Source organism: Paracoccus sp. J39 (genome assembly GCF_000518925.1).
Lineage (GTDB): Bacteria > Pseudomonadota > Alphaproteobacteria > Rhodobacterales > Rhodobacteraceae > Paracoccus.
The window spans coordinates 112,330-221,996 of record NZ_JAEN01000003.1 but is presented as its reverse complement, the minus strand read 5'-3'; the positions used below and the strand labels follow the sequence as shown (position 1 = coordinate 221,996).

Annotated in this window: 110 protein-coding genes and 1 pseudogene (2 of these 111 only partly in view); 59 read left to right on the top strand and 52 right to left on the bottom strand. The window is 69.7% G+C overall.

The genetic code is table 11. The features are described 5' to 3' along the window. Positions 1-991 carry the 3' portion of a histidine kinase dimerization/phosphoacceptor domain -containing protein gene (locus L632_RS0104510; RefSeq protein ID WP_028711743.1) on the top strand. The gene continues 791 nt to the left of window position 1, outside the view, so 991 of the gene's 1,782 nt are visible here — the last part of the coding sequence; the start codon falls outside the window, past its left edge; the stop codon is at positions 989-991. 240 nt (positions 992-1,231) lie between these two features. Next, positions 1,232-1,864, top strand: a pseudogene (locus tag L632_RS24835) (LysE family translocator). 29 nt (positions 1,865-1,893) lie between these two features. Here L632_RS24835 and L632_RS0104500 read toward each other — a convergent pair. The 6 genes from L632_RS0104500 to L632_RS0104475 form a co-directional block, all read right to left on the bottom strand. Further along, positions 1,894-2,286 (bottom strand): GFA family protein, encoded by a 393-nt coding sequence (locus L632_RS0104500; RefSeq protein ID WP_028711742.1) that lies wholly within the window; start codon positions 2,284-2,286, stop codon positions 1,894-1,896. A gap of 56 nt (positions 2,287-2,342) precedes the next feature. Continuing rightward, complete coding sequence (locus L632_RS0104495) at positions 2,343-3,221, bottom strand: YihY/virulence factor BrkB family protein (RefSeq protein ID WP_028711741.1); 879 nt, start codon at positions 3,219-3,221, stop codon at positions 2,343-2,345. Positions 3,222-3,293: 72 nt separating this feature from the next. Then, positions 3,294-4,013 carry a DNA polymerase III subunit epsilon gene (gene dnaQ, locus L632_RS0104490; protein ID WP_028711740.1) on the bottom strand — a complete coding sequence of 240 codons (720 nt, stop codon included), beginning with the start codon at positions 4,011-4,013 and terminating at the stop codon, positions 3,294-3,296. After that, positions 4,006-4,602 (bottom strand): dephospho-CoA kinase, encoded by a 597-nt coding sequence (coaE, locus tag L632_RS0104485; protein WP_028716415.1) that lies wholly within the window; start codon positions 4,600-4,602, stop codon positions 4,006-4,008. Before coaE ends, dnaQ begins: the two co-directional genes overlap by 8 nt. Then, a complete protein-coding gene (locus L632_RS0104480) occupies positions 4,599-5,447 on the bottom strand; it encodes a shikimate dehydrogenase (RefSeq protein WP_028716414.1) in 849 nt (282 codons plus the stop codon). Before L632_RS0104480 ends, coaE begins: the two co-directional genes overlap by 4 nt. A gap of 153 nt (positions 5,448-5,600) precedes the next feature. After that, on the bottom strand, positions 5,601-6,047 hold the full coding sequence (locus tag L632_RS0104475; protein ID WP_028711737.1) for an Rrf2 family transcriptional regulator: 447 nt from the start codon (positions 6,045-6,047) through the stop codon (positions 5,601-5,603). Between the two features lie 155 nt (positions 6,048-6,202). Between L632_RS0104475 and L632_RS0104470 the strand changes: the two genes are divergently transcribed. The 10 genes from L632_RS0104470 to L632_RS0104425 all read left to right on the top strand — a co-directional run bounded on the left by L632_RS0104470 (position 6,203) and on the right by L632_RS0104425 (position 13,700). After that, complete coding sequence (locus L632_RS0104470) at positions 6,203-7,420, top strand: NAD-dependent epimerase/dehydratase family protein (RefSeq protein ID WP_028711736.1); 1,218 nt, start codon at positions 6,203-6,205, stop codon at positions 7,418-7,420. Then, a complete protein-coding gene (locus L632_RS0104465; protein ID WP_028711735.1) occupies positions 7,417-8,271 on the top strand; it encodes a glycosyltransferase in 855 nt (284 codons plus the stop codon). Before L632_RS0104470 ends, L632_RS0104465 begins: the two co-directional genes overlap by 4 nt. Continuing rightward, a complete protein-coding gene (locus tag L632_RS0104460) occupies positions 8,268-9,089 on the top strand; it encodes an NAD(P)-dependent oxidoreductase (protein WP_028711734.1) in 822 nt (273 codons plus the stop codon). The genes L632_RS0104465 and L632_RS0104460 overlap by 4 nt, the downstream gene beginning before the upstream one ends. A 105-nt stretch (positions 9,090-9,194) precedes the next feature. Next, entirely contained in the window at positions 9,195-9,572 is a 378-nt protein-coding gene (locus tag L632_RS0104455) for a hypothetical protein (protein WP_028711733.1), read from the top strand. 31 nt (positions 9,573-9,603) lie between these two features. Further along, positions 9,604-10,056 carry a GAF domain-containing protein gene (locus L632_RS0104450; RefSeq protein WP_028711732.1) on the top strand — a complete coding sequence of 151 codons (453 nt, stop codon included), beginning with the start codon at positions 9,604-9,606 and terminating at the stop codon, positions 10,054-10,056. Beyond that, on the top strand, positions 10,034-10,429 hold the full coding sequence (locus L632_RS0104445; protein ID WP_028711731.1) for a GFA family protein: 396 nt from the start codon (positions 10,034-10,036) through the stop codon (positions 10,427-10,429). The genes L632_RS0104450 and L632_RS0104445 overlap by 23 nt, the downstream gene beginning before the upstream one ends. A gap of 49 nt (positions 10,430-10,478) precedes the next feature. Beyond that, positions 10,479-11,105: a LysE family translocator gene (locus L632_RS0104440; RefSeq protein WP_028711730.1), complete on the top strand. Its 627-nt coding sequence runs from the start codon at positions 10,479-10,481 to the stop codon at positions 11,103-11,105. Continuing rightward, a complete protein-coding gene (locus L632_RS0104435; protein WP_028716413.1) occupies positions 11,102-11,749 on the top strand; it encodes a pseudouridine synthase in 648 nt (215 codons plus the stop codon). Before L632_RS0104440 ends, L632_RS0104435 begins: the two co-directional genes overlap by 4 nt. Positions 11,750-11,823: 74 nt before the next feature. After that, positions 11,824-12,777 (top strand): MBL fold metallo-hydrolase, encoded by a 954-nt coding sequence (locus L632_RS0104430; protein ID WP_028711728.1) that lies wholly within the window; start codon positions 11,824-11,826, stop codon positions 12,775-12,777. Between the two features lie 86 nt (positions 12,778-12,863). Continuing rightward, positions 12,864-13,700 carry an oxaloacetate decarboxylase gene (locus tag L632_RS0104425; RefSeq protein ID WP_028711727.1) on the top strand — a complete coding sequence of 279 codons (837 nt, stop codon included), beginning with the start codon at positions 12,864-12,866 and terminating at the stop codon, positions 13,698-13,700. Here the strand turns inward: L632_RS0104425 and truB are convergent. The 3 genes from truB to rbfA are packed head-to-tail and all read right to left on the bottom strand — an operon-like array spanning position 13,697 to position 15,756. Next, positions 13,697-14,593 (bottom strand): tRNA pseudouridine(55) synthase TruB, encoded by an 897-nt coding sequence (truB, locus tag L632_RS0104420; RefSeq protein ID WP_028711726.1) that lies wholly within the window; start codon positions 14,591-14,593, stop codon positions 13,697-13,699. The genes L632_RS0104425 and truB overlap by 4 nt on opposite strands. A 1-nt stretch (position 14,594) precedes the next feature. Next, positions 14,595-15,350, bottom strand: a complete 756-nt coding sequence (locus L632_RS0104415) for a phosphodiester glycosidase family protein (RefSeq protein ID WP_028716412.1) — start codon at positions 15,348-15,350, stop codon at positions 14,595-14,597. Next, the gene (gene rbfA, locus L632_RS0104410) at positions 15,340-15,756 is read right to left on the bottom strand and encodes a 30S ribosome-binding factor RbfA (protein ID WP_028711724.1); all 417 of its coding nucleotides are present in this window, start codon (positions 15,754-15,756) and stop codon (positions 15,340-15,342) included. Before rbfA ends, L632_RS0104415 begins: the two co-directional genes overlap by 11 nt. Positions 15,757-15,825: 69 nt before the next feature. On the opposite strand from rbfA, the gene dapB reads away from it, so the two are divergent. The 6 genes from dapB to trxA are packed head-to-tail and all read left to right on the top strand — an operon-like array spanning position 15,826 to position 25,426. Further along, positions 15,826-16,632, top strand: a complete 807-nt coding sequence (dapB, locus tag L632_RS0104405; RefSeq protein WP_028711723.1) for a 4-hydroxy-tetrahydrodipicolinate reductase — start codon at positions 15,826-15,828, stop codon at positions 16,630-16,632. Between the two features lie 31 nt (positions 16,633-16,663). After that, positions 16,664-18,082 (top strand): tRNA (adenosine(37)-N6)-threonylcarbamoyltransferase complex ATPase subunit type 1 TsaE, encoded by a 1,419-nt coding sequence (gene tsaE, locus L632_RS0104400; RefSeq protein WP_028716411.1) that lies wholly within the window; start codon positions 16,664-16,666, stop codon positions 18,080-18,082. Next, positions 18,079-18,750: a nucleotidyltransferase family protein gene (locus tag L632_RS0104395; RefSeq protein WP_028711721.1), complete on the top strand. Its 672-nt coding sequence runs from the start codon at positions 18,079-18,081 to the stop codon at positions 18,748-18,750. Before tsaE ends, L632_RS0104395 begins: the two co-directional genes overlap by 4 nt. Continuing rightward, complete coding sequence (addB, locus tag L632_RS0104390; RefSeq protein WP_028716410.1) at positions 18,743-21,685, top strand: double-strand break repair protein AddB; 2,943 nt, start codon at positions 18,743-18,745, stop codon at positions 21,683-21,685. Before L632_RS0104395 ends, addB begins: the two co-directional genes overlap by 8 nt. Then, positions 21,675-25,049 carry a double-strand break repair helicase AddA gene (addA, locus tag L632_RS0104385; protein WP_028716409.1) on the top strand — a complete coding sequence of 1,125 codons (3,375 nt, stop codon included), beginning with the start codon at positions 21,675-21,677 and terminating at the stop codon, positions 25,047-25,049. Before addB ends, addA begins: the two co-directional genes overlap by 11 nt. Positions 25,050-25,102: 53 nt before the next feature. After that, the gene (gene trxA / locus L632_RS0104380; protein ID WP_028711718.1) at positions 25,103-25,426 is read left to right on the top strand and encodes a thioredoxin; all 324 of its coding nucleotides are present in this window, start codon (positions 25,103-25,105) and stop codon (positions 25,424-25,426) included. Between the two features lie 3 nt (positions 25,427-25,429). Here trxA and L632_RS0104375 read toward each other — a convergent pair whose 3' ends face one another. Next, entirely contained in the window at positions 25,430-26,350 is a 921-nt protein-coding gene (locus L632_RS0104375; RefSeq protein WP_028716408.1) for a hypothetical protein, read from the bottom strand. Between the two features lie 120 nt (positions 26,351-26,470). On the opposite strand from L632_RS0104375, the gene hslV reads away from it, so the two are divergent. The 4 genes from hslV to L632_RS0104355 all read left to right on the top strand — a co-directional run bounded on the left by hslV (position 26,471) and on the right by L632_RS0104355 (position 29,811). Next, positions 26,471-27,025, top strand: a complete 555-nt coding sequence (gene hslV, locus L632_RS0104370) for an ATP-dependent protease subunit HslV (protein ID WP_028711716.1) — start codon at positions 26,471-26,473, stop codon at positions 27,023-27,025. A gap of 113 nt (positions 27,026-27,138) precedes the next feature. Further along, a complete protein-coding gene (hslU, locus tag L632_RS0104365) occupies positions 27,139-28,443 on the top strand; it encodes an ATP-dependent protease ATPase subunit HslU (protein ID WP_028716407.1) in 1,305 nt (434 codons plus the stop codon). A gap of 57 nt (positions 28,444-28,500) precedes the next feature. Further along, positions 28,501-28,677 (top strand): PLD nuclease N-terminal domain-containing protein, encoded by a 177-nt coding sequence (locus tag L632_RS23755; protein WP_084637765.1) that lies wholly within the window; start codon positions 28,501-28,503, stop codon positions 28,675-28,677. Positions 28,678-28,737: 60 nt separating this feature from the next. After that, entirely contained in the window at positions 28,738-29,811 is a 1,074-nt protein-coding gene (locus L632_RS0104355; protein ID WP_028716406.1) for an alpha/beta hydrolase, read from the top strand. On the opposite strand, the gene L632_RS0104350 is transcribed toward L632_RS0104355, so the two are convergent. Together L632_RS0104350 and L632_RS0104345 are read right to left on the bottom strand one after the other, a co-directional pair. Then, positions 29,808-30,407 (bottom strand): Smr/MutS family protein, encoded by a 600-nt coding sequence (locus L632_RS0104350; RefSeq protein ID WP_028711713.1) that lies wholly within the window; start codon positions 30,405-30,407, stop codon positions 29,808-29,810. The two genes, L632_RS0104355 and L632_RS0104350, sit on opposite strands and share 4 nt — an antisense overlap. 3 nt (positions 30,408-30,410) lie before the next feature. After that, positions 30,411-31,067 carry a Tim44/TimA family putative adaptor protein gene (locus L632_RS0104345; protein ID WP_028711712.1) on the bottom strand — a complete coding sequence of 219 codons (657 nt, stop codon included), beginning with the start codon at positions 31,065-31,067 and terminating at the stop codon, positions 30,411-30,413. A 110-nt stretch (positions 31,068-31,177) separates the two neighbouring features. Between L632_RS0104345 and L632_RS0104340 the strand changes: the two genes are divergently transcribed. The 3 genes from L632_RS0104340 to L632_RS0104330 all read left to right on the top strand — a co-directional run bounded on the left by L632_RS0104340 (position 31,178) and on the right by L632_RS0104330 (position 33,092). Beyond that, entirely contained in the window at positions 31,178-31,753 is a 576-nt protein-coding gene (locus L632_RS0104340; RefSeq protein WP_028711711.1) for an FxsA family protein, read from the top strand. A 49-nt stretch (positions 31,754-31,802) separates the two neighbouring features. Beyond that, positions 31,803-32,348, top strand: a complete 546-nt coding sequence (gene secB, locus L632_RS0104335; protein WP_028711710.1) for a protein-export chaperone SecB — start codon at positions 31,803-31,805, stop codon at positions 32,346-32,348. 135 nt (positions 32,349-32,483) lie between these two features. Continuing rightward, complete coding sequence (locus tag L632_RS0104330; protein ID WP_028716405.1) at positions 32,484-33,092, top strand: HD domain-containing protein; 609 nt, start codon at positions 32,484-32,486, stop codon at positions 33,090-33,092. Between the two features lie 44 nt (positions 33,093-33,136). Here the strand turns inward: L632_RS0104330 and L632_RS0104325 are convergent, their stop codons facing one another. The 3 genes from L632_RS0104325 to L632_RS0104315 all read right to left on the bottom strand — a co-directional run bounded on the left by L632_RS0104325 (position 33,137) and on the right by L632_RS0104315 (position 34,780). Further along, positions 33,137-33,445: an H-NS family nucleoid-associated regulatory protein gene (locus L632_RS0104325; RefSeq protein WP_028711708.1), complete on the bottom strand. Its 309-nt coding sequence runs from the start codon at positions 33,443-33,445 to the stop codon at positions 33,137-33,139. Positions 33,446-33,528: 83 nt separating this feature from the next. Next, positions 33,529-34,077 (bottom strand): ActR/PrrA/RegA family redox response regulator transcription factor, encoded by a 549-nt coding sequence (locus L632_RS0104320; protein ID WP_028711707.1) that lies wholly within the window; start codon positions 34,075-34,077, stop codon positions 33,529-33,531. 52 nt (positions 34,078-34,129) lie between these two features. After that, the gene (locus L632_RS0104315) at positions 34,130-34,780 is read right to left on the bottom strand and encodes an SCO family protein (protein ID WP_156933627.1); all 651 of its coding nucleotides are present in this window, start codon (positions 34,778-34,780) and stop codon (positions 34,130-34,132) included. 82 nt (positions 34,781-34,862) lie between these two features. Between L632_RS0104315 and L632_RS0104310 the strand changes: the two genes are divergently transcribed. The 3 genes from L632_RS0104310 to L632_RS0104300 all read left to right on the top strand — a co-directional run bounded on the left by L632_RS0104310 (position 34,863) and on the right by L632_RS0104300 (position 38,625). Continuing rightward, on the top strand, positions 34,863-36,206 hold the full coding sequence (locus tag L632_RS0104310) for an ActS/PrrB/RegB family redox-sensitive histidine kinase (RefSeq protein WP_084648060.1): 1,344 nt from the start codon (positions 34,863-34,865) through the stop codon (positions 36,204-36,206). A gap of 78 nt (positions 36,207-36,284) precedes the next feature. Further along, positions 36,285-37,883: a PAS-domain containing protein gene (locus L632_RS0104305; RefSeq protein ID WP_028716402.1), complete on the top strand. Its 1,599-nt coding sequence runs from the start codon at positions 36,285-36,287 to the stop codon at positions 37,881-37,883. 103 nt (positions 37,884-37,986) lie between these two features. Then, a complete protein-coding gene (locus L632_RS0104300) occupies positions 37,987-38,625 on the top strand; it encodes a 5'-methylthioadenosine/S-adenosylhomocysteine nucleosidase (RefSeq protein WP_028711703.1) in 639 nt (212 codons plus the stop codon). Positions 38,626-38,722: 97 nt separating this feature from the next. On the opposite strand, the gene L632_RS0104295 is transcribed toward L632_RS0104300, so the two are convergent. From L632_RS0104295 to L632_RS0104265, 7 genes are all read right to left on the bottom strand, one after another. Beyond that, positions 38,723-40,375, bottom strand: a complete 1,653-nt coding sequence (locus tag L632_RS0104295) for a DUF4139 domain-containing protein (protein WP_028711702.1) — start codon at positions 40,373-40,375, stop codon at positions 38,723-38,725. A gap of 105 nt (positions 40,376-40,480) precedes the next feature. Continuing rightward, a complete protein-coding gene (locus tag L632_RS0104290) occupies positions 40,481-41,503 on the bottom strand; it encodes an aspartate-semialdehyde dehydrogenase (RefSeq protein WP_028711701.1) in 1,023 nt (340 codons plus the stop codon). A 101-nt stretch (positions 41,504-41,604) separates the two neighbouring features. Then, positions 41,605-42,219: a glycosyltransferase family 29 protein gene (locus L632_RS0104285; protein WP_028711700.1), complete on the bottom strand. Its 615-nt coding sequence runs from the start codon at positions 42,217-42,219 to the stop codon at positions 41,605-41,607. Further along, entirely contained in the window at positions 42,216-43,262 is a 1,047-nt protein-coding gene (locus L632_RS0104280) for a glycosyltransferase family 4 protein (protein ID WP_028711699.1), read from the bottom strand. The genes L632_RS0104285 and L632_RS0104280 overlap by 4 nt, the downstream gene beginning before the upstream one ends. Beyond that, the gene (locus L632_RS0104275) at positions 43,255-44,448 is read right to left on the bottom strand and encodes an MFS transporter (protein ID WP_028711698.1); all 1,194 of its coding nucleotides are present in this window, start codon (positions 44,446-44,448) and stop codon (positions 43,255-43,257) included. The genes L632_RS0104280 and L632_RS0104275 overlap by 8 nt, the downstream gene beginning before the upstream one ends. Before the next feature lie 212 nt (positions 44,449-44,660). Then, the gene (locus L632_RS0104270) at positions 44,661-45,437 is read right to left on the bottom strand and encodes a 5'-nucleotidase, lipoprotein e(P4) family (protein WP_028711697.1); all 777 of its coding nucleotides are present in this window, start codon (positions 45,435-45,437) and stop codon (positions 44,661-44,663) included. A 90-nt stretch (positions 45,438-45,527) separates the two neighbouring features. Next, positions 45,528-46,772, bottom strand: coding sequence for an MFS transporter (locus L632_RS0104265; RefSeq protein WP_028711696.1), 1,245 nt, complete (start codon positions 46,770-46,772; stop codon positions 45,528-45,530). A gap of 121 nt (positions 46,773-46,893) precedes the next feature. Between L632_RS0104265 and L632_RS0104260 the strand changes: the two genes are divergently transcribed. Beyond that, positions 46,894-47,481 (top strand): glutathione S-transferase family protein, encoded by a 588-nt coding sequence (locus tag L632_RS0104260; protein WP_028711695.1) that lies wholly within the window; start codon positions 46,894-46,896, stop codon positions 47,479-47,481. Here L632_RS0104260 and L632_RS0104255 read toward each other — a convergent pair. The 5 genes from L632_RS0104255 to L632_RS0104235 all read right to left on the bottom strand — a co-directional run bounded on the left by L632_RS0104255 (position 47,457) and on the right by L632_RS0104235 (position 53,244). Then, positions 47,457-48,665 (bottom strand): TIGR03862 family flavoprotein, encoded by a 1,209-nt coding sequence (locus L632_RS0104255; protein WP_028711694.1) that lies wholly within the window; start codon positions 48,663-48,665, stop codon positions 47,457-47,459. The two genes, L632_RS0104260 and L632_RS0104255, sit on opposite strands and share 25 nt — an antisense overlap. After that, the gene (gene holA, locus L632_RS0104250) at positions 48,662-49,690 is read right to left on the bottom strand and encodes a DNA polymerase III subunit delta (RefSeq protein ID WP_028711693.1); all 1,029 of its coding nucleotides are present in this window, start codon (positions 49,688-49,690) and stop codon (positions 48,662-48,664) included. The genes L632_RS0104255 and holA overlap by 4 nt, the downstream gene beginning before the upstream one ends. Further along, a complete protein-coding gene (gene lptE, locus L632_RS0104245) occupies positions 49,687-50,172 on the bottom strand; it encodes an LPS assembly lipoprotein LptE (protein WP_028711692.1) in 486 nt (161 codons plus the stop codon). Before lptE ends, holA begins: the two co-directional genes overlap by 4 nt. Then, positions 50,159-52,693, bottom strand: coding sequence for a leucine--tRNA ligase (gene leuS / locus L632_RS0104240; protein WP_028711691.1), 2,535 nt, complete (start codon positions 52,691-52,693; stop codon positions 50,159-50,161). Before leuS ends, lptE begins: the two co-directional genes overlap by 14 nt. Before the next feature lie 77 nt (positions 52,694-52,770). Next, positions 52,771-53,244, bottom strand: a complete 474-nt coding sequence (locus tag L632_RS0104235) for a DUF3576 domain-containing protein (RefSeq protein WP_028711690.1) — start codon at positions 53,242-53,244, stop codon at positions 52,771-52,773. Positions 53,245-53,558: 314 nt separating this feature from the next. On the opposite strand from L632_RS0104235, the gene L632_RS0104230 reads away from it, so the two are divergent. The 8 genes from L632_RS0104230 (at position 53,559) to L632_RS0104195 (ending at position 61,904) form a co-directional block, all read left to right on the top strand. Continuing rightward, the gene (locus L632_RS0104230; protein ID WP_028711689.1) at positions 53,559-54,545 is read left to right on the top strand and encodes a porin; all 987 of its coding nucleotides are present in this window, start codon (positions 53,559-53,561) and stop codon (positions 54,543-54,545) included. Between the two features lie 70 nt (positions 54,546-54,615). Continuing rightward, positions 54,616-55,269: a YggS family pyridoxal phosphate-dependent enzyme gene (locus L632_RS0104225; protein WP_028711688.1), complete on the top strand. Its 654-nt coding sequence runs from the start codon at positions 54,616-54,618 to the stop codon at positions 55,267-55,269. Positions 55,270-55,436: 167 nt separating this feature from the next. Continuing rightward, positions 55,437-56,282 carry a calcium-binding protein gene (locus L632_RS0104220; protein ID WP_232215657.1) on the top strand — a complete coding sequence of 282 codons (846 nt, stop codon included), beginning with the start codon at positions 55,437-55,439 and terminating at the stop codon, positions 56,280-56,282. Between the two features lie 153 nt (positions 56,283-56,435). Continuing rightward, a complete protein-coding gene (gene rpsO / locus L632_RS0104215) occupies positions 56,436-56,705 on the top strand; it encodes a 30S ribosomal protein S15 (protein ID WP_028711686.1) in 270 nt (89 codons plus the stop codon). 216 nt (positions 56,706-56,921) lie between these two features. Continuing rightward, positions 56,922-57,551, top strand: coding sequence for a hypothetical protein (locus tag L632_RS23445; protein ID WP_051416138.1), 630 nt, complete (start codon positions 56,922-56,924; stop codon positions 57,549-57,551). Between the two features lie 460 nt (positions 57,552-58,011). Beyond that, on the top strand, positions 58,012-60,156 hold the full coding sequence (pnp, locus tag L632_RS0104205) for a polyribonucleotide nucleotidyltransferase (RefSeq protein WP_028711685.1): 2,145 nt from the start codon (positions 58,012-58,014) through the stop codon (positions 60,154-60,156). A gap of 93 nt (positions 60,157-60,249) precedes the next feature. Beyond that, the gene (locus L632_RS0104200) at positions 60,250-60,999 is read left to right on the top strand and encodes a hypothetical protein (protein WP_028716401.1); all 750 of its coding nucleotides are present in this window, start codon (positions 60,250-60,252) and stop codon (positions 60,997-60,999) included. A 116-nt stretch (positions 61,000-61,115) separates the two neighbouring features. Continuing rightward, complete coding sequence (locus tag L632_RS0104195) at positions 61,116-61,904, top strand: hypothetical protein (RefSeq protein ID WP_036697295.1); 789 nt, start codon at positions 61,116-61,118, stop codon at positions 61,902-61,904. Between the two features lie 86 nt (positions 61,905-61,990). Here the strand turns inward: L632_RS0104195 and L632_RS0104190 are convergent, their stop codons facing one another. Then, the gene (locus L632_RS0104190) at positions 61,991-62,647 is read right to left on the bottom strand and encodes a peroxiredoxin (protein ID WP_028711682.1); all 657 of its coding nucleotides are present in this window, start codon (positions 62,645-62,647) and stop codon (positions 61,991-61,993) included. A 161-nt stretch (positions 62,648-62,808) separates the two neighbouring features. Here L632_RS0104190 and L632_RS0104185 point away from each other — a divergent pair, with 161 nt between their 5' ends. The 4 genes from L632_RS0104185 to L632_RS0104170 all read left to right on the top strand — a co-directional run bounded on the left by L632_RS0104185 (position 62,809) and on the right by L632_RS0104170 (position 66,907). Next, on the top strand, positions 62,809-64,260 hold the full coding sequence (locus tag L632_RS0104185) for an aldehyde dehydrogenase family protein (protein WP_028711681.1): 1,452 nt from the start codon (positions 62,809-62,811) through the stop codon (positions 64,258-64,260). A gap of 100 nt (positions 64,261-64,360) precedes the next feature. Beyond that, on the top strand, positions 64,361-65,098 hold the full coding sequence (locus L632_RS0104180; RefSeq protein ID WP_028711680.1) for an SDR family oxidoreductase: 738 nt from the start codon (positions 64,361-64,363) through the stop codon (positions 65,096-65,098). Beyond that, the gene (locus L632_RS0104175) at positions 65,098-66,042 is read left to right on the top strand and encodes a 2-hydroxyacid dehydrogenase (RefSeq protein WP_028711679.1); all 945 of its coding nucleotides are present in this window, start codon (positions 65,098-65,100) and stop codon (positions 66,040-66,042) included. The genes L632_RS0104180 and L632_RS0104175 overlap by 1 nt, the downstream gene beginning before the upstream one ends. Positions 66,043-66,061: 19 nt before the next feature. Further along, positions 66,062-66,907: an ureidoglycolate lyase gene (locus tag L632_RS0104170; RefSeq protein ID WP_028716399.1), complete on the top strand. Its 846-nt coding sequence runs from the start codon at positions 66,062-66,064 to the stop codon at positions 66,905-66,907. 137 nt (positions 66,908-67,044) lie between these two features. Here L632_RS0104170 and L632_RS0104165 read toward each other — a convergent pair whose 3' ends face one another. The 11 genes from L632_RS0104165 to efp all read right to left on the bottom strand — a co-directional run bounded on the left by L632_RS0104165 (position 67,045) and on the right by efp (position 77,150). Next, positions 67,045-67,770 carry a GntR family transcriptional regulator gene (locus L632_RS0104165; protein WP_028711677.1) on the bottom strand — a complete coding sequence of 242 codons (726 nt, stop codon included), beginning with the start codon at positions 67,768-67,770 and terminating at the stop codon, positions 67,045-67,047. Positions 67,771-67,812: 42 nt separating this feature from the next. After that, entirely contained in the window at positions 67,813-68,823 is a 1,011-nt protein-coding gene (locus L632_RS0104160; protein ID WP_028711676.1) for an aldose epimerase family protein, read from the bottom strand. After that, on the bottom strand, positions 68,820-69,662 hold the full coding sequence (locus L632_RS0104155) for an SMP-30/gluconolactonase/LRE family protein (protein ID WP_028711675.1): 843 nt from the start codon (positions 69,660-69,662) through the stop codon (positions 68,820-68,822). The genes L632_RS0104160 and L632_RS0104155 overlap by 4 nt, the downstream gene beginning before the upstream one ends. Then, positions 69,659-70,261: a 2-dehydro-3-deoxy-6-phosphogalactonate aldolase gene (locus tag L632_RS0104150; RefSeq protein ID WP_028711674.1), complete on the bottom strand. Its 603-nt coding sequence runs from the start codon at positions 70,259-70,261 to the stop codon at positions 69,659-69,661. Before L632_RS0104150 ends, L632_RS0104155 begins: the two co-directional genes overlap by 4 nt. Further along, complete coding sequence (locus tag L632_RS0104145; protein WP_028711673.1) at positions 70,258-71,175, bottom strand: 2-dehydro-3-deoxygalactonokinase; 918 nt, start codon at positions 71,173-71,175, stop codon at positions 70,258-70,260. The genes L632_RS0104150 and L632_RS0104145 overlap by 4 nt, the downstream gene beginning before the upstream one ends. After that, a complete protein-coding gene (mmsB, locus tag L632_RS0104140; RefSeq protein WP_028711672.1) occupies positions 71,172-72,356 on the bottom strand; it encodes a multiple monosaccharide ABC transporter permease in 1,185 nt (394 codons plus the stop codon). The genes L632_RS0104145 and mmsB overlap by 4 nt, the downstream gene beginning before the upstream one ends. Beyond that, on the bottom strand, positions 72,349-73,923 hold the full coding sequence (gene mmsA, locus L632_RS0104135; RefSeq protein WP_028711671.1) for a multiple monosaccharide ABC transporter ATP-binding protein: 1,575 nt from the start codon (positions 73,921-73,923) through the stop codon (positions 72,349-72,351). The genes mmsB and mmsA overlap by 8 nt, the downstream gene beginning before the upstream one ends. A 57-nt stretch (positions 73,924-73,980) precedes the next feature. After that, entirely contained in the window at positions 73,981-75,045 is a 1,065-nt protein-coding gene (chvE, locus tag L632_RS0104130; RefSeq protein ID WP_028711670.1) for a multiple monosaccharide ABC transporter substrate-binding protein, read from the bottom strand. Positions 75,046-75,315: 270 nt separating this feature from the next. Then, a complete protein-coding gene (locus tag L632_RS0104125) occupies positions 75,316-75,621 on the bottom strand; it encodes a GNAT family N-acetyltransferase (protein ID WP_028716398.1) in 306 nt (101 codons plus the stop codon). A 97-nt stretch (positions 75,622-75,718) separates the two neighbouring features. Continuing rightward, a complete protein-coding gene (locus L632_RS0104120; RefSeq protein ID WP_028711668.1) occupies positions 75,719-76,420 on the bottom strand; it encodes a hypothetical protein in 702 nt (233 codons plus the stop codon). Positions 76,421-76,586: 166 nt separating this feature from the next. Next, positions 76,587-77,150 (bottom strand): elongation factor P, encoded by a 564-nt coding sequence (gene efp, locus L632_RS0104115; RefSeq protein ID WP_028711667.1) that lies wholly within the window; start codon positions 77,148-77,150, stop codon positions 76,587-76,589. A gap of 348 nt (positions 77,151-77,498) precedes the next feature. Here efp and L632_RS0104110 point away from each other — a divergent pair, with 348 nt between their 5' ends. Beyond that, positions 77,499-77,819 carry a DUF6280 family protein gene (locus tag L632_RS0104110; RefSeq protein ID WP_024842734.1) on the top strand — a complete coding sequence of 107 codons (321 nt, stop codon included), beginning with the start codon at positions 77,499-77,501 and terminating at the stop codon, positions 77,817-77,819. A gap of 50 nt (positions 77,820-77,869) precedes the next feature. Here L632_RS0104110 and L632_RS0104105 read toward each other — a convergent pair whose 3' ends face one another. Together L632_RS0104105 and L632_RS0104100 are read right to left on the bottom strand one after the other, a co-directional pair. Then, entirely contained in the window at positions 77,870-78,586 is a 717-nt protein-coding gene (locus tag L632_RS0104105; protein WP_028711666.1) for an LrgB family protein, read from the bottom strand. Then, the gene (locus L632_RS0104100) at positions 78,583-78,936 is read right to left on the bottom strand and encodes a CidA/LrgA family protein (RefSeq protein WP_028711665.1); all 354 of its coding nucleotides are present in this window, start codon (positions 78,934-78,936) and stop codon (positions 78,583-78,585) included. Before L632_RS0104100 ends, L632_RS0104105 begins: the two co-directional genes overlap by 4 nt. Positions 78,937-79,089: 153 nt before the next feature. On the opposite strand from L632_RS0104100, the gene L632_RS0104095 reads away from it, so the two are divergent. The 5 genes from L632_RS0104095 to L632_RS0104075 are packed head-to-tail and all read left to right on the top strand — an operon-like array spanning position 79,090 to position 85,399. Beyond that, positions 79,090-82,533 (top strand): chromosome segregation SMC family protein, encoded by a 3,444-nt coding sequence (locus tag L632_RS0104095; protein ID WP_028711664.1) that lies wholly within the window; start codon positions 79,090-79,092, stop codon positions 82,531-82,533. A 45-nt stretch (positions 82,534-82,578) separates the two neighbouring features. After that, on the top strand, positions 82,579-83,031 hold the full coding sequence (locus L632_RS0104090; RefSeq protein WP_028711663.1) for a YbjN domain-containing protein: 453 nt from the start codon (positions 82,579-82,581) through the stop codon (positions 83,029-83,031). 9 nt (positions 83,032-83,040) lie between these two features. Continuing rightward, on the top strand, positions 83,041-83,481 hold the full coding sequence (locus L632_RS0104085) for a RidA family protein (protein WP_028711662.1): 441 nt from the start codon (positions 83,041-83,043) through the stop codon (positions 83,479-83,481). After that, complete coding sequence (locus L632_RS0104080) at positions 83,481-84,236, top strand: glycerophosphodiester phosphodiesterase family protein (protein WP_028711661.1); 756 nt, start codon at positions 83,481-83,483, stop codon at positions 84,234-84,236. The genes L632_RS0104085 and L632_RS0104080 overlap by 1 nt, the downstream gene beginning before the upstream one ends. A 32-nt stretch (positions 84,237-84,268) precedes the next feature. Further along, positions 84,269-85,399 (top strand): GNAT family N-acetyltransferase, encoded by a 1,131-nt coding sequence (locus tag L632_RS0104075; protein ID WP_028711660.1) that lies wholly within the window; start codon positions 84,269-84,271, stop codon positions 85,397-85,399. Here the strand turns inward: L632_RS0104075 and L632_RS0104070 are convergent. Both L632_RS0104070 and L632_RS0104065 read right to left on the bottom strand, forming a co-directional pair. Next, positions 85,396-86,205, bottom strand: a complete 810-nt coding sequence (locus tag L632_RS0104070) for a TIGR02186 family protein (RefSeq protein WP_028711659.1) — start codon at positions 86,203-86,205, stop codon at positions 85,396-85,398. The genes L632_RS0104075 and L632_RS0104070 overlap by 4 nt on opposite strands. Next, entirely contained in the window at positions 86,202-87,125 is a 924-nt protein-coding gene (locus tag L632_RS0104065; RefSeq protein WP_028711658.1) for a sulfite exporter TauE/SafE family protein, read from the bottom strand. The genes L632_RS0104070 and L632_RS0104065 overlap by 4 nt, the downstream gene beginning before the upstream one ends. 190 nt (positions 87,126-87,315) lie before the next feature. Here L632_RS0104065 and surE point away from each other — a divergent pair, with 190 nt between their 5' ends. The 3 genes from surE to L632_RS0104050 are packed head-to-tail and all read left to right on the top strand — an operon-like array spanning position 87,316 to position 89,961. After that, positions 87,316-88,110: a 5'/3'-nucleotidase SurE gene (gene surE / locus L632_RS0104060; RefSeq protein ID WP_028711657.1), complete on the top strand. Its 795-nt coding sequence runs from the start codon at positions 87,316-87,318 to the stop codon at positions 88,108-88,110. A gap of 8 nt (positions 88,111-88,118) precedes the next feature. Next, positions 88,119-88,769 carry a protein-L-isoaspartate(D-aspartate) O-methyltransferase gene (locus tag L632_RS0104055; protein ID WP_028711656.1) on the top strand — a complete coding sequence of 217 codons (651 nt, stop codon included), beginning with the start codon at positions 88,119-88,121 and terminating at the stop codon, positions 88,767-88,769. A gap of 31 nt (positions 88,770-88,800) precedes the next feature. Next, positions 88,801-89,961, top strand: coding sequence for a LysM peptidoglycan-binding domain-containing protein (locus L632_RS0104050; RefSeq protein ID WP_028716397.1), 1,161 nt, complete (start codon positions 88,801-88,803; stop codon positions 89,959-89,961). 77 nt (positions 89,962-90,038) lie between these two features. Here L632_RS0104050 and L632_RS0104045 read toward each other — a convergent pair whose 3' ends face one another. The 3 genes from L632_RS0104045 to L632_RS0104035 are packed head-to-tail and all read right to left on the bottom strand — an operon-like array spanning position 90,039 to position 92,991. Beyond that, positions 90,039-90,893 carry a hypothetical protein gene (locus L632_RS0104045; RefSeq protein WP_028716396.1) on the bottom strand — a complete coding sequence of 285 codons (855 nt, stop codon included), beginning with the start codon at positions 90,891-90,893 and terminating at the stop codon, positions 90,039-90,041. A gap of 26 nt (positions 90,894-90,919) precedes the next feature. Then, the gene (locus tag L632_RS0104040; protein WP_051416137.1) at positions 90,920-92,314 is read right to left on the bottom strand and encodes a TolC family outer membrane protein; all 1,395 of its coding nucleotides are present in this window, start codon (positions 92,312-92,314) and stop codon (positions 90,920-90,922) included. A 23-nt stretch (positions 92,315-92,337) separates the two neighbouring features. Beyond that, on the bottom strand, positions 92,338-92,991 hold the full coding sequence (locus L632_RS0104035) for a protein-L-isoaspartate O-methyltransferase (protein ID WP_028711652.1): 654 nt from the start codon (positions 92,989-92,991) through the stop codon (positions 92,338-92,340). Between the two features lie 113 nt (positions 92,992-93,104). On the opposite strand from L632_RS0104035, the gene L632_RS0104030 reads away from it, so the two are divergent. Further along, positions 93,105-93,800: a fumarylacetoacetate hydrolase family protein gene (locus L632_RS0104030; protein WP_028711651.1), complete on the top strand. Its 696-nt coding sequence runs from the start codon at positions 93,105-93,107 to the stop codon at positions 93,798-93,800. Here L632_RS0104030 and L632_RS0104025 read toward each other — a convergent pair whose 3' ends face one another. The 6 genes from L632_RS0104025 to L632_RS0104000 form a co-directional block, all read right to left on the bottom strand. Next, positions 93,801-94,220 carry a PaaI family thioesterase gene (locus tag L632_RS0104025; protein ID WP_028716395.1) on the bottom strand — a complete coding sequence of 140 codons (420 nt, stop codon included), beginning with the start codon at positions 94,218-94,220 and terminating at the stop codon, positions 93,801-93,803. Positions 94,221-94,283: 63 nt separating this feature from the next. Further along, positions 94,284-94,640, bottom strand: a complete 357-nt coding sequence (locus L632_RS0104020; protein WP_028711649.1) for a hypothetical protein — start codon at positions 94,638-94,640, stop codon at positions 94,284-94,286. Positions 94,641-94,733: 93 nt separating this feature from the next. Further along, entirely contained in the window at positions 94,734-95,777 is a 1,044-nt protein-coding gene (gene selD / locus L632_RS0104015) for a selenide, water dikinase SelD (RefSeq protein WP_028716394.1), read from the bottom strand. Then, positions 95,774-98,872 (bottom strand): efflux RND transporter permease subunit, encoded by a 3,099-nt coding sequence (locus L632_RS0104010; protein WP_028711647.1) that lies wholly within the window; start codon positions 98,870-98,872, stop codon positions 95,774-95,776. The genes selD and L632_RS0104010 overlap by 4 nt, the downstream gene beginning before the upstream one ends. 3 nt (positions 98,873-98,875) lie before the next feature. Next, a complete protein-coding gene (locus L632_RS0104005; protein ID WP_028711646.1) occupies positions 98,876-100,057 on the bottom strand; it encodes an efflux RND transporter periplasmic adaptor subunit in 1,182 nt (393 codons plus the stop codon). 159 nt (positions 100,058-100,216) lie between these two features. Next, positions 100,217-100,405 (bottom strand): DUF1674 domain-containing protein, encoded by a 189-nt coding sequence (locus L632_RS0104000; protein ID WP_028711645.1) that lies wholly within the window; start codon positions 100,403-100,405, stop codon positions 100,217-100,219. Positions 100,406-100,501: 96 nt separating this feature from the next. On the opposite strand from L632_RS0104000, the gene L632_RS0103995 reads away from it, so the two are divergent. The 8 genes from L632_RS0103995 to mutL all read left to right on the top strand — a co-directional run. Then, positions 100,502-101,731 carry an RsmB/NOP family class I SAM-dependent RNA methyltransferase gene (locus L632_RS0103995; RefSeq protein ID WP_036697294.1) on the top strand — a complete coding sequence of 410 codons (1,230 nt, stop codon included), beginning with the start codon at positions 100,502-100,504 and terminating at the stop codon, positions 101,729-101,731. Between the two features lie 30 nt (positions 101,732-101,761). Further along, positions 101,762-103,411 carry a heparinase II/III family protein gene (locus tag L632_RS0103990; protein ID WP_036697291.1) on the top strand — a complete coding sequence of 550 codons (1,650 nt, stop codon included), beginning with the start codon at positions 101,762-101,764 and terminating at the stop codon, positions 103,409-103,411. 39 nt (positions 103,412-103,450) lie between these two features. Beyond that, the gene (purH, locus tag L632_RS0103985; protein ID WP_028711642.1) at positions 103,451-105,040 is read left to right on the top strand and encodes a bifunctional phosphoribosylaminoimidazolecarboxamide formyltransferase/IMP cyclohydrolase; all 1,590 of its coding nucleotides are present in this window, start codon (positions 103,451-103,453) and stop codon (positions 105,038-105,040) included. After that, positions 105,040-105,723 (top strand): signal peptidase II, encoded by a 684-nt coding sequence (gene lspA / locus L632_RS23440; RefSeq protein WP_028711641.1) that lies wholly within the window; start codon positions 105,040-105,042, stop codon positions 105,721-105,723. Before purH ends, lspA begins: the two co-directional genes overlap by 1 nt. Before the next feature lie 32 nt (positions 105,724-105,755). After that, the gene (locus L632_RS0103975; protein ID WP_028711640.1) at positions 105,756-106,322 is read left to right on the top strand and encodes a DUF3035 domain-containing protein; all 567 of its coding nucleotides are present in this window, start codon (positions 105,756-105,758) and stop codon (positions 106,320-106,322) included. A gap of 101 nt (positions 106,323-106,423) precedes the next feature. After that, a complete protein-coding gene (locus L632_RS0103970) occupies positions 106,424-107,857 on the top strand; it encodes a pitrilysin family protein (RefSeq protein ID WP_028711639.1) in 1,434 nt (477 codons plus the stop codon). Beyond that, a complete protein-coding gene (locus L632_RS0103965) occupies positions 107,854-109,167 on the top strand; it encodes a pitrilysin family protein (RefSeq protein ID WP_028716392.1) in 1,314 nt (437 codons plus the stop codon). Before L632_RS0103970 ends, L632_RS0103965 begins: the two co-directional genes overlap by 4 nt. Positions 109,168-109,210: 43 nt before the next feature. Further along, a protein-coding gene (gene mutL, locus L632_RS0103960; protein ID WP_028711637.1) for a DNA mismatch repair endonuclease MutL crosses the window boundary here: on the top strand, positions 109,211-109,667 show its 5' end (the start). 1,364 nt of this gene lie beyond the right edge of the window; only the first 457 of its 1,821 coding nucleotides appear in the window; it begins with the start codon at positions 109,211-109,213; the stop codon falls past the right edge of the window.

The following is a 109,667-nucleotide window of genomic DNA, read 5'->3' as shown; positions in this document are numbered from 1 at the left end:
TGCGCTTGGGTCGTGGAACCGCGCCGAATCCGGCATCACCGGCATCGACATCACCCGGCGCACGGCGTTGATCCTGCCGCTGATCCTCTGGGCCGCCTCGCTGGCGGTCGCCTATTTCGCGGTCTACCGGCTGGTGCTGCGCCATATCCGCGAGTTGCGCGGCCAGATGCGCCGCTTCGCCATCGGCGACCGCTCGGCCCCGCCGCCGGTGCTGGCCGACGCGCCCGCCGAGATCGAGGACATGAGCCAGACCTTCCACAACATGGCCCGCATCCTGATCCGCGACGAAGAGGCGATGGAGGCCGCCGTCAACGAAAAGACCGTGCTGCTGAAAGAGGTGCATCACCGGGTCAAGAACAACCTGCAGCTGATCGCCTCGATCATCAACATGCAGATCCGGGTGATCGACCACGACGATGCCCGGCGGGTGCTGCGTTCGGTGCAGGACCGGGTGGCCTCGCTGGCGACGATCTATCGCAACCTCTACCAGGCCGAGCATCTGGATTCTGTCGAGGCCGACCGGCTGATCCGCGACATCATCAACCAGATGACCAACGCCTCGGTCGGGCCCGGCGCCGGGCTGCGCATCGACACCCGCCTGGAACCGCTGGTGCTGATGCCCGATCAGGCGGTTCCGCTGACGCTGCTGGCCACCGAGGCCTTTACCAATGCGCTGAAATATTCCGGCGCTTCCGGCCCGGATGCGGAACCCTGGGTGCGGGTGTCGCTGCGCGCGGACGGGCCGGGCCATGCCGTGCTGGAGGTCGAGAACTCCATCGGCGCCAGCACGCTGGCCGAGGGCACGGGCCTCGGCAGCCAGCTGATCGAGGCCTTCGCCACCCAGCTGGAAGGCGAGGCCGAGCAGGAGACCGGCGACGGCCGCTTCCTCTTGCGGCTGCGGTTCCGGGTCGAACACCTGCCCAAGCGCGACCATGCCGAGATGCCGCGGGTGGTGCTGACCTCGGCCGCGCGGCCGGGCGCGCGCCACTAGCGGCGGCGATCGCGCAAGGATCGCGGAGGGATCGGCGGCCCGATCCGCCCGCGACAAGGCCCGCGACAAGGCTCGGGGCGCGGTTTCCGCATGGAATCGTCCCCTGCGGCCGCCTGCCCGCTCTGGCGGCCGGATGCGGCGCGCGGCACCGGCCGTTGCCACCCGCCTTGCCGCCTGCTAGCGTCGCGGTGACGCGCCGCGGTTCCCGTCCGCCGGCTGGGCGCCCGGAAAGGAAACCGCATGCCCGATCCCGTGAATCTGCTGGCCTTTGCGCTCCTGTCGCTGGGCATGGTGCTGACGCCCGGTCCCAACATGGTCTATCTTGTCTCGCGCTCGATCTGCCAGGGGCCGCTGGCGGGGCTGATCTCGTTGGGCGGGGTGGCGCTGGGATTCGTGTTCTACATGCTCTGCGCGGCTTTCGGGATCACCGCCTTCGTCATGGCGGTGCCCTATGCCTATGACGCATTGCGGCTTGCCGGCGCGGCCTATCTGCTCTGGCTGGCCTGACAGGCGGTGCGGCCGGGCGGCCGCTCGCCCTTTCAGGTCCAGGACCTGCCCCGGGACAGCGCGCGCAGGCTTTTCGCCATGGGCTTCCTGACCAACCTGCTCAATCCCAAGATCGCGGTGATGTATCTGTCCCTGCTGCCCCAGTTCGTGACCCCCGACCAGGGCAGCGTGCTGGCGCAGTCGCTGGCCCTTGGCAGCACGCAGATCGCGATCAGCGTCAGCGTGAACGCGGCCATCGCGCTGGCGGCGGGCGGCATCGCGGGTTTTCTGGCCGGGCGTCCGCTGTGGCTGGTCGTCCAGCGCTGGCTGATGGGCACGGTCCTGGCGGGGCTTGCCCTGCGGATGATGGCCGAAAGCCGCCGCTGACCTTCCGGTAGAGGGGGCCCGCGCGCAGGCTAGGGTTCGAAGCGGCTGGCGGCGTCGCGGTCGCGCGCGTATCGCCGGGCAAGCGGAAAGGGCGGCAGCCAGGCTTCGCGGCGGATGGTCCAGAGCTCATAGCTGGGCTTCAGCTGGTCGGGCGCATCCAGCGCCCCCAGATGCAGCTCGACCTCGTCGCCGCTGCGCGAAAACACGGAGGAGCCGCAGCGAGGGCAGAAGAACCGCCCGGCATAGTCGCGGGTCTCGCCCTCGACGGTCACCGCCTGCCGGGGGAACACCGCCGAGGCATGGAAAAGCGCGCCGTGATGCTTGCGGCAATCAAGGCAATGGCACAGGCCGACCCGCCAGGGCCGGCCCGATGCCACGATCCGCACCCTGCCGCACAGGCAGCCGCCGGTGAATCGTTCCATGCTGCGCCCTCCCTCAGGATCGGGCCTGGCGGAATCCGGGCTGCGCACCGGCGTTCTCACTTTCCCGATGTCCGGTTCTTTCGCGTCGCCTGGCGCAGCTTCTTCGCGGCGACGAAGCGGCGGCGACGGGACAGCTCCACGTTGATCAGCGCCCCCAGCATCACGGTGAAGCCGCCCAGATAGAACCACATCAGCAGCGCGATCACCGCGCCGATCGAGCCATAGATGCGGTTGTAGCTGTTGAAACTGGTCAGATAGGCGGAAAAGCCGTAGGAGACAGCCGCCCAGGCCAGCGCCGCGAACAGCGAGCCCCAGGTGAAGATCGGCGTGCGCGGCGTCTTCACGTTCGGCCCGAAGCGGTAGAGGATGCCGATCACCACCAGCACGATGAAAAAGATCGCCATCCAGGGCAGCGCGCCGATCAGCCAGTTGCGCAGCGGCACGTCCGGCAGGAAGTTGAAGGCGATGGGCACCACGATGATCGTGGCCAGTCCCAGGGCGATCACCAGCACGATGACCAGCGTCAGCACATAGGCCAGCAGGAACCCCATGACCGTGGAATGCGAGCGCACGCCATAGGCTGCGTTCAGCCCGCGGATCAGCCCGTCCACCCCGGCCCGGGCCGAGACGGTGGCGATGATGAAGGAAATCGCCGTGGTCCAGCCCAGCTGCGTGCGCCCCGCCGCCACCAGCGCGCTGATCTGGCCATAGATGATGTCGGCGGCGCTGGGGGGGATGAAGCCGTCCGTGGTATGGACATATTGCTCGATCACCTGCGGGTCGTTCCACAGCCCCCACAGCGCGAACAGCGCCGCCAGTCCGGGAAACACCGCGAACATGGCGTAGAACGCCACCCCGGCGGCGATCAGGCTCATGTGGATCTTGTCCATCCGCTCGAAGACCGCCAGGATGAACTGCCACCAATCCCTGATCAAGGTTCCGTCCTCATCGGTTGCGTTCCGTGGCTCTGCAGGAAAACGGCTCTTCCCGCCCGAATGGTTCCGTGCCTAGGGCCCTTCCGTCGGGGCGTAGCGCAGCCAGACCGCCTTTTCGCCCAGCTTCGCGACGAAGGCGGCATGGGCCTCGGCCTCGGCCTCGGTGATGCGGGGGGGCAGCGGGCGCGGCCTTTGCCCCCGCGGCGCGGCGCCGCCGCGCGCCTGCGGTCCCGATCCCGCGCCGCGCAGCGGCCCGCTGTCCAGCACCAGCCCCGGCTGGCGGCCGCCGCGCAGCGCCAGATAGACCTCGGCCAGAAGCTCGCTGTCCAGAAGCGCGCCGTGCAGCGTGCGGTTCGAGTTGTCGATGCGGAAGCGCCGGCACAGCGCGTCGAGCGAGTTCTGCGCGCCGGGAAACTGGCTGCGCGCCAGTTCCAGCGTGTCCACGGCCCGGCTGTAGGGCATCACCGGATAGCCGCAAAGCCGCAGCTCGGCGTTCAGGAATTTCATGTCGAAGCCGGCATTGTGGATCACCAGCCGGGCCTCTTCGCCGATGAAGGCGATGAAGTCGGCGGCCACCTCGGCGAATTTCGGCTTGTCGCGCAGGAAGTCGTCGCCGAGGCCATGCACCTCGAAGGCCTCCTGCGGCATCGGGCGCTCGGGGTTGATATAGACGTGGAAGGTCCGGCCGGTGGGCAGGTGGTTCATCAGTTCGACCGCGCCGATCTCGACGATGCGGTCGCCGCTGTCGGGGTCGAAGCCGGTGGTTTCGGTATCCAGGACGATCTCACGCATGGTCGCGTTTTGCCATGATCCGGGCGCAGATGTCCACGATGGCGGCGCGCGCGCCCTCCAGCGTGTCCGAGGGGATCACCCAGTCGGCCCGCGCCCGCTTTTCCGCATCCGGCATCTGCCGCGACAGGATCATGCGGAAGTTCTCCTCGGTCATGCCGGGGCGGGCCAGCACCCGCGCCCGCTGCACCTCGGCCGGGGCCGAGACCACGGCGACCCCGTCCATCTGCCGCTCCGATCCCCCCTCGAACAGCAGGGGAATGTCCAGCACCACGATGGGCGCATCCTCATGCGCGGCGATGAAGGCGGCGCGATCCTCGGCCACCAGCGGGTGCACGATGGATTCGAGCCGGGCAAATCCGCCGGGATCGGCCGCCAGCGCCTCGCGCAGCGCGGCGCGGTTGATGCCGCCGTCCTTCAGAGCAGCGGGAAAGGCCGCCGCGACCGGGACCACCGCCGCCCCGCCCGGGGCGTAAAGCCGATGCACCGCGGCATCCGCGTCCCAGACCGGATGGCCCAGTTCGCGGAACATCCGTGCGGCGGTGGATTTCCCCATGCCTATCCCGCCGGTCAGACCCAGCAGGAAGCTCATGCCAGCACGGCCCGGCGCAGGTCGTCGTCGACCTCGGGGCGCTGGCCGAACCAGCGTTCGAATCCCGGCGCGGCCTGGTGCAAGAGCATGCCCAGCCCGTCGACGATCTCGCAGCCGCGCGCCTGCGCCTCCTCCAGAAAGGGCGTCATCAGCGGCGTATAGACCAGATCGGTGACCAGCGTGCCCGGTGCCAGCGCCTCCAGCGGCAGGCGCAGCGGCGGCTTGCCCTCCATCCCCATCGAGGTGGCGTTCACCACGGTCACCGCGCCCTCCAGCATGTTGCCGGCCTGCGCCCAGTCATAGACCACCACCTTGGCGCCGAACTCGGCCCGGATCTGCTCGGCCCGGATGCGGGTGCGGTTGGCGATGCGCAGCTCGGGCACCCCGCTTTCCAGAAGCGAGGCGACGACGGCCCGCGCCGCGCCGCCCGCGCCGATCACCGCCGCCGGGCCCAGATCGGGGATCCAGTCGGGCGCATGTTGCCGGATATTGGCGATGAAGCCGTAGCCGTCGGTATTGTCGGCATGGATCTTGCCGTCGGCGCGAAAGATCAGCGTGTTCGCCGCCCCGATCAGCGCCGCGCGATCGGTGACCACGTCGGCCAGGGCCAGCACGCTTTCCTTGTGCGGGATGGTGACATTGGCGCCGGCGAAACCCATGCGCGGCATGGCGCGCAGCACCTCGGCCAGATGCTCGGGCATCACCGGCAGCGGCACGTAATGCCCGGCGATGCCATAGCGCGCCAGCCAGTGCCCGTGCAGCCGGGGCGAGCGCGAATGCGCCACCGGCCAGCCGATGACCCCGGCAAGGGGCGCGTGTTTCGGGGCGGGCGAACTGTCGGCCATGCTGGTCCTGCGATGCTTGCCATGCGGGGCCGGCAGCCCCGCGGCGGCATGGGTTGAACGTTGCGACACAAGTGCAATCCGGCCGGGCCGGGGTCAAGCCGTATCGCCTGCCGCAGGCCGGGGCCATGGCAGGAATGCAACCCCCGGGATGCGTCAGACCACGCTCATCTCGGGCAGGCCGCCTTCGGCCACCAAGTCCTCCAGCGTCAGCGATTCGATCAGCAGCAGATAGGACCAGAACACCTGGCCGAACATGCGGCGCAGCCGGCAGGTCGCCTCGTCCTCGCAATCCTCGCAGCGCTGATAGGACCGGCGCGACAGGCAGGGCAAGGGCGCGATGGGTCCGTCGACCTGGCGCAGAAGCTCGCCGATCGAGATTTCCTTGGGCCGCTTGATCAGCACATAGCCGCCCGCCCGCCCCCGGCGCGAGCCGACATAGCCGGCATTGCGCAGCTCCAGCATGATGTGCTCCAGAAAACGCTTGGGCGCGCCGGACCGCTGCGCGATCTCCTCGATCGTCAGGGCATTGCCGCCGGCGGCCACCTCATCTGCCAGGGCCATCAGCGCCTTGATGGCATATTTCGTCTTCTGAGAGATCATAAGGGGAATCCTTAGTGTTCGCCGGTCGATCATGCAACGATTTCGGCAAGATTTCGCGGGTCGGTCGCGATTTCATCCAGGAACCATCGCCAGAGCGTTATCGTTTTGACACATTGTCCGCGCATTTCTGCCGGGCAATAACCAAGGAGTAGATCATGCGCATCGCAGTCCTCGGCGGCGACGGATTTGTCGGCTGGCCGACCGCCCTGCACCTGTCCGAGCTGGGGCACGATATCCATATCGTGGACAACCTGTCGCGGCGCTGGATAGATACCGAGCTGGGCGTGCAGTCGCTGACGCCGATGGATTCGATCCAGGAACGCTGCCGGATCTGGCACCAGGAAACCGGGCGCAGGATCCATTTCCACCTGCTGAACCTGGCCACCGAATACGAGCGTCTCAAGTCCTGGCTGGCCGAGCACCGCCCCGACGCGGTGATCCATTTCGCCGAGCAGCGCGCCGCGCCCTATTCGATGAAGACCGACCGCCACAAGGTCTATACCGTGGGCAACAATATCAACGCCACGCATAACCTCTTGGCGGCGCTGGTGGAGACCGGCATCGACGCGCATCTGCTGCATCTGGGCACCATGGGGGTCTATGGCTATTCCACCGTCGGCGCGCCGATCCCCGAGGGCTATCTGGACGTGTCGATCGACACGCCCGCCGGCCCGCGCGCGCAGCAGATCCTGTATCCGACCCGTCCCGGCTCGGTCTATCACATGACCAAGAGCCTCGATCAGATCCTGTTCCAGTTCTACGCCCAGAACGACGGGCTGCGCATCACCGACCTGCATCAGGGCATCGTCTGGGGCACCCATACCGACCAGACCCGCCGGCACGAGCAGTTGATCAACCGCTTCGACTATGACGGCGATTACGGCACGGTGCTGAACCGCTTCCTGATCCAGGCGGCTATCGGCTATCCGCTGACCGTGCACGGCACCGGCGGCCAGACCCGCGCCTTCATCCATATCCAGGATTCGGTGCGCTGCATCGAGCTGGCGCTGAAGGACGCGCCGGCCTCGGGCGAGCGGGTGCGGATCTTCAACCAGATGACCGAGACGCATCGCGTCCGCGACCTGGCGGAAATGGTCGCCCGCATGACCGGGGCCGAGGTGGCCTATCTGCCCAACCCGCGCAAGGAGGCCGACGAGAACGAGCTGGTGGTCAGCAACGACCAGTTCCTGGCGCTGGGGCTGCAGCCGATCACCCTGGCCGAGGGGCTGCTTTCCGAGGTGGTCGAGGTGGCGCGGAAATACGCCCATCGCATCGACCGCTCGCGCGTGCCGGCGGTCTCGGCCTGGACGCGCGACATTGCCCGCCGCGTCGAGCACGATCCCGAGGGCAAGAGGCTGCGTTCGGTATCGTGACCCCCGAAGGCATCCACCCGCAAGGCAGGGCGCGGTCGGACCGCGCCTTCGTCACGCTGGCGACCAATCCCGATTACGCGACCGGGGCGGCGGCGCTGTTCCGGTCCCTGCGCCGGACCGGGACGCGCGCCGATCTGGTCCTGCTTTATACCGACCTGCCCGAGGCGGCGGTGGAGGGGCTGCGGTCGCTGGATGTGCGGCCGGTGCGGGTCGAGCTGCTGCCGACCTCGGCGGAATTCAACGCCTTGCATGCCCGCGACCGGCTGCATGGCGCCGCGCCCTTCACCAAGGGCGAAAAGCCGCCCTTCCACACGCCCTTGGACAATTTCGCCAAGCTGCGGCTCTGGCAGCTCGACTATGACCGGGTGGTGTTCATCGATGCCGACGCGCTGGTCTTGCAGAACATCGACCGGCTGTTCGACTATCCGGAATTTTCCGCCGCGCCGAATGTCTATGAATCGCTGGCCGATTTCCACCGGCTGAATTCCGGGGTGTTCACCGCCCGGCCCGCGCCGGCGACGTTCGAGGCGATGCTGGCCCGCCTCGACCAGCCGGGCCGGTTCTGGCGCCGCACCGACCAGACCTTTCTCGAGACCTTTTTCCCGGGCTGGCATGGCCTGCCGGTCTTTGACAATATGCTGCAATATGTCTGGATCAACCTGCCGCAGCTCTGGCGCTGGCAGGATATCCGCGTGCTGCATTACCAGTATGAAAAGCCCTGGCAGGATCATGCAAAGGCCGAGCAATTGCGGGTGCTGATCGAGCTCTGGCGGGCCCATGCCGGGGACGGCCCGGTGCCCGATCCGCGCGACCTGCCGCCCCCGCCCGACCCGGCATCCGGTGCGGCATGAGGATCGCGCTGACCGGCGCCTCGGGCCTCGTCGGGCGCTGGATCCATCGTGCCGCGGTGCGGGCGGGCCATCAGGTCACCACCCTGCCCGGCTGGCGCCTTGGCGACGTGCCCGACCTGACGGGATGCGAGGCGCTGGTCCATGCCGCCTTCCAGCATGCCGCTGGCCGATATCGCGGCGGCGAGGGCGAGGATCCGCAGGGATTCATCCGCGCCAATCTCGACGGCTCGGTCATGCTGTTCCGCGCGGCGCGGGACCAGGGGCTCGGTCGGGTGATCTTCCTCTCTTCGCGCGCCGTGCATGACGGCCATCCCGCGGGCATGGCGCTGCCCGATACGCTTTCCCCAGCCCCGACAAACCTTTACGGCAAGGTCAAGGCCGAGGCCGAGGCGGCGCTGGCAGCCATGGCCGCGCCGGGTTTCCTGACCGCCAGCCTGCGCCCGACCGGCGTCTATGGCCCGGGCCTGCCGCAGAAATGGGCCGGGCTGATCGGGGATTTCCTGCGCGGCACCACCCCCCCGCCGCGTGTCGCGACCGAGCTGCATGGCGCCGACCTTGCCCGCGCCACGCTGCTGGTGTTGGCCGATCCGCAGATGGGGGGCAGCTACAATGCCAGCGATCTGGTGCTGGACCGGCAGGACCTGCTGGCCGAGGTCGCCCGGCTGACCGGTTGCCCCACCCCCTTGCCGGTCCGCGCCGATGCCGGGGCGCTGCGCCGGCCGCTCTGCGACCGGCTGCGGGCCTTGGGCTGGCGGCCGGGCGGCATGGCGCTCCTGCGCCGGGAAATGCCTAAAATCCTGGACAATATACAACCATAAGCAGAATTCCGCCGACAGGAATCCGACCGCTTGCGGAAAATCGACCTCATGCGCAAAGGTCGCAGGGAATTTGTGCATTTTGTCGTATCCCTGGGTTTGTTTGTCATGCGCCTCCTTTCCATCCTCTGCGGCCTGTCCTTTGCGGTGATGGCCGGCTTTTTCCTGGCCTGCTCGACCGTCGCCATGTCCGCCGATTCGCCGTTGCGGGCGATCGACCTCGTGTCGCTGGTCCGGGTCTTTGCGCCGATCTCCTGGGCGGCGCTGGCGCTGGCCTTGCTGGGCGGCGGGCTGGCCTGGCTGTCGCGCTGCGAGGGCTGGCCGGCTCTGGTCACCGGCTGCGGCGTCTTCCTGTTCTGCCATCTTGCCGTCCTGGCCGGGCTGAACGGGACCGCGGCGCCGACGCTGCTGTGCCTGGTCGCGGCAGGCTTCGCGATCTCGCCGCTGATCCACATGCCGAACAGCTACTGGCGCGTGGCGGGGTGACAGCCTGCGGCAGGGCGGCTAGTGTCGCGCCATGCCCGATTACGACGACCTCGCCGCCCGCATCCGCGCCCTGACCCATGGCGAGACCGACGAGGTCGCGCTGATGGCGACGCTCGCCTGCGAAATCCACCACTCGGACGAGCGTTTCGATTGGACCGGCTTCTATCGCGTCACCGCGCCCGAGACGCTGAAGATCGGTCCCTATCAGGGCGGCCATGGCTGCCTGGTGATCCCCTTCTCGCGCGGGGTCTGCGGGGCGGCGGCGCGGACGCGGCAGACCCAGCGGGTGCCGGATGTGGACGCCTTTCCCGGCCATATCGCCTGCGCCAGCTCCACCCGCTCGGAACTGGTGATCCCGGTGATCGGCCCGGGCGGGCGGCTGATCGGCGTGCTCGACATCGACAGCGACCGGCCCGACGCCTTCACGCCGGAGGATGCCCGCCGCCTGCAGGAGATTCTGGATGCCACCTTCGGACGCGACTGAATTCACCGGCCATTGCCTGTGCGGCGCCATCCGCTTCCGCGGCACTTATGACGCCGGCAACGATCTGAAGGCCTGCCATTGCAGCCAGTGCCGGCGCTGGTCGGGGCATTACTGGGCCGCGATCCTGCCGCAATCGCTGCAGATCGAGGGCGAGCCGAAATGGTATCGCGCCTCGGACATCGCCCGGCGCGGCTTCTGCCCGGATTGCGGCAGCTCGCTGTTCTGGCAGCGCGACGGGTCCGAGATCATCGACGTGGCGGCGGGCGCCATCGACAGCCCGACCGGGCTGCGCCTGCTGGGCCATATCTTCGTCGCCGACAAGGGCGACTATTACGATATCGCCGACGGGCTGCCGCAGGACCCGCGCGAATAGTTGACGCCGCGCGCCGTCCAGCCTAGGCGGCAGGAAAAGGGGGCGCGCGATGATCTGGGACACGCTGGCGAATTTTCCGTTGCAACAACTCCTGGCCTTCATGGCCGGGGCCCTGGTGCTGAACCTTGCACCGGGACAGGACGTGTTCTTCGCCAGCGCCTGCGGCATCCAGAACGGCCCGCGCGCCGGCGCGCTGGCCGGCTTCGGCGTCGGGCTGGGCGTGGTCTGCCATGTGGTGATGGCGACCGTGGGCCTGGGCGCACTGGTCGCCGCCCATCCCGGCGCGCTGGTGGCGATCAAATATGCCGGCGCCGCCTATCTGCTGTTCCTGGCCTGGAAAAGCTGGAACGCCGGCGCGGTCGACCCGCGCGCCCGCGCCGCCAGCCGGACCTGGAACATCATCCGCCGCGGCGCGCTGTCGAACCTGCTGAACCCCAAGCCGGTGCTTTTCCTGCTGGCCTTCCTGCCGCAATTCACCCGGCCGGAATACGGCCCTGTCTGGCAGCAGATCCTGGGGCTGGGGCTGATGTTCACCCTGTCGGGCATGCTGGTCACCATGGGTTACGGCCTGGTCGGCGGCTTTGCCGGGCAGGTGATCGGCAAGCGGCTGGGCATCGTGAACCGCATCGCGGCGGTGATGTTCGCGGGCCTGGCGCTGCGGCTGGTCTGGAAATGAGCTTTCTCTACCAGCCCACGGCCGAACAGCCGCGCGTGATCCATGCCGATCACGAGATCCTGGTGGTCGAGAAGCCGGCCGGGCTGCTCTCGGTCCCCGGACGGGGCGAGGATCGCGCGGATTGCCTGATCGAGCGGCTGCGCGCCGCCTTTCCGACCGTGCTGCTGGTGCATCGGCTGGACATGGACACGTCGGGGATCATGGTCTTTGCCCTGACCCCGCATGCGCAGCGCCACCTGTCCCGGCAGTTCGAGGACCGGCGCACGAAAAAGACCTATGTCGCGCGGCTCTGGGGCCGGTTGGAGCCGAGAAGCGGCATGGTGGACCTGCCGCTGATCGTCGACTGGCCGAACCGCCCGCGCCAGAAGGTCGATCATGCCGAGGGCCGCCCGGCGCAGACCGAATGGCGGGTGGTCAAGGCCACGGATGCCGAGACGCGGGTGCGGCTGATGCCGATCACCGGCCGCAGCCATCAGTTGCGCGTGCACATGGCCGAGCTGGGCCACCCGATCCTGGGCGATCCGCTTTACGCGACCGGCGCGGCGGCGGATTTCCCCCGCCTGATGCTGCATGCCGAAAGCCTGCGCTTCAAGCACCCGGAAACCGGGGTGATGCAAGGCTTTTCCGCCCCGGCGCCCTTCTGACGGTCACGCAGGTTTCATGCCGGAACCCGTTGCCCTCGCGTAAGGTTGCAGAAAGGACCAAGCAGGAGGGAAAGATGTTCAGGACCGATATCAGCCGCCGTCATGCCATGCTTATCGGCGGCGCGCTGCCCATGGCGCTGGTGCTGCCGGCGCATGCCCAGACCGCCGCCCCCGCCCAGACCGCGCCCGCCGAGCCGGCAGGCGAGGCGCCGGTCTTTCGGGGCCGCGCCCATACGATCCAGCTGGGCGGTTTCGAAGTGACGACGCTGCTGGGCGGTGCCAGCATGAGCGACAATCCGATCGAGACCTTCGGGCTTAACGCCGACCCGGCCGAGTTCGAAAGCCTCAGCGCCGAGAATTTCATTCCCGCCGACCGCAGCGGCGGCTCGTTCACCCTGACCTTGGTGCGCACGCCCGATGCGCTGGTGCTGTTCGACACCGGCATGGTCCCGGCCAACAACGCCGCCTCGATGGCGCAGGCCGGGCTGACGCCCGAGGACGTGACCCATGTCGTGCTGACCCACATGCATCCCGACCATATCAGCGGCCTGATGGATGGCGAGGCCCCGGCCTTTCCCAATGCCCAGCTGATCCTGTCCCGGCCCGAGAACGATTACTGGGCCGCCAATCCCAGCGAGGCCTATACCGCCAAGGTGGTGCCGCTGCTCGATCAGGCGCAGCAGATCGAGGGGACCGAGGAGATCCTGCCCGGCATCAGGGCCGAACAGGCGCATGGCCACACGCCCGGCCACACCACCTATCTGCTGGAAAGCGAGGGGCAGCGGCTGCTGATCTCGGGCGACAGCTTCAACCACTATGTCTATTCGGTGCAGCGCCCGGCCTGGCATGTGCGCTTCGACGTGGACAAGGAGCAGGGCGCGGCGACCCGCCAGGCGGTGCTGGCCCGGCTGGCCGAAGAGAAGATCCCCTTCATCGGCTATCACATGCCCTTCCCGGCGCTCGGCTTCATCGCCCCGAACGGCGAAGGGTCGTTCCGCTTCGTGCCCGCGACCTATCAGTTCGGCTGAGGGCCGAAGCCCGGGGCCGAGAAAGTCGTTCACAATTTGTTCCGGCCTGCTAGAGTCGCGCGGGAGTTCCTTGCAGGAGAGGCGCGATGCCGGACCAACAGGCGAAGTTCGAGGCGCTGAAGGCGCTGCACGAGGCGGAGGGCGCCTTCGTCATGCCCAATCCCTGGGATGCGGGCTCGGCCCGGCTGCTGGCCAGCCTGGGGTTTCAGGCGCTGGCGACCACCAGCGCCGGCTATGCCTTTTCCAAGGGCAAGCCGGATTCCATCGCCGGGCTCGGACGCGAGGAGATCGTGGACAATGCCGCCGAGATCGTCGGCGCGACCGAGCTGCCGGTCTCGGCTGATCTGCAGGATGGTTTCGGCGCCGCACCGGAGACCTGCGCCGAAACCATCCGGCTGGCCTGTCGGGTGGGGCTGGTCGGCGGCTCGATCGAGGATGCGACGGGGGATGCCGCCGATCCGATCCACGACCTGTCCCTGGCGGTCGAGCGCATCCGGGCCGCGGCAGAGGCGGCGCGGGGCCTGCCCTTCCTGCTGACCGCGCGGGCCGAGAACTTCCTTTGGGGCCGGCCGGATCTGGATGACACGATCCGGCGGCTGCAAGCCTTTTCCGAAGCCGGGGCGGATGTGCTTTATGCGCCGGGCCTGCCGGACCTGCAGGCGATCCGCACGGTCTGCGCCGCGCTGGACAAGCCCGTCAACGTGGTCATGGGGCTGTCGGGTCCGACCTGGTCGGTGGCCGAGCTGGCGCAGGCCGGGGTGCGGCGGATCAGCGTCGGCGGCTCTTTCGCGCGGGCGGCGCTCGGCGCGCTGATGCGCGCCGCCGAGGAGGTCCGATCCGCCGGCACCTTCACCTATGCCGCCGAGGCCCTGCCCGGCGCAACCGTCGCGCGGATCATGGCGCCGGGCGGCGAGGAGGTCTAGCCCAGGTTGAACACGCGCGAGGGCTGCACCTCTCCGCCCATGTAGCGGCCGATGCACAGCGCCCGGCCGTTGCGGCTGACCCAGACCTCCTCTCCGAACTCGGCATGGCCCAGCACCTGGCCGGGATTGCCGTTCAGGATGCGGGTGGCGCCCATCTCGGTCGCCTGCATCTCGGGCAGGTCGGCCAGCGCGGCTTGCAGGGGCAGCAGCGCCGCCTCGATCTCGGCCTGGTTGGCGCGGTCGATGCGGTCGAAGGCGAAGCCGTCTGCGACGTCGAAGGGTCCCGACCAGATGCGGCGCAGCTGCGCGACATGGCCAAGGCAGCCCAGCTTGCGGCCGAGGTCGCGGGCGATGGCGCGGACATAGCCGCCCTTGCCGCAGACCATGCGCAGCTCGGCGCTGTCCTGTGCCGCGCCCAGAAGCTCCAGCGAGTCCACCCAGAGCGGCCGGGCGGCAAGCTCGACCACCTCGCCCTCGCGCGCGAGGTCATAGGCCCGCGCGCCATCGACGCGCACGGCCGAGACGGCGGGCGGAACCTGCATGATCTCGCCGGTGAATGCGGGCAGCGCGGCGCGGATCGCCGCCTCGTCCGGGCGCGCATCGCTGGTCTTCACCACCGCGCCCGAGGCGTCGTCGGTCGTGGTCTCGGCGCCCCAATTCACCGTGAAGTCATAGGCTTTCAGCGCCTCGGCCAGGATCGGCACGGTCTTGGTCGCCTCTCCCAGCGCCACGGCCAGCACGCCGGTCGCGTCCGGGTCCAGCGTCCCGGCATGGCCGGCCTTCTTCGCGTCCAGCGCCCAGCGGACCTTGCCGACCACGTCGGTCGAGCCGATGCCCGCCGGCTTGTCCACGATCAGCCAACCGTGGATCTCGCGTCCCTTTTTTCGCGCCATTCTAGTTCTGTCCTACATATCCGATGATCGGCCCCAGCCGCCGCCCGAAATCGGCGCGGCCAAGGCTGGGGGCGTATAGCCGCGAAATCGAGCCGTCGAAATACAGCGCATCCCGCGCCCCCAGCCCGTCGCGGAACAGCCGGCCGAATTCGTGGAACGTCACCGCCCGGTCCGAGATGGCGAACCATGCCGTCTGCCCGTCCGGAGAGACGCCGACGCCGTTCCTGATATAGCGGCTGTCGCTGTCCACCAGGAAACGCGGATGCAGCGCGCCGTCGATCACCAGCATCGGCCCCGATTGCGTGGCGATCCGGCATTCCGGCGCGGCCCTGGCAAAGGCCCGGCTTTCGATCACCTGATAGGGCCGCGCGCCGCCGGTGCAGAACACGCCGTTCGGCAGCATGCCGAAATTGCCGCCGCCGCCGGCCGTCACCAGATCGTGCTGGCTGACGCCGTTGCTGACGTAAAGCCCGACCGGGGTGAAATCCGGGTGATACATGCCGGCATTCATGGCGAAACCCAGCACCTCGCCCCCGGCCAGCATGCGGCGCACGGCGGTGAAATCGCCCAAGACCCGGCCGTCCGGGCCGTTCAGCCACAGCCGCAGCCCCGGCTCCTGCCCGGCATCCAGCGTGCAGACCACATAGCCCTGCCCGTCGAAGTCGCGCTTTTCGCAGATCCCGGCCATGGCGGGCAGGGTCATGGCGACCAATGCGCCGATGGCCAGCCCCAGCCGGCGCTTGAGGTCAATCTTCATCGTCTTCCGGATGCGATTCGACGTCGCGGCGCACCCGGTCCTCGGACAAGAGGCGGCGCGTGTCGTCCATGCGGTCGAAGGTTTCGTCCAGCACGAAGCGCAGCTGCGGCGCATATTTCAGCGTCATCGCCTTGGCGACCAGATGGCGCAGCTCGCCCGAATTGCGGCGCAGCGCGGCCAGCGCCTCTTCGGCATCGTGCCCGCCCAACGGCAGCACGAAGGCCGTCGCGACCTTGAGGTCGGGCGAGGTCCGCACCTCTCCGACCGTGATCGAATGCCGGTTCAGCTCGGGATCGTGGACATCCCCGCGCAGGAGGACGTCGGAAAGTGTGCGGCGGATCAGCTCGCCCACGCGAAGCTGGCGCTGCGAGGGGCCTGTGCCGGAATGAAAGCGGTTCTGTGCCATGCGCGCAGATGTAGGGGGTCGCGGCCCGCGCCGCAACGGGATAGACATGCCGGAAACGGGGGATCGAGCATGGAAAAACCGGGAATCGTCATCACGGGCGCGTCGGGCCGCATGGGGCAGATGCTGGTGCGCACCGTTCTGGCGTCGGATCAGGCCCGCCTTGTCGGCGCCATCGAGCGCGAGGGCAATCCCTGGGTCGGCCGCGACCTGGGCGAGGCGATGGGGGGGCCGACGCTGGGAATCACCGTCACCGACGATCCGGTCGAGGCCATCGCCAAGGCGCAGGCGGTGATCGACTTCACCGCCCCGGCGGCGACGGTGGCCTTTGCCGAACTGTCCGCGCAGGCCCGCGCCGTGCATGTGATCGGCACCACCGGTTTCGAGCCCGCCCATCTGGACAAGCTGAAGGCCGCCGCCCGCCACGCGCCGATCATCCGCGCCGGCAACATGAGCCTGGGCGTCAACCTGCTGGTCGGGCTGACCCGCAAGGTCGCTGCCGCGCTGGGCGAGGACTGGGATATCGAGGTGGTCGAGGCGCATCACAACCGCAAGGTCGATGCGCCCTCGGGCACCGCGCTGATGCTGGGCGAGGCCGCCGCCACCGGGCGCGGCCACAGCCTGGACGAGTTGCGCACGCCTGCGCGCGAGGGCATCACCGGCGCCCGCGCGCCCGGCTCGATCGGATTCAGCGCCATCCGCGGCGGCGATATCGTCGGCGAGCATGACGTGATCTTCGCCACCGCGGGCGAGCGGGTGGTGCTGCGCCATGTCGCCACCGACCGCGCCATCTTTGCCCGCGGCGCGCTGCGGGCGGCGCTGTGGGGCCAGGACAAGGGGCCGGGCGAATACGACATGGCCGACGTTCTGGGGCTTTGACAGGGCTGCGTCCCGCATTAGGTTTCCTGTGATGACCCTGCTTGCGACGCTTGACGATGCCGATGCCGACCTGACCGCCTGCCTGGCGCGGGTGATGGCGGCTGTCCTGAAGCCCGGCCACGTGGTGGCGTTGCAGGGGCCGGTCGGCGCCGGCAAGACGCATTTCGCCCGCGCCTTCATCCGCGCCCGCCAGGGCGAGGCGGCCGAGGAGGTGCCCAGCCCCACCTTCACCCTGGTCCAGACCTATGCCGACCCGCTGGGGACCGAGATCTGGCATGCCGACCTTTACCGCCTGACCCATCCCGAGGAACTGGCCGAGCTTGGCCTTGACGAGGCCATGCGCGAGGCCATCGTGCTGGTCGAATGGCCCGAACATGGCAACCCGCTGCCCGATCCGCTGACCATCGGGCTGGAGCCGCTGCCCGATGCCCCCGACCTGCGCCGCATCACCCTGGCGGGGTCTGAGCCGCATTGGGGCGCCATGACCCGCCTGCCCGCCATCGCCCGGCTGATCCACCGCGCCGGCTGGGCCGGGGCGCGCTTGCTGCCGCTGGCGGGCGACGCCTCGTCGCGGCGCTATTTCCGGCTGGTCGAGCAGGACGGGCGCAGCGCGGTGCTGATGGATGCCTCGCCCGGCGTGACCGCGCCCTATGTCGCCATGACGCAATGGCTGCGGGCGCTGGACCTGCACGCGCCCGAGATCCTGGCCGCCGATCAGGCGCAGGGCCTGCTGCTGATCGAGGATCTGGGCGACGATCTGGTGGCCCGGGTCCTGGAATCGCGCCCCGAGCTGGCGCCGCGCATCTATGACCGCATGACCGACCTCTTGGTGCAGCTGCACGGCCACGAGCCGCCGGATTTTGTCTTGCGCCTAGACGGGCCGGAACTGGCGCATCAGGTCGGGCTGTTCGCCGAATACTACCCCCCCGCCGCCGGCGCGCCCGGCAAGGGCGCCGAGGTCGCCGCGGTGATCGAGCGGCTGCATGCCGAACTGGCTGCCGACATGCCGCCGGTGCTGGGCCTGCGCGATTTCCATGCCGAGAACGTCGTGTGGCGGGACGATGCGCCGCTGGGCCTTCTGGATTTCCAGGACGCGGTGGCGGTGCATCCGGCCTATGACCTGGTCTCGGCCCTGCAGGACGCCCGCCGCGACGTCGCGCCCGAGATCGAAGAGGCGCAGATCGCCCGTTATGTCGCCGCGACCGGCGTGGACGAGGCGCGGTTTCGTGCCGCCTATGCGCTACTGGGCGCGCAGCGCAACCTGCGCATCATGGGCATCTTCACCCGGCTGGCGCAGCGCGAGGGCAAGCGGCGCTACCTGGCGATGATGCCGCGCGTCTGGGCGGCGATCCGGCGCGACCTGGCGCATCCGGCGCTGGCCCCGCTGGCCAAGGCGCTGGAAGGCGTCCCCGCCCCCACGCCCGAGGTGATCGAGGGCATCGCCGGATGAGCCTGCCGCTGATGATCTTCGCGGCGGGCAAGGGCACCCGCATGGCGCCGCTGACCGATACGCTGCCGAAACCGCTGATCCCGGTCGGCGGCCGGACCCTTCTGGACCGCGCGCTGGCCTTGGGGCGGCAGGCGGGCGCCGGGCGGGTTGCGGTGAACATCCATCATCTGGGCCCGCAGATCCGTGATCACATCGCCGGGCAGGACATCGCCGTCTCGGACGAATCCGACCTGCTGCTGGAGACCGGCGGCGGCCTGCGCAAGGCGCTGCCGCTGCTTGGCCCCGGCCCTGTGATCACAATGAACCCGGATGTGGTCTGGACCGGCCCGAACCCGATCCGCGCCCTGCTGGACGGCTGGCGCGAGGAGATGGACGCGCTGCTGATGCTGGTGCCGCTGGACCGGACCCATGGCCGGCAGGGCGGCGGCGATTTCAGCCTTGGCCCGGCGGGCCGGCTGATCCGCAGGGGCGATCTGGTCTATGGCGGCGTGCAGATCATCCGCCCCGACCGGCTGGCCGAGATCCCCGAACAGGTGTTTTCGCTCAACCGCCTTTGGGACCTGATGATCGCCGGGGGCCGTGCTTACGGGCTGGTCCATCCCGGTGAATGGTGCGATGTCGGCCGCCCCGACTGCATCCCGCTGGCCGAGAGCCTGCTCGATGCCTGACTGGCAGAACGGGATCTTTGCCCTGCCCTGCGGCGCGGATTTCCCCGGCGCCTTCGCCGACGGGCTGATCCGGCGCATGGCCCACCGTCCGCCGCAGGACATGGCGCGGGTCACGGTCTATGCCAATTCCGGCCAGTCGCTGATGGCGCTGCGTCAGGCCTTCATTCGGCGCGGGCCGCTGCTTTTGCCGCAATTGCGGCTGATCGCCGACCTGGGCGGCGGCGCGGCCACGGCGCCGCTGGCGCGCCGGCTGGAGCTGGGCCGGCTGATCGACGCCGCGCTGCGCGCCGATCCCGATCTGGCGCAGGGGCAATCGGTGCCGGAACTCGCTGCCTCGCTGGCGGCGCTGATGGCCGAGATGCAGCTGGAAGGGCTGGACGCCCAGGCGCTGGACCGCATCGACGCCAGCGAACACGCCCAGCATTGGGGCCGGGCGCTGGCCTTCCTGAAGATCGCCGCCGGCTATTACCTGTCCGACCCGCCGCAGGACCGCGAGGCCCGGCAGCGCGCCGCCGCCGGGGCGCTGGCCGCGGCCTGGGCGCGCGGCGCGGACCTGCCGCAGGGCCCGGTCGTCGTCGCCGGCTCGACCGGCTCGCATGGCGCGACGCGGGATTTCATGCGCGCCGTCGCCCGGTTGCCGATGGGCGCGGTGGTGCTGCCGGGCTTCGATGCCGACCTGCCGCAAGCCGTCTGGGACGGGCTCGACGCGCTGTCCGAAGATCACCCGCAGGCGCGCTATGCGCCGCTGTTGGCCGAGTTCGGCGCGCCGGCGGAATGGCTGCCCGGAACGGCGCCCGACCCGGCGCGCAACCGGCTGATCTCGCTGGCGCTGCGCCCGGCGCCGGTCACCGACCAATGGATCGAGGAAGGCCCGCGCCTTGGCCCGCTGGTTCCCGCGACCGAACGCCTGACCCTGATCGAGGCCGAGCAGCCCGGCGAGGAGGCCGAGGCCGTGGCGCTGGTCATCCGCGAGGCGGTGGAAAACCGCCAGCCGGTGACGCTGATCGCCGCCGACCGGATGCTGACCCGCCGCGTGCAATCGGCGCTGGACCGCTGGGGCATCATCCCCGACGATTCCGCCGGCCAGCCCCTGCCGCTGACCGCGCCCGGCCTGTTCCTGCGCCATGTCGCCGACCTTTTCGGGGCCGAGATGATGCTGGACGCGCTCTTGGTGTTGCTCAAGCACCCGGTCACCGCGACCGGGCTTGGCCCCGATTACCGGCGCGAGCACAACCGCCATACCCGCGACCTGGAGCTGCACCTGCGCCGCAACGGTCCGGCCTTTCCCGATGGCGCGGCCTTGCGGGGCTGGGCGGATCGCGGCGACGCCTCCAGCAAGCCCTGGGCGCTGTGGCTGGCCTCGCTTCTGGACCGCATCGTGCCGCTGGCGCAGGATCGCGCGCCGCGGCCGCTGGCGGAGCGGCTGCGCGATCTGCGCGCCCTGGCCGAGGATCTGGCCGCCGGTCCGGGCGGCGATGCCGATGCCTCGGAACTCTGGGCCAAGGCTTCGGGCGGGCTGGCGCGTGCGGTGCTGGATCATCTGGCCGCCCATGCGCATCTGGGCCACGACCTGCGGCCGGCCGAGTTCTGCGACCTGCTGCAGGACGAATTGCAGGGCCAGGCGGTGCGGCAGGACGTGGCCGCGCATCCGCTGGTCCGCTTCCGCGGCCCGCGCGAGGCGCGCACCGAGGCGGTGGGCGAGGATGCCGGGCTGGTGATCCTGTCGGGCCTGAACGAGGGGGGCTGGCCGCAGGCGCTGCCGCCCGATCCGTGGCTGTCGCGCCCGATGCGGCTGGCGGCGGGGCTGACCCTGCCCGAGCGCCGGGTGGGCCTGTCGGCGCATGACTTCCAGCAGGCCGTGGCGGCGGTGCAGGTGGTGCTGACCCGCGCCCGCCGCGATGCCGAGGCCGAGACCATCCCCTCGCGCTGGCTGAACCGGCTGGTGAACCTGCTGGGCGGGCTGCCGGACCAGCAGGGGCCGCAAGCGCTGGCCGAGATGCGGAAACGCGGCCGGCGCTGGCTGGACCTGGCCGAATTGCAGGCCCGGCCGCGCATGCGGCTGGCGCCGGCGCCGCGGCCCTCGCCCCTTCCGCCGCCGCCCGCCCTGCGCGAGCTGTCGGTGACCGAGGTCAGGACGCTGATCCGCGACCCCTATGCCGTCTATGCCCGCCGCGTGCTGGGCCTGCGGGCGCTGGACCCCTTGCGCCCCGAACCCGACGCGGCCGAGCGCGGCAATGTCCTGCACCGCATCATGGACCGCTTCCTGCGCGGCCTGCCCGCCCTGCCCGAGACGCCGCAGGCGATGAAGGCGCGGCTGCTTGCCCTTACCGACGCGGTGCTGGAAGCCGAGGTGCCCTGGCCCTCGGCCCGGCTGTTCTGGCGGGCGCGGATCGCCGGCATCGCCGACCGGCTGATGGCGGACGAGGCCGAACGGCTGGCGCGCGGCCGGCCCGTCCTGGTCGAGGAATATGGCGCAGAGGCCGTGCCCGGCCTGGACTTCCGCCTGATCGCCCGGCCCGACCGGCTGGACTTGCTGCAGGACGGCCGGGTGCATGTCTATGACTACAAGTCCGGCAAGCCGCCGACCGACAAGCAGATCGCGCATTTCGACAAGCAATTGCCGCTGGAGGCAGCCATGGTCCGGCACGGCGCCTTCAAGGCGCTGGGACCCGCCGAGGTCGAGGGCATCAGCTATATCCAGCTGGGCGGCGAGGGAAAAACCGAAAGCCGCGAGTTCAGCCCCGGTTTTGCCGAGGAAAGCTGGACCGGCTTCGTCACCCTGATCCGCCGCTATCTGGACGGCGAGCGCGGCTTTACCGCCCGGCTGGCCATGGAACGCAGCGACCATGCCAGCGATTACGACCACCTGTCGCGGCATGGCGAATGGGACACGACCGAGGTCGCAGCCCCGCAGAGGTTCGGCGATGATGGATGAGGCGACGCTGGCGCAGGTGCGGGCGGCGGACCCGCATCGCTCGACCTGGCTGACGGCCAATGCCGGCTCGGGCAAGACGCGGGTGCTGACCGACCGGGTGGCGCGGCTGCTCTTGGCCGGGACCGCGCCCGAGCGCATCCTGTGCCTGACCTATACCAAGGCCGCGGCGACCGAGATGCAGAACCGCCTGCTGGCGCGGCTGGGCCAATGGGCCATGCTGCCCGAGGCGGAACTGCGCGCCGAACTGGCGCGGCTGGGCGAGGCGGGCGCCCCCGACCTGCCCGCCGCGCGCCGGCTGTTCGCCCGCGCCATCGAGACGCCGGGCGGGCTGAAGGTCCAGACCATCCACAGCTTCTGCGCCGGCGTCCTGCGCCGCTTCCCGATCGAGGCCGGGGTGCCGCATGGCTTCACCGAGCTTGACGACCGCAGCGCGGCGCTCATCCGCGCCGAGATCATCGAGGACATGGCCCGCGAGCGCGCGCCCGAGCTGGAGGACCTGCTGGCGCTGCATTCCGGCGAAAGGCTCGACGCCTTCCTTGCCGGTCTGCGGGGGTTCGAGGCCCCCGCGGACCGGGACGCGCTCTGGACCGCCTGCGGGCTGGCGCCGGGCGAGGACATGCAGGCGCTGCTGGCGGAATGCTTCGCCGACGGGGCTACGGTCATTGCCGCGCTGATCCCGCATCTGCTGAAAAGCGGCGCGAACGACCAGAAGGCGGCGGCGAAGCTGGCGCCCGGCAATTGGGCGCAGCCGGGCATGGCGGAGCTGGCGATCCTGGAATCCGTGCTGCTGACCGGGGCAAGCGCCAAGGTGCCCTTTACCGCGAAATACGACGGCTTTCCGACCAAGGCGCTGCGCAGCGGCCCCTGCGCGGAACTGCTGGACGATCTGGCGATCCTGATGGAGCGGGTCGAATCCGCCCGGCCGCGCCGCATCGCGCTGGCCCATGCCGAACGGACCTTGGCGCTGCACCGTTTCGGTCATGCCTTCCTGACCCGCTACCGGGCGCAGAAGGCCGCGCATGGCCATCTGGATTTCGACGACCTGATCGACCGCACCGCGCGGCTCTTGTCGGAAAGCAGCATGGCGCAATGGGTGCTGTTCCGGCTGGACGGCGGCATCGACCATATCCTGGTCGATGAGGCGCAGGACACCAGCCCGGCGCAATGGCAGGTGATCGAGCGGCTGACCGACGAGTTCACCTCGGGGCAAGGCGCGCGCGACCAGACGCGCAGCCTGTTCGTGGTGGGCGACCCCAAGCAGTCGATCTATTCCTTCCAGGGCGCCGATATCGCGGTGTTCGAGGCCCGCCGCACCGGCTTTGCCCAGGCCTTCGAGGCGGTGCAGAATCCCATGCAGGTGCTGGAGCTGCGGCATTCCTTCCGCAGCTCGACCGCGATCCTGTCGCTGGTCGATCAGGTCTTTGCCGGCGATGCGGCGCGCGGCCTGGGCGATCCGCCGCAGCACCGCGCCTTTCGCACCGCGATGCCGGGCCGGGTGGACCTGTGGCCGGCGATCCCGAAGCCCGAAAAGCCCGAGCCGGGCGACTGGACCGATCCGGTGGACCAGCCGGCCGAGAATTCGGAAACCGTGCAGCTGGCCCGCGCCGTCGCCGATGCCATCGGCAGGATGCTGGGCCAGCCGATCCATGACCCCAAGACCGGCGCGGTGCGCCGCATCCGCGCCGGCGACGTGCTGATCCTGGTGCAGCGCCGCTCGGACCTGTTCGCCGAGATCATCGCGGCGCTGAAGGCGGCGAACCTGCCCGTCGCCGGCGCCGACCGGCTCAAGCTGGCCGGAGAGATGGCGGTGCAGGACATCCGCGCCCTCTTGTCGGTGCTGGCCACGCCCGAGGACGACCTGTCGCTGGCCGCCTGCCTGCGCTCGCCGCTGTTCGGGCTGACCGAGGAGGAGCTTTACCGCCTTGCCGCCGGGCGCAAGCGCGGCGAATACCTGTGGCGGCGGCTGCGCGAATCGCCGCATCGCCAGGCGGTCGAGCTACTGGCCGACCTGATGGGCCAGACCGGCTTCATGCGCCCCTATGACCTGATCCAGCGCCTGCTGATCCGCCACGGCGGGCGCGAGCGGCTGATCGCCCGGCTGGGCCCCGAGGCGCAGGACGGCATCGACGAGCTCTTGTCGCAGGCGCTGGCCTATGAAAGCTCGGAGACGCCCTCGCTGACCGGCTTCCTGGTCTGGCTGACTGGCGACGATGTCGAGGTGCGCCGCCAGCCCGGCTCGGCCGGCGATGGCGAGGGGCTGATCCGGGTGATGACCGTGCACGGCTCGAAGGGCCTGGAAAGCCCCATCGTCATCATGCCCGACTGCGCGCAGCGCCGCTCCCCGCGCGAGGCGCCGGTGCTGCCCGGCCCGGACGGGCTGTCCCTGTGGCGCGGCCGCAAGGGCGAGCGGCCCGAGCCGGTCGAGGAACTGGCCGCGCTCCAGACCGAGCGGCAGCTGCAGGAACGCAAGCGGCTGCTCTATGTCGGGCTGACCCGCGCCGAAAGCTGGCTGATCGTTGCCGCGGCCGGCGAGACCGGCGCGGCCGAGGACAGCTGGCACGCCATGGTCGAGGCCGGCATGGGCCGCACCGACCTGACCGAAACGCGCCTGCTCGCGCCCTGGGGCGGCGAGATCCGGCGGCTGTCCTTCGGCGACTGGCCCGAGGACGCGCCGCAGCCGGTGCTGTCGGAAAAGCTTGCGCCGGCCGAGCCGGACTGGCTGCGCGCCCCGCCGCCGCCCGCCCCCGCAAAACTCCGGCCCGTCGCCGCGACGGCGCTGGGCGGGGCCAAGGTGATCGGCGCGCCCGGCGAGGGCGATGCCGAGGCGGCGATGCTGTTCGGCACCCGCCTGCATCTGCTGCTGGAGCACCTGCCGGGCCGCGATCCGACCGATTGGCCCGCCCTGGCCCGCGACGTCCTGGCCGATGCCGAGGGCGGCCTGCCCGGTCCCGAGGCGCTGGCGGCGCTGCTGGCCGAAGCCCGCGCGGTGATCGAGGCCCCGGACCTGGCGCAGGTCTTTGCCCTGCCCGACGGTGCCGAGCTGCTGGCCGAGGTGGCGCTGGCCGCGCCGCTGCCGGGGATCGGCACCCTGACCGGCGCCGTGGACCGGCTGGTGGTGGAGCCGGACCGGATCCTGGCGGTGGACTACAAGTCGAACCGCGAGGTGCCGGATATGCCGCAGGCGGTGCCGCTGGGCATCCTGCGGCAGATGGCCGCCTATCGCGCGGCGCTGCGGCTGATCTGGCCGGCCATGCGGGTCGAGGTCGCGGTGCTCTGGACCGCCTCGCGCAGCCTGATGGCGCTGCCCGACGAGTTGCTGGATGGGGTGATGGCGGGCCTTGACCCCAACCGCCCCGGTGCATAGCTCTTGACCCATACGCCCCGCCGGTGCCAGCCGGCACATCGCAGGAGAGCCCCATGGCCAACACCCAAGCCGTTTCCGACGCCGATTTCGACAGCGAAGTCCGCCAGTCCCCGACCCCGGTCGTGGTGGATTTCTGGGCCGAATGGTGCGGGCCTTGCCGCCAGATCGGCCCCTCGCTGGAAGAGCTGGCCGCCGAATACGCGGGCCGCGTGAAGATCGTGAAGGTCAATGTGGACGAGAACCCCGAAAGCCCCGCCGCCCTGGGCGTGCGCGGCATCCCGGCGCTGTTCCTGTTCAAGGACGGCCAGGTGGTCTCGAACAAGATCGGCGCCGCGCCCAAGGCCGCACTGAAGGCCTGGATCGACGAATCCATCTGATCCCTAGGCGCCGGGGGCGGCGCCGATCGGCCAGCCGCCCCGGCGCATCGCCGCCAGGATCCGCGCGCCCGCATCGGGCCGCGTGGCGTTGATGGCGTTCTGCTGCAGAAACCAGAACAGGTAGCGGTCGAAATCCGGCGCGTGGCTCGCGGCCCGCGCCAGCGCCTCCTCCGCGCCCAGTTCGGAGACGTTCAGCGCGATGTGGTGGAAATCGATCTGCCCAAACAGCACCGCCGGCTTGCCGAGCAGGTAGCCGTCGAAGGCCACGGCGCTGTTCTGCGTGGCGACGAAGGCGCAATCGCGCAGAAGCCGCATCGTGTCGCCGCCGATCCGCAGGTTCGGGTGGCGCGCCGCCAGCCGGTCCAGCGCCGCATGGTCGGCGGCGTCATATGCCTCGCGCGGGTGCAGCGTTGCGACGGTGGGCCGGCCGGCGGCGGCGACCGCCTCCAGCATATCGGCCGGGCTCATGGTCTGGAACGAGCGGCAGCGGCGGATATGGCCCTGCAGCGGCACCAGCACCGTGTCGCCGCGCCGGGGCGCGGGGCCGGGCAGCACGCGGGCGCGCAGCCGGTCGGCGAAGGCGCGGGCCGCGCCGGGATCGACGGCCTCGGGGTCGTGGCGGGCCCGCGCCACGGCGAAGCGCCAGCGTTGCTGGACCGGCTCGATCTGCCAGAACGGATAGTGATAGGCGCGGCGGAAGGTCAGCGCGCGGTCATGCGTCGGCGCCTCCATGTGGAACAGCGCATAGCCTTCCAGCGTCGGCGCCGCGGCGCGGGCCATGGGGCCGGTCTCGTGCCATTCGACGCGCCAGCCCGCCGCCTCGACCGTCCGGCGCAGCACGGCCATGAAGTTGAAGCTGCCCGCGCGGGCGGTCTCCAGCATCGAGCCTTCCAGATAGACGCGCAGGACGGGGGCATGGGTCATGGCCGGCAGGCTAGCGGCCGGCGCGGGCCGGCGGAAGGGGTGGCGGCCGAAAGGGATGGTGGGTTGCGAAAGCGCCGCCCGGCCCATATCTGACGCGGCAGGCTGATATCGGAGAGAGGCATGTCCGAAGAGAGATTTCCCGGCTGGCACGGGACCACCATCCTGGCGGTGCGCCGGGCTGGTCGCGTCGTCGTCGCCGGGGACGGCCAGGTCAGCGTCGGCCAGACGGTGATGAAGGGCACGGCGCGCAAGGTGCGCCGGCTGAGCCCCGGCGGCCATGACGTCGTGGTGGGATTCGCCGGTTCGACCGCCGATGCCTTCACCCTGCTCGAGCGGCTGGAGAAGAAGCTGGAGGCGGCGCCCGGCCAGCTGGCCCGGGCCTGCGTCGAGCTGGCCAAGGACTGGCGCATGGACAAGTATCTGCGCAATCTCGAGGCGATGCTGATCGTGACCGACGGGCGCGACATCTTCGTCGTGACCGGTGCCGGCGACGTGCTGGAGCCCGAGCATGACGTGGCCGCCATCGGCTCGGGCGGCAATTTCGCCCTGGCCGCCGCGCGCGGGCTGATGGAGAGCGAGCTGGATGCCGAGGCGGTGGCGCGCAAGGCCATGGCGATCGCGGCGGATATCTGCGTCTACACCAATGGCAATCTGACCGTTGAAGTCATGGGATGACGGGGGCTCTGCCCCCGCCCGGCCTGCCCCTGGCGGGGCATGCCGGCCGTCCCCCGGGATATTTGGGCAAGAAAGAAGGCGCAAGCCGGTGCCCCTGACAGGAAAGGCTGACCATGAGTGACCTGACCCCGCGCGAGATCGTGTCCGAACTGGATCGCTTCATCATCGGGCAGAGGGATGCCAAGCGCGCCGTGGCCGTGGCGCTGCGCAACCGCTGGCGGCGCCGGCAACTGGGCGACGACCTGCGCGACGAGGTCTATCCCAAGAACATCCTGATGATCGGCCCCACCGGCGTCGGCAAGACCGAGATCAGCCGCCGGCTGGCGAAGCTCGCCCGCGCGCCCTTCCTGAAGGTCGAGGCCACCAAGTTCACCGAGGTTGGCTATGTCGGCCGCGATGTCGAGCAGATCATCCGCGACCTGGCCGATGCCGCCGTCATCGAGACCCGCGAGCGCATGCGCGAGGAGGTCAAGGCCCGCGCCCATAAATCCGCCGAGGAGCGGGTCGTCGCCGCCCTGGCCGGCGAGGGGGCGCGCGAGCAGACCCGCGAGATATTCCGCGACAAGCTCAAGCGCGGCGAGCTGGACGACACGGTGATCGAGCTGGAGGTGCAGGACAATTCCAATCCGCTCGGCATGATGGAGATCCCCGGCCAGCCCGGCGCCATCGGCGGCATGATGGACCTGTCGGGGCTGATGAAGGCCTTTGGCGGGCGGCGGGTGCGGCGCAAGGTCACCGTGGCGGAAAGCTACGACCTGCTGATCGCCGAGGAGGCCGACAAGCTTCTGGACGACGAGGCGGTGCGCGCCGCCGCGCTGGAGGCGGTGCAGGAGAACGGCATCGTCTTCATCGACGAGATCGACAAGGTGGCGGCCCGGCAGGAGGCGCGCGGCGGCGACGTCTCGCGCGAGGGCGTGCAGCGCGACCTGCTGCCGCTGATCGAGGGCACCACCGTCGGCACCAAATACGGCCCGGTGAAGACCGATCACATCCTGTTCATCGCCTCGGGCGCGTTCCATATCGCCAAGCCCTCGGACCTGCTGCCCGAGCTGCAGGGCCGGCTGCCGATCCGCGTCGAGCTGCGCGCCCTGACCGAGGAGGATTTCGTCCGCATCCTGACCGAGACCGACAACGCCCTGACCCGGCAATATACCGCGCTGATGGCGACCGAGGGGGTGGCGGTCGAGTTCACCGAGGACGGCATCCGGGCGCTGGCGCGGATCGCGGCCGAGGTGAACGGCTCGGTCGAGAATATCGGCGCGCGGCGGCTTTACACCGTGATGGAACGGGTGTTCGAGGAGCTGTCCTTCAGCGCCCCGGACCGTTCCGGCGAGACGGTGGTGGTCGACGGGGCCTTCGTCGAGAAGCATCTGGGCGATCTTTCGCGCTCGACCGATCTTTCGCGCTATGTGCTCTGAAGGGAACCGCGGCGCGGTCCCGTCCGTTGTGCCGGAAGTCAAAGGACGGGGACGCGCATGGGATATATCTTCGGAATCATCATCTTCGTGCTGGATGTCTGGGCCATCGCCTCGATCATCAACACCAATGAGAGCATGACCACCAAGCTGGTCTGGATCGCGCTGGTGGCGATCCTGCCGGTGGTCGGGCTGATCATCTGGTGGTTTGCCGGGCCCAAGGCGAATTACGGCTGAGGGCTTTTCCCGCGCCCGCGGTGATGGCATGGTTCGCCGCAAGTCGAAAAGGCGGGGGACATGCCGGCGCGGATCCTTGTTTCGCTGTTGCTGCTGCTGGCGGCCTGTGCGCCGCGCGGCGAGATCACCCTGGTCCCGGAGGCGGGCCGGGTGGGCCAGGTCGAGCGCATCTATATCGCCACCAACCGCACCCCCGACGGCAGCCGGCAGGAGGGGGTGAGCTTCGGCCGTGTCGACGTCTCGGTGCCGCCCGAGCGGCGGCCGGGCTCGATCGCCTATCCGCGCAAGGGCGCGGCACCCGATCCGCGGCGGGATTTCCTGGTCTCGGAATATGCCCGCTTCGCCCGGCCCGGGGATTTCCGCGCCGAGTTACGCCGCGCCATCGCCGAGCGCCCGCCGGGCGACCGCGACGTGGTGCTGTTCGTGCATGGCTATAACAACACCTTCGCCGAGGGCCTGTATCGCTTTGCCCAGATCGAGCACGACCTGCGCCTGCCCGGCGTGCCGCTGCATTTCTCGTGGCCCTCGCGCGGGCAGCCCTTGGCCTATGCGGCGGATCGCGACAGCGTGCTCTATTCCCGCGACGGGCTCGAGCGCAGCATCGAGATCGCCACCGAGGCGGGCGGCGGCAAGGCGATCCTGGTCGCGCATTCCATGGGCGCCCTGCTGCTGATGGAGAGCCTGCGCCAGATGGCCATCGCCGGCGACCGCCGCACGCTGGACCGGATCGGCGCCGTGGTGCTGCTGTCGCCCGATATCGATGTCGGCGTGTTTCGCAGTCAGGCGCGGGCCATCGGCAGGTTGCCGCAGCCCTTCTTCATCTTCACCTCGGGGCGGGACCGGGCGCTGAACCTGTCGGCGCTGATCTCGGCCGAATCGGTGCGGCTGGGCAGCCTGACCGATGCCGGGCCGGTAGCGGACCTGCCGGTGACGCTGGTGGATGTCGGCGCCTTCAGCAGCGGCACCGGGCATTTCAACGTCGCGACCTCGCCTGCGCTTCTGCGCATCCTGTCGCAGGCGCGGGAGCTGAACAGCGTGTTCTCGTCGGATGTGGGCGGCGGGGTCGGGCCGCTGACCCGTGCGGCCCTGCATGCCGAGCGCGCGGCGCAGATCGTGATCTCGCCGGCCTTCTAGCGGCGCAGGTAGACGTAATAGGCGCCCTCGCCGCCGTGGCGGCGATGCGCCGGGCGGACCTGCAGCACCGCGGCGTTCAGCGGCGGCATGTGCAGCCAATGCGGCACGTTGTGGCGCAGCGCCCCGGGCCGGACCGGCAGCGGCGCATCGGGCCCGCCCTCGCGCCCCTTGCCAGTGATGACCAGGACCAGCCGCCGTCCATCGGCGCGGGCCTGCAGGATGAAGCGGGTCAGCACCGGCTGGGCCACGGCCAGCGTCATGCCGTGCAGGTCGATCCGCGCCTCGGGGGCCAGCTTGCCGCGGGTCATCTGACGGTGGGTCTTGTGGTCCATGCGCAAGGGCTGGGCATGCAGCGCCTCGCGCGGGGGCGGCGACAGGTCGAGGCGGGTCGAGCCGGACCCGCCGGCCTTCGCCCCGATGCGCAGGCCGGCCAGCTGCGGCGCAGCGGCCTGCGGCGCGGGGGCGGGCTTTTTCAGCGGCTTGGGTTCGGGGATCGGTTCGGCCTGTTTGCGGGTCGGGTGCATGGGCACCGCGGTCGCGGCGATGCGGGACCACAGGGCCTTGTCCTCGGCCGAGAGTCCCCGCCGGCGCGCCATGGCTCAGGCCGTGGCGACGAGCTGCCAGTTCGGGTCGTCCTGACCCATGCGGCGGGCGAAGGTCCAGGTGTCGCGCTGCTTGCGCGCGGCCTTGGGGTCGCCCTCGACCACGTTGCCCTGGGCGTCGCGGGTGGCGATGATCATCTCGCCGACGAAGCGGACCGAAAGCTCGGCCATGCCGGTCGCCGGGGTGAATTCGGCCCCGGCCAGCGCGGTTTCGCGGGTGCCGAGGAACTGCGCCTCGGTGACCAGGCCGCGGGCCTTGCGGTCCTCGATCACCGATTCGAAGGCCTCGGCCACCGGCGGGGCCAGGAAGCCGCGCACCTCCGAGAGGTCGCCGCGCTCGAAGGCCATCAGGATCATCTCATAGGCGGATTTCGCGCCGGACAGGAAAGGGCCCACGGCGAAATCGGGCTCGACCCGCTTCATCTCGGCCAGGGCCTTGGCGGTGGGGCTGCCCGGCTCGGCATGGTCGGCGATGTCGCTGTCGCCGGCCTCGGCGGTGCCGTCGATCACGTCGAAGCGGCGGCGCTGCGCCGGTTCCTCGGGGATGCGCGGCGCCTCGAACCCGTCGCGGGTGCCGAGCACCCCGCGCAAGCGCAGGATCAGGAACACGGCGATCGCGCCCAGGACGAGGAGTTGCAGCAGGGGGTTCGACATCAACGGACCTAACGAGCTTTGTAAGGATGGTTTCCGATGCTTATGTAGGGTGGGGACCGGCCCAAGTCCAGTTTGTGCCGGAAAGAGAACATGCCAAAGGGGAAGGCTTTATGTGGCTGCTTCTGCCGTTCGTGATCCTGCCGATCGTCGAGATCGCGCTGTTCATCCAGGTCGGAGGCGCGATCGGCGCGCTGCCGGTGATCGCGCTGGTGCTGGCCTCGGCGGTGGCCGGGGTGGCGGTGATGCGCCACCAGGGCGCGCGCGCCGCGCTGGACGTGCAGCGCGCCATGGAGGATTTCCGCGACCCCGGCCGGCCCATGGCGCATGGCGCGCTGGTCATGATCGCCGGCCTTCTGATGGTGGTGCCCGGACTTTTTACCAGCGGGCTGGGGCTTTTGCTGCTGATCCCGGCAGTGCGCAGCCTGATCCTGCGGCGGATGGCGCGGGGGGTGCGGGTCACGGGCACGCGCTTCAGCTATCGCCAGGGGTATGGGGCCGAGGCGGATTTCGGCGCCGATCCGGCGGGCTTCCGCCGCCCCGGCTGGCGCGACGAGGGGGTGATCGACGGCGAATATTCGGTGCAGGACGATCCGCCCGCGCCGGTGCGCGAGGGGCTGACCGATCAGGGCGATGCGCCCGGGGACCAGCCGCCGCGCCGGGGCGGCTCCGGCTGGACCCGGCATTGAGCGCGGCCCTGCGGGGTGCTAGAACCCCGTCAGATCCGAGGAGAATTCCATGAGCGACGAGAACAACAGCGGCGGCGCCGCGCCCGAGGCCGCGAACGAGGCCCAGAATCCGGGGCAGAATCCCGCCCAGCAGGCGGTGCGGATGCAGATCCTGACGCAATATATCCGCGACCTGTCCTTCGAGAACGCGGTGGCGCAGAAGGGCCTGCCCTCGGGCGAGGTGCAGCCCGAGATCAGCGTGCAGGTCAGCCTGGATGCCCGCAAGCGCCCGGCCGAGCACCAGTATGAGGTGATCAGCAAGTTCCGCGTGCAATCGACCAACTCCAAGGACAAGTCGCCGATCTTCCTGTGCGAGCTGGATTACGGCGGCATCTTCCATGTCGAGGGCGTGCCCGAGGACCAGTTGCACCCCTTCCTGATGATCGAATGCCCGCGCATGATGTTCCCCTATGTGCGGCGCATCGTCTCGGACATGACCCGCGATGGCGGCTTCCCGCCCTTCAACATGGACCCGGTGGATTTCGTCGCGCTGTATCGGCAGGAGATCGCGCGCCGGATGCAGGCCCAGCGGCCCGCCGACCAGCCGCTGTCCTGAGGCGATCACTTCTGCGTGATTCGTGCCGTTTCGGGCCCGCGGTCGTCGGATCGCGGGCCCTTCGCCTGTCCGATCCGGCGCTGGCGCGGCCCGGACCATGCGGCTAGTTTCGCCGCGCAACAGACGGAGAGCGGCATGGCGAAGGGCGCGAAACGGGCCTGGCAAAGGATGCTGTCGGGGCGCAGGCTGGACCTTCTGGACCCGACGCCCGTGGATATCGAGATCGGCGACATCGCCCATGGCCTGGCCTTCGTCGCGCGCTGGAACGGCCAGACCCATGGCGACTGGGCCTATAGCGTGGCCGAGCATTCCCTGCTGGTCGAGGAGATCCATGCCCGCGCCAACCCCGATTGCGAGCCGCGCTGGCGGCTGGCGGCCTTGCTGCACGACGCGCCCGAATATGTCATCGGCGACATGATCTCGCCGGTGAAGGCGGCGCTGGGCAGCGAATATGGAGAAATGGACGCGCGGCTGGCGGCGGCGATCCACCGCCGCTTCGGCCTGCCGGCGCAGCTGCCCGCGGCGGTCAAGCGCGCCATCAAGCGGGCCGACCGGATCTCGGCCTGGCTGGAAGCCGTTCAGATCGCGGGATTTTCGCGGGCCGAGGCGGATCGCCTGTTTCCGGCTCCCCAGCCCGAAATCCTGCAGGGGCTGGAAATACGGCTGCGGCCGCCGCTGGAAACGCGCAACGCCTATTTATTGCGCTTTTCCCAGCTGATCGCGGAAATCGACGGCAGGCCGTAATCCCGCAAGGAAAACCCCGCATCCTGGGAATGCGGGGGATCAGGTCAGATTTCCAGGTCTTCCAGCTTCTTGCCGGAATCCAGCGCCTCCTGCACCCAGCGCGGCTTGCGGCCGCGGCCGGTCCAGGTCAGCGAGGGATCGGCCGGATTGGCATATTTCGGCGCCACCTTGCTGCGCGCCTGTTTGGCGACGGTCAGATCGGCCAGATTGAAGCCGAATTCGCGCGCGGCGCTTTCCGCGGCGGCCAGGGCCTCGCGCTTGCGGCGGTCCTCGAAGGTGGAAATGGCGCGATCCAGCTTGTTACGCAGATCGCGAAGCTCGCGTAAGGACATGGAGTCCAGGTCGATGCTCATATCTTTATCCTTGGTTTTGGCAGTATGTGGCCCCAATATTTGCATTCCAAAATGAAATGCAATCTTTTTTGAGAACCAGATTATTAACGCGGGCTGCGTTTGGCCAAAATCCGCTGCAAGGTCCGTCGATGCATATGCAGACGCCGGGCCGTCTCGCTGACATTGCGGTCGCATTGCTCATAGACGCGCTGGATATGTTCCCAGCGCACCCGGTCGGCGGACATCGGCGCCTCGGGCGGCGGCGGCAGGGTATCGCCCCGCGCCAGCAGCGCGCGGGTCACGTCATCCGCATCCGCCGGTTTCGAAAGATAATCCGTCGCGCCCATCTTGACCGCCGCCACCGCGGTGGCGATGGCGCCATAGCCGGTCAGCACGACGATGCGGGCATCCTCGCGCGCCTCCCGCAGGGCGTCGACCACGTCGAGCCCGTTTCCGTCCTCGAGCCGCAGGTCGACCACGGCATAGGCCGGAGCCCGCTCGGCCACCGCCGCGCGGGCCTCGGCCACCGAGGCGGCGCGGGTGACGGCGAAGCCGCGTTTTTCCATGGCCCGGGCCAGACGGTTCAGAAAGATCTCGTCGTCATCGACCAGCAACAGGCTGGGGTCGGGTCCGATTTCGTAATCCTCTGCCATATTTCCTTGCCCTTGAAAGTTCACGGTTGATTAGGATGTTTTGTCCAGCCGGTCAAATCCCGGCAATTGACGCCGCGTCAATGAAACAGGCGGCGCGCTCGGCCAGTTCCGGGGCCGAAAGCTCGCGGTCGAAAACACCGACGGTGCCGGCCCCCGGCATGACCAGATAGCTATTGGTCATGTGATCGACCAGATAGTTTTCCGGGTCCTCCTGGTCATTCAACCGGTAATAGTTGCGCCAGGCCTTGGCGACCGCATCGATTTCCGCCGGGCTGCCTGTCAATCCGATCATGCGCTCATGCATGGCGCCGGTAAAATCGCGCAGCACCTCCGGCGTATCGCGCTTGGGATCGACGGTAATGAAAACCGGCGTAAGCCGCATTCCGCGCTGATCCAGGATCGCGACCGCCTCGGCATTGCGCGCGCTGTCCATCGGGCAGACATCCGGGCAATAGGTATAGCCGAAATAAAGCAGCGCCGGCCCGGCCAGCACCTGCCGGTCCGTCACCCGCGCGCCGTTCTGGTCGGTCAGCGTGAAGGGCGAGCCCAGACCGTCCAGCCCGCCGGCCTCGAGGCCCTTGCGGCAGGGGGCGAAGGCATCGGCCTCGCCACGCGACAGCCACAGCCCGCCGGTCGCCAGCAGCAGCACCGCGGCCAGGCAGCCGAGGATCAGGATCGTTCGGTCTTTGGCCATTCGGCGCATCTCCGTCCGCTTGGTCGCATTGATCGCCCATCCGGCCACGGGTATCAATGCAAAAGCCCGTCCCAGTCAGGAGGCCCTTCGCGTGCCCATCGGCCTCGTTTCCCGCCGCATCGACCTGTTGCCCGGCCAGCCCGGCCCCGAGCCGATCCGCCTGCGCACCCTGATCCTGCTGCGCTGGGTGGCGATCGCCGGGCAGCTTGCGGCGGTGGGCGCGGCGCTGCTGATCGGCGCCGGCTTCCCCCTGGCGGCGGTTCTGGCGGTGATCGGCCTGGCGGCGGCGCTGAACCTGGCGCTGATGAGCCGGCCGGACCGCCGCATCTCGGCGCGCGAGGCCGCCTGGCAGCTTGGCTTCGATCTGGCGCAGGTGGCGACGCTGCTGGCGCTGACCGGCGGGCTGGCCAATCCCTTTGCGCTGCTGCTGCTGGCGCCGGTGACCATCGCCGCCACCGCGCTGCCCGGCCGGCACCTGCTGGCGCTGGGGGTGGCGACCTTCCTGATGGTGACGCTGGCCGCGATCTTCGCCCAGCCGCTGACCTTCGGTCCGGGCTGGCTGGTGACGCTGCGCGAGCCGCTGCTGGTCGGGCACTGGTTCGCCATCGTGATCGGCGCGGTGTTCTTCGCCGCCTTCGCCCGGCTGGTCGCCGCCGAGGTCAGCGCCACCTCGGACGCGCTGTTCGCCGCGCGCATGGCGCTGGAGCGGGAACAGAAGCTGCAGCACCTGGGTGGCGTGGTCGCCGCCGCCGCGCATGAGCTGGGTACGCCGCTGGCGACGATCAAGCTGGTCAGCGCCGAACTGGCCGACGAGCTTGCCGAGGCGCTGCCCGAGCGCGAGGATCTGGCCGAGGATGTCGCCCTGCTGCGCCAGTCCGCCGACCGTTGCCGCGACATCCTGAAATCCATGGGCGGGGCCGGGCGCGACGACCTGCTGATCCGCTCGGCCCCGCTGGCCGAGGTGCTGGCCGAGGCCGCCGCCCCGCATCGCGGCCGCGGCGCCGAAATCAGCGTCCTGCCCGCCGCCGAGCCGCTGATCGTCCAGCGCGATGCCGCGGTGATCCACGGGCTGCGCAACCTGATCCAGAACGCCGTCGATTTCGCTGCCGAGCGCGTCACCATCGAGACCGGTGCCGACCGCCGCGATCTGTGGGTGCGGATCGCCGATGACGGGCCGGGCTTTCCGCCGGCGCTGCTGCCGCGCATCGGCAGCCCCTTCCTGACCACGCGTCCCCGGGCCGAGGACGGGCGCAGCTATGAAGGCATGGGGCTGGGCCTCTTCATCGCCAAGGCGCTGCTGGAGCGTTCGGGCGCCCGGCTGCGCTTCGGCAATGGCGCGCAGGGCGGCGCCGAGGTGCTGGTCACCTGGCCGCGCGAGATGATCGAAACCGGCGATCGCGCCGCCCTCGGCCCCAATCCGCAGATTCTGGCCTGATTTTCCTGTCGCGTTAACCACTTCTTAAAATATCCCTCTATAGTTGTATTTGTCTGGGTTGTTCAGGGATGGTTCGCGATGGTTGCGCATTTCCTCATCGCCTTCGCGGCGGCGGCGCTGGCGGTTCTGCTGGCGCTGGGGCTGATCCGGCTGGCGGACCGGCGTTTCGCCGGCGCGCAAGCCGCGCGCGGGCTGGAGCGCGAGATCGAGCCGATCGTGTTCCTGTTCCGCCATCAGGCGCTGGTCGATGCCACGGCTCCGGCGCGGGCGCTGCTTGCCAGCCTGCCGGGCGAAGGGGACTGGCAGCGGCTCAGTTCGTGGCTGGGCATGCGCCTGCCCGAATTCGGCGCGCTGCTGCCCGATCTGGGCGGCGCCGCGCGCGTCGAACTGCAGGAGCGGGCCTGCGACCAGCCCTTGCGGCTGCGGGCCGAGGATCTGGGCGACGGGCTGCTGCGCCTGACGCTGGCCGATCCGGCGGCCGAGAATGCCGGGATCCTGGTCGATTCCCTGTCGCTCGGCGCCATGGAGCAAGAGCTGGAGATCCTGCGCAGCACCATGGACCATTCGCCGATGCTGGCCTGGCGCCAGGACCGGCAGGGCCAGGTCACCTGGGCGAACTCGGCCTATCTGTCCCTGGCCGAGGCCAAGGCAGAGGGGCAGACGCTCTGGCCGCTGCCGCAGCTCATCGACCTATCCGCGCGGCCGGCGCAGGCCAATGCCGCCGCGGGATCGGCGCGGCGGGTGCAAATCGACCAGGGCGGGCAAAGCCGCTGGTATGATTGCCATCTGCACGAGGTCGCCGACCAGACCGTGGCCATCGCCCTGCCTGCCGATGCGGCGGTGCGGGCCGAACGCTCGTTGCGCGAATTCGTCCAGACCCTGACCAAGACCTTTGCCGACCTGCCCATCAGGCTGGCGATCTTTGACCGCGACCGCAATTTGCAGCTGTTCAACCCGGCGCTGATCGACCTGACCGGGCTGGCCACCGGGTTCTTGACCGCGCGGCCGACCCTCTATGCCTTTCTGGATCGCCTGCGCGAGGCGCGGATGGTGCCCGAACCCAAGGATTACCGCAGCTGGCGCAACCAGATGAACACGCTCGAGGCGGCGGCCTCCTCGGGGCACCATGTCGAGATGTGGTCGCTGCCCGGCGGGCAGACCTATCGTGTGACCGGCCGGCCGCATCCCGACGGCGCGGTGGCCTTCCTGTTCGAGGACATCACCTCGGAAATCTCGCTGACCCGGAAGTTCCGCGCCGATCTGTCGCTGGGCGCCGAGGTTCTGGATGCGCTTGAGGATGGGGTGGCGGTCTTCGCGGCCAATGGCGAGCTGCTGATCTCGAACCGTCGCTATGCCGAGCTTTGGGGGCGGGCGGCGCCGGCCACCCTGGACGACCATGTCGCGATCTGGACGGAGACCTGCGGTTCCAGCCCCGGCCTTGCCATCCTGCGCGAGGCGCTGAACGCCGCCCATCCGGACGAGCCGCTGCGCGGCGCCATGGCGGGGCCGGCGGGCGGGCTGCTGTCCTGGGGGCTGCGCGGACTGTCGGGCGGACGGCTGCTGCTGAGCTTTGCCGCTCCGGTCCCGACCCTGCCGGTCGGGAGCGAGATGCCGCGCGTCGCGGAGGGTTCCGAGCCGGCCGAATCTGCCGCGATGTCGCGTGCCCTGACCGGATGACGCCCGGGCTTGCCCTGCCCGGCCGGCTGCGCTTCCCTGTGCGAAACCTGGCGGAGGCGATCATGGCAAGATTCGGGCGGACTGTTGGCACGGCGGGGCGGCCATGACGGCGAGTCCCGATCTTCTGGCCGGCCGGCGCGTGCTGTTCGTCATGGCGCTGGATGCGGAATACGGGCCGCAGCTGCGGGCGCGGATCTCGCCGCTGATGACCGGCGTCGGCCCGGTCGAGGCGGCGGTCGAGCTGACCGCGGCGCTGTCGCGGCTGGCCGCGCGGGACGAACTGCCCGAGCTGGTGGTGTCGCTGGGCTCGGCTGGATCGCGGCGGCTGGAGCAGCTGGGCGTCTATCAGGTCTCGACGCTGGAATATCGCGACATGGACGCCTCGCCCCTGGGCTTCGCCCGCGGCGAGACGCCGATGCTGGGCCTGCCGGTGCGCGTCGCGCTGCCCTTGCAGATTCCGGGCATCGCCTCGGCCAGCCTGGCGACCGGGGCGAGCATCGTCAGCGGCCCCGGCTATGATGCGATCGCCGCCGAGATGGTGGACATGGAGAGCTATGCGGTGCTGCGCGCCTGCCAGCGTTTCCGCCTGCCGCTGATCGGGCTGCGCGGGATTTCCGACGGGGCCGAGGAGCTGGCGCATCTGTCCGACTGGACGCAATACCTGCATCTGGTCGACGAACGTCTGGCTGCGGCGGTGGACCGGCTGGCCGAGGCGCTGGAAAGCGGTGCGCTGGCGCTTTAGGCGGCGGGGCCGGCTGCGGCGGAACGCGGGCCGTCCGATGCCGGGCACCGGCCGCCGGCGGCCAGGCGGCTGCGATGCCCCGGATCGCGTCGGCGGCTTATTCCCCGCCGGGGATCAGCACCTGCCCCTCGGGCCAGCGCAGCGTGGTGGTCAGGGTGATGTCGCGTTCCTCGCCCGCGGCGATCTTGCCGTTCCAGACCAGCAGCCCCCGCTTGCCGTCCGGGTCGGTTTCATCGGGCTGGGGGCTGGCCGACCAGTCGACGCGCAGGTTTTCCTGGGTCGACACCGGCACGCGGTCGATCACCCGCAGCGGCCATTCCTCGCCGGTCAGGTTCCGCACCTTCAGGATCGCGGTTTCGCGGCGTTCCGAGGATTTCGAGATCAATCCGCGGTTGCCCTCGATCTCGTCGGGGATGCGGCGCTCCAGCTTGATGCCGGTCAGCGGCCCGAAGCCCAGCTTCATCTCGTCCCCGGCAGCGGTCAATTGCAGCGCGCCGCGGCCCACCATGGCGCCGTCGGCGTGGAAGGTCGCTTCGCCCGGCAGGATCACCGCGCCGGTGGAATTCACCGTGTCGGCGACCAGATAGGCGCTGTCGTCGCGGCGCGGCACCGCCTCGGCGACGATCTCGGGCGCCAGCTCATGCGAATCCAGCGGCAGGCGCAGCGCATCGGCCCCGTCGCGCATGTCCACCGGCGTCGGATAATCGTAGACCACGGTTTCGCCCACCAGGCCGGCCAGCGCCGAGCCGGCGATCCCGGACTCGGGGGCTGCCGCGGGATAGGCGCGTTCCATCGATTCCAGGGCGGCCGAATCCATCGCGGCTTCGGCCATCGGCGCGGCCGAGCGGCTGTAGAGCTTGGCCCCCGGATCGGCGATGCGGGGGAAATCCGGCTGCAGCTCGCTGGGGGCCGACTGGTCCATCGGCCGGGCGGTGGACAGGACCAGATGCACGCCCCGCCAGTCCTCGCCGGTATCCTGCCGGACCAGCAACCCGCGATCCAGCCGCAGCTTGCCTTCCTTGCGCTGCAAGGACAGGTCGTAGACCGGTTGCCAGCTGGCGCGATCGGTCAGGCTGGTGATGCGGATCCGGGCCGGCTGGCCCTGTCCCTGCACGGCGATTACCAGCGCGCCGCGATCCGCGTCCGGGCCGCGCAGCGCCGCGAGCCGGGCCTCGGCGCGGGCCAGGTCCTCGGCCAATTCCTCGCGTCCCGCATCGGCGGCTTCGGCTTCGAGCCCGGCGCGGATGGCGGTCTGGCGCGCCTGCAGCAGCTGCTCGCCCACCACGCGGGTCAGCGCGGCGATGTCGCCGGTGCCGGCGGCGTCGGATTCGGCCAGCTTCATCAGGAAGGCGATGGTGTCCTCGGCCGCCTCGGCCCGGGCCTTGATCCCCGCCACGCCGGCGTCGCGTTCGGCCAGCGCGGCCTTGAGGCGGCGGACCTCGTCCTCGGCGGCGCGCAGCTCGGGGGATTTTTCCGGGGTTTCGGGCAGGGCGCGTTCCTGCTGGAAGCCGGTCGCGCCGATCACCGCGCCCTCGGCGGCGATGCGCAGGCTGGCGGGGTCGATGCCTTCGGGAATGCCGGGGATCACCAGCTCATGCGCGCCGGCGGGCAGGTCCAGGCTGGCCTCGCGGGTGACGCCGGCGCCCCAGGGATAGACGGTGACCCCTGTCACGCGCGCTGTCGTCTCGATACGGTCGGCCAGGGCGGGGCCGGCCAGCAGGATGGCGGTGGAAATCAGCAGATGGCGCATCGGACCCCCTCGTCATGACCCGGCCAAGGTCCGCGAGGGAGGCGGGAAATGCAAGAGGGCGTCCCGGCGAAACCCGCCGGGACGCCCTCGCATATCCCTATCGGATCAGCCCTTCTTCAGGCAGCGATTGCCCAGAAGCTCGGCGATCTGCACCGCGTTCAGCGCCGCGCCCTTGCGCAGGTTGTCGCTGACGATCCACATGTTCAGGCCGTTCTCCACCGTCACGTCCTGGCGGATGCGGCTGACGAAGGTGGCGAAGTCGCCGACGCATTCCACCGGGGTCGAGTAGCCGCCGGGCTCGCGCTTGTCGATGACCAGCACGCCCGGCGCCTCGCGCAGGATGTCGCGGGCCTCGTCCTCGTCCAGGAAATCCTCGAACTCGATATTCACCGATTCCGAATGCCCGACAAAGACCGGCACGCGCACGCAGGTCGCCGTGACCTTGATCGCCGGATCGACGATCTTCTTGGTCTCGACCACCATCTTCCATTCTTCCTTGGTGTCGCCGCTGTCCATGAACACGTCGATCTGCGGGATCACGTTGAAGGCGATCTGCTTCTGGAACTTCTTCGGCTCGACCTCCTGACCCGGGACATAGACGCCCTTGGTCTGGTTCCACAGCTCGTCCATGCCCTCTTTCCCGGCGCCCGAGACCGACTGGTAGGTCGAGACGACGACGCGCTTGATCCGGGCGCGGTCATGCAGCGGCTTCAGCGCCACCACCATCTGCGCGGTCGAACAGTTGGGATTGGCGATGATCATCTTGTTGCGGTAATCCTCGACCGCGTCCGGGTTCACCTCGGGGACGACCAGCGGGATTTCGGGGTCGTAGCGATAGAGCGAGGAGTTGTCGATCACCACGCAGCCCTGCGAGGCGGCGATCGGCGCATAGGTCTTGGTCGCGTCCGAGCCGATGGCGAACAGCGCGATGTCGTAGCCGGCGAAGTCGAACCCCTCGATGTCCTTGCATTTCAGGGTCTTGTCGCCATAGCTGACCTCAGTGCCAAGGCTCCGGCGCGAAGCCAGAGCGACAACCTCATCAGCAGGAAACTGGCGCTCGGCCAGGATGTTCAGCATTTCACGGCCCACGTTCCCCGTGGCGCCGGCGACAACGACCTTGTAGCCCATTGGGGTCTCCTTCAACAAAGGACGCCGCGATATAGGGGGTATTGCGGCAAAGGGAAAGCGAGATTTCGTCAAAACGCCCGATGATCTGGCAGGATTTCGGCTTAATGCCGACGAATCCGGCGATCTGCCAGCATGATTTCCCGCACCCACTCGGATTCCCCTTTGAAATCATGGGGAACTTGGTCGGCGGTCCGCCGGCCGGAAAGCGAGAGCGAGGCGAAGAAATCGAAGCCGAACAGGTCCAGCCGCGCCATTTGCGAGCGCGCGATCAGGTCGATCATCATCGCGCCGGTGGTGGGCGGGGCGCCCAGCCGGGCCTGCAGCGCCCGATAATCGGCCAGCGGATGCAGGTAGAAGCCGGGGCTGGTCGCCGTCCGCCAGTCCAGACGCTTGCGCTTGGGCGACATCCACAGGATGCGATCCGGCGCGATGCGGGCACGGTCGGCCTGCGAAAGCCGCACGGCCAGCGCCAGCCAGTCGGTGCGCCCGCCATGGCTTTCGGCCGAGGGCATCGGCGCGCCGTTGATGCGGATCACCAGATCGGCGGTGTCGATCCGCGCGCCGTGATCGGTTTCGGCCAGCGCGCGGGCATTGCCCACCAGCGCGACATGCTTGTCCCGCAGCGCCGCCAGCAGCCCGGCTTGCGGAACCGAAAGGCGTTGCAACGCGGATTCGTCCCGCAGGGTGCGGGCGATCAGGAAACCCAGCCGGGTCATGCGAGCAGCCTGCGATAGACCTCGGTGATGGCGCGGGCCTCGGCCTCGATGGCGTGATTCGCCTCGACATGCGTGCGGGCCGCCTGCCCCGCCGCCAGCCGCCCGGCATCGTCGTCCAGCCAGCGCGCCAGCGCCGCGGCCAGCGCCTCGGCATCATCGCGCGGGACCAGGCTGCCGGTCTCGCCGTCGCGGATCAGCGTCTCGTAGGCGCCGGCACGGGCGGCGACGGTCGGCACGCCGCAGGCCGCGGCCTCCAGCGGGGTCAGGCCGAAGCCCTCCCAGCGGGCCGGCGCGGCGAAAAGGTCGATGGCCTGATAGTTGCGCACCACCTGTTCCCAGGGCACCTCGCCCAGGAAGCGGATGCGGTCCGAGAGGCCGGCCGCGGCGATCCTGGCCTTCTGTTCCTCGAAGAACGCCTGGTTGTCGGCGGTGACGCGGCCGGTGAAGATCAGTTTCGCGCGCGGGCGCTGGGGGAACAGCCGCAGCGCCGCCTCGACCAGCAGGTCGACGCCCTTCTGCGCCCGGATGCGGCCGAAACAGCCGATGACGATGTCGTCCGGGGCAAAGCCCAGCTCGGCCCGCAGCGCCGCGCGGTCGGCGGCGGGGTGAAAGACCGACAGGTCCACGCCATGCAGGATGACGGTGGCGGGACGTTCGAGATAGCGCGCGGCTTGCGGCGAGGTGGCGATCAGCGCGTCCTGGCGCCGGATCAGCCAGCGGGTGAAGCCGGTATGCCGGCGCTGCGCGGCCGAGGTGAAGAGCAGGCGATAGCGCCGCCGCAGCACATGCCGCAGGATCAGCCCCAGCGCCATTTCGGTATTGCGGCGCGCATGCCAGACCCGCCAGCGGTCGCGCGGCAGGCTGGCGGCGCGGGCCAGCGGGATATGCGGCAGGCCGGGCGGCAGGCCGGGGCCGGTGGCGACGATGCCGATCATCGTCGCCTGCACCGGGATCAGCCGCACTACGGTCGCCGTCACGCCCGACAGGCGGCGTTTCAGGTTCGGGGCGACCACGTCGATCCGGTCGGCGGCAATTTCAGGCATCGGGGGTCTCGGGCGTCAGGAAATACAACAGGAACCCCACCGTAAGCGGAATCAGGAAGAACAGGAACAGGGTGGAATAGGCCTCGGCGGCGCTGCCCTGCGCGGCGGCCCAGCCATAGACCGGGCGCGAGGCGAATTGCAGCACCCCCGCCCCGCCGATCGAGAACATGTTGAGGAATGTCACGCCCCGCCCCACCAGATGCGGCGGCAGAAAGGCGCGGCCATGCGCCATGAGCACGGTGTAGGTGGCGCCCGACAGCCCGACCAGCGCCAGAAGCGCCACCGACAGCGGCACGCTTTCGGCGGGAAACAGCCACAGCCCGGCCATGACCAGCACGCCCGCGCCGTTGGCGACCAGCGCCAGCCGGCGCAGCGATCCCGCCAGCCGCGTCGCCGGTCCGACCAGGAAGCTGCCGATCACCATGGCCACGCCCATGGCCAGCGTCGCCCGGCCGATCAGCTGGTCCGAGGCGCCATGCACCTCGGCCATGTAGGGCCCGGCCCAGAGGCCCCGGATCGCGGCCGAGGCGGCGTAATTGACCGAAAACAGCGGCAGGATGAACCACAGCGGCCGCAGCCGCAGAAGCTCGGCCAGCGAGCCGCGCGGGGCCGCTGCCGCCAGCCGCTCGGGGTCGCGGGTGAAGGCCAGGATCGCCAGCGCCACCGCCAGCGTGATCCCCGCCAGCGACCAGAGCGTCTGGCGCCAGCCGATGGCCTCGATCACCCAGACCAGCGGTGCGGCGCCCAGGATGTTGCCCATCGAGCCGAAGCCGACCACCGCCCCGGCCAGCGTGCCGAACAGCGCCGGGGGATAGTTGCGGGCGAAGATGTAATAGCTGCCCATCAGCGCCGGCGCGCAGCCGATCCCCATGAGCGCCAGCGAGACATGCAGATGCCAGGCCGCCTGCGCCAGCGCAAAGACCGCCGCCCCGCCCGCGCCTCCCAGCGCCAGCAGCGCGGCGACCGTCCAGCGCGGCCCGATCCGGTCCAGCGCCCCGCCGATGGGCAGCTGCATCAGCGCGAAGGTCAGGAACCACAGCCCCGACGAAATCGCCAGATCCTCGGGTCCCGCGCCCAGTTCGGCCTGCAGGACCGGGGACAGCACCGCCAGGAAGGCGCGATAGAACTGGCTGAGCATATAGGCCAGGATCAGGCTGACGATCCCCGCCGACCACAATGCGCGCATGAACCGCCCCCCTTAGCCCTGCCGGGGCCGAGACTTGCCGATTGCCCGGCGGGGCGCAATGGCCTGCGCGACGGATTTGCCGCGGCGCGCAGCGCGCCCGCCGCATGAGGCTGCGCCCGCCCGCGCCTGCCTATGCCCGCCCGGGGCCGCATCGCCGGGCCGGCCGAAAGGGGCCGCCGGAGACCGCGGCGCGATCCGGCCGGCTTCGGCTGCTATTCGGTCTTCAGCTCGGCATCCCAGGCGGTCAGGGGCGCCTCGCTCCATTCGCCATAGGTGGCGTTGGGCAGCACGATCCAGTCCGCGCCGAAACGCGCCCGGTTCTCGTCCACCTTTTCGCGCTTGGTCGCGGTATCGGCCTTGTGGAACACGCCGTCGAAATCGTGCAGCGTGTCGCCCAGCAGCAGCACGATCTGGTGATCCTCCGAGACCACGGCGCGCCGCTCGACCTTGGTGGTGCCGTAAAGCAGCACGTGATCCTCCGAGACCTGCGGCAGGCCCAGCTCGTTCAGCGTGGCGATGGTCGCGGCCTTGTTCTCGCCGAACCGGTCCGAGATGTAATAGATCGCCACCCCGGCCTTGTCGGCATGGTCGAGGAACTCCCCGGCGCCGGGGATCAGCGTGGGCTTGCCGTCGCGCTCCCAGAAGCCCCAGGTGTCCCAGCTGTCGTATTGGTGGCATTCCTGCATGTCGCGCACCAGAAGCGGGGTGTTGTCGATCACCGTCTCGTCCAGGTCGGTGACCACGGCCAGCTTCGCCGGATCCTCGGCCTTGGCGACGGCGGCGTCCAGCCGTTCGGTCGCCAGCGCGAAGGCCTGCAGTTGCAGGGCCCGGACCTCGGCCGATTGCTGCTGATAGCGCAGCCCCATGGCGAACTCCCGGACCTGGCATTGCGGCATCTGCGCCGCGTCCTGCGCGAGGGCGGCGGGTGCGATCAGCGCCGATGCGGTCAGGCCCAGCGTCAGGCGGCGGGCAAGGCGGTTGAAGGTCATCGAACTCTCCCTGTTCTGCGTCGGCGCTTTCTGCGCCTGACCGCGAAGGCTAGGGTTTGTTGATTGACCAGTCAAACAAAAACCGGCAAGTCAGGCCGGGGCCAGCCGCGCCGGCGCCTCGCGCACCGGCAGATGGATCAGCGCGCTGAAGGCGCCGACCCCGACCCCGACCCACCAGACCAAGGTGTAATCGCCGTAGATGTCATACATCTTGCCGCCCAGCCAGACGCCCAGGAACGAGCCGAGCTGGTGGCTCAGGAACACGAAGCCGTAAAGCGTGCCCATATAGCGCAGCCCGTAGATATAGGCGACGAGCCCCGAGGTCAGCGGCACGGTGGCCAGCCACAGCCCGCCCATGACCAGAGAGAACACGATGACGCTGGTCGGCGTGATCGGCATCAGGATGAAGGCGGCGGCGGCGATGGTGCGCAGCGTATAGATCCCGGCCAGCAGGTATTTCTTGGTATAGCGTTTCCCCAGCCAGCCCGCGAAGATCGCCCCGGCGATATTCGCTAGTCCGATCAGCGAGATGGCGGCGGCGCCAAGCGCCGAGGTGGTGGTGATGCCGATGCTGGCCAGCGTGCCCATCGGGCTGATCGGTCCGCACATCTCGGTCACCATGGCGGGGAAATGTGCGGTGATGAAGGCCAGCTGGTAGCCGCAGGAAAAGAACCCGGCAAAGATCATCAGATAGGACGGGTCGGTGAAAGCGCGCTTGAGCACCGAGCCCATGCTCTCTTCCAGCTCGCCGCGGCTGGCGGGCTTGCCGCCGCCCAGCATGGGCAGGAAGAACAGGCAGGCCAGCACGATCACCCCGAAGATGATGAACACGCTCTGCCACGGGTAATGCATCAGCAGCGCCTCGGCCAGCGGCGCGCCGAAGACCTGCCCGGCCGAGCCGGCGGCGGTGCCGATCCCCAGCGCCAGGCTGCGGTTCTCGTCGCTGGCGGCGCGGCCGATCACCGCAAGGATCACGCCGAAGCCGGTGCCGGCGATGCCGAAGCCGACCATCACCTCCAGCAATTGCATGGCCAGCGGGTCGGTGGCGTAGGCCGTCAGGATCAGCCCGGCGGAATAGAGGAAGGCGCCGATGATCACCGACCAGCGGTCGCCCCAGCGTTCGGCCAGGGCGCCGAAGATCGGCTGGCCGATGCCCCAGGCCAGGTTCTGGATGGCGATGGCCAGGCTGAACTCGGCCCGCGGCCAGCCGAATTCCTGCGCGATGGGGATCTGGAAGACGCCGAAACTGGCCCGCAGGGCGAAATTGATCAGCAGGATGATCGAGCCGCCGACCAGCACCGAGGTGAACAGCGGCGCGCGCATTGCCTTGGACATGTTGTCCCTCCCTCTCGCAGCCTGCAATTCCTGCGCCCGGGCGGCGGCCGCGTCAATGGCGCTGATTGCCTGAATCGGGCGGCGGCGTTAGCCTTGGGTTCAAGGCGATGCGGGGAACTCGATGTATCAGGTGATCGGAACCGGCAAGAGCCGCGCCCTGCGCGTGCTCTGGATGCTCGAGGAACTCGGCCAGCCCTATGAACATGTCGCGGTGAACCCGCAGACCGAAGGGGTCCGGCCCTTCAACCCGGCGGGCAAGGTGCCGGTGCTGGTGGTGGACGGCACGCCCATCACCGATTCCACCGCCATCCTGACCTATCTGGCCGACAAGCACGGGGCCCTGACCCATCCGGCCGGCAGCCTCGACCGAGCGCGGCAGGACAGCCTGACGCAATTCGTGCTGGACGAATTCGACGCCGCGCTGTGGCTGGCGGCGCGCCACAGCTTCGTGCTGCCCGAGGAGATGCGGCTGGCGGCGATCAAGAACACCCTGCGCTGGGAATTCGAGCGCAGCCAGCGCACGCTGGTGCATCGCATGGCCGAGGACGGCTTCCTGATGGGCGAGCGCATGACGGTGCCCGACATCATCCTGGCGCATTGCCTGACATGGGCGCTGACGGCGCGCTTTCCGATCACCGAGCACCGGCTGACCGATTACCTCCAGACCATGCGGGCCCGCCCGGCCTATCTGCGCGCCGCGGCCAGGTAGGCGGCGGCGCCCTGCCCGGCCAGCCGCCCGGTGGCAAGGCAGCCGGTCAGCAGATAGCCGCCGGTCGGCGCTTCCCAGTCCAGCATCTCGCCGGCGGCAAAGACGCCGGGCAGCGCCTTCAGCTCCAGAGCATCGGTCAGGCTGTCGGCACCGATCCCCCCGGCCGAGGAAATCGCCCGCTCGATGCCCATCGGCCCCTGGTGCCGCAACCGCAGCGCCTTGGCGCGCAGGGCCAGCCGTTCGGGCTCGGCGGGCAGCGGCCGGCCCCATTCCATCAGCAGCGCCGCGCGGACCGGATCGCCTAGCACCCGCCGCAGCCGGTTGCCGACCGACAGCTTCGCCGGCACCATGGCGAAGCGCCGCGCCAGCTCCTCGGGCGCCAGGTCCGGTGCCAGGTCGACGAAAGCCTCGGCCCCGTCCCGCATCGCGGCCGCGACCTCATAGATCCCGCCGCCCTCGATTCCGCCTGCGCTGACGACCCATTCGCCGCGCCCGACCCGGTCCCCGACATGCAGCGCCACACCCTTGACCGCCCGGCCGAAATGCCGCGCCATCTGCGCCGACCAAGCGACGCGAAAGCCCATGTTCGCCGGCCGGAACGGCACCATCGCGACGCCCTTCCTGCGAAGCCAGGGCACCCAGGCGGCGTCCGAGCCCAGCCGCGGCCAGCTCGCGCCCCCCAGCGCCAGCACCACGACCCGCGGCCGCAAGATCTGAACCCTGCCCGGCGCCTCGAAGCGCCAGCCATCGCCGTCAAAACCGCTCCAGCGCCAGCGCGTCCGCAGCTCGACCCCCAGGTCCGCCAGCCGCGCCAGCCAGGCCCGCAGCAGCGGCGAGGCCTTCATCCCGACCGGAAACACCCGCCCGGTCGAGCCGGTGAACAGCTCCACCCCCAGCCCGCGCGCCCAGGCCATCACCGCCTCAGGCCCGATTTCACCGTTTTCCAAATACTCCGGGGGAGTCCGCAGGACGGGGGCAGAGCCCCCATAATGCCCCGCAAAATCCGCGAAGGGTTCGTCCCTGGTCAGGTTCAGCCCGGATTTCCCGGCCATCAGGAACTTGCGCGCCGGGGTCGGCATGGCCTCGGCCACGACGACCCGCGCGCCCTGCCCGGCCAGCACCTCGGCCGCCCTCAGCCCGGCCGGGCCGGCGCCGATCACCAAGGCCTCGACCCCTTGGCTCACCGCCCGCCCCGCGGCATCATGCAAAGCCGCAACAGCATCCGCTCCATCAGCGCCATGGCCGGTGCCTTCGAGGACGAGCGCAACGCCAGATCGGTCTCGATCAGCTGGTGGACCGCATCCTCCAGCGCCCGCATGCCCCAGTCCTGCGCCTGCCGGATCATGCGGTCGCGGCGCGGGCCGAAGACCGGCGGCCGCAGCCGCGACAGCCCGGCTCCCGGCCCGCCGGGGTCCGAGGCCCCGGCATGCAGCCCGCGAAAATGCCGCAGCGCCGCGATGCACAGCGTCACCGGGGCGATGCCCTGCCCCTCGATCCGCCGCATCAGCGTGCCGAATTCGCGCGCCCGGCCCTCGGCCACGCAGTCGATCAGCTCATCGACCTCGGCCTCGATGGTGGCCGGCGCCAGCGCAGCGATCTCGGCGGGCGTCAGCGGTTCGGGATCGCCATGCTTGTAAAGCCCGATCTTTTCCACCGTCTGGCGGAAATCGCCGGGATCGAGGGCGCGGGACAGCGCCATCAGGTCGCGCATCGCGTCGCGCGGCACCTCGCGCAGCCCGGCCTCATGCAGCCAGCGGCCCACCTCCTCCTCGCCGGGCGGGTCGTCATAGATCGGCGCGGTCACGGCGGCGGGATGCGGCTCGAAAAGCTTCCTCAGCGCCGAGGACTTGCCCAGGCTCCCGGCCGCGACCACGATCACCGCGTCGCCGCTTTTCCATTCGGCGATGGCCGTGGCGACGGCCGGCGCCGCCGCATCCGGCGCATCATCGACCAGCACCACGCGCTGGCCCGGAAAGAAGCCTACCGCCTTCACGGCATCCAGCAGCGCCGCAGGGTCCTTGCGCAGGTCGGCGCCGGGAATGCGGGTCAGGCGCATCTCCTCCTCGGCGCCGGGGCCGACCAGCGCCTTGACCGCCTCGGCCCGCTTCAGCGCCACGCGCATGGCGTCCTGGCCATGGATCAGCAGCGCCGGGCGCGTCGGATCGGGCCGCGCCAGATAGCGTCCGATCTCGGCACCCTTCAGGATCATGGCACCGCGTCGGGCTGGACGGCCAGCAGCCGCGTCACCACCTGGTCGGCCAGCATCCGCGCCAGCCGCTCATGCGCGTCCTGTTCCGCCGCCATGGTGGCGATGGTGGTGCCGGTGGTGGAATAGGAGGTGAAGCTGCTGACCTGCCCGCGCGTCACCTCGCGGCCGGTCGCGGCCTCGGTCAGGGCGAAGTCGGCGGTGCCGTTCAGCGCGTAGCGCGTCGTCACCTCGTCGGGGGTGATCGCCTGCGGCACCACGGCGATGCGCAGCCGGTAGTCGAGCAGGAAGCGGGCCTCCGTATCCGGGCCCAGCCGTTCGGCGATGCGGCCGGCGAAGCTGAAGTCGTCCGGCGTCTTGGGATCGGCGGTGCGGACCTTGCCGAAGAGCTTGCCGCCGGTGCCGCCCGGCCCGTAGACGGGGGAAAAGCCGCAGGCGGCCAGCGCCAGCCCGGCCAGGATCACGCTGCGCCTAGACCACGACATTGACGATCCGCCCCGGCACCACGATCAGCTTCTTGGGCGGCTGGCCCTCCATGAAGCGCCGCACGGTTTCGTCGGCCAGCACGATGGCCTCGATTTCTTCCTTGGGCATGTCCTTGGGCACCTCGATCTCGGCCCGGCGCTTGCCGTTGATCTGGATCGGCAGCACCACGCTGTCGGAAACCAGCAGCGCCGGGTCCGCCTTGGGCCAGGCGGCATCGACCACCATGCCCTGCCCGCCGGCCTTCGCCCAGACCTCTTCGGCCAGATGCGGCACCATGGGCGCCATCAGCTGCGCCATGATGCGCAGCGCCTCGCGCCGGCTTTCGCCGCCCGCGCTCGACTTGCCGATGCTGTTTGCCAGCTCATAGATCTTGGCCACCGCCTTGTTGAAGGCGAAGCCCTCGATGGATTTCGTCACCTCGTCGATGGCGCGATGCGCGGCGCGGGTCAGGTCGGGATCGGCCCCGCCCTCGGGGATCTCGTCCGCCAGCCGCCAGACCCGGGCGAGGAAGCGGTTCGCCGCCTCGGCCCCGGCGGCGGTCCATTCCACGTCCCGTTCGGGCGGGCTGTCCGAGAGCATGAACCAGCGCGCCGTATCGGCGCCGAAATTGGCGACGATATTGACCGGATCGACGACGTTCTTCTTGGATTTCGACATCTTGGCCGAGGGAATGATCTCGACCACGGTGCCGTCGGCCAGCCTGCCGTCGGTGACATCCTCGGGCAGGTGATAGACCGGGCGGCCGCGCTCGTCCCGGGTCATGTAGATCTCATGCGTGACCATGCCCTGGGTGAAGAGCGCGTCGAACGGCTCCCTGGCGCCTTCCGGCAGGTGGCCGGTCTTGACCATGGCGCGGGCGAAGAAGCGCGAATAGAGCAGGTGCAGGATCGCGTGCTCGATGCCGCCGATATACTGGTCGACGTTCATCCAGTAATCGGTCTCGGCGCGCTCGGTCGGCGTCGTCGCGTGCGGCGCGGTGAAGCGCGCGTAATACCAGGACGAATCGACGAAAGTGTCCATGGTGTCGGTCTCGCGCCGGGCCGGGCCGCCGCATTGCGGGCAGGTGGCGTCGCGCCAGGTCGGATGCCGGTCCAGCGGGTTGCCGGGCACGTCGAAGCTGACGTCCTGCGGCAGCAGCACCGGCAGGTTCGCCTTGGCCTCGGGCACGGTGCCGCATTTTTCGCAATGCACCACCGGGATCGGGCAACCCCAGTAACGCTGGCGCGAGATGCCCCAGTCGCGCAGGCGGAATTTCGTCACGCCTTCGCCATAGCCCTTGGCCTCGGCATGGGCGATGGCGGCATCCACCGCCGCCTCGCCGGTCTGGTCGGCCGGACCGGCAAAGCCGCGCACATAGGTCACGGTTTCGGATTTCAGCGGCACATAGGGCGCTTTCGCCACCAGCGCGTCGGCCTGTTCCAGCGTCATGCCCTTTTCGCCGAAGGTGGCGCGGATCGGCAGCCCGTATTTCGTCGCAAACTCGTGGTCGCGCTCGTCATGCGCCGGAGAGCCGAAGATCGCGCCGGTGCCGTAATCCATCAGCACGAAATTCGCGATCCAGATCGGCAATTGCCAATCCGGGTCCAGCGGGTGGCGCACCGTCAGCCCGGTGTCGAAGCCCAGCTTCGGCGCGGTCTCGATGGCTTCCTCGGTCGTGCCGATCTTGCGGCATTCCTCGACGAAAGCCGCGACCTTCGGATCCCTGGCCGCCAGCGCCTTGACCAGCGGATGGTCGGGCGACAGCGCCACGAAGCTCGCGCCCATCAGCGTGTCGGGGCGGGTGGTATAGACCTCGATCTGCGGGAAATCCGGCAGGTTCACGGTGTCGAAGCGGAATTGCAGCCCGCGCGACTTGCCGATCCAGTTGGCCTGCATCAGCCGCACCTTTTCCGGCCAGCCCTCCAGCCCGTCCAGCGCCGTCAGCAGCTCATCCGAATAGTCCGAGATCCTGAAGAACCACTGCGTCAGTTCCTTGCGCTCGACCACAGCGCCGGACCGCCAGCCCTTGCCGTCGATCACCTGCTCGTTGGCGAGCACCGTCATGTCGACCGGGTCCCAGTTCACCTGCGCCGACTTGCGGGTGATCAGCCCGGCCTCCAGCATGTCCAGGAACAGCGCCTGCTGCTGGGCGACATAGGCGTCGTCGCAGGTGGCGAATTCGCGGCTCCAGTCGATGGACAGGCCCAGAGGCTTCAGCTGGCCGCGCATGGTGGCGATATTGCCATAGGTCCAGTCGCGCGGATGGCCGCCCTGTTCCATCGCGGCATTCTCGGCCGGCATCCCGAAGGCGTCCCAGCCCATCGGATGCAGCACCGAAAACCCCTGCGCGCGCTTGAAGCGCGCCACCACGTCGCCCATCGTGTAGTTGCGCACATGGCCCATGTGGATGCGCCCCGAGGGATAGGGGAACATCTCCAGCACGTAATACTTGGGCCGCTCGTCCCGGACGGCGCGGAACGTATCGGCCTGCTCCCACGCCTCTTGCCAGCGCGGTTCGCTGATTGCGGGATCATAGGGCATGGATACCTCCGGGCGTCAGATTGCCCGCAGGGTATTAGCCGCTTGCCCGATGCAGGTCCAGCGGGGTCGATGCGGCCTTACAGGTTGCGGTCCTGCACCCGCAGCTGCCGGGCGCGGGTCAGGATCGCGTCCTCGACCGCGCGCACCGTGTCGGGCGCCACCGCCGCACCGCCCGCACCCTGCAGCGAGACCTTGAGCGCGCGCGCGTCCAGCGAGGGGTCGCTGACCTTGACCGTGGCGCGATAGGCGCGGCCGCCGCCGGGCGGCGTGCCGTAGCCGGTGACGATGACGCCGGTGAAGGGATCGATGGACTGGATCGGCAGGAAGTTCAGCACTTCCAGACTGGCGTTCCACAGGTAGCGGTTCACCGCCACCGTGTCGTTCGGGTTGCGGCGATTCGAAAACACGTCCCAGATCGTGGATTCCCGCTGCGGTTGCGCGGCCTGGGTCTGGCGTGCTCCGCCGGGGCCCGAGCCCGGCCCGCCGGAACAGGCGGCGAGTCCCGCCGAGATCAGCAGGGCGGCGGTCAGCCGTGCGGCGCGTCTGGTCATCTGATGTCCCCCGGATCGTCCTTGCGCGAGCCATAGCGCAATTCTGCCCCTTGCGACAAGAGAGCCCGCGCCCGGGCCGGGAATGCCCCCGGCGGATGATATGGCACGCGCGCGCGAGGCGGCCCGAACCGGCATGCCGGGGCCGAGGCGAACGGCGTTGCAACGGGGTGTGGCCCATGTGCATCACAGCATTCCGGAAACAGGCGAAACGGCTCTGATTTCGTTGCAATGCCGGGGGGAAAGCGCGACACAACAGGCATACCCCAAGCCGGTATTCCGGGGTGGGGCACACGAGAGAGACAAGAGGGAAAACCATGAAAAAGTTTCTTTTTGCCACCACCGCACTGGTGATGACCGCCGGCGTCGCCGCCGCCGAAGTCGCCATCTCGGGTGACGGCCGCATGGGTCTGATCTATGACGGTGACGACGTCCAGTTCGCCAGCCGCGCGCGCGTGACCTTCACGCTGACCGGCGAGTCGGATGCCGGCCTGTCCTTCGGCGGTTCGTTCCGCGTCGACCAGCAGGACTGGAACAACGAGTTCCGTTCGGCCGCCCACGGCAACCGTGGCGCCGTCTGGATCTCGGGCACCTACGGCAAGCTGTCGATGGGCGACGTGGTCTCGGCTTCGGAAGCCGCGATCGGCGACCTGTATGAAATCGGCTACACCAACGGCGAAGTCGCCGGCGATCCGGAAGAAATCAGCTACCTGGTCGGCGACGGTGCCAACCGCGATCAGGGCCCGACGATCCTGTACGAATACACCGTCGACAACATCTCGTTCTACGCCTCGGCCACGGACGGCGTCGACACCACCGTGTTCGACGTGACCCGCGGCGCCGACAATGACGACACCCTGGGCGCGCTGTCGGACAAGGTCGCCTACTCGCTGGCCGCGAAATACGACGCCGGCAACTGGTGGGCCGGTCTGGGCTATGCCAAGCACGACGACATGAGCGAGATCTCGCTGGGCGGTGAAGCCAAGTTCAACCAGTTCTCGGTCAAGGGCGTGTTCGTCAAATACGACGACGTGTTCGTCGGTGCCGGCGCCGAGTTCGACTCGACCATCGGTCTGGCCGCTGCTTATCAAGCCGACGCTCTGACCGTGAAGGGCTTCTTCCGTCAGGACAAGGTCGACGTTGTCGGCGGCAGCGACATCAAGCCGCGCGCCATCGGCATCGGTGCTGACTACGACCTGGGCGGCGGTGCCGTTCTGGCCGGCGGCATCACCAACGTCGATTTCGACCTGCCCGGCGAAGACGACGAAACCGTCGCCGACTTCGGTGTGAAGTTCCGCTTCTGATCCTTCGGGATACGGAATTCGGAAAGAGCGGGCCTTGCGCCCGCTCTTTTCTTTTGGGATGCATGCCGCCATGGGACTGGATGAGATCAGGCGCCGCGTCGCTGCGGCCGAGGCGGCTGCGGGGCGTGCGGCGGGCGAGGTCACGCTGATCGCCGTCAGCAAGGTGCAGCCGGCCGAAAGGGTCGAGGCGGTGCTTGCCGCCGGACAGCGCGTCTTCGGCGAGAACTATGTGCAGGAGGCGGCCGGGAAATGGCCGGCCTGGCGCCAGCGTTTTCCGGGGATCGAGCTGCACATGATCGGTCCGCTGCAGACCAACAAGCTGAAACCGGCGCTGGAGCTTTTCGACGCCATCCACACGCTGGACCGCCCTTCGCTGGCCGGCAAGCTGGCCCGGCACGTGCAGCAGCGCGGCCGCTGTCCGCAGCTTTTCGTTCAGGTGAACACCGGTGCCGAACCGCAGAAGGCCGGCGTCCTGCCGGACGAGGCGGACAGCTTCGTCGCCCAATGCCGGGCGCTGGACCTGACGCTGGCGGGGCTGATGTGCATCCCGCCCGAGGATCAGGACCCGGTGCCGCATTTCCGCATCCTGCGCGAGATCGCCCGCCGCAACGGCCTCTCGGGCTTGTCGATGGGCATGAGCGGCGATTTCGAGGCCGCCATCGCCGAGGGGGCCAGCCATGTCCGCATCGGCAGCGCGATCTTCGGCGCCCGCGACTACGGCTAGGGCCGGGCAGGGCGCGTTAACCCTCTCTTTACATTGGGGATGCGGTGGCGACCGCGACGGGTTATGTTGCCCGTCAGGGTTGTGTGATTCGTTTGGACCTTGTCATGTTGTTGCTTGGTAGTTTGATCAGTTTGCTGTTTGTCGGTTTGGCCGTGGACGTGACCGCGATGACCCGCTCGCCCGGGGGCGAGGGTGAACCCGATCCGCCCGAGGACCCCGATCCCGACCGGCCCGGCGGCCTGGTTCTTGAAGGCAGCGAGGGGCCGGACTGGCTGGCCGGAACCGATGGCGACGACCTGCTGGTCGGCCATGGCGGCAATGACGACCTGCATGGCGGTCCGGGCAATGACACGCTGCGCGGCGGCGACGGCACCGACTGGATCTATGGCGATGGCGATTACGGCCCGGGCGGCGACGATCTGATCGAGGGCGGCGCGGGCGGCGATTTCCTGGCCGGGCAGGGCGGCAACGACACCGTGCATGGCGGCCCCGGCAACGACACCCTCTTCGGCGGCGAGGGCGACGACCTGCTGACCGGCGGCGACGGGGACGACTGGATCTCGGGCAATGCCGGCAACGACACGCTGGTCGCCGGGCGCGGCGAGGACGACCTGGACGGGGGTGATGGCGACGACCTGCTGATCGGCTCGGCCCATCCCGACCGGGCCTGGCTGCATGGCGGCGCGGGCAACGACACGCTGCATCCCGGCATCGGCGATTTCGCCGAGGGCGGCGAGGGCGAGGATCTGTTCCTGCTCGACGCTCTGGGCGAGGAGTTGCAGGTCCCCGGCGAGCAGGTGCCGATCATCGCCGATTTCGACGCGCTTCAGGACCGGATCGAGCTGCGCTATCAGGAAGCCGGCCATGGCGCGCCGCCGCTGCTTACGCTGGAACGCGATGCCGACGGCTCGGCCATGATCCGCCTGGACGGGGTGGCGGTGGGCCGGGTGCTGCAGGTGGCCGGGCTGCGCGCCGCCGATATCGCCCTGACCCGGATCGACCCCGGCGCCTGATACGCCGCCGGGACCGGAAAGCCCTTTCCTTTTCGGCCGATTCCGCCTATACGCCCGCATCCGCCGGATCATTCCGGCGGGTATCTCCACGGGCCTGCGCTGGACGACATCCCGGCCTGAGCCATAACCCCTTGTTTCTGAAAGGAGCCCCCGATGTCGATTACGGTTGAGGAAAAGAATCGCGTGATGACCGAATTCGCGACCAAGAAGGGCGACACCGGCTCGCCCGAGGTCCAGGTCGCCATCCTGTCCTCGCGCATCGCCACGCTGACCGAGCATTTCAAGACCCACAAGAAAGACAACCATTCGCGTCGCGGTCTGCTGAAGCTGGTCGCGCAGCGCCGCAAGCTGCTGGACTATCTGAAGCGCAAGGACGAAGCCCGCTACACCGCGCTGATCGGCAAGCTGGGCCTGCGCCGCTGATCCTTGGCGGCTTTTTTCGGCTGCGCTGAAGCGCGCCTGCCATGCGTCACCGGGCGCCCGCGGCGAAAGCTGCGGGCGTTTGCATGTCCGGAAGGGCCGCGCCTGCCGATTCGCGGGCAGGTCAGCTGGCCGTCAATTAAAATCCAAGAAACTGAATTCTGGATTCTTAACGCCCGGCGTCTACCGTGGGATCCGTTTACCAGACGGAGACTTGTCATGTTAATCAGCTCGCTGTTCAAACCCCCGCCCCTGCAGACAGCCGCCGCGCAGCCATCCCTGTTGCAGGGCGTGGTGAATACCGTGGACACGCTTGTCGGGTCGCTTCTGGAGCCGGCGCCGGCACCTTCGTCGGCAGCGGGATCGGCCGGCGAGGGCGGGGTTCGCTTCGATTTCTCGCAAGAGGCCATGCAGGCCGCATCCGCCGCGCCGGAAGCGGCGTCCGCGCCGGTTGCGAATCCGGCGGCCCCTGCTGCAGCGCAGCCGGCTGCGCCAGCCGATGCGGACGTGCCCGCCGCTGCCACCCCCGCGGCGGCGCCGGTGATCGCCGAGGCCGCCAGCGGGACCGCGGCGGCCCCGGCGCTGACGGTGCCGGTGGGCGCGGCGGCGAAGGCCGAAATCCCGGCGCCCGCCGCCTCGGCCGTCCGGACGGCGGCGGCGGCCGTCGATGCCGACCCCGATGCCGAGGCGCTGGCCCGTGCTTGGGCGATCAGGGCGCTGGCCCGCGAAAGCGCGCAGGGCGTGATCGACCGCCTCGTTTCTCGGGATAGCCGACCCTGGCCGACGGATGTGGTCAGCGACAGCGCCGTCCGGAACGAGGCCCGGCCGGAGACCTTGGCCAAGCTCTGATCCTCTGGGCCGGGCCGAGCTGCGGGCGGTACCGATCCGCTGCCGCCCGCTTCGATTCGCTGCGAAAGGACAGGCGCGGCGGCCCGATGCGCGGCGGGACGGCCCGCCCGGCGGGGGACGACGAAAAGGTCCCGCCACTTCGCCGGCCCATGCGGCAGTGGTGCTGCGAACCGGGCGGGCCGGCGCGGCTGACGGGATCCTTCGAGGCTGCGCCGGCGGCGGCGGGTCAGGGTGCGGTCGGCCGGCAGCCCGGGGACGATGGCGGAACGGACAAGCCGCGCGCCGGTCCGGCAGGCGCAAGCCACTTCCCATATCCCTTGTTTTCCTGTATGGGGCGTCCCCATCTGTGACGTGACGCCAGGCCCCGGGGCACATGCGAAGGATAGGGGCGGCGGCAATGGGGCCGCCATTTGACACGGGGCGCGACCGGAAGGGCCGGCGCGTCGCCAGAGGAAACCAGATGTTTGATGAAGTGAAGAAATCCATCCAGTGGGGCCAGGAAACGCTCACGCTGGAAACGGGCAAGGTTGCCCGTCAGGCCGACGGCTCGGTCATCGCCACCCTGGGCGAGACCAGCGTGATGGCCAACGTCACTTTCGCGAAAGAACCCAAGCCCGGTCAGGACTTCTTCCCCCTGACGGTGCATTATCAGGAAAAATACTACGCCGCCGGCAAGATCCCGGGCGGCTTCTTCAAGCGCGAGGCCCGTCCCTCGGAAAAGGAGACGCTGACCGCGCGCCTGATCGACCGGCCGATCCGCCCGCTTTTCGTCCCCGGCTTCAAGCATGAAGTGCTGGTGATGTGCACGGTGCTGAGCCATGACCTGGTCAACGATCCCGACATCGTGGCGATGATCGCCGCCTCGGCCGCGCTGACCATTTCGGGCGTGCCCTTCATGGGCCCGATCGGCGCCGCCCGCGTCGGTTTCGCCAATGGCGAATATGTGCTGAATCCCGAAGTGCAGGACATGGATCAGCTGCGCTCGAACCCCGAGCAGCGGCTGGACCTGGTCGTCGCCGGCACCCGCGACGCGGTGATGATGGTCGAATCGGAAGCCTATGAGCTGACCGAGGCCGAGATGCTGGGCGCGGTGAAATTCGGCCACGAGGCGATGCAGCCGGTGATCGACCTGATCATCGACCTGGCCGAGGCGGCCGCGAAAGAGCCCTTCGAGTTCCAGGCGCCGGATTACAGCGTGCTCTATGCCCGCGTGAAATCGCTGGGCGAGGCGGATATGCGCGCCGCCTACGCGATCCGCGACAAGGGCGAGCGCCGCGACGCCATCGAGGCCGCCAAGGCCAAGGTCCTTGAGGGCCTGTCCGAGGAAGAGCTGCTGGATCCCAACCTGGGCTCGGCGCTGAAGAAGCTGGAATCGGGCATCCTGCGCGGCGGCATCATCGACGGCCATCCGCGCATCGACGGCCGCGACACCCGCACCGTGCGCCCCATCGACTGCGAGGTGGGCTTCCTGCCCCGCACCCACGGCTCGGCGCTGTTCACCCGCGGCGAGACCCAGGCGCTGGTCGTGACCACGCTGGGCACCGGCGATGACGAGCAGATCATCGACGCGCTGCACGGCAACTCGCGCTCGAACTTCCTGCTGCACTACAACTTCCCGCCCTATTCGGTGGGCGAGGTGGGCCGCGTCGGCAGCCCCGGCCGTCGCGAGATCGGCCACGGCAAGCTGGCCTGGCGGGCGCTGCAGGCGGTGCTGCCGGCCGCGACCGACTTCCCCTATACCATCCGCGTGGTCAGCGAGATCACCGAGTCGAACGGCTCGTCCTCGATGGCCTCGGTCTGCGGCGGCTCGCTGTCGATGATGGATGCGGGCGTGCCGCTGAAGGCGCCGGTCGCCGGCGTCGCCATGGGCCTGATCCTGGAAGAGGACGGCCGCTGGGCGGTGCTGACCGACATCCTGGGCGACGAGGATCACCTCGGCGACATGGACTTCAAGGTCGCCGGCACCGAAAACGGCATCACCTCGCTGCAGATGGACATCAAGGTCGCGGGCATCACCCCGGCGATCATGGAGCAGGCGCTGGCGCAGGCCAAGGACGGCCGGATGCACATCCTGGGCGAGATGGCGAAGGCCCTGACCGAGGGCCGGCGCGAGTTCAGCGCCCATGCCCCGCGCATCGAGACCATGACCATCCCGACCGACAAGATCCGCGAAGTGATCGGCTCGGGCGGCAAGGTGATCCGCGAGATCGTCGAGACCTCGGGCGCGAAAGTCGATATCAGCGACGACGGCACCATCAAGATCGCCTCGGCCAATGCCGATTCGATCAAGAAGGCCTATGACATGATCTATTCGATCGTGGCCGAGCCGGAAGAGGGCAAGATCTACACCGGCAAGGTGGTGAAGCTGGTCGATTTCGGCGCCTTCGTGAACTTCTTCGGCAAGCGCGACGGTCTGGTGCATGTCAGCCAGATCGCCAACAAGCGCCTGAACCACCCCAACGAGGTGCTGAAGGAGGGCCAGGAGGTCAAGGTCAAGCTGCTGGGCTTCGACGACCGCGGCAAGGTGCGCCTGGGCATGAAGATGGTCGACCAGGAAACCGGCGAGGAGATCAGCCAGGCCAAGGAAGAACCGGCCGAAGGCTGATTTTCGAGACATCAGAGGAACCCGGCGCCGTCCGGGTTCCTTCTACTGAGATACCGGCCGGACGGGTTTGATCCTGCCGGCGGAGACGGGCGGATGGTCAGGCGCAAGAAATCGAGGTTCGAGCGTTTCTTCTCGCTGAACCAGCACCGCAAGCGCTGGGGCGCGCGGCGGCATATCGTCGCTGATCCCGATCTGGCCGCGATGCGGGACCGGATCATCGAGGCCGGCGAGCCGGTGCAGACCCATGGATCGGAAAAGTCGCTCGACCTGCATCTGGCGAATCTGAGGCGCGAGTTTTCCGGACAGGCGGAGCTTCTTTTCCATCATGCCTCTCTGATCGTCCTGATCCGCCGCGAGGTGCGGCTGGCCGAAAACATCGCGCAGTTCGAAGGGCTTTGGGCGCAGGAGGCGGAGTTCCTGTGCCGGCACCTGAACCTGCGCTGGCTGATCTCTGCGGCGGACACGCTTGCCGACCATGCCCGCGATCCGCAAGCCCGGTCGATTGCGATGATGGCCTCGCTTCTGGGCAATACCGTCAAGATCGGTGAATCCGATCGCTATATCCATGGCGCAGAGGCGCTGACCCCGCTGCCCGAGCGGATCGAGGGGCTTCAGGCCGGCATGGTTCCGCTTTTCGACGGGCTGTCGGTTTTCAAGGCGGGCACCGATGACATGCTCCGCAACATGTATTGGCGGCTGGAGCCTTACTTCGCCACCGGTCCTGCGGGCATGATCTTCAAGACGATCTATGACCGGATGCAGATCCATGACACGGCCTTCGCCCGGCTGCGTGCGCTTCACCATCGTGACCGCACCAGCTGGTGGGAGAGCCGCGAAACCTGAAGAGAGCAGGCGGGATTGCTCGCCCCATCGGCAAGCCATGAAAGGCCGTCGCCGGCCCGCGCTTGCCAGACCGGCTCGGACCGGAGCAAGCTATCCACAAACAGCGAGATCTGAACATGAACGGCGAGTCCGTCCTGATCCTGACGATGAAATGGGGCGCACTCTACAGTGCGGCGGATGTCAACCTGCTGGCCGCGCAGGTGCGTCGCCACCTGAACCGGCCGAATCGCTTCATCTGCTTCACGGATGATGCAGAGGGGCTTGCACCCGGGATCGAGGCCCTGCCGCTGCCCGAGCTGGGCTTGCCGGCGGGAAGTTCCGACACGCGATGGCGCAAGCTGGCCCTGTTTCGCCGCGATCTGGGGGGACTTTCGGGGACCGCCCTGTTCCTCGATCTGGATCTGGTGATCGTCGGCGACCTGGCTCCGTTCTTTGATTATCCGGGCGAGGTGCCGATCATCCGCGATGACGACCTGTTCCGCCCCAAGCCCTTGCGCCGCCTGCGCCCCGCCCGCGACCGCTTCCTGCATATGGTCGGCAATACCTCGGTCTTTCGCTTTACCATCGGCGCGCATCCCGAGGTGCTGGACAGCTACCTGGCCGATCCCGCCGGCGCCTCGGCCCGCTACGAGCATGAACAGCAGATGGTCAGCGATCTGCTGGACCGGCAGGGCAAGCTGACATATTGGCCGCGCGGCTGGTGCGTCAGCTTCAAGAATGACTGCGTGCCGCGGAATTTCGCCAGCTATTGGCGCGACCCCAGCCTGCCCGAAGGTGCGAAGATCGTGCTGTTTGCCGGCGCGCCCAAGATGGGGGAGGTCTTTGCCGGCCGGGGGCATAAATTCTATCGCCGAATCGGCAATATCGACTGGCTGCGCCGGGCATGGGAAGACCGCGATCCTTGACGCATTCCGCTGCTGCGCATATCGGCCGCGCCACGGGCGCGGCCGAGGGCTCTGTCGGTCTCCGCTCGGACCGGTTCGAACCCGCCCTACGCCGGGTCCTTGGCGAAGCGCAGATAGGGCAGTTTCTTGTCGAGCTGGCCGTATTTCGCCTCGGCCGCCGCGTCGTCCAGCGCCAGCGCCACGATCACGTCCTGGCCCGGGACCCAGTTCGCGGGCGTGGCCAGCGGCACGCCGTCGGTCTTTTGCACCGCGTCCAGCGCCCGCAGGATCTCGGCGAAGTTGCGGCCCACCGACATCGGATAGGTCATCGTCAGCCGCACCTTCTTGTCCGGCCCGATGATGAAGACGGTGCGCACCGTGGCGGAATGCTGCGGCGTGCGGCCCTCGGTCGGCAGGTAGTAGTCGGCCGGCAGCATGTCATAGGCCTTGGCGACCGTCAGGTCGGTGTCGTCGATGATGGCGAAATTCGCCGGGACGCCGGCGACTTTCTCGATATCGGCCTTCCATTTGCCATGGTCCTCGGCCGAATCGACCGAGACGCCCAGCACCTTGGTGTTGCGCTTCTCGAATTCGGGGATCAGCTGGGCCATGGTGCCGAATTCGGTGGTGCAAACCGGCGTGAAGTCGCGCGGATGCGAGAACAGGATGGCATAGCTGTCGCCGATCCAGTCGTGGAAGCTGATCGGGCCCTCTGTCGAATTGGCGGTGAAGTCCGGGGCCGTGTCGTTGATGCGCAGGGACATTGCAGGTCCTTTCCATTGGCTCTTTCGCGTCAAGATAGTCATGTGCGGCGGATTGTCCAACACGATCTTTTCAGTCGTGTTAAAATCGCGCTCGGCTGCGGGTTGCGGCCCGGCCGTCCGGGTGCCAGTCTGCCGGCAATCGCAGATCAGAGGAGGCTGTCATGGGCGGACTTGCCGACAAGCGGAAATTCTACATCAACGGGCAATGGGTCGCGCCGGCCGCGCCGCGCGACCTCGAGGTGATCGACCCCTCGACCGAGGAGCCGGTGGCGGTGATCAGCCTGGGCGATCAGGCCGATACCGATGCGGCGGTGGCGGCGGCCAAGGCGGCTTTCCCCGCCTGGTCCGAGACCGCGCCGGCCGAGAGGCTGGCCCATGTCGAGAAGATCCTGGAAATCTACAAGCGCCGCGCCCCCGACATGGCCGCCGCCATCACCGCCGAGATGGGCGCGCCGCAGGACATGTCGCTGAACGACCAGACCGCGGCCGGCAGCTATCACATCGAGACCTTCATCGAGGCCTTCAAGGGTTTCGAATTCATCCGCCCGCTGCGCCCGGACACCCCGACCAGCATGGTCGCATGGGAGCCGGTGGGCGTCGTCGGGCTGATCACGCCCTGGAACTGGCCGATGAACCAGGTGACGCTGAAGGTGATCCCGGCGCTGCTGGCCGGCAATACCGTTGTGCTGAAGCCCAGCGAGATCGCGCCGCTGTCCTCGGTCGTCTTCACCGAGATCGTGGAGGAGGCCGGGCTGCCGCCGGGCGTCTACAACATGGTGAACGGCGACGGCGCGGGCGTGGGCACGCAGCTTTCGGTGCATCCCGACGTGGACATGATCAGCTTCACCGGCTCGACCCGCGCCGGCATCGCCATCACCAAGGCCGCGGCCGACACGGTCAAGAAGGTGGTGCTGGAACTGGGCGGCAAGGGCGCGAACCTGGTCTTTGCCGATGCCGACGACAAGGCGGTGACGCGCGGGGCGCGGCATGTGTTTTACAACTCGGGGCAAAGCTGCAACGCGCCGACGCGGATGCTGGTCGAGCGGTCCTTCTACGAGACCGCCGTCGAGCAGGCCCGCAAGGTGGCCGAAGAGACCGCGGTGGCAAGCGCCCACCAGCCCGGCCGCCATATCGGCCCGGTGGTCAGCAAGCAGCAATGGGACAAGATCCAGGGCCTGATCCAGGCGGGCATCGACGAGGGCGCCCGGCTGGTCGCCGGCGGTCCCGGCCTGCCCGAGGGCGTCAATCGCGGCTATTTCGTGCGCCCGACGGTCTTTGCCGACGTCACCAACGACATGACCATCGCCCGGCAGGAGATCTTCGGCCCGGTCCTGTCGATCATCCCCTTCGACAGCGAGGAAGAGGCGGTCGGGATCGCCAACGACACCGTCTATGGCCTGACCAACTACGTCCAGACCCAGGACGGCGCCCGGCGCAACCGGCTGGCGCGCAAGCTGCGCGCCGGCATGGTCGAGATGAACGGGCAGTCGCGGGCCAGGGGCTCGGCCTTCGGCGGCGTGAAGGCCTCGGGTCGCGCGCGCGAGGGTGGCGTCTGGGGGCTCGAGGAGTTCATGGACAGCAAGCAGATCAGCGGCTGGGACCCGGAAGCCTGATCCCTTCGGGCGACCATCGGGGGCCGTCCCTTGGGCCGGCCCTTTTCCTTGCCGGGTGTTGCCGCTAGCATCCCGCCGCGAGAGGCGAGGGGGGCATGCGATGAAGACGATCCTGATCACCGGCGGCGGCAGCGGCATCGGCCGGCTGACCGCCCGTCGGTTCCTTCAGGCCGGCTGGCGGGTCGGGCTGGTCGGCCGGCGCGAGGCGGCGCTGGCCGAGACCGCGGACGGCCATCCGCAGGCGCTGGTGCTGCCCTGCGACGTGACCGTGCCCGAGGCGGTCGATGCGGCCTTTGCCCGCGCCGCGGCCGAATGGGGCCGGCTGGACGTGCTGTTCAACAATGCCGGCGCCATCCTGATTTCGCGCCTGATCGACGAGATTTCCTGGGAAGAGTGGCAGGGCGTGGCGCGGGTGAACATCGACGGCATGTTCCTGTGTGCCCGCGCCGCCTTCCGGCAGATGCGCCGCCAGCAGCCGATGGGCGGGCGGATCATCAACAACGGCTCGATCGCGGCCGAGGCGCCGCGCCCCGGCTCGGTGCCCTATACGGTGTCGAAGCACGCGGTGACCGGGCTGACGCGCACGCTGGCGCTGGACGGGCGGCCCTATAACATCGCCTGCGGCCAGATCAACGCCGGCAATGCCGCGACCGAGATGATCTCGGCCGTGGGGACGGTGGGCGCGCCGCAGGCCGACGGCTCGATCAGGACCGAGCCGCTGATGGATGCCGCGACGGTGGCCGAGGCGGTGCTGCACATGGCCAGCCTGCCCGAGGGCGCCAACGTGCTGCACATGACGGTCATGGCGACCAACATGCCCTTCGTGGGGAGGGGCTGATGAACACGGTCCTGGCGGTCGGTCCCTATTCCGACAGCGATGAGGCGGCGCTGCGCGATGCGTTCGCGGCGGTGCAGGTTGCGGATCTGGCGGCGCTGCGCGACCTGCCGGCCGAGGAACGCGCCGGGATCCGGGCCATGGCCTTTTGCGGGCACGAGGCGCTGGACGGCGCGGCGATGGACCTGCTGCCGGGGCTGGAGGTGATCGCGAATTACGGCGTCGGCTATGACGCCATCGATATCGACGCTGCCACGGCCCGCGGCATCGTGGTGACCAACACCCCCGATGTGCTGAACGACGACGTGGCTGATCTGGCGGTGGCGCTGCTGCTGGCCGAGGCGCGGCGGATCGTGCCGGCCGAAGCCTGGCTGCGCGCCGGGCATTGGGCCGAGGGCGGTGAGTTTCCGCTGGCGCGCAAGCTGACCGGGCGGCGCGTCGGCATCCTGGGCCTGGGCCGCATCGGGCGCGAGATCGCCGCGCGGCTGGCGGCGTTCAAATGCGAGATTCATTATTTCTCGCGCCAGCCGAAACAGGCGCCGGGATGGGTCTGGCACGACAGTCCGCTGGCCCTGGCGGAGGCGGTGCAGGACCTGGTGGTCTCGACCGTGGGCGGAGAGCAGACGCGGGGGCTGGTCGACGCCCAGGTGATCGCCGCGCTGGGGCCGGACGGGGTGATCGTGAACATCTCGCGCGGCTCGGTGATCGACGAGGAGGCGCTGATCGCCGCCCTGGAGCAAGGGCGGCTGCGCGGCGCCGGTCTGGACGTGTTCCGGGGCGAGCCGCGGGTCGATCCGCGGCTGGTGGCGCTGGGCAATGCGGTGCTGCTGCCGCATGTCGGCTCGGCCACCGTCGAGACTCGGGCGGCGATGGGCGCGTTGCAGCGGCAGAACCTGCGCGCGGTGCTGGACGGCCGGCCTGCGGTCACGCCGGTCAACCGGCTTTGAACAAGCGAAAGGACGAGGGATGAAACTTTTGCGCTATGGCCCGGCGGGCCGGGAAAAGCCGGGGCTGTTGGACGGCGAGGGCCGGATCCGCGACCTGTCGGCCCATGTCGCCGACATCGCCTGCGAGGCGCTGGGTCCCGAGGGGCTGGCGCGGATCGCGGCGCTGGACCTGGACGGGCTGCCCATCGTCTCGGGCCTGCCTCGGCTGGGGCCCTGCGTGGGTCAGGTGCCGAAATTCGTCGCCATCGGGCTGAACTATGCCGATCACGCCGCCGAGGCCGGGCTGCCGGTGCCGGCCGAGCCGGTGGTGTTCAACAAATGGACCAGCTGCATCAGCGGGCCGGACGACGACGTGCTGATCCCGCCCGGCGCGCAGAAGACCGACTGGGAGGTCGAGCTGGGCGTGGTCATCGGATCGCGCGCCAGCCAGGTTTCCGAGGCGGCGGCGCTGGAGCATGTCGCGGGCTATTGCGTGGTCAACGATGTCAGCGAGCGCGAATGGCAGGCCGAGCGCGGCGGCACCTGGGACAAGGGCAAGGGCTTCGACACTTTCGGGCCGATCGGCCCCTGGCTTGTCACCCGCGACGAGGTGCCCGACCCGCAGGCGCTGGAGCTGTGGCTGGAGGTGGACGGCCAGCGCCGCCAGCAGGGCTCGACCGCGACGATGATCTTCGGCGTGGCCGAGCTGGTCGCCTATTGCTCGCGGCTGATGACGCTGATGCCGGGGGATGTGATCACCACCGGCACGCCGCCCGGCGTCGGCATGGGCGCGCGGCCGCCGGTCTTCCTGAAGGGCGGCGAGGTGATGCGGCTGGGCATCGAGGGGCTGGGCGAGCAGCGCCAGAGGGTGCGGCGCAGCGACTGACGGCGCGGCCGCCCGGAGTATTTGGGAAACGGTGAAAGCGCCGCCGCGCCATTCCGGTCGCGGCGCGGCTGTCTTGGATATCCCGAGGTTGCGGGGGACCGGCGCCGGATGATGGGGTCTCGGCCGGGGCGGCGCCTTCAGGCTTCGGTGGCGAGCGTGTCGACGAGCGAATCGGTGCGGGTGAAGTAGTCGGGCGACAGCTGCAGCACGCCCTGCAGGTCCAGCAGCACCCGGCGCAGGTGCTGGCGGATCGCCCTCTCGGCCCGGTCGGCGTCCTGGGCGGCGATGGCCTCGGCCACGGCGTGATGCTGGGCCAGCATCGTGTCCCTGGGCGTCATCGCGGTCAGCAGGTGGCGGGCGCGGTCCAGGTGCATCTTGACCTGCTGCAGGTGGTTCCAGACCATGGCCTTGCCGGCGATCGCGGCCAGGGTGGCGTGGAATTCCTCGTCCAGCTGGGCCAGGGCGGCCGGGTCGGTTTCGGCTTCCTGCCGGGAGATCTGGGCAAAGAGCGCGCGATGATCCTGCGGCTGCGCCCGCGCCGCGGCCAGGCGCACGATGTCGGATTCGACCGATTCGCGGATGAAGCGGGTGCAAAGCACCCAGTCCATGTCGATGCGGGTGACGAAAGTGCCGCGCTGCGGCCGGACCTCCAGCAGGCCCTCGCCGGCCAGGCGGATGAAAGCCTCGCGCACCGGCTGGCGCGACAGCGTGTATTGGTCGGCGATCTCCTGTTCGGAGAGGCGGGTGCCGGGCGGCAGTTCGCCGCGGATGATGCGCTGGCGCAGCCGCGCGTGCAGTTGCGCCGCGAAGGGCGTCTGCGCCGGCGGGCCGGCGGCAAGGGGCTGGGTCGATGCGGGGTCCATGAATCCTCCCTGACCCGCATTAGTTCGGGATCTGACCTTGCGTCAACCTTGCGGGTCGCGGTGAAAGCTCATCGCCGTGGTCTGGCGGTAGAGCTGGCCCGGCTCGAGCCGCGCCGAGGGATAGTCGGCATGGTTGGGCGCATCCGGCCAGAGCTGCGATTCCAGCGCGATGCCGGCATGGCGGCCATAGGGCCGCCCGCCCAGCCCGGCCGCGCCGGGGGCGAGATGGTCGGCGGCATAGACCTGCAGCCCCGGCTCGGTCGAGCGCAGGCCCATCGTCAGCCCGCCCGCCTGCAGCACGGCCACCTTGCGCGGCAAGATCCGGCGCCCGGGCCCGACGCAAAGGTTGTGGTCGATGCGCGGCCCGTCCAGCCGCCCGCCCAGCATGACCGGGCTGCGGAAATCCAGATGCGTGCCCTGGACCGGGGCGGGGGCGCCCAGCGGGATCAGCTCTTCGTCCACGGGCAGGTAGGTCTCGGCCCGGATGGTCAGCCGGTGATCCGCCACCGTGTCCTTGCCGTCGAGGTTGAAATAGCTGTGCTGGGCGAAATTGCAGAAGGTGGCGTCGTCCGAGGTGGCCAGGATGGTCAGCATCAGAAGCGGGCCGGGCAGGATGGACCAGGTCGCCCGGATCAGCATGGCACCGGGAAAGCCCATATGCCCCGCCGGCAGGTAATCGGCCAGCGCCACCGAGCTTGCCTCGTGATCGGCCAGCATCCAGTTGCGCAGGCCGCAGCCGTCGCTGCCGCCATGCAGCATGTGGCGGCCGTCCTGGTTGCGGTCGAGCTGCAGCTCCTGCCCGTCGATCACGGCGCGGCCTTGCGCGATGCGGTTGGCGCAGCGCCCGACCACGGCACCGAAATAGCGGCCCTCGTCCAGATAGGGGTCGAGCCGGGGAAAGCCCAGCACCAGCGGATGTTCGACCCCGGCCAGCCGCAGGTCCTGCAACGAGGCGCCCAGCGTGATGACCGAGGCCGTCAGCCCATGGCCCGAGATCGTCGCCTGCATGACCGGCTGGCCGTCGGGAAGCGTGCCGAATTCCCGGACCGTCATGATCCGACCCGCGGTTCGGGACGGCCCGGGACGCCGGGGTCCAGAATCCAGGTGCGGCCGTCCTCGGGGCCGTGGCGGTTCTCGGCGGCGCTGGTCACGATCAGCTGCGCGAATCCGGGGCCGCCGAAAGCCGGGCAGCTGGGCTGGCTGGCGGGCAGGGTCAGGCGGCGAAGCAGGCGGCCGTCCGGCGCATGGCAGGCGACTGTGCCGCTGCCCCAGCGCGCGTTCCAGAACCGGCCCTGCGCGTCGGTGACGGCGCCGTCCGGGAACTGGTCGGTGCCGGTCAGGTCCAGAAAGACGCGGGGCTCGGCGCAGGGCCAGCCGCCTTCGTCCAGTTCCTGCGACCAGACGGTCTGGGCCGCGGTGTCGGCGAAATAGGCCAGACGGCCGTCGGGAGAAAAGCAGATCGCATTCGGGATGGACATGTTTCCCCGCAACAGGCGCAACTCTCCGCCAAGATAGCGATAAATCGCGCCCTTTCCAGCCCCTCCGTCGCGTGCCATGGTGCCGATCCAGAAGCCGCCGAAGGGATCGGCCCGCCCGTCGTTCGAGCGGTTGCCGGGCCGGTCGGCCTCCAGCGCGACCAGCCGCTCCTGCCGGCCGTCGCGCAGGTCGAAGCGGATCAGCGCCGTCTCGCTGGCGATCAGCAGGCGGTCGCGGTCGATCCAGCCGGCGGCCGAGACCATCTCGTCGAAGCGCCATTCCAGCCCGGCCCCGTTTTGCCGCGACAGCATCCTGCGGCCGAGGATGTCGAACCAGAAAGGCTGGGCGCGTAGCGGGTGCCAGAAGGCGCCTTCGCCCAAGGCGCAGATGCGCGGATCGAAGACCCGTGCGCTCATGCGCAAGCCCGCAGCGCCGCCACGATCGCGCGCGCGCGGGCGGCGACCGTCTCGGGGGCGTCGCCGGGGCGATAAAGCGCGCTGCCGATGCCGAAGCCCTGCGCGCCGGCCTGCAGCCATTCGGCGAAATTTTCCGGGCCGGCGCCGCCGACGGCATAGACGGGCAGGTCTTGCGGCAGCACGGCGCGCAGCGCCTTCAGCATGCCCGGGCCGGCCTGGTCGGCGGGAAACAGCTTCAGCCCGGTGGCGCCGGCGGCGATGGCGGCAAAGCATTCCGTGGCGGTATAGACCCCGGGCCAGGATTCCAGGCCGCGCGCCCGCGTCTCGCGGATCACCGCCGGGTCGGCATTGGGAGAGACGATCATCCGCCCGCCGGCATCCTCGACCTGGGCGACCTGTTCCGCCGTCAGCACCGTTCCCGCGCCGATGGTCGCCTGTCCGGCCAGCGCGGTCGCCATCAGCCGGATGCTGTCCAGCGGCTGGGGCGAGTTCAGCGGCACCTCGATGCGGTCGATGCCGGCCTCGAGCAGCGCGCGGCCGACGGGCAGGGCCTCGGCCGGGGTCAGGCCGCGCAGGATGGCGATGATGGGCTCGGTCATGTGTCCTCCGGCAGATCGCGGCTGGCGGCGGCAAGGCCGGCAAGGACCAGCGCCGCCCCGTCCTTGTGGCATGCCTGCGCGCCCGCGGCCAGCAGTAGGGCCTCGTAACGCCGCGCCAGATCCGGCGCGCCGACGATCACGGTCGGGCCATTCCGCCAGAAGTCGCGCGCGGCGGCGAGCTCGGCGCCGATCAGCAGGCCCGAGAGCCGCCCGGCCGCCCGTTCCGGCGCCAGATCCCGCAGCAGCGCGGCGGCGCGCAGGGCGAAAAGGCCCGATGGCGCGGCATGGGGATCGGCCAGCGCCTCGGCCCCGGCCTCGGCCATGGCTTCCGGGTCGGGCCGCGCCGCGCCGATGGTCAGCCGCAGCACCGACTGCCCGGCGAGCAGCGAGAAGAGCTCTCCGGTCAGGAAGGTGCGGAAGCCTTCCACCCGGTCCCGCGCCAAGCGGACCCATTTGCTATGCGTGCCGGGCAGGCAGAGCGAGCCCTCGAAACCGGGGTTTTCGGCCAGGAAGCCGGCGATCTGGGTTTCCTCGCCGCGCATGACGTCCGGCGGCTCGGCCTGCGACAGGCCGGGCAGGATGCGGACATCCAGCCGCGGGTCGCGGGCCGGGGCGCGGATGGCGCGGCACGGGTCGAGCGGCGGGCAGGGGGTGGCGCGGTATTCGGCCTCGGCCCAGCCGCCGCGGGCGCCGACCATGCCGCAGGCGACGACGCGCATCCGGCCCGCCGCGGGCAGCCAGTCGCCGATCAGGTCGAGCAGCGCCGGCTCGAACCCGGCCGGGCTCAGCCCGCCCATGCCGCGATCCGAGGCGCGGGCGTCCAGCGGCTGCGCGCCGCGCATGGCCCAGGCGCGCAGCCTTGTCGTTCCCCAGTCGACGGCGATCCAGTCGATGGCGGATCGTTCGGGCGTCACGACTTGCTCTTGTTCGAGACGTCGAAGATCACCGCGGCCATCAGCACCAGCCCCTTGATGACCTGCTGATAGTCGATGCCGATGCCCAGGATCGACATGCCGTTGTTCATCACCCCCATGATGAAGGCGCCGACCACCGCGCCGATCACCGTGCCGACGCCGCCGGCCATCGAGGCGCCGCCGATGAACACCGCCGCGATCACGTCCAGCTCGAAACCGACGCCGGCCTTGGGCGTGGCCGAGTTCAGCCGGGCCGAGACCACGATCCCCGCCAGCGCCGCCAGCATGCCCATGTTCATGAAGGTCAGGAACACCACCCGCTCGGCATTGATGCCCGAGAGCTTGGCGGCCTTGGCATTGCCGCCGATGGCATAGATGCGCCGGCCCAGCGTCGTGCGCTCGGAGATGAAAGCATAAAGCGCGACCAGCACCGCCATGACGATGAAGACGTTGGGCAGGCCGCGGAAATTCGCCAGGACCCAGCTCATCCAGACCAGAGCCATGAAGATCAGCGCGTTCTTGGCGGCGAAGAAGGCGAAGGGCTCGTCGGCGATGCCCACCGCCTCTTCGCGCTTGCGGCCGCGGATCTGCAGCCACAGGATCACCAGCGCCGCGCCCCAGCCCAGGATCAGGGACAGGGTGTTGGGCTTGTCCGGCCCGAACAGGTCCGGGATGAAGCCCGAGGCGATCATCTGGAAGCCGCGCGGGAAGGGGCCGATCGACTGGCCCTGCAGGATCCACATGGTCAGGCCGCGGAACACCAGCATCCCGGCCAGGGTGACGATGAAGCTGGGGATCTTCCAATAGGCGATCCAGTAGCCCTGGATGCCGCCGATGATCGCGCCGGCCGCCAGGCTCAGCACCACCACCACCGGGATCGGCAGGCCCATGCGCACCACCATCAGCGCCGCCAGCGCGCCGACGAAGGCCGCGACCGAGCCGACCGACAGGTCGATATGGCCCGAGACGATGACCAGGAGCATGCCGACCGCCATGATGACGATATGGCTGTTCTGCAGGAACAGGTTGGTCAGGTTCACCGGCCGGAACAGGATGCCGCCGGTCACCACCTGGAAGAAGGCCATGATGATGATCAGCGCGAAGAGGATGCCGTATTCGCGGATGTTGCGGCGGATGAAGCCGAAGGTGTCGCCGCGGCGTTCGGTGGTGGTGTCAGACATGGGCGGCCTCTGCCTCGATTTCCTCGGGGGTGACGGTTTCGTCGGTCAGGTCGTGGCCCGAGCGGATGATGACCTGCATGATGCGCTCCTGCGTGGCCTCGGCCGTCGGCATCTCGCCGACCAGCCGGCCCTCGTTCATCACCAGGATGCGGTCGGTGATGCCCAGAAGCTCGGGCATTTCCGAGGAGATCACGATGATCGACTTTCCGGCGGCGGCGAGGTCGCGGATGATGGTATAGATCTCGTATTTCGCGCCGACGTCGATGCCGCGCGTCGGCTCGTCCAGGATCAGGATCTCGGGCTCGGCGAACAGCCATTTCGCCAGCACTACCTTCTGCTGGTTGCCGCCCGAGAGGTTGACGGTCTTCTGCTCGACCGAGGGCGAGCGGATGTTGATGCGGCTCCGGTAATCGCGCGCCACCGCCCCCTCGCGCGCGCGGTCCACCACGCCGCGGGTCGAGATGCCCGCCAGGTTCGCCAGCGGGATGTTGCGGCGGATCGTGTCCTCAAGCACCAGGCCCAGCGACTTGCGGTCCTCGGTCACATGGGCCAGCCCGGCCTTGATGGCGCGCGGCACGGTGGAGAGGTCGACCGGCTTGCCGTGGATGCTGACCGAGCCGGACTTCCAGTCGCCCATCGAGCGGCCGAACAGGCTCATCGCCAGTTCGGTGCGGCCGGCGCCCATCAGCCCGGCGATGCCCAGCACCTCGCCGCGCCGCAGCTCGAAACTGGCGCGGTTGACCAGAAGCCGTCCCTCGCGCGCCGGGTCGGCGACGGTCCAGTCCCTGACCTGCATCACCACCTCGCCGACCCTGGGCTCGCGCGGGGGATAGCGGTCGTTCATCGCGCGGCCGACCATGTCGCGGATGATGCGCGATTCCTCGACCATGCCGTCGTGATGCGCCACCGTCGCGCCGTCGCGCAGCACGGTGATGCTGTCGCAGACCTGGCTGATTTCATTGAGTTTGTGCGAGATCAGGATCGCCGTCATGCCCCGGTCACGGAAACCGGCGAGCAGGCGCAGAAGCGCGTCGCTGTCGTTTTCGTTCAGGGACGAGGTCGGCTCGTCCAGGATCAGCAGGTCGACCTTTTTCGACAGCGCCTTGGCTATCTCGATCAGCTGCTGCTTGCCCATGCCAAGCTCGCCGACGCGGGTCTCGGGGCTTTCGCGCAGGCCGACCTGGGCCAGCAGTTCGGCGGTGCGGCGGTTGGTCTCGCGCCGGTCGATGACGCCGCGGGTCGCGATCTCGTTGCCCAGGAAGATGTTTTCGGCGATGGACATCTGCGGCACCAGCGCCAGCTCCTGATGGATGATGACGATGCCGCGGTCCTCGCTGTCCTTGATGTCGCGGAAGGCCATGGGCTGGCCGTCATAGAGGATCTCGCCCTGATAGCTGCCATGCGGATAGACCCCCGACAGCACTTTCATCAGCGTGGACTTGCCGGCGCCGTTCTCGCCCACCAGGGCGCGGATCTCGCCGCGCCGCACGGTCATGTTGACATTGTCGAGTGCCTTGACCCCGGGGAATTCCTTGGTGATCCCCCGCATTTCCAGAATGGCGTCCATCCCGGTCCCCCTTCTTAGGAAGCGCGCCGCCGGGCGGACCGGCGGCGCGCGCCAGGATCACTTGAGCTGGTCTTCGGTATAGTAGCCCGAGCCGACAAGAACCTCTTGCAGGTTTTTCTCGGTGACTGCGACGGGTTCCAGAAGGTAGCTGGGCACCACCTTGACGCCGTTGTCATAGCTTTCGGTGTCGTTCACCTCGGGCTCCTCGCCCTTCATCATCGCATCGACCATGCCGACGGTGACCTTGGCGAGTTCGCGGGTGTCCTTGAAGATGGTCGAATACTGCTCGCCCGCCAGGATCGACTTGACCGACTGCACCTCGGCGTCCTGGCCGGTGACGATGGGCATGGCCAGATCGCCCGAGCCGTAGCCGACGCCCTTCAGCGACGACAGGATACCGATGGACAGCCCGTCATAGGGCGACAGCACCCCGTTCACCTGCTTGTCGGTGTAGTTGGCCGACAGGATGTTGTCCATGCGCGCCTGGGCGGTGGCCGGATCCCAGCGCAGCGTGCCGACCTTGTCCATGCCCATCTGGCCCGAGGGGATCACCACCGAGCCGTCGTCGATCAGCGGCTGGATCACCGACATGGCGCCGTCGTAGAAGAAATAGGCGTTGTTGTCGTCGGGGCTGCCGCCGAACAGCTCGACGTTCCAGGGCTTCACCTCCGGGAAGCGTTCCTTCAGCCCCTCGACCAGGGTGGTGGCCTGCTCGACCCCGACCTTGAAATTGTCGAAGGTGGCGTAATAGTCGATATCGGGCGTGTCGCGGATCAGCCGGTCATAGGCGATGACCTTGATGTCGGCGGCCTTGGCATTGGCCAGGGCGTTGGACAGCGTGGTGCCGTCGATGGCGGCGATCACCAGCACGTCGACGCCCTTGGTGATCATGTTCTCGATCTGCGCCAGCTGGTTCGGGATGTCGTCGTCGGCATATTGCAGGTCGGTCTGGTAGCCCGCGTCCTGGAACTGCTTGACCATGTTGTTGCCGTCGTCGATCCAGCGCGCCGAGGTCTTGGTCGGCATCGAGATCCCGACCGTGCCCTCGGCCGCGGCGAGGCCGGGCAGCGAAAGCGTCGCCGCCGAGGCCAGAGCCAGGGCGTATTTCCTGAGGTTCGGCATGTTTCCTCCCTGTCGTCATTGTCCGGGTGGCGGCCGCCTCGACAGCCATGATCCAGCCGGTAGCTCCCCTTCGCGCGGGGCGCGGGATACGCGGTTCCGTCCGGCGATCCGCGCCATGGCGGCGGTCGCGATCCGCCTGCCTGACCGAGAGGCTAGACCCCGCCAATATGTCCGTCAATCATGCAGAAAGGCGGTTTGCATACCGGAATTGATATGATGGTTTGCGCCAACATACCGGAAGAGCGGCACCTCGCGGCCCGGCCGGGCGGATCAGGCGTCGGCATAAAGGTCGGACCAGTCGGGATGGCGCTGGAACTGGGCGCGCACATAGCTGCAGGCCGGCACGATCAGCACGCCGCGCGCCCGCGCATCCGCGACCAGGCGCTGGACCATGGCCGCGGCGGCGCCGCTGCCGCGCATGGCGTCGGGGGCATAGGTGTGGTCGGCGACGATGATGCCGGGGCCGCCGGCATGCCAGGTCAGCTCGGCCTCGCCCTCGATCCCGGGCAGGGTGGCGACATAGCGGCCCGAGCTGCCGTAATCCTCATGCGCGACATGAATGGTCGGTTGCACCATGGTTCCCTCCGTGGCTTTGCTGCCATAACGCATGGAGCGGCCGATCCGGTCCATCCCGCCGCCGATGCGACGCTGCGGCCGAAGCGGTTGGGTGCGGCTAGCGCGGCCGGGCGGGGCGCGGCTTGCGCCCTGCATGATGCGGATCGGGGTCAAGCGTCAGGGCCCGGCACAGTTCGGGCGAGAACGGGCCGGCGATGCGCTCCAGTTCGGCGATATCGACCTCGATCCCGCCCATGCCGTCCTTGACCGCGCGCAGCCCGGTGCGGTGCCAGCGCCCGCCCAGCCGCCGCTCGATCTCGAGGCAGTTCGAGCCGGAATCGAGCGGCAGGCGCAGATGCCGGTCAAGGCGCAGATAGAGCGGCGCGGCGGTTGTCGTGCCGCTGCGCGTCCGGCCTCCGACCAGGCGCAGGCCGCGATCGGCCTGGGGCCTGGCGTGCAGCGGCGGCTCGCCCAGCCCGATGGCCAGTTCGTCGAGCATCCGCCGCGAGATATAGCCGGGGATCGGGTCCAGCTCGGCGATGGCGGCGTTGATCGCCGGGCCAAGTCCTCCGGTCTGCAGCTCGGCGATCCGGGTCGAGCTGACCAGCACCGCCGCCAGCGCCGCCGAGGCGCGGGCCTCGGCATCGCCGGCCTGACCGGCGGGCGGGCCCGTGGCGATCAGCCCCTCGCCGCCGCCGACGGTGGGCGCCAGCCCGGTCTGGATCATCTCGCGCATGACGTCCTCAAGCCGGCTGAGCCGCTCGATCGCCTCGTCCATCGCGGCGCGGACCTCGTCCAGGCGCCGGGCACCCTCGGCCACGGGGCGGAGCCGGGAGACTCTGCCATTGCAGGGGCCGTTCGTCCCCGTGCTGCCAGCCGACTTCGTCATCCCGTTGAATCGCCAGTTTGACCGCGTGTTGGCGGCGATCCTATGCCCGCAAATCGTCCTTGGCCATAGAGTGATGCCGGGACCTGCGGCGGCCCGCTCAGGCGCGCTCGGAATACTCGAAAAGCTCGGTATTGACGACGATATCCTCGTCCGCGCCGACGAAGGGCGGGATCATGATGCGCAGCCCGTTGTCGAGGATCGCCGGCTTGAAGCTTTTCGCGGCGGTCTGGCCGTTCAGCACCGGCTCGGTCTCGGCCACGCGGCAGACCACCTTCTGCGGCAGGCGCAGGGACAGCGCCTCGTCGCCGTAATATTCCACCGCCGCGACCATGCCGTCCTGCAGGAAGGGGCGGCGGTCGCCCAGCAGGTCGGCGTCCAGCTCGGTCTGCTCGAAGGTCTCGCTGTCCATGAACACCAGCTTGCCGTCGGATTCATACAGGAATTGCTGGTCCTTGGTTTCCAGATGGACGTGGTCGACCTTGTCCTCCGAGCGGAAGCGTTCATTCAGCTTGCGCCCGTCGCGCAGGTTCTTCAGCTCGACCTGGGCGAAGGCGCCGCCCTTGCCGGGCTTGACGTGGTTCACCTTGACCGCCGCCCAGAGACCGCCGTCATGGTCCAGCACGAAGCCGGGCTTGATTTCATTGCCATTGATCTTGGCCATTCGGAATTGCCTTGAAAGGATTGGGGAATGCGCGGCGGCCCAGGGGGTTGAACCGCGATTGCCCGGACCTATATCCACTGCCGTGCCTCGTGGCAACCGAAAGGCGGTTTGCGCGTTGTCAAGGGCGCCCGGGCCTTTCCGCATGTCGCAAGATCGTTGCTTTTGGCGATTATTACGCGTATCTGCCGGGGCTTGCACGGCGTGCATGGCGGTCATGCGGCTGGAGGCATACCGAATCACGGCCCGGATCGGCTAAGCCGGCCAGCGCCGCCTATGAGGCAAAATGATGCAGCAACCTTGGCATGGGTCAAGGTGCGGGGGCACCGCAAGAAAAACAGGATAATGATGATGCGCGATTTCGTGGATGGCTCGGCTTTCAATTTTGAACAGGGACAGCGGGCCCGCAAGCTTTTTGCTGCCGTTGTGCTGGCTGCGCTGGACGATGCGATCGCCGATGACAAAAAATACGGCAACGGGCCCGATCAGATTGCACGTTGGGCACGCTCGCGCGATGGGCGCGAGGTTCTGTCCTGCGCCGGCATCGACCCGAACGAGCGCGTCGTGAAGGGGCTGATGGAATTCGTGGCCAAGGGCGTGCGCACCTCGGTCGCGCTGTCGCGCGAGGAAAGCGAGCGCCGCCACGCCGCGGAAGAGGCCGACGCGGCGTAACCGTCCCCGTCGCGCGCTGCATGGGCCGTCCCGCGGGGCGGCCTTTTTCGTTACTGAAACAGATACAGCGCCAGCGGCGCGATGATCGAGGTCAGCACCGCGTTCAGCCCCATGCCGATCCCGGCGAAGGCGCCGGCGGTCTCGTTCACCTGAAAGGCGCGGGCGGTGCCGATGCCATGCGCGGCCACGCCCAGCGAAAAGCCGCGCGCCCGCCAGTCGCGGATCCCCAGCGCATTCAGCAGCGGCGTGGCGATGATGGCGCCGAAGATGCCCGTGACCAGAACCAGGACGGCGGTGATCGTCGGCTCTCCGCCCAGCCCCTCGGCGATGCCGATGGCTACGGGCGCGGTGGTGGATTTCGGCGCCAGGCTGGCCAGCATCACCTCGGACAGCCCGAAAGCCTTGCCGATGGCCAGGGCCGAGACCACCGCCGTCACCGACCCCGCCAGCAGCGCCGCGACCAGCGGCAGGGCCGCCTTCCTGACCCGGCGCAGGTTGTCGTAAAGCGGCATTCCCAGCGCCACCGTGGCCGGGCCCAGCATGAAATGCACGAATTGCGCGCCCTCGAAATAGGTCTGGTAGCTGGTGCCGGTCAGCCCCAGCACGCAGGCCAGCAGGATCACCGCGCACAGCACCGGATTGGCCCAGCTTTGCCGGCCCATGGCGCGGAAGAAGCTGTCTCCCAGCCAATAGGCGATCAGCGTCGCCGTCAGCCACAGCAGCGGGCCCTGGGTCAGATAGCTCCAGATCAGCGCCGCGTCGGTCATTCCTCGGCCCCGCCCGTCCAGCGCACCACCGCGCGGAACACCAGCGCCCCCGCCGCGATGGCCAGCGCGGTCGAGACGGTCAGCGCCAGCGCCACTGCCAGCCCGTCGCTGCGGAACTGGCCCAGATGCGCCACCACGCCGACGCCCGCCGGCACGAAGAACAGCGACAGATGGCCCAGGATGCCGGTGACCACCGGGCGCAGCATCTCGGCCAGCGCCGGGCGCAGGCTGCAGGACAGCACCAGCAGCAGCAACCCCAGCACCGGGCCGGGCAGCAGCAGGCCCAGGCTGCGCGTGGCGACCTCGCCGATGAGCTGGAAGACCAGGATGATGGCAAGCGCGGGAATCATGCCGGCCAGATTAGCAGCGTATTTCTTGTGGTGAACCCTCAAATCTTGTGGATAACCGCCGAGAGCCCGCCATATCTGGGGGTTTGTGTTGACTTGAGACCCGGGATCGCCAAGAATCCCCGGCATCTGGACCTTCTTCGTGGACCCCTCGCATTGCGTTTCGACCGCCTGCGCCTCAATGGTTTCAAGAGCTTCGTGGACCCGACCGACCTGGTCATCCACGAGGGCCTGACCGGCGTGGTCGGCCCGAACGGCTGCGGCAAGTCGAACCTGCTGGAGGCGCTGCGCTGGGTCATGGGCGAAAACCGGCCCACCGCCATGCGCGGCGAGGGGATGGAGGACGTGATCTTTGCCGGCACCGCCCGGCGCTCCGCCCGCGCCCATGCCGAGGTCACGCTGACCATCGACAACAAGCAGCGCCTTGCCCCCGCCGGGCTGAACGACGCCGACACGCTGGACATCTCCCGCCGCATCACCCGCGACGCCGGTTCGGCCTATCGCATCAACGGGAAAGAGGTGCGGGCGCGCGACGTGCAGATGCTGTTCGCGGATGCCTCGACCGGGGCGCATTCGCCGGCGCTGGTGCGGCAGGGACAGATTTCCGAGCTGATCAACGCCAAGCCCAAGGCGCGCCGCCGGGTGCTGGAGGAGGCGGCGGGGATTTCCGGCCTCTACCAGCGCCGGCACGAGGCCGAGCTGAAGCTGAACGCGGCCGAGGCGAACCTGACCCGCGTCGACGACACGCTGGACCAGCTGTCCACCCAGGCCGCCAGCCTGGCCCGGCAGGCCCGCGCCGCCGCGCGCTATCGCGAGATCGGCGCCGCCCTGCGCCGGGCCGAGGGCGTGCTGCTTTATCGCCGCTGGGCCGAGGCCGACCAGGCCAAGGCAGGGACGGCCGAGGCGCTGCGGGCCGCGATCCGCGCCGCCACCGAGGCCGAGGCCCAGGCCCGCCACGCCATCGCCGCCCGCGAGGCGGCCGAGACGAAGCTGCCGCCGCTGCGCGAGGAAGAACAGGTCGCGAGCGCCATCCTGTCCCGCGCCACCGTCGAGCGCGAGGCGCTGGACGAGGCCGAGGCCCGCGCCGCCCAGGCGATCCAGACGCTTCTGGCGCGCATCGCCCAGCTCGACCGCGACATCGAGCGGGAATCGGCGCTGAACCGCGACGCCGGCGAGGTGATCGCGCGGCTGGAATGGGAAAGGCGTGAGCTGGAAAAGGCCGGGCAGGGCCATGACGAACGGCTGGAGGCCGCCGGCACCGCCGCCGAGGAAGCCGCCGAGGCGTTGCGCGAGGTCGAGGCCAAGCTGGCCGAGCTGACCGACGAATCCGCCCGCCTCGCCGCCCGTCACCAATCCGCCGAGCGGCTGGTCCACGACCTGCGGCAGATGCAGGACCGCGCCACCCGCGCCGCCGCCGAGGCCGAGGCGGCCGCCGCTCGCGCCGCCGAGGCCGGCACTGAGGCCGCGAGCGCCCGCGAAGCCGCCGAGGCGGCGCAGGAGGAAGCCCGCGACCGCGTCGAGCAGACCGAGGAGGCGCTGGCCGCGGCCGAGGAGGCCCGCGCCGCGCTGGAGGCCGAGGAATCCGCTGCCCGCTCGGCCCGCGCCGAGGCCGAGGGCGAGGTTTCGGCGCTGAATGCCGAGATGGCGGCGCTGAAGCGTCTGGTGGAACGCGGCAATAGCGGCGGCTCGATCCTGGATCTGGTGCGCGTGGCGCGCGGCTACGAGACCGCCTTCGGCGCGGCGCTGGGCGACGACCTGGGCGTGGGGCTGGCCGAGGACGGCTCGGGCTGGCACCGGCTGCCGGGCTATGACGCGCCGCAGCCGCTGCCGGCGGGCGCCGAGCCGCTGGCGCCGCATGTGGACGGCCCCGAGGCGCTGGCGCGGCGGCTGTCGCAGGTCGGGCTGGTCGCGGATGCGGAAATGGGCGCGGCGATGCAGGCGCAGCTCGCCCCCGGCCAGCGGCTGGTGACGCGGGACGGAGACCTGTTCCGCTGGGACGGCATGCGGGTGATGGCGGGCGAGGCGGCCTCCTCGGCCGCGCTGCATCTGCAAAAGGTCAACCAGCTGGTCGAGCTGACCGAACATGTCGAGACCGCGCAGGCCCGCGCCGAGGATGCGCAGGCCGCGCATCAGGCGCTGCGCGACCGCCACCTGGCCGCGACCGAGGCCGAGAAGCGCGCCCGCGATGCCCGGCGCGAGGCCGAGCGTGGGCTGTCGGATGCCGTGCGCGCCGTGACCCGCGCCGAATCCGAGCTGTCGATGGCGCAAAGCCGCGCCGAATCGGCCCGCGCCGAACTGGCCCGGCATCGCGAGGATGCGCTGGACGCCCGCGCCCGGCTGGCCGAGGCCGAGCGGGCGCTGGCCGAACTGCCCGATCGCGGCGCCGCGGCCTCGGCGCTGGACCATGCCCGCATGGGCGTCGAGGCGGCGCGCATCGCCACCCTGACCCGGCGCGGCGCGCTGGACGAGCTGCGGCGCGAGGCGAATGCCCGCACCAAGCGCCTGCAAGAGATCGCCAAGGAGGAATCCGGCTGGCGCCTGCGGCTGGATCAGGCCGGCACCCGTGCCGCCGAACTCGCCGCCCGTCGCGACCAGGCCGCGGCCGATCTGGAGGAGGCCGAGGCCCAGCCCGAGATCCTCGCCGAGCGCCGCGAGGTGCTGACCGAGGCCGAGGCGCAGGCCGCCGACCGGCTGGCCCGCGCCCGCGATGCGCTGTCCGCCGCCGATCAGGCGCTGCGCCTTGCCGCCGAGGCCGAGCGCGAGGCCGAGCGCGCCGCATCCGATGCGCGCGAGAGCCGCGCCGCCCGCGAGGCCCGCGCCGAGGCCGCCATCGAGGCCGAAGCCGCCGCCCGCCTGCGCATCCATGAGGAGCTTGAGGCCACGCCCGAGGCGCTGCTGGAATTCCTGGGCGAGGTCGAGGAGATCGCCGCCGAGGCGCTGGAGGAGCAGATCGCCCGGCTGCGCCAGAGCCGCGACGCGCTGGGGGCCGTGAACCTGCGCGCCGAGGAGGACAAGCGCGAGCTGGAGACCGAGCGCGACCGGCTGGGCGCCGAGAAAGAGGACTTGACCGAGGCGATCCGCAAGCTGCGCCAGGGCATCGGCAGCCTGAACCGCGAGGGGCGCGAGCGGCTGCTTTCGGCCTTCGACACGGTGAACGCCAATTTCACCACGCTGTTCACGCATCTGTTCGGCGGCGGCGAGGCGCGGCTGGTGCTGGTCGAATCCGACGACCCGCTGGAGGCGGGGCTGGAGATCATGTGCCAGCCGCCGGGGAAAAAGCTCAGCACCCTCAGCCTGCTCTCGGGCGGAGAGCAGACGCTGACGGCGCTGGCGCTGATCTTCGCGGTCTTTCTCGCGAACCCCGCGCCGATCTGCGTGCTGGACGAGGTGGACGCGCCCCTGGACGACGCCAACGTCACCCGATTCTGCGACCTGATGGACGAGATGACGCGGCGCACCGACACCCGCTTCCTTGTGATCACCCACCACGCCGTCACCATGTCGCGCATGGACCGGCTGTTCGGCGTGACCATGGTCGAGCAGGGGGTCAGCCAGCTGGTCAGCGTCGACCTGAAGCGCGCGGAAGCTCTGGTGGCCTGACGCGCGACGCGGTAATCAGCGCGCAATTCCGTGACGGAGAAGATGATGCGAACCCTGGTTCCCCTTGTGCTGGCGGCGCTGATGCAGGCGCCCGCCGCGCAAGCGCAGGTCGTGGGCGACCCCGAGGCGATCCTGCTGATGATGCAGGATTTCGGCCTGCCTGCGACGCTTTCGACCGATGCGGTGGGCGACCCGCTGATCGAAAGCCGCATCGACGGCACCAGGTTCTCGGTCTATTTCTACCATTGCGAAAAGCTCTGCGCCGCGATCCAGTTCTCGGCCGGCTTCGACCTGGACGAGCCGATGTCCGAGACGATGGCCAATCGCTGGAACCGAGAAAAGCGTTTCGGCAAGGTCTATCTGGACGAGACCGGCGACCCTTTCGTGGAAATGGATATCGGGGTTGCGGAGGACGGCATCGGACGCAAGAATTTCGACGATGCGCTGGACACCTGGCGCATCGTGCTGAGCGATTTCCGCGATTTCATCGACTGGTAGGAGGATAGCATGTCCATCGAGACGAAACTGGCAGAGCTGGGGATCACGCTGCCCGACGCGCCGGCCCCGGCGGCGAATTACGTGCCCTATGTGATCACGGGCAACCTGCTGTTCGTTTCGGGCCAGATCAGCCCGGCCAAGGGCCGCCTGGGCGCCGACCTGGCGGTCGAGGAGGGGGCCGAGGCGGCGCGCGGCTGCGGCCTGGCGCTCTTGGCGCAGGCGCGGGCGGCGCTGGGGTCGCTGGACCGGGTGGTGCGGGTGGTCAAGCTGACCGGCTTCGTCAACTCGACGGCCGAATTCACCGACCAGCCCGAGGTGATCAACGGCTGCTCGAACCTGATGGTCGAGGTCTTCGGCGACAAGGGCCGCCATGCCCGCGCCGCCGTCTCGGCCCCGGCCCTGCCGCGCGGCGTCGCGGTCGAGGTCGAGGCGATCTTCGAGTTCGCCTGATGGGCCTTCACCCGGATTTCCTGCGCCTGCCCGTCGCCCATCGCGGGCTGCACGGGCCGGGCGTGCCGGAAAACAGCATGGCGGCGTTCCGCGCCGCCATCGCCGCCGGCTACGGCATCGAATGCGACATCCAGCGCGCGTCGGACGGCACCGCGCTGGTGTTTCACGACGACGACCTGCCGCGCCTGACCGGGGCCGAGGGGCTGGTCAGCGCCCTGGGCATCGACGCGCTGTCCATGCTGCGCATCATGGGCACCGAGGAGCATATCCCGACGCTGGCCGAACTGCTGGACGAGGTCGCGGGCCGGGTGCCGCTGCTGATCGAGATCAAGGACCAGAGCATGCGTTCCTCGGCCGAGGTGGGCGATCTGCAGGCCGAGGTGGCGCGGCTGCTTTCCGGCTATGACGGGCCGGTCGCGGTCATGTCCTTCAACCCGCATGCGGTGGCGGCCTTCCATGCCGCGGCGCCCGGGGTGACGGTGGGGCTGACCACTTGCGGCTACGAGGCCGGGGACTGGCCGATGCTGGACGACGCCACGCGCGCGCATCTGGCGGCCATCGGCGATTTCGACCGGGTGGGGGCCAGCTTCATCTCGCATGACCGCAGGGATCTGGGCAATCCGGCGGTGGCGGCGCTGAAGGCGCGCGGCGTGCCGGTGCTGTGCTGGACCGTGCGCTCGACCGCCGCCGAGGCCGAGGCGCGCCGCGTCGCCGACAATATCACATTCGAGCATTACCTGCCCGCCAAGCCCTGACAATCGCCGCGCCCGCGCCTATGTTTCCCGCCATGAGCGAGCTTGCCGTTTCCGTCCTGCCTGCGATTTCCGGGATCGACGCCGCCGAATGGGACGGCTGCGGGGCCGACGCCAACCCCTTCACCACGCATCGCTTCCTGTCGGCGCTGGAGGAATCCGGCTCGGTCGGCGAAGAGGCCGGCTGGCACCCGAGCCATCTGGTCGCCCGGCTGGACGGCGCGGTGGCGGGCGTCGCGCCTTGCTATGTCAAGACCCACAGCCAGGGCGAATATATCTTCGACCACGGCTGGGCGCAGGCCTATGAGCGGGCGGGCGGGCGCTATTACCCCAAGCTGCAATGCGCCGTGCCCTTCACCCCGGTCACCGGGCCGCGGCTGATCGCGCCCAGCCCGGCGGTGCAGCGCGGGCTGCTGGCGGCCATGGCGCAATTCGCGCAGCAATCGGGCCTGTCGGGCGCGCATGTGACCTTCTGCAGCGAGGCCGAGGCCGAGCTGGGCGAGGCGGCCGGCTTCCTGCCCCGCGCCAGCGAGCAGTTCCACTGGCTGAACCAGGGCTATGCGACCTATGACGACTTCCTGGCGCAGCTGTCCTCGCGCAAGCGCAAGGCCCTCCGCAAGGAACGCGAGCGGGCGCAGGCTTTCGGCGGCAGCATCCGCAGCCTGACCGGGGACCAGATCCGGCCCGGGCATTGGGACGCCTTCTGGCGCTTCTATCAGGATACCGGCGGGCGCAAATGGGGCCGGCCCTACCTGACCCGCGCCTTCTTCGACATCCTGCACCACACCATGCGCGACGATTGCCTGCTGGTCCTGGCCGAGCGCGAGGGCCGGCCCATCGCCGGGGCGCTGAACCTGATCGGGCGGGATGCGCTTTACGGCCGCTATTGGGGCTGCGTCGAGGACCACCCCTTCCTGCATTTCGAACTGTGCTATCACCAGGCCATCGACTGGGCCATCGCCCATGGCCTGTCCCGCGTCGAGGCCGGGGCGCAGGGCGAGCACAAGCTGGCGCGCGGCTACATGCCCAGCCAGACCCATTCGCTGCATTGGGTGGCGGACCCGGGCTTCAGGAAGGCCATCGCCGACTACCTGCGGCGCGAGCGTCAGGCGGTTGGCCAGGAGATGGCCTTCATGGCCGAGATGGGCCCGTTCCGGCGCGGCTAGGACCGCTTGACCAGCCGGAACGCGGCCGAGGCGCCCCAGCCCGCCGCCACCGCGATGGCCAGCGACATGATGCCGTAGATGAAGGGCTGTCCCAGCGCCAGGCGATAGAGCCAGCGTTCCAGCCCGACCTTGCGCACCTCGATCGGGGCGCGGAAGGTGTCGATGACCTTGCCGTCGCGCAGCAGGAAGATGCGGGTGCTGTAATAGCCCTCGATCAGATTGGCGGGCAGGCGGACATCGGCGCGGAACAGCGTCTGCTCGGCCAGCCGCACGGCGCCGTCGTCCTGGCGATACAGGTCGGCGGCGCGGCGCAGGCGGATCAGCGCCTCGGTATAGGGCACGGCGTCCTCGACCTCCATCGGCCCGGCAAAGGCCCGCATCGCCAGCGGGATCGAGACGCGGTAGCGCTGGTCCTCCTCGGGGGTCAGGATCAGGTGCAGCGGGCGGGTCGAGGCCACGACATAGAAGCTGGGCGCCGAGCCGATGCTGACCCGGCCGGTGTTGATCCAGATCCCCAGCCGGCGCTCCTTGTGCCGCACGGTCAGGGCCTGGGACGGCCCCTCGACCACGACGATCACGTCCAGCGGCTCGCCCTGCGGAATGCGGGATTCGCGCTTGATGGCGCCGTAGATGATGATCTCGGAGCCGTCGAAGCTGGTGGTGATGTCCACGTCGTCGCGCGACAGGCCGGCGACGATCTGCTCGGACGGCAGAGCAGGGGAGGGCAGGGCAGGGGGCGGCTGCTGCGCGGCCAGCGGCAGGGCCAGCAGCATCAGGGCCAGCAGCGGGGCAAGCGCGCGTCTCATCGCAGGATCCCCGGCGTGATCGAGTACAGCTCGTCCGGGCGCAGGAACAGGTCCAGCGCCAGCTTGCCGCAGACCGCCAGCACCAGAAGCGCCAGCAGGATGCGCAGCTGCTCGGCCCGCAGCCGCGCGCCCAGATGCGTGCCGATCTGCGCCCCGGTGACCCCGCCGACGATCAGCAGCACCGCCAGCATCACATCCACCGTGTTCGACGAGACGGCATGCATCAGCGTGGTATAGGCCGACAGGAAGGTGATCTGGAACAGCGAGGTGCCGATGACCACCTTGGTCGGCATGCCCAGCAGATAGATCATCGCCGGCACCATGATGAAGCCGCCGCCCACGCCCATCAGCGCGCCCAGCACGCCGACGGCCGCCCCGACCAGCAGCACCGGAATGGCGCTGATATACAGGCCCGAGGCGCGGAACTTCATCTTCAGCGGCCATTTGTGCACCCAGCCGTGCTGGTGGCGGCGCATCGGCTTGATCGGCCCGCTGCGGCGCGCGCGGTGCAGCGCCCGCAGGCTTTCCTGCAGCATCATCGCGCCGATCAGGCCCAGGAAGATCACGTAGCAGAGCTGCACCACCAGATCGACCTGGCCCAGCCGCGACAGCATGTTGAACAGCAGCACCCCCGCGGACGAGCCGACCAGCCCGCCCGCCAGCAGCACCCAGCCCATGCGGAAGTCGACGGTCTTGCGCTTGACATGCGCCAGCACGCCGGAAAAGGACGAGGCCACGACCTGGTTGGCGCCGGTCGCCACCGCGATGGCCGGCGGAATGCCGATGAAGAACAGCAGCGGCGTGATCAGGAAACCTCCGCCCACGCCGAACAGGCCGGACATCAGCCCGACAATGCCGCCGAGTCCGATCAGCACCAGCGCGTTGACCACCACCTCGGCAATGGGAAGATAGATCTGCATGTCCTGCCCGGCTTATTGCCTTGTCTCGATGCTGCCCCGGCAACAGCCCGGCGTCAAACGCTTCCGTGGCCCTTCGAGCGGGTTGTCGCAAGGCTGTGGCGCGGATAAAGCATGAGGGGACGGGCAGATAACGGCAAGGGCGCGGGCGGCGCGAGACGTGGCCCCGCGCGGCGGCCGGACAGGGACGGATATGCGCATTCTGATCACCAATGACGACGGCATCAACGCGCCGGGACTCGAGGCGCTGGAGGCCATCGCGGCCGAGGTCGCGGGCCCGGGGGGCGAGGTCTGGACCGTCGCCCCCGCCTTCGAGCAGTCGGGCGTCGCGCATTGCATCAGCTATGTCCATCCGACGCTGATCGCCGAGCTGGGGCCGCGCCGCTTCGCCGCCGAGGGCACGCCGGCCGATTGCGTCCTGGCCGCCATCGCCGACGTGATGCGCGAGAGCCCGCCGGACCTGGTGCTGTCGGGCGTGAACCGCGGCAACAATTCGGGCGAGAACGTGATGTATTCCGGCACGGTCGGCGGCGCCATGGAGGCGGCGCTGCAGGGCCTGCCCGCCATCGCCCTGTCGCAATACATGGGCCAACGCACCGCCGTGCTGGACGATCCGTTCCAGGCGGCGCGCGCGCACGGGCCGCGGCTGATCCGGCAATTGCTGGATTACGGCGACTGGACCTCGGACGAGGATTTCCGGCTGTTCTACAATATCAACTTCCCGCCCTGCGACGCGGCTTCGGTCAAGGGCACGCGCGTCGCGCCCCAGGGCCGCCGTCAGGGCGTGCGCTTCGAGGTCGAGCCCTATCACGCGCCGAACGGCCGGCGGTTCCTGTGGGTGCTGGGCGGCTCGCAGACGGCGCAGGCCACGCCGGAGAGTGACGTGGACGCGAATATGCGCGACTATATCTCGCTGACGCCGATGCGGCCGGACCTGACCTGCCACAAGACCCTGGCCGAGCTGCGCGGCGTGCTGGAGGAGGGCTGAACCTGGGCATGAGCGACGATCCCGAGACGGCCGAACGCAAGATGCGCTTCCTGTTCGCGCTGCGGCAGCGCGGGGTCACCGATCCGCGCGTGCTCGAGGCGATGGAGCGCATCGACCGCGGCGAATTCGTCCGCGGCCACTTCGAGGATCGCGCCTATGACGACACGCCGCTGCCCATCCCCTGCGGCCAGACCATCAGCCAGCCCTCGGTCGTGGGGCTGATGACCCAGGCGCTGGAGGTCGGGCCGCGCGACAAGGTGCTGGAGATCGGCACCGGCTCGGGCTACCAGGCGGCGGTCCTGTCGCTGCTCTGCCGGCGGGTCTATACCATCGACCGCCACCGCCGGCTGGTGGCCGAGGCCGAGGCGCTGTTTCGCGACCTGGGCCTGACCAACATCACCGCGCTGGTCGCGGACGGCTCGCGCGGGCTGCCCGAGCAGGCGCCCTTCGATCGCATCATGGTGACGGCGGCGGCCGAGGATCCTCCGGGCCCGCTCTTGGCGCAGTTGAAGATCGGCGGTATCATGGTGGTGCCGGTCGGGCAGTCGGATGCGGTGCAGACGCTGATCCGCGTGCGCCGCGGCGAAAACGGCTTTGACTATGACGAATTGCGGCAGGTGCGCTTCGTGCCGCTGGTCGAGGGGTTGGGACAGACATGACCCCCGGCCGTCCAGAGTGAGGAACGGGCAGATGATCAAGATCAGGCAGTTGGCCATGGCCGCCGGCGCCGCGGCGATTCTGGCGTCCTGCGGGCCGCAGGGCGGCCTGGATTTCAGCAATTTCGACCCCGACCTGCGCGGCTGGGGCGGCGGCGGGCTGGACACCGCCGGGGCGGCGGCACGCGCCCAGCCCCGCCCGGCCCCGGACCAGCGCGGGGTGATCTCCTATCCCGGCTATCAGGTCGCCATTGCGCGGCAGGGCGACACCGTGGCCACCATCGCCGCCCGGCTGGGCCTGAATGCGGCCGAACTGGCCAGCCACAACGCCATCGGCGCCAATACCGTGCTGAACCCGGGCGCGGTGGTCGCGCTGCCGCGCCGGGTCGCGGGCGGCGCCCCGGCGGCGGTCGCCTCCTCTACCGGGCAGGTCAGCGATCCCTTTGCCGGCCAGGGCATCAGGCAGCCGGACGTGCCCCCGGCCGGGGCGGGGGCGGTGACCAGCACCACGCTGCCGGCGTCGAGCCAGCCCAGGCAGCATGTCGTCGCGGCCGGAGAGACGGCCTGGTCCATCGCCCGCAAATACAACGTCTCGGCCAACGATCTGGCGCAGTGGAACGGTCTGTCGCAGAACATGGCCCTGCGCATCGGCCAGCGCCTGCTGATCCCGGTCGCCGGACAGGCCCCGTCGGCCACGGCGGTCGTCACCGCGCCGGGCAGCGGCAGCCCGACGCCGCGCCCGCCCTCTTCGGCCCAGCCGCTGCCGAACGAGCAGACGAAACCCGTCGCCAGCCCGGTGGACAAGCCGGCCAGCCCCGATCTGGGCAAGACCCGCACCGCTGCCTCGGGCAGCGGCAGGTTCCGCATGCCCGCCGACGGTGCCATCATCCGCCCCTATCAGAAGGGCAAGAACGACGGCATCGACATCTCGGCGGCGCCGGGCAGCACGGTTTCGGCCGCCGGCAGCGGGACGGTTGCCGCGATCACCCGCGACACCGACCAGGTGCCGATCATCGTGGTGCGGCACGACGGCAATCTGATGACCGTCTATGCCGGGCTGGACGATGTGGCCGTCAGCAAGGGCCAGGCGGTCAGCGCCGGCACCCCCCTGGGCAAGACCCGCAGCCAGGGCGTCGTCCATTTCGAGGTCCGCAACGGTTTCGACAGCGTCGATCCCGAGAGATACCTGAACTAGGACGAGCCGGGCTTCCGCCGCGGAATCCGCCGGCTGCGATGCCGGGGCATGGCGCCGGCCGGTCGCGGGCGCGCGGATCAGTCCTGTTCGCACATCTGGCGCAGGGCCAGCTCGATCTCGTGGCGGATCATCTGCTGCAGGTTGCGGCTGAGGCGGTTGCCGATCTCGCCCTGCAGTTCCTGCCGGATCGCCTCGCGGATCATGCCGCGCAGATGCGTGCCCTTTTGCGCGTCCTTTTCCTGCGGCGCGAAGAGATGCGGCTCGCCCGAGTCGCGGACGATGGCCTCGGCGGCCTGCGCCTCGGCAGCGGGGTTGATCGGGGTCACGGAAGCATTTGCATGCAGCATGGTTTCCTCCATTTGCACGGTGGGAAGGGAAGGCTCTTCCAGCGAAGGGCCAAAGGGTTGGATCTGCGCCGGCTCCGGCCAGCTCATCAGCAAGGGGGCTTCGGGCTCAGCCGCTTCAGCCTCCGCCGCCTCGGGCGGGGCCGGCTCTGCGTCGGCGCCCTTTTCGGGGCGGGCCTCGGGCTGTTTGGGATGCGGTTCGCCTGCCGCCTCTTGCGGCGGCTCGCGCAGCCAGTCGCCGAACGGCAGCGATTCCTCGTCGGCCGCCTGCGGTTCCGGATCGGACCGGTCTGCATCGACCCGGGGCTGCCCAGCCTCGGCCGATTGCACCGGGGCGCGCGCGACCAGCGTGCTGCTGTCCAGCACCAGGGGGGTGATTCGCGCCGGGGATGCGGACTGCCCGGCCAGGACCGGCGCGATCCGCGCCTCCGGCGGGCCATCCGCGGGCGGCGGCGTGTTCAGCGTCTGATTCGGGATGCGGCAGCCCACCTCATCCTGCGCGATGAGCCGGCGGATCGAGGCCAGCACGTCGCCGACATTGTCCGACCCGGGGGGCGGGTTCGGATGGCGCATCATTTCATGCTGCATGATGCGCCCCCGGATCGAGGGCGGCGTCAGTCCCTGCCGATCGCGCGCAACACGCGGTCGAGGCTTTCGCCCTGCCTGCTGGTATAGGGTGCGTCCTGCACCGCGTTGTAATAGGCCGATGGGTCATAGGTCGGTATCCCCAGTTTCAGGTTTTCCACCGTCAACAAACCCATAGCAGCCAGAAGTTGATAATGTGCTAATTGCAGATTGGCCTCGGCCGAAATCTTGTCGGCCCGCGCCTCGAGCAGCGATTGTTCGGCATCCAGCACGTCCAGAGTGGTGCGCGCGCCCAGCGTCGCCTCCTCTCGCACGCCTTCATAGGCCTGCTGCGCGGCGACGATCTGCTCGTCGATGGCGCGAATCTGCGCCCTCGCCACGTCGATTCCTGCCCAGGCCCTGCCGACCGCCTCGTCGACCTGGCGCGAGACATGCAGCAGCGCCCCCCGCGCCTCGTCCCGCCGCGCCATGGCCTTGCGATGCGCCGAGGGCAGGCGTCCGCCGGAATAGATCGTCTGCGAGAGGCTCAGCGAGGCGCCAAGGCTGTCGCGGGTCCCCTCAAGGCCCGTCTGCGCCGACAGCTCCCGCGACCGGCCGATGCTGGCCTGGCCGGTCAGCGTCGGATTGCGCTCGGCGGCGGCGGCGGCCACGCCCAGCTCGGCGGCGGCGGCCAGGCGCTGCGCCTGGCGGATCGCCGGGTGGCTGCGCTGGCCGATCTGGCGCGCAGCCTCCAGCGAGGCGGGCAGCGCCGGCGTGGGCGGCGGCGGGGCCAAGGTGCCAGGCGCCCGGCCGGTCGCGGCGCGATAGCTTTCGCGGGCGATTTCCAGATTGCCCTGCGCCGCGGCCAGGCTGGCCCGGGCGGCTGCCAGGGCGGCATCGGCCTGCGACACGTCGGTCTGGGTGATCTCGCCCACCTCGAACCGGTCCGAGGCGGCCTGTTGTTCCTGGCCGATCACCCGCACGGAATTGGCCTGCAGGTCGACCTGCTCGGTGGCGCTGCGCACGTCCAGATAGGCCTGCACCGCGCCCAGAAGCACGTCCTGCTCGACCCCGACCAGCGCGGCGCGGGTGGCCAGAACGGTCTCCTTGGCGGCGTCGATGGCGATGGCGTTGCGGCCCCAGTCGTAAAGCGTGACCTGCGCCTGCAGCCCGATGCTGGTCGAGCGGCCGATATTGCCCTCGATCTTCTGGAAGCCGTGCTCGGCGATCCATTGCACGACCGGGCGCAGCTGGGCCAGCGCCGTGGCCGCGTCCTCGTCCGCAGCGCGCAGCACGGCGCGGTTCTGGTCCAGCAATGCCGAATGGCGATAGGCCGCGACCATGGCGTCGGCCAGGGTCTCGGCGCTTGCCGGCAGGGCCGTCGCCCCCGCGAGCAGCGCCGCGATCAGCGGGCGGCGCAGGGTTCTCAGCGTTTTGCGAAACATCCCATGGCCTTTCCTGTCGGCAGTCACAAGGCGAAGCCCCGCGGGCGCGCAAAGCCCGGCAGGATCGGCGCGGCGGCGTTGAAGGCAAAGCGCCAGTTCACCCGCCCGTCCAGCTTGTGGCCGAGGCGGACGGTGCCCAGGTTGTTCTCGCGGAACAGGGCGACGATGCGGCCGCCCTCGCGCAGCTGGTCGACCAGCGCGTCGGGGACCTGCTCGACCGCGCCCTCGATCAGGATGGCGTCATAGGGGGCCTGGCCGGCGCAGCCCTCGGCCAGCGGGCCCTGGATCACGGCGACGTTGAAGACGTCCTGCGCGGCCAGCCGGCTCTCTGCCTCGGCGGCCATGGCGGCATCCTCCTCGACGGCGACGACGGCCTCGGCGATGCGGGCCATGACGGCGGCGGAATAGCCGTAGCCGCAGCCCACATCCAGCACCAGGTCGCTGGTCTGCAGGTTCAGCACATCCATCATCTTGCCCAGCGTGCGCGGCTCGAGCAGCACGCGGCCGGGGACAAGGTCGATATTGTTGCCGACATAGGCGACGTCCCGGCGCGACTCCGGAACGAACTGCTCGCGCGGGACGCTCAGCATCGCCTCGATCACGGGATAGCTGGTCACTTCGTTCGGGCGAACCTGGGTATCGACCATCATGGTGCGGCGTTGCGCGAAATCGGTCATCTGTGCGAACCCTGCTCTCGGTTGGCTTTGTGCTCTCTTGCCACGAAAATCCGGGGCGGGCAACGGCGGCCGGCACGCTTGCCGCGACGGTGTTGCCGTGGCAGGGTCGCGGCATGGCCGAATTCCTGTTTCCCCCGCCGCCGCCCGCCGCCCTGCCCGTGATCGGGCAGCAGGCCCGGTTTCCCGTGAACCGCATCTTTTGCGTCGGCCGCAACTATGCCGCCCATGCTGCCGAGATGGGCAGCGAGGTGGATCGCGAGGCGCCGTTCTATTTCCTGAAATCCGCCCATGCGGTGCGACAAAGCGGCGCGACCCTGCCCTATCCTCCCGGCACGTGCGACCTGCATCACGAGATCGAGCTGGTCGTCGCCCTGGGCGCCCCGGCCTTCCGCATCGGGGCCGGGCAGGCGATGGCGGCGGTCTGGGGCTATGGCTCGGGGCTCGACATGACCCGGCGGGACCTGCAGGCCGCGGCCAAGGACAAGCGACGGCCCTGGGATCTCGGCAAGAATTTCGAGGGCGCGGCGGTGCTCTCGGCCCTGACCCCGGCGCGGGACTTCGCCCCGGCGGCGCAGCGCATCCATTTGCAGGTGAACGGCACGGTGCGGCAGGGGGCGCGGATCTCGGACATGGTCTGGTCCATCCCCGAGCTGATCGCCGACCTGTCGCATTACTACCACCTTGCGCCGGGCGACCTGATCATGACCGGCACGCCGGCCGGGGTCGGCGCGGTCGGGGCGGGCGACCGGCTGCAGGGCGGGGTCGAGGGACTGGCCGAGGTGGTTCTGGCCATCGACCCGGCCGAGTGATCAGTCGGGATCCTTCCATTCCAGCACCAGCTGGGTCTGGGTGACGACGGCCGCCACCTTGCCGTCCCGGCGGGTGATCGTGGTCTGCCAGACCATGGTGGTGCGGCCCAGATGCAGGGCCGCGGGCCGCGCCTCGGCCACGTCGCCCAATCGGATCGGCCGCAGGAAATTGGTCTTGCTTTCCAGCGTCGTGGTCGCGGCGCCCGGCGGCAGCCGCAGATGGGTGGCGGTGCCGGCGGCATGATCGGCCAGGCTCATGATCGCGCCGCCATGCAGCACGCCGTTGCGGTTGGTCAGCGTCCGGGTCACCGGCATGCGCAGCACGACCGCGTCGCGCGTCGCGGCGACCACCTCCATCCCCAGTGATTCGGAATAGGGCGAATGCGCCTCGATCGAGGCGGAAATCGGGCTGTCGTCCAAGGCGGTCCCCCTTTTGCCCGCATCTTCGGCGGCGAAGGGGGCGGCGTCAATCGCCCCGCCGCCTTAGCAGGCCGGGGCCGGTTCCGGCCGCCCCGCCAGATCGAGGCCGCGGGCGGTGGCGGGCTGCCAGGTTTTGGTGGCGTGATTCGCGCCGGACGGGTTGGTGCCGATCAGCGATCCGCCGGTGCCGCCGGTCCAGCCGGTCGAGCCGGAATTGGCCGGCGCCGTGCCGTCGGCCGAGGCCGTCTCGGGCGTGGCCGGCTCTGCCTGGGTCGCGGCGGGCGGGCATTCGCCGGCCCCGGCGACGGCCTGCGCCGGCTTTTCATCCCCGGCGGGGGCGGTCTGGGCCGATACCGGCAGGGCCGGCCAGGCCAGCGTCAGGCCCAGCACGGCGATACGAATCAGGGAAATCTGCGACATGGGGCTGCATCCTCCTGCCGGCCCAACGCCGGCTGGCGGCGGCGGTTCCTGCCCCGGCCGGACTTCTTTGCTCCTCAGATACCCAAAGAACCGTCAGGCCACGGCGATTCCCGGCTCGCCCGCCGCGCAATGCCCGACCACGGCGGCCAGCGGATGACCGGCGGCGCGAATCTGCGCCAGAACCTCCTCGGCCGCCTCGGGGGCCACGGCGACCAGCAGCCCGCCCGAGGTCTGCGGATCGGTCAGCAGGTGGCGACGCCAATCGGGCAGCCCCTCGGGCAGCGCCACCTCGGCGCCATAGGCGGCCCAGTTCCGCAGCGAGGCGCCGGTAACGAATCCCGCCTCGGCCAGCGCCGCCGCGCGCGACAGAAGCGGCAGCGCCGCCTGCTCCAGCCGCAGGCGCAGCCCGGCGCCCCGGGCGATCTCCAGCCCGTGGCCCAGGATGCCGAAGCCGGTCACGTCGGTGATGGCATGGACATCGGCCCGCTTGGCCAGCTCGGCGCCGACCTTGTTCAGCGTGGTGGCCGAGGCGACCATCTCGTCTATGCCGGCCTGGTCCAGCGCGCCCTTCTTGATGGCGGCGGAATAGATGCCGACGCCCAGCCCCTTGGTCAGGATCAGCGCGTCGCCCGGCCGTGCATCGGCATTGCGGCGCAGTTCGGACGGGTGGCAGAGGCCGATCACGGCCAGGCCATAGATCGGCTCGGGCGCGTCGATGGAATGGCCGCCCGCCACCGGAATGCCGGCCTGATGGCAGATCTCGCGTCCGCCCTCCAGAATCTCGCGGATCTGGTCCGGCGCCAGCTTGTCGATGGGCATGCCCAGGATCGCCAGCGCCATGATCGGCCGCCCGCCCATGGCATAGATGTCGGAAATCGCATTGGTCGCGGCGATGCGGCCGAAGGCGCGCGGATCGTCCACCATCGGCATGAAGAAATCCGTGGTGGCGATGACGCAGGTGTTGTCGTCCACCTGATACACCGCCGCGTCGTCCGAGGTCTCGGTCCCGACCAGCAATTGCGGGAACGCCGCCGCGAACGGCTGGTCGGCCAAGAGTTCGCGTAGAACCGAGGGCGCCAGCTTGCAGCCGCAGCCGCCGCCATGCGCCAGCGAGGTCAGTCGGGGTTGGTCGTTCATGTCCGGGCTCTCCTGTCGGTCAGCCGGCGCACGGTAACGTAGAATGCCGGGACCATGAAGATGCCGAGGAAGGTCGCGGCGATCATGCCGCCCATCACCCCGATGCCGATCGAGTTCTGCGCCGCCGCCCCCGCCCCGGTGGCGATGGCCAGCGGCAGCACGCCCAGGATAAAGGCCAGCGAGGTCATCAGGATCGGCCGCAGCCGCAGCCGCGCCGCCTCGACCGCCGCCGCGACGGTGGCGCGGCCGGACCGTTCCAGGTCGCGGGCGAATTCGACGATCAGGATGGCGTTCTTGGCGGCAAGGCCGATGGTGGTCAGGATGCCGACCTTGAAATAGACGTCATTGGCCTGGCCGAAGGTCAGCGCCGCCACCACCGCGCCCAGCACCCCCACCGGCACCGCCAGCATGACCGAGAACGGGATCGACCAGCTTTCGTAAAGCGCCGCCAGCGACAGGAACACCACCAGCGCGGACAGGGCGAAAAGCCAGGGCGCCTGATTGCCCGACTGCCGCTCCTGATAGGACAGCCCGGTCCAGGCGGTGCCATAGCCGCCGGGCAGCTGCGCCACCAGCTCCTCCATGGCCGCCATCGCCTCGCCCGAGCTGGCGCTGTCGCTCTGCTGGCCGGTGACCTCGATGGCGTCGATGCCGTCCATGCGCGACAGGCTGGGCTCGACCGGCTCCCAGCGGGTGGTCATGAAGGCGGTGAAGGGCACCATTTCGCCGTCGGAATTGCGGGCATACCAGCTGTCCACGTCCTCGGGCTGCATGCGGTTCGCCGCCGCGGCCTGGACGATCACCGGGCGCAGCTGCGCGCCAAGCGCGAAATCGTTCACCTCGGTCCCGGCGAAGATGGTCGAGAGCATGGCGTTCACCCCCGACAGGCTGACGCCGAAGCTTTCCGCCTTCTGCTGATCGATATCGATCCTCAGCGCGGCCTCGGTCTCGGTGCCGCTGCTTTCGACGCTCTGCAGGCGCGGGTCCTCGGCCGCGGCCTGTTCCAGCGCCTTGGCGGCCTGGGTCAGCGCCTCGGTTCCGCCGCCGGTCTGGTCCAGCAGGAACATGCTGAACCCCGCCGCATTGCCCAGCCGGGGAATCGCCGGCGGCTGCAGGAAGGTGATGCGGCCCGCTCGGTGGTTCTGGAACCGCTCGTTGGCGCGCGAGGCGACGGCGCTGGCCGAAAGCGCGGGGTCCTTGCGCTGGTCGAAATCGCGCAGCTTGACGAAGACCATGGCCCGGCTTTGCGAGGTGCCGGAAAAGCCGAAGCCCATGGCGACGAAGACCGAATCCACCGCCGCCTTTTCCTCGGTCAGCATGTAGTCCTCGATCTCCTGCACCACGGCGGCGGTCTGCTGCGCGGTCGAGCCCTCGGTCAGCGAGATGCGCGATTGCAGCACGCCCTGGTCCTCGCCGGGGATGAAGGTGGTGTGCATGCGGCCGAAGAGATCCGTCGCGCCGTAGCTGATCGCGGCCAGCAGCAGCATGACCAGCATCGGCCGGCGCAGGCTGCGGCGCACGGTGGCGGAATAGCCGCGCGTCACCCGGTCGAAGCCGGCATTGAACCAGCGGGCCGGGGCGAAGCGCGCCGGGCCGTGGCTTTGCCGCAAGAGGCTGGCGCACATGGCCGGCGTCAGGATCAGCGCCACCAGCAGGGACAGCACCATGGCGGTGATGATCGTGACCGAGAACTGGCGATAGATCACCCCGGTCGAGCCGGGCATGAAGCCCATGGGCAGGAACACCGCCGACAGGACCAGCGCGATGCCGATCAGTGCGCCGCTGATCTGGCCCATGCTCTTTTCCGTGGCCTCGACCGGGCCGAGCCGGTCCTCCTCCATCACCCGCTCGACGTTCTCGACCACGACGATGGCGTCGTCCACCAGAAGGCCGATGGCCAGCACCATCGCGAACATGGTCAGGGTGTTGACCGAATAGCCCAGCGCCGCCAGCATGCCGAAGGTGCCAAGCAGCACCACCGGAATGGCGATGATCGGGATCAGCGTCGCCCGCCAGTTCTGCAGGAACAGCAGGATCACCAGGAAGACCAGCGCGATGGCCTCGACCAGCGTGTGATAGACCTTCTCGATCGACAGCTCGACGAAAGGCGCGGTGTCATAGGCGATATGCACCTCGACCCCTTCGGGCAGGGCGTTCTTCAGCCCCTCCAGCGTGGCGCGCACGGCATTCGCCGTCTCGACCGCATTGGCGCCGGTGGCCAGGTTCACCGCGAAGCCCGAAGCGTTCATGCCGTTGAAGCGCGAATCGCGGCCATAGCGGGTCTGGCCGATCTCGACCTCGGCCACGTCGCCCAGCCGCACGGCGGCGCCGTCCTCGCCGGTCTTCAGCAGGATGTTGCGGAAATCCTCGACCGAGGTCAGCTGGCTTTGCGCGGTGATGTTGGCGGTGAACTGCTGGCCCGCCACCACCGGCTGCTCGCCCAGCGCCCCGACCGAGACGGTGCTGTTCTGCTGCGCTACGGCGGTGGTCAGGTCGGTGGGGGTCAGCTGGAACTGCGCCAGCCGCAGCGGGTCCATCCAGATCCGCATGGCATAGCCCGAGCCGAAGACATCGACCCCGCCCACGCCCTCGGTGCGCTTGACCGGGCCCTCGACCACCTGCTCCAGCAGGTTGCCCAGCTCGATGGTGGAATGCTGCCCGGTGGTCGAGACCAGCGAGCCCACCATCAGGATCGACGAGGACGAGCGGGTGACCGAGACGCCGTTGCTCTGCACCGGGCCGGGCAGGCGGCTTTCGACCGAGCGGACCTTGGACTGCACCTCGTTCAGCGCATCGACCGGGTCGGCGCTGTCGTCGAAGGTCAGGGTGATGACGCTGCGCCCGGTCGAGGAGGAGGACACGGTGTAGAGCAGCCCCTCCAGCCCGGTCAGCGCGTCCTCGATCGGCGTGGTCACCGAATTCTGTACCGCCCGCGCCGTCGCCCCCGAATAGCTGGAGGTGATGCGGATCGTGGTCGGCGCGATGTCGGGATATTGCGAGACCGGCAGGTTGATCAGCGACCAGCCGCCGATCAGCATGGTCACGATGGCCAGCACCCAGGCAAAGACCGGGCGGTGAATGAAGAAGCGCGCCATAGCCTAGCCTTCCCCGCGCCCGTTGGCCTCGCGCACGACGCCCTGGGCGTCGATGGTGACGGGAACGGTGGTGACCTCGGTGCCGGCGCGCAGGTTCTCCAGCCCGTCCAGGATCAGCTGCTCGCCCGGGCTGATGCCCTGGGTGACGATCCAGCTGTTGCGATAGCTGCCCTGCTCGCTCAGCGTGACCTGCTGGGCCTTGCCGTCGCGGGCGACGAAGGCGGTCAGTGTGCCGTCCGAGGCGCGGCTGGTGGCGCGCTGCGGCACCAGCACGGCGCGGGTGGTGCCCAGCGTCAGCTTCACGCGCAGGAACTGGCCGGGCAGGATCATCCCGTCGGGATTGTCGAATCGCAGCCGGATCGGCACGGTGCCGGTGGTGGGCGACACCGCGATGCCGGGGCTGACGATGCGCCCCTCGCCGCGATATTCCTCGCCGGTTTCCAGGATAAGCTGGGTCTGTACGCCGCCGTTGACCACCAGCTGGCCGGCCGTGATGCGCGCCCGGTTGCGCAGCATGCGGGCGCTGGATTCCGAGACATCGACATAGATCGGGTCGAGCTGGGTGATGGTGGTCAGCGATTCGGACTGGTTCGCCGTCACCAGATCCCCGACCGAGACCGCCGCGACATCCGCCATGCCGTCCAGCGGACTCTTGATCTCGGTCCGCTGCAGCGACAGCCGCGCCGCGTCCCGCGCGGCTTCCGCCGATTTCAGATCCGCCTCGGCCTGTTTCAGCGCCACCTCGGCATTGGCGCGCTCCACCGCCGAGACGCCCGAGCCCTCCAGCCGGCGATAGCGGGTGACGGTGTTCTGCGCCTGGGTCAGGCTGGCCTCGGCCCCCGCCACCGCGGCCTCGGCCGCGGAAAGCGCCGCGGCCAGCGTCTCGGGGTCCAGCCGGAACAGCACGTCGCCCGCCTTGACGGGCTTGCCGGGATCATAGGCGATTTCAAGCACTTCGCCGCCCACCTGCGGCCGGATGCCGGTCTGCTGGTAGGCGATGGCGCGGCCGGGCAGGGTGACGGTATAGGGCACGTCCTCCTCGGCGGTGGTCATCACGCCGACCTCGGTCGGGCCCTGCGATCCGCGTCGCCCGGCCCCCTCCTGGGCCGCTGCCTGTCCCCATGGCTGTGCCGCCAGAAGCAGCGCCAGCGCCGCGCATCTCAAAATCCCCTGCCCGGAGGTCATCTGCCGTTCCTTGCGGTTTGATGGTTGGCGCATTCTTTAGACGGCAAACCCCAATGGCAAGTAAACGGGGCAGGCATCGCCGATCACGGATTCGCCAGCAGGCCCGGTCTTCTCGGTTCTGCAGATACTCGTGCGGCGCGCGCGGGCGGGCGCGGCGGCTCAGAAATCGACGCAGATGCCCTTTTTCTCGTAATCGCCGTAGCGCACCGGCTCGGGCCCGTCGCGGCCGCCCAGTTCGACCGGCAGGTCCAGCGGCTTTGCCTTGCGGCGGCGCTCCTCGGCCTCGGCCAGCGCGCGCTGCGCGGCGGGCGGAAGATCGGCGGGCGGCAGATCCTTGCGGTCGGTCATGGCGGTTTCCCCTGCTTCGCGCTAGACCAAGCCAATCTAGGCAAGGGGCAGGCTTTGGACAAGTCACGCGGCAGAACGGTCAAGGATGCGGCACGCATGGGCGCCCTGCGCCTGCTGGCCGCGGTCGACGAGGGCGCGACGCTGGACGAGGCCGCCGCGCTGACCGAGCGTCTGCCGCCCCCCGACCGCGCCCGCGCCCGCCGCCTGGCGCTGGAGGTGCTGCGGCGCGAGGGTCGCGCCGACCTGCTGCTGGCGCCGATGCTGGCCCGCCGCCCGCGCCCCGAGATCATGCGCATCCTGCGGCTGGCCACCGTCGAGATGCTGGCGCTGGCCGAGGCGCCGCATGGCGCGGTCAATGCCGCCGTGGCGCTGGCCCGCGCCTCGGGGCAAAAGGGCCAGGCCGCCGCCGGCATGGTGAACGCGGTGCTGCGCAAGATCGCCGGCGCGGCCGAGCCCTGGGCGCGGCTTTCGCCGCAGAAGCTGCCGCCCTGGCTGCGCGGCCCCATCGTCGCCGCCTGGGGCGAGGAGGTCGCCCGCGCCATCGAGGCCGCGCATGAGGCCGGCGCGCCGCTCGACCTGACGCCGAAGGGCGCGGATTGCCCGGGCGAGGCGCTGCCCACCGGTTCGCACCGGCTGCCCGCCGGCACCCAGGTCTCGGCCTTGCCGGGCTATGAGGCGGGCGAATGGTGGGTGCAGGACGCCGCCGCGGCGCTGGCGGCGCGGCTGCTCGATCCGCGGCCGGGCGAGCGCATCGCCGATCTTTGCGCGGCGCCGGGCGGCAAGACGCTGCAGCTTGCCGCCGCCGGGGCCGAGGTCACGGCGCTGGACATCTCCGAGCCGCGCCTCGCCCGCGTGGCCGAGAACCTTTCCCGCTGCCGGCTTTCCGCCCGGCTGGTCGCGGCGGATGCGCTGGACTGGCGGCCCGACCAGCCGCTGGACGCGGTGCTGCTGGATGCCCCCTGCTCGGCCACCGGCACCATCCGCCGCCACCCGGAACTGCCGCGCATCCGCGACGGTGCGGGGCTGGCCGAGCTGACCGGATTGCAGGCGCGGCTGATCGACCACGCGCTCACGCTGCTCAAGCCCGGCGGCCGGCTGGTCTATGCCACCTGCTCGCTGCTGCCGGCCGAGGGCGAGGATCAGCTCGCCGCCGCGCTGGCCCGCCATCCCGGCCTGACGGTCGAGGCGCCGCAGGCCGCGGGGATCGAGCCGGGCTGGATCACCCCGCAGGGCGGTTTGCGGCTGCGCCCGGACCTGTGGCCGGAACGCGGCGGTATGGACGGGTTCTTCATCGCGCGCTTGCGGAAAACCGTTGGGCGGACCTAAGGTTGCGCGTCCTAAGTCAATGCGTTGCCCATGACCGATAGCACCGTCGCGCCCCGGGGATTCCTGCGCCGCCCCGAACCCAAGGCCATCGGCCATCCCGGTCGCGGCGAGCAGATCGTCGACGGCACGCTGCATCTGGGCGGCATCACCCTGTCGGGCGATTTCTTCGCCGCCGACCTGCCGCCCACGGTGGCGGCCGAGCTGCACGGCTTCGGCTGGCTCGACGACCTGGCCGCCGTCGGCACGCCGCGGGCCCGCGCCATCGCCCAGGACCACGTCCTGCGCTGGCTGCGCCGCCATCGCGAGCCCGTGGCCGGCACGCCGGAATGGATGCCCGAGGTCGCCGGGCGGCGGGTGCTGCGCTGGATCTTTCATGCCGGGATGATCCTGCCGGGTCTCGACCGCGACGGGGCGGGGCCGTATTTCCGCGCCCTCGACCAGCACCTGAACCATCTGCGCGACAGCTGGTATGACAGCGAGGACGGGCTGTGCCGGCTCGAGGCGCTGGCCGGGCTCGCCATCGGCGCCATGTCGCTGCGCGACCGCCAGACCATGGCGGCGCCGGCGCTGATCGCCCTGGCCGAGGAAGCCGATGCCATGGGCATCGACACCCTGTCCGAGGCCCGTTCGCCCGAGGCGCTGCTGGAAGCCATGGCGCTGCTGGTCTGGGCGCGGGAGGTCGCGGAGGAGGCGGGGCTGGACTTGCCCCCCGAACTGCCCGCCATCATCGCCGCCATCGCGCCGATCCTGCGGGCGCTGCGCCATGCCGACGGGGCGCTGCCCTGTTTCCACGGCGGCGGGCGCGGCGCGGCCGGGCGGCTCGACCGCTGCCTGCGCGCGGCGGAAGGGCCGGCCCTGCCGGTCGGCGGGCTGGCCATGGGCTTTGCCCGCATGGCGCGGGCGCGCAGCACGCTGATCCTGGATGCCGCGCCGCCGCCCGGCGGTCCGGCGGCGGTCCGCGCCCATGCCTCGACCCTGGCCTTCGAGCTGACCGTGGCGCGCCAGCCGCTGATCGTGAATTGCGGCCCCGGCGACGGTTTCGGCCCGCTCTGGGCCAAGGCCAGCCGCGCCACGCCCTGCCATTCGGCGCTGTGCCTGGCCGGCCTTTCGTCCTCGCGGCTGAACCCGAACCGGCAGGAGGGCGAGCCCGACATCCTGACCGAGCGTCCCGACCTGGTCTGGGCCGGGGATTGCGACGCCCTGGGCAACCTGACCGCGCCGGATTGCGGCCCGGTGCATTCCCCGGAACCGGCGCATCTGCTGGCCGGCCATGACGGCTGGCTGGCCAGCCACGGGCTGACGCATCTGCGCGAGCTCTGGCTCGATCCCGACGGCATGGGCCTGAGGGGCGAGGATTCGCTGGCGGCGCTGGATGCCAGCGCCCAGGCGCGGCTGGACCAGATCCGCCCTGACGAAGGGCTGGCCTTCGACATCCGCTTCCACCTGCACCCCGAGATCCAGGCCCGCCAGCAGGGGCAGGAGATCCGGCTGACCCTGCCCACCGGCGATGAATGGCTCTTTGCCCATGACGGCGTGGGCCAGCTGCGGCTCGAGGCGTCCTGCCTGCTCGATCGGGCGCTGGCCGAGCCGCGCCCCTCGCGCCAGATGGTGATTTCCGCCCATCTGCAGGGCCGCGCCATCCAGATCGGCTGGACCTTGGCGCGTTCCGGGGGTAGGTGACGGGCCAAATCCGCCATCCACCGCACGGGGCCCCGACCGATGACCGACCGCATTCCGCTGAAGCGCGCGCTGATTTCCGTTTCCGACAAGACCGGGCTGATCGACTTCGCGCGGGCGCTTTCGGCGCGGGGCGTCGAGATCCTGTCGACGGGCGGCACCGCCAAGGCGCTGCGCGAGGCCGGGCTGAGCGTGGTGGACGTGGCCGAGGTGACCGGCTTTCCGGAAATGATGGACGGCCGGGTCAAGACCCTGCATCCGGTGGTGCATGGCGGCCTGCTGGCGCTGCGCGACAACGAAGAGCACATGGCCGCTGCGAAATCGCACCGGATCGGCATGATCGACCTGCTGGTCGTGAACCTCTACCCGTTCGAGGCGACGGTGGCCAAGGGCGCGGCCTATGACGATTGCATCGAGAATATCGACATCGGCGGCCCGGCGATGATCCGCGCGGCGTCCAAGAACCACGCCTTCGTGACCGTGGTGGTGGACGTGCAGGATTACGCTGCCGTGCTGGCGGAACTCGACGCCAACGACGACACCACGACCTATGCCTTCCGCCAGCGGCAGGCGCAGATCGCCTATGCCCGCACCGCCGCCTATGACGCCGCGGTCTCGACCTGGATGGCGCAGGCCATCGGCGAGGAAACGCCGCGCCGCCGCAGCTTCTCGGGCACCTTGGCGCAGACCCTGCGCTACGGCGAGAACCCGCACCAGTCCGCCGCCTTCTACAAGGACGGCTCGGACCGCCCGGGCGTCGCCACGGCACGGCAATGGCAGGGCAAGGAGCTCAGCTACAACAACATCAACGACACCGACGCGGCCTTCGAGCTGGTGGCCGAGTTCGACCCGGCCGAGGGCCCGGCGGTGGCGATCATCAAGCACGCCAATCCCTGCGGCGTGGCCCGCGGCGACAGCGCCGTCGATGCCTATCGGCGCGCCTTCGACTGCGACCGCACCTCGGCCTTCGGCGGCATCATCGCGCTGAACACCACGCTCGACGCCGAGACGGCGCAGGCGATCACCGAGATCTTCACCGAGGTGGTCATCGCCCCCGAGGCCAGTGACGAGGCGAAGCAGATCTTCGCCGCCAAGAAGAACCTGCGCCTGCTGACCACCGGCGGGCTGCCCGATCCCCGGGCGCCGGGCCTGGCCTTCCGCCAGGTCGCCGGCGGCTTCCTGGTGCAGGGCCGCGACAACGGCGTGATCCTGCCCGCCGACCTGAAGGTGGTGACGAAACGCCAGCCGACCGACCAGGAACTGGCCGACCTGCTTTTCGCCTGGACCGTGGCCAAGCATGTGAAGTCGAACGCCATCGTCTATGCGCGCGAGCTGGCGACGGTCGGCATCGGCGCCGGCCAGATGAGCCGCGTCGATTCGACCCGCATCGGCAAGCGCAAGTCCGAGGACATGGCCGAGGCGCTGGGCCTGGCGCAGGCGCTGACCATCGGCTCCTCGGTCGCCTCGGATGCCTTCTTCCCCTTCGCCGACGGGGTCGAGGCGCTGGCGGCGGCGGGCGCGCGGGCGGTGATCCAGCCCGGCGGCTCGATGCGCGACGACGAGGTGATCGCGGCCGCCGACCGCCTGGGCCTGGCCATGGTCTTTACCGGCCAGCGGCATTTCCGGCACTGATGGCCGAGACCGCGACCCCCAAGCCGCGGAAAAGCCCGGCGGCCCCCCGGCGGCGCGCGAAAAAGCCGCCGCCGCGGGTCTGGCGGCCGGTCCTGCTGACGGCCGGGCTGATCTTCCTGCTGGATCAGGCGCTGAAATATCTGGTCGTGCATGTCATGCGGCTGGACCGGGTGCGCGAGATCGACCTGCTCGACCCCTGGCTGAACCTGCGCATGGCCTGGAACCAGGGCATGAATTTCGGCCTGTTCGCCAGCGACGTCGAGGTGATGCGCTGGGTGCTGATCGGCATTGCCCTGGCGGTCTGCCTGTGGGTGGCGGTCTGGATCGGCCGCGCCAAGCCGACGCGCTTTGCGCAGGTCTCGGCCGGGCTGCTGATCGGCGGCGCGCTGGGCAATGTCGTGGACCGGCTGGTCTATGGTGCGGTGGCGGATTTCCTGAACATGTCGCTGCCCGGCTGGCGCAACCCCTACAGCTTCAACGTGGCGGATATCGCCATCTTCCTGGGCGCGATGGGGCTGGTGCTGCTGCCGCCGGAAAGGAAGACGCCGACGAAGCGGCGCAAGAGCCCGTCGCGGCCCCGGTCGGCGAAACCCCGCGCGCCCGAGCCGCAGCCGCGTCCCGAGGCGCAGGGCCAGCTGGCTTTGGACGACAAGACCCGTGACGAGGCCGGCAATACGCGCTAAGAACGGCGCCAGAAGAACGTGAGGGACGGAAGATGCGGGCGATCGCGCTGACCTTGACCATGCTGGGCCTTGCCGCCTGCAGCACCGATCCGCATCTGATGAACGTCAGCGCCGGCCGCAGCAGCCCGGACGAATTCGCCATCCTGCCGACCAAGCCGCTGCAGATGCCCTCGGACCTGAACGCGCTGCCGGCGCCCACGCCGGGCGGGGCGAACATCACCGATCCGACGCCGCAGGCCGATGCGGTGGCGGCGCTGGGCGGCAATCCGGCGCAGCTTTCCGCGCAGGGCGTCGGCGCGGCGGACGGCGCGCTGATCGCCCATGCCTCGCGCCTGGGCCGCGATCCGGCGATCCGCCAGACCACCGCGCAGGAGGACGTCGAATGGCGCAGCCGCCACTCGCGCCGCCTGCTCGAGGTGCTGGCGCGGACGAATGTCTATTACCGCGCCTATGAGCCGATGACCCTGGACAGCTGGGCCGAGCTGGAGCGCTGGCGCCCGACCGGCGTGCAATTGCCCGCCGCGCCGCCGCGCGACCGGGGCGGCGCCCAGGCGGCGCCGCGCGCGGCGGATCAGGCGCCGGTGCTGCGCGGCCACTGACCCGCCTCGCGCCTCGATCACGCTTAGATGAGGGACGGCAGGCTTGCGCGCGCCCGCGCGCAAGGGCAGGGTCTGGGCGCGACCCGGAACCGGAGCCTGCCATGACCATCCTGACCCGCCTTGCGTCCCTTGCGCTGGTGCTGGCCGCGACCCCCGCGCTGGCCGAGATGCCCAAGGGAATCAGCCATTTCACCCTGGATAACGGCCTTGAGGCCGTGGTGATCGAGGATCACCGCGCCCCGGTCGTGGTGCAGATGCTGTGGTATCGGATCGGATCGGCCGATGAGCAGCCGGGCAAATCCGGCATCGCGCATTACCTGGAACACCTGATGTTCAAGGGCACCGACAAGCTGGGACCGGGCGAGCTTTCCAAGACCGTGACCGCGAATGGCGGCCGGGACAACGCCTTCACCAGCTATGACTTCACCACCTATTTCCAGCGCATCGCCAGCGACCGGCTGCCGCTGATCATGGAGATGGAGGCCGACCGCATGGCCAACCTGCGCATCGGCGAGGACGACTGGCAGGCCGAGCGGCAGGTGGTGCTGGAGGAACGCTCGCAGCGCATCGACAGCGATCCCGGCGCGCAGTTCTCGGAAGAACGCAGCGCGGTGCAGTTCTACAACCATCCCTACGGCCGCCCGGTGATCGGCTGGCGGCAAGAGATGGAGGGCCTGACCCGCGAGGACGCCATCGCCTGGTATGACGCGCATTACGCCCCGAACGCCGCGGTTCTGGTCATCGCCGGCGACGTGACGGCCGAAGACGTGCGCGAACTGGCCGAGACATATTACGGTCCCGTGCCGCCCAAGCCCGATGCCGCCCGCAAGCCGCGCCCGCAGGAGCCGATCCAGCGCTCGCCCCGGCGGATGGAGCGGGTGGACCCGCGCGTCGCCCAGCCGGTGATGATCCGCAGCGTGATCGCGCCCGAACGCAACCGGGGCGAGCAGCAGACCGCCGCGGCGCTGACGGTGCTGGCGGAGCTGCTGGCGGGCTCCAGCCAGACCTCGGTCCTGGCCCGCGATCTGGTGCTGACCGGCAAGGCGCTTTACGTCAACGCTTCCTATGACGGGTTCTCGGTCGATCCGACCACCTTCGGCCTCTCGATGGTGCCGGCGCCCGGCGTCAGCAACGAGGATGCCGAGGCGGCGCTGGACGCGGCGCTGGCGCAATTCCTGAAGGACGGTCCCGACGCGGCGCAGCTGGAACGGGTCAAGACCCGGATCCGCGCCGCCCGCGTCTATTCCCAGGATTCGGCGCATGGCCGCGCCTATGACTATGGCCAGGGCCTGGCCACCGGCCTGACCATCGAGGATGTGAACGACTGGCCCGACATCCTGGCCGCCGTCACGCCCGAGGACATCCGCGCCGCCGCGAAACTGGTGCTGGAAAACCCGGCCCCCGTCACCGGCTGGCTGCTGCCGGCGCCGGACGCGCCGGCCGAAGCCGGGGCCGATGCAGCGGCCGCCGCGCCGCAACCCGCCTCGGCCGATGCCTCCAGACCCGAAACCGCCAATCCGGGGGAAGTCGAATGATCCGCGCCCTTGCCACCCTTGCCTTCGCCCTGCTGGCCGCGCTGCCGGCGCGCGCCATCGAGATCCAGCAGATCACCTCGCCCGGCGGCATCCAGGCCTGGCTGGTCGAGGACCATTCGATCCCCTTCATCGCGCTTTCGCTGATGTTCAAGGGCGGCGCGAGCCTCGACGCGCCCGGAAAGCGCGGCGAGATGAACCTGATGACCGCGCTGCTTGAGGAAGGCTCGGGCGAGATGGATTCGGTGCAATATGCCGAGGCGGTCGAGGCGCTGGGGGCGCAGAACCGCTTCGATGTCGGCGACGACGCGCTGACCGTGAACGCCCGCATGCTGACCGAGAATCGCGATCAGGCCGCCGCGCTGCTGCGCCAGGCGCTGGCCGAGCCGCGCTTCGATCCCGACGCGGTCGAGCGGGTGCGGGCGCAGGTGCAGGCGGTGATCCGCTCCGAGGCGACCGATCCGAACGCCATCGCCAGCAAGGAGCTGGCGCGGCTGGCCTGGGGCGAGCATCCCTATGCGACCTCGATCAACGGCACGCGCGATTCGGTGGCGGCGCTGACCCGCGAGGACCTGATCGCCGCCAAGGACCGGGTGCTGGCCCGCGACCGCGTGGTGGTGGCGGCGGCGGGCGACATCACCGCCGAAGAGCTGGGCAGGCTGATCGACACGATTCTGGGCGACCTGCCCGAGCAGGGCTCGGCCCCGCTGCCGCAGCCGGCCGAGCTGCAGCTGACCGGCGGGGTGACGGCGATCGACTGGGACAGCCCGCAGACGGTGGTCAGCTTCGCCCAGGCGGGCCTGCCGATGTCCGACCCGGATTATTTCGCCGCCTTCGTGGCCAACCACATCCTGGGCGGCGGCGGGTTTTCCTCGCGCCTGATGGACGAGATCCGCGAAAAGCGCGGCCTGACCTATGGCGTCGCCACCGGCCTGTCGAACGGGCTTTACGGCGAGACCTGGCAGGGCGGCATGGCCAGCGCCAATGACAAGGTGGCCGAGGCGGTGGGACTGATCCGCAGCGAATGGGACCGTTTCGCCGAGGGCGGCGTCACGGAAAAGGAACTGGCCGACGCCAAGACCTATCTGACCGGCGAATATGCGCTGCGCTTCGACGGCAACGGCAAGATCGCCGGCATCCTGGCCGGGATGCAGCTGATCGGCCTGCCGGCGGATTACGTCAACACCCGCAATGCCCAGATCGAGGCGGTGACGGCCGAGGACGTGCAGCGCGTCGCGCAGCGCCTGCTGCATGCCGACCAGATCCGCTTCGTGCTGGTCGGCCGGCCCGAGCGCATCGACGCCACCAATTGACGAATCCTTTTCCGGCGGGCCGGGAAATGCTAGATCTGGGGGCATGAACACTCATGCCCCCAAGATGCGCCCGATTATCCGGCAGCTGGACGAGGCCGCCGCCAACCGCATCGCCGCCGGCGAGGTGGTCGAGCGCCCGGCCTCGGCGGTCAAGGAACTGGTCGAGAACGCGCTGGATGCCGGCGCGACGCGGGTGGACGTCGCCATCGCCAAGGGCGGCAAGGCGCTGATCCGGGTCGGCGACGACGGCTGCGGCATGACGGCCGCGGACCTGCCGCTGGCGCTGGCCCGCCACGCCACCAGCAAGATCGACGGCAGCGATCTGCTGGACATCCGCAGCTTCGGCTTTCGCGGCGAGGCGCTGCCCAGCCTGGGCGCCGTCGGGCGGCTTGTGATCACAAGCCGCGCCGCCGGTTTCGAGGCCGCGCAGATCGCCGTCTCGGGCGGGTGCATCGGCGCGGTCAAGCCGGCCGCCGGCAATCGCGGCACCGTGGTCGAGC

What these genes read in the sequence shown, in the direction of transcription:
- L632_RS0104500 (WP_028711742.1), bottom strand. Translation starts at nt 2,286, where the DNA reads ATGGAACGATTCACCGGCGGCTGCCTGTGCGGCAGGGTGCGGATCGTG.
- dnaQ (WP_028711740.1), bottom strand. Translation starts at nt 4,013, where the DNA reads ATGCGTGAGATCGTCCTGGATACCGAAACCACCGGCTTCGACCCCGAC.
- coaE (WP_028716415.1), bottom strand. Translation starts at nt 4,602, where the DNA reads ATGAGCTTCCTGCTGGGTCTGACCGGCGGGATAGGCATGGGGAAATCC.
- L632_RS0104480 (WP_028716414.1), bottom strand. Translation starts at nt 5,447, where the DNA reads ATGGCCGACAGTTCGCCCGCCCCGAAACACGCGCCCCTTGCCGGGGTC.
- L632_RS0104475 (WP_028711737.1), bottom strand. Translation starts at nt 6,047, where the DNA reads ATGATCTCTCAGAAGACGAAATATGCCATCAAGGCGCTGATGGCCCTG.
- L632_RS0104470 (WP_028711736.1), top strand. Translation starts at nt 6,203, where the DNA reads ATGCGCATCGCAGTCCTCGGCGGCGACGGATTTGTCGGCTGGCCGACC.
- L632_RS0104460 (WP_028711734.1), top strand. Translation starts at nt 8,268, where the DNA reads ATGAGGATCGCGCTGACCGGCGCCTCGGGCCTCGTCGGGCGCTGGATC.
- L632_RS0104455 (WP_028711733.1), top strand. Translation starts at nt 9,195, where the DNA reads ATGCGCCTCCTTTCCATCCTCTGCGGCCTGTCCTTTGCGGTGATGGCC.
- L632_RS0104450 (WP_028711732.1), top strand. Translation starts at nt 9,604, where the DNA reads ATGCCCGATTACGACGACCTCGCCGCCCGCATCCGCGCCCTGACCCAT.
- L632_RS0104445 (WP_028711731.1), top strand. Translation starts at nt 10,034, where the DNA reads ATGCCACCTTCGGACGCGACTGAATTCACCGGCCATTGCCTGTGCGGC.
- L632_RS0104440 (WP_028711730.1), top strand. Translation starts at nt 10,479, where the DNA reads ATGATCTGGGACACGCTGGCGAATTTTCCGTTGCAACAACTCCTGGCC.
- L632_RS0104435 (WP_028716413.1), top strand. Translation starts at nt 11,102, where the DNA reads ATGAGCTTTCTCTACCAGCCCACGGCCGAACAGCCGCGCGTGATCCAT.
- L632_RS0104430 (WP_028711728.1), top strand. Translation starts at nt 11,824, where the DNA reads ATGTTCAGGACCGATATCAGCCGCCGTCATGCCATGCTTATCGGCGGC.
- L632_RS0104425 (WP_028711727.1), top strand. Translation starts at nt 12,864, where the DNA reads ATGCCGGACCAACAGGCGAAGTTCGAGGCGCTGAAGGCGCTGCACGAG.
- truB (WP_028711726.1), bottom strand. Translation starts at nt 14,593, where the DNA reads ATGGCGCGAAAAAAGGGACGCGAGATCCACGGTTGGCTGATCGTGGAC.
- L632_RS0104415 (WP_028716412.1), bottom strand. Translation starts at nt 15,350, where the DNA reads ATGAAGATTGACCTCAAGCGCCGGCTGGGGCTGGCCATCGGCGCATTG.
- rbfA (WP_028711724.1), bottom strand. Translation starts at nt 15,756, where the DNA reads ATGGCACAGAACCGCTTTCATTCCGGCACAGGCCCCTCGCAGCGCCAG.
- dapB (WP_028711723.1), top strand. Translation starts at nt 15,826, where the DNA reads ATGGAAAAACCGGGAATCGTCATCACGGGCGCGTCGGGCCGCATGGGG.
- tsaE (WP_028716411.1), top strand. Translation starts at nt 16,664, where the DNA reads ATGACCCTGCTTGCGACGCTTGACGATGCCGATGCCGACCTGACCGCC.
- L632_RS0104395 (WP_028711721.1), top strand. Translation starts at nt 18,079, where the DNA reads ATGAGCCTGCCGCTGATGATCTTCGCGGCGGGCAAGGGCACCCGCATG.
- addB (WP_028716410.1), top strand. Translation starts at nt 18,743, where the DNA reads ATGCCTGACTGGCAGAACGGGATCTTTGCCCTGCCCTGCGGCGCGGAT.
- addA (WP_028716409.1), top strand. Translation starts at nt 21,675, where the DNA reads ATGATGGATGAGGCGACGCTGGCGCAGGTGCGGGCGGCGGACCCGCAT.
- trxA (WP_028711718.1), top strand. Translation starts at nt 25,103, where the DNA reads ATGGCCAACACCCAAGCCGTTTCCGACGCCGATTTCGACAGCGAAGTC.
- L632_RS0104375 (WP_028716408.1), bottom strand. Translation starts at nt 26,350, where the DNA reads ATGACCCATGCCCCCGTCCTGCGCGTCTATCTGGAAGGCTCGATGCTG.
- hslV (WP_028711716.1), top strand. Translation starts at nt 26,471, where the DNA reads ATGTCCGAAGAGAGATTTCCCGGCTGGCACGGGACCACCATCCTGGCG.
- hslU (WP_028716407.1), top strand. Translation starts at nt 27,139, where the DNA reads ATGAGTGACCTGACCCCGCGCGAGATCGTGTCCGAACTGGATCGCTTC.
- L632_RS23755 (WP_084637765.1), top strand. Translation starts at nt 28,501, where the DNA reads ATGGGATATATCTTCGGAATCATCATCTTCGTGCTGGATGTCTGGGCC.
- L632_RS0104355 (WP_028716406.1), top strand. Translation starts at nt 28,738, where the DNA reads ATGCCGGCGCGGATCCTTGTTTCGCTGTTGCTGCTGCTGGCGGCCTGT.
- L632_RS0104350 (WP_028711713.1), bottom strand. Translation starts at nt 30,407, where the DNA reads ATGGCGCGCCGGCGGGGACTCTCGGCCGAGGACAAGGCCCTGTGGTCC.
- L632_RS0104345 (WP_028711712.1), bottom strand. Translation starts at nt 31,067, where the DNA reads ATGTCGAACCCCCTGCTGCAACTCCTCGTCCTGGGCGCGATCGCCGTG.
- L632_RS0104340 (WP_028711711.1), top strand. Translation starts at nt 31,178, where the DNA reads ATGTGGCTGCTTCTGCCGTTCGTGATCCTGCCGATCGTCGAGATCGCG.
- secB (WP_028711710.1), top strand. Translation starts at nt 31,803, where the DNA reads ATGAGCGACGAGAACAACAGCGGCGGCGCCGCGCCCGAGGCCGCGAAC.
- L632_RS0104330 (WP_028716405.1), top strand. Translation starts at nt 32,484, where the DNA reads ATGGCGAAGGGCGCGAAACGGGCCTGGCAAAGGATGCTGTCGGGGCGC.
- L632_RS0104325 (WP_028711708.1), bottom strand. Translation starts at nt 33,445, where the DNA reads ATGAGCATCGACCTGGACTCCATGTCCTTACGCGAGCTTCGCGATCTG.
- L632_RS0104320 (WP_028711707.1), bottom strand. Translation starts at nt 34,077, where the DNA reads ATGGCAGAGGATTACGAAATCGGACCCGACCCCAGCCTGTTGCTGGTC.
- L632_RS0104315 (WP_156933627.1), bottom strand. Translation starts at nt 34,780, where the DNA reads ATGCGCCGAATGGCCAAAGACCGAACGATCCTGATCCTCGGCTGCCTG.
- L632_RS0104305 (WP_028716402.1), top strand. Translation starts at nt 36,285, where the DNA reads ATGGTTGCGCATTTCCTCATCGCCTTCGCGGCGGCGGCGCTGGCGGTT.
- L632_RS0104300 (WP_028711703.1), top strand. Translation starts at nt 37,987, where the DNA reads ATGACGGCGAGTCCCGATCTTCTGGCCGGCCGGCGCGTGCTGTTCGTC.
- L632_RS0104295 (WP_028711702.1), bottom strand. Translation starts at nt 40,375, where the DNA reads ATGCGCCATCTGCTGATTTCCACCGCCATCCTGCTGGCCGGCCCCGCC.
- L632_RS0104290 (WP_028711701.1), bottom strand. Translation starts at nt 41,503, where the DNA reads ATGGGCTACAAGGTCGTTGTCGCCGGCGCCACGGGGAACGTGGGCCGT.
- L632_RS0104285 (WP_028711700.1), bottom strand. Translation starts at nt 42,219, where the DNA reads ATGACCCGGCTGGGTTTCCTGATCGCCCGCACCCTGCGGGACGAATCC.
- L632_RS0104280 (WP_028711699.1), bottom strand. Translation starts at nt 43,262, where the DNA reads ATGCCTGAAATTGCCGCCGACCGGATCGACGTGGTCGCCCCGAACCTG.
- L632_RS0104275 (WP_028711698.1), bottom strand. Translation starts at nt 44,448, where the DNA reads ATGCGCGCATTGTGGTCGGCGGGGATCGTCAGCCTGATCCTGGCCTAT.
- L632_RS0104270 (WP_028711697.1), bottom strand. Translation starts at nt 45,437, where the DNA reads ATGACCTTCAACCGCCTTGCCCGCCGCCTGACGCTGGGCCTGACCGCA.
- L632_RS0104265 (WP_028711696.1), bottom strand. Translation starts at nt 46,772, where the DNA reads ATGTCCAAGGCAATGCGCGCGCCGCTGTTCACCTCGGTGCTGGTCGGC.
- L632_RS0104260 (WP_028711695.1), top strand. Translation starts at nt 46,894, where the DNA reads ATGTATCAGGTGATCGGAACCGGCAAGAGCCGCGCCCTGCGCGTGCTC.
- holA (WP_028711693.1), bottom strand. Translation starts at nt 49,690, where the DNA reads ATGATCCTGAAGGGTGCCGAGATCGGACGCTATCTGGCGCGGCCCGAT.
- lptE (WP_028711692.1), bottom strand. Translation starts at nt 50,172, where the DNA reads ATGTCGTGGTCTAGGCGCAGCGTGATCCTGGCCGGGCTGGCGCTGGCC.
- leuS (WP_028711691.1), bottom strand. Translation starts at nt 52,693, where the DNA reads ATGCCCTATGATCCCGCAATCAGCGAACCGCGCTGGCAAGAGGCGTGG.
- L632_RS0104235 (WP_028711690.1), bottom strand. Translation starts at nt 53,244, where the DNA reads ATGACCAGACGCGCCGCACGGCTGACCGCCGCCCTGCTGATCTCGGCG.
- L632_RS0104230 (WP_028711689.1), top strand. Translation starts at nt 53,559, where the DNA reads ATGAAAAAGTTTCTTTTTGCCACCACCGCACTGGTGATGACCGCCGGC.
- L632_RS0104225 (WP_028711688.1), top strand. Translation starts at nt 54,616, where the DNA reads ATGGGACTGGATGAGATCAGGCGCCGCGTCGCTGCGGCCGAGGCGGCT.
- L632_RS0104220 (WP_232215657.1), top strand. Translation starts at nt 55,437, where the DNA reads ATGACCCGCTCGCCCGGGGGCGAGGGTGAACCCGATCCGCCCGAGGAC.
- rpsO (WP_028711686.1), top strand. Translation starts at nt 56,436, where the DNA reads ATGTCGATTACGGTTGAGGAAAAGAATCGCGTGATGACCGAATTCGCG.
- L632_RS23445 (WP_051416138.1), top strand. Translation starts at nt 56,922, where the DNA reads ATGTTAATCAGCTCGCTGTTCAAACCCCCGCCCCTGCAGACAGCCGCC.
- pnp (WP_028711685.1), top strand. Translation starts at nt 58,012, where the DNA reads ATGTTTGATGAAGTGAAGAAATCCATCCAGTGGGGCCAGGAAACGCTC.
- L632_RS0104200 (WP_028716401.1), top strand. Translation starts at nt 60,250, where the DNA reads ATGGTCAGGCGCAAGAAATCGAGGTTCGAGCGTTTCTTCTCGCTGAAC.
- L632_RS0104195 (WP_036697295.1), top strand. Translation starts at nt 61,116, where the DNA reads ATGAACGGCGAGTCCGTCCTGATCCTGACGATGAAATGGGGCGCACTC.
- L632_RS0104190 (WP_028711682.1), bottom strand. Translation starts at nt 62,647, where the DNA reads ATGTCCCTGCGCATCAACGACACGGCCCCGGACTTCACCGCCAATTCG.
- L632_RS0104185 (WP_028711681.1), top strand. Translation starts at nt 62,809, where the DNA reads ATGGGCGGACTTGCCGACAAGCGGAAATTCTACATCAACGGGCAATGG.
- L632_RS0104180 (WP_028711680.1), top strand. Translation starts at nt 64,361, where the DNA reads ATGAAGACGATCCTGATCACCGGCGGCGGCAGCGGCATCGGCCGGCTG.
- L632_RS0104175 (WP_028711679.1), top strand. Translation starts at nt 65,098, where the DNA reads ATGAACACGGTCCTGGCGGTCGGTCCCTATTCCGACAGCGATGAGGCG.
- L632_RS0104170 (WP_028716399.1), top strand. Translation starts at nt 66,062, where the DNA reads ATGAAACTTTTGCGCTATGGCCCGGCGGGCCGGGAAAAGCCGGGGCTG.
- L632_RS0104165 (WP_028711677.1), bottom strand. Translation starts at nt 67,770, where the DNA reads ATGGACCCCGCATCGACCCAGCCCCTTGCCGCCGGCCCGCCGGCGCAG.
- L632_RS0104160 (WP_028711676.1), bottom strand. Translation starts at nt 68,823, where the DNA reads ATGACGGTCCGGGAATTCGGCACGCTTCCCGACGGCCAGCCGGTCATG.
- L632_RS0104155 (WP_028711675.1), bottom strand. Translation starts at nt 69,662, where the DNA reads ATGAGCGCACGGGTCTTCGATCCGCGCATCTGCGCCTTGGGCGAAGGC.
- L632_RS0104150 (WP_028711674.1), bottom strand. Translation starts at nt 70,261, where the DNA reads ATGACCGAGCCCATCATCGCCATCCTGCGCGGCCTGACCCCGGCCGAG.
- mmsB (WP_028711672.1), bottom strand. Translation starts at nt 72,356, where the DNA reads ATGTCTGACACCACCACCGAACGCCGCGGCGACACCTTCGGCTTCATC.
- mmsA (WP_028711671.1), bottom strand. Translation starts at nt 73,923, where the DNA reads ATGGACGCCATTCTGGAAATGCGGGGGATCACCAAGGAATTCCCCGGG.
- chvE (WP_028711670.1), bottom strand. Translation starts at nt 75,045, where the DNA reads ATGCCGAACCTCAGGAAATACGCCCTGGCTCTGGCCTCGGCGGCGACG.
- L632_RS0104125 (WP_028716398.1), bottom strand. Translation starts at nt 75,621, where the DNA reads ATGGTGCAACCGACCATTCATGTCGCGCATGAGGATTACGGCAGCTCG.
- efp (WP_028711667.1), bottom strand. Translation starts at nt 77,150, where the DNA reads ATGGCCAAGATCAATGGCAATGAAATCAAGCCCGGCTTCGTGCTGGAC.
- L632_RS0104110 (WP_024842734.1), top strand. Translation starts at nt 77,499, where the DNA reads ATGCGCGATTTCGTGGATGGCTCGGCTTTCAATTTTGAACAGGGACAG.
- L632_RS0104105 (WP_028711666.1), bottom strand. Translation starts at nt 78,586, where the DNA reads ATGACCGACGCGGCGCTGATCTGGAGCTATCTGACCCAGGGCCCGCTG.
- L632_RS0104100 (WP_028711665.1), bottom strand. Translation starts at nt 78,936, where the DNA reads ATGATTCCCGCGCTTGCCATCATCCTGGTCTTCCAGCTCATCGGCGAG.
- L632_RS0104090 (WP_028711663.1), top strand. Translation starts at nt 82,579, where the DNA reads ATGCGAACCCTGGTTCCCCTTGTGCTGGCGGCGCTGATGCAGGCGCCC.
- L632_RS0104085 (WP_028711662.1), top strand. Translation starts at nt 83,041, where the DNA reads ATGTCCATCGAGACGAAACTGGCAGAGCTGGGGATCACGCTGCCCGAC.
- L632_RS0104080 (WP_028711661.1), top strand. Translation starts at nt 83,481, where the DNA reads ATGGGCCTTCACCCGGATTTCCTGCGCCTGCCCGTCGCCCATCGCGGG.
- L632_RS0104075 (WP_028711660.1), top strand. Translation starts at nt 84,269, where the DNA reads ATGAGCGAGCTTGCCGTTTCCGTCCTGCCTGCGATTTCCGGGATCGAC.
- L632_RS0104070 (WP_028711659.1), bottom strand. Translation starts at nt 86,205, where the DNA reads ATGAGACGCGCGCTTGCCCCGCTGCTGGCCCTGATGCTGCTGGCCCTG.
- L632_RS0104065 (WP_028711658.1), bottom strand. Translation starts at nt 87,125, where the DNA reads ATGCAGATCTATCTTCCCATTGCCGAGGTGGTGGTCAACGCGCTGGTG.
- surE (WP_028711657.1), top strand. Translation starts at nt 87,316, where the DNA reads ATGCGCATTCTGATCACCAATGACGACGGCATCAACGCGCCGGGACTC.
- L632_RS0104055 (WP_028711656.1), top strand. Translation starts at nt 88,119, where the DNA reads ATGAGCGACGATCCCGAGACGGCCGAACGCAAGATGCGCTTCCTGTTC.
- L632_RS0104050 (WP_028716397.1), top strand. Translation starts at nt 88,801, where the DNA reads ATGATCAAGATCAGGCAGTTGGCCATGGCCGCCGGCGCCGCGGCGATT.
- L632_RS0104045 (WP_028716396.1), bottom strand. Translation starts at nt 90,893, where the DNA reads ATGCAGCATGAAATGATGCGCCATCCGAACCCGCCCCCCGGGTCGGAC.
- L632_RS0104040 (WP_051416137.1), bottom strand. Translation starts at nt 92,314, where the DNA reads ATGTTTCGCAAAACGCTGAGAACCCTGCGCCGCCCGCTGATCGCGGCG.
- L632_RS0104035 (WP_028711652.1), bottom strand. Translation starts at nt 92,991, where the DNA reads ATGACCGATTTCGCGCAACGCCGCACCATGATGGTCGATACCCAGGTT.
- L632_RS0104030 (WP_028711651.1), top strand. Translation starts at nt 93,105, where the DNA reads ATGGCCGAATTCCTGTTTCCCCCGCCGCCGCCCGCCGCCCTGCCCGTG.
- L632_RS0104020 (WP_028711649.1), bottom strand. Translation starts at nt 94,640, where the DNA reads ATGTCGCAGATTTCCCTGATTCGTATCGCCGTGCTGGGCCTGACGCTG.
- selD (WP_028716394.1), bottom strand. Translation starts at nt 95,777, where the DNA reads ATGAACGACCAACCCCGACTGACCTCGCTGGCGCATGGCGGCGGCTGC.
- L632_RS0104010 (WP_028711647.1), bottom strand. Translation starts at nt 98,872, where the DNA reads ATGGCGCGCTTCTTCATTCACCGCCCGGTCTTTGCCTGGGTGCTGGCC.
- L632_RS0104005 (WP_028711646.1), bottom strand. Translation starts at nt 100,057, where the DNA reads ATGACCTCCGGGCAGGGGATTTTGAGATGCGCGGCGCTGGCGCTGCTT.
- L632_RS0104000 (WP_028711645.1), bottom strand. Translation starts at nt 100,405, where the DNA reads ATGACCGACCGCAAGGATCTGCCGCCCGCCGATCTTCCGCCCGCCGCG.
- L632_RS0103995 (WP_036697294.1), top strand. Translation starts at nt 100,502, where the DNA reads ATGGGCGCCCTGCGCCTGCTGGCCGCGGTCGACGAGGGCGCGACGCTG.
- L632_RS0103990 (WP_036697291.1), top strand. Translation starts at nt 101,762, where the DNA reads ATGACCGATAGCACCGTCGCGCCCCGGGGATTCCTGCGCCGCCCCGAA.
- purH (WP_028711642.1), top strand. Translation starts at nt 103,451, where the DNA reads ATGACCGACCGCATTCCGCTGAAGCGCGCGCTGATTTCCGTTTCCGAC.
- lspA (WP_028711641.1), top strand. Translation starts at nt 105,040, where the DNA reads ATGGCCGAGACCGCGACCCCCAAGCCGCGGAAAAGCCCGGCGGCCCCC.
- L632_RS0103975 (WP_028711640.1), top strand. Translation starts at nt 105,756, where the DNA reads ATGCGGGCGATCGCGCTGACCTTGACCATGCTGGGCCTTGCCGCCTGC.
- L632_RS0103970 (WP_028711639.1), top strand. Translation starts at nt 106,424, where the DNA reads ATGACCATCCTGACCCGCCTTGCGTCCCTTGCGCTGGTGCTGGCCGCG.
- L632_RS0103965 (WP_028716392.1), top strand. Translation starts at nt 107,854, where the DNA reads ATGATCCGCGCCCTTGCCACCCTTGCCTTCGCCCTGCTGGCCGCGCTG.